The sequence below is a fragment of the Spirillospora sp. CA-142024 genome, assembly GCF_050942325.1.
In the GTDB taxonomy this organism is placed as follows: Bacteria; Actinomycetota; Actinomycetes; order Streptosporangiales; family Streptosporangiaceae; genus Spirillospora.
The window spans coordinates 5,107,032-5,221,124 of sequence record NZ_CP192077.1 but is presented as its reverse complement, the minus strand read 5'-3'; the positions used below and the strand labels follow the sequence as shown (position 1 = coordinate 5,221,124).

Genomic DNA, 114,093 nt, shown 5'->3' with positions numbered 1-114,093 from the left:
GAGCCCGAGGACGTCGCGGACGTCGTCGGGTTCCTGGCGGGCCCGCAGGGCCGCTGGGTGACCGGCCAGACCGTCGACGTCTCCGGCGGGACGTTCCTCGGCCCGATCGGCCCATGATCGCCGCCGGTGGATAATCACCGGTATGCGGTTCGGAATCCTCGGGGAGACCCGGGCCTGGCACGGCGACGGCGGCGAGGTCCCGCTGGGCGGCCCGGCCAGGCGGGCGCTGCTGGCCCTGCTGCTGGTGCGTCCCGGAGAGGTCGTCTCGGCGGACCGGCTGGCCGACGAGATCGACCCCGCCGGGGCGCTGTCGGCGCATTCGCTGCAGTCCCAGGTGTCCAGGCTCCGATCCGCACTGGGAGCCGGGGCCGCGATCGAGCGGGCCGGGGCGGGCTACCGGATCGTGGTCGAACCGGACGATGTGGATGCCTCCCGGTTCGAGCGGCTGGCCGGGGAGGGCCGTGCGGCGTTGGCCGACGGCGACGCCGCACGGGCGGTCGCCCTGCTGAACGAGGCCCTGAAGCTGTGGCGGGGACCCGCGCTGGCCGGCCTGCCCGAGAGCGACACGGCCCAAGGCGCCGCCGTACGGCTGGAAGAGCAGCGGCTCGGGGCGCTCGAAGACCGCATCGAGGCCGGGCTCCGGCTCGGCGAGCACAGAGCGGCCGTGCCGGAGCTGCGCGAGCTGGTCGGCCGCCATCCGCTCCGGGAACGGCCGGCGGGGCTGCTGATGCGGGCGCTGTTCGCCGAGGGCGGGCAGGCCGAGGCGCTGGTGGTGTTCGAGGAGACCCGCCGGCACCTGGCCGACGAGCTGGGCGCCGACCCCTCCGCCGAGCTGACCGCGCTGCACCGGGAGCTGCTGAGCGCCGACCCGGCGCCGTCGCCCGCCGCGCCGCCCGCCCAGCTGACGAGCTTCGTGGGCCGCGCCGACGAGGTGGCCGAGGTCGCCGAGGTGCTGCGGGTGGCCCGGCTGGTCACCCTGATCGGGCCCGGCGGCGTCGGCAAGACCCGGCTGTCGGTCGAGGTCGCGGGCGCCGGGGGCGCCGCGGACCAGGTGTGCTTCGTGGAGCTGGCCCCGCTGCGCGACGGCGCCGGGCTTCCGCAGGCGCTGCTGGGCGCGCTCGGCCTGCGCGAGAACGGGCTCCAGATGGACGGTGGCGCGAAGGCGCCGGTCGACCGGCTGATCGCGGCGCTGTCCGACCAGGTGCTGCTGCTCGTCCTGGACAACTGCGAGCACATCGTCGACGAGGTCGCCGAGCTGGCGGCGCGGCTGCTGGCGACCTGCCCGCGGTTGCGCGTGCTGGCCACGAGCCGGGAGCCGTTCGGCATCATCGGCGAGCACCTCTTCCAGGTGCGGCCGCTCGACGGCGACGCGGCCGTCCGGCTGTTCATCGAGCGGGCCGGCGCCGTGCGGCGCTTCTTCGCCGCCGACCCCGGGGTCGTGCGGCGGATCTGCGCGGCGCTCGACGACCTGCCGCTGGCCATCGAGCTCGCGGCTGCGCGGTCGCGCATCCTGGACATCGACGACCTCGCGGGACGGCTGGACGACCTGCTCGGTGTCGCCGCCCGCGGCAACCGTACGGCGGACAGGCGGCACCGCACGCTTCGCTCGGTGGTCGCGTGGAGCTGGGACCTGCTCTCCGAGCCCGAGGAACGGGCCGCGCGGCGGTTCACGATCTTCGCCGGCGGCGCGACGGCCGAGTCCGCGCTGCGGGTGTGCGGCACCGACGGCGGGACACTGGAGTCGCTCGCCGACAAGTCGCTGCTGGAGGTCTCGGGCGGCCGCTACCGGATGCTGGAGACGATCCGCGCGTACGGTGCCGAACGGCTCGACGCGGCGGGCGAGCGAGAATCCGTACGGCGCGCCCACGCCGAGCGCCTCCTGGAGCTGATGCGGGCGGCCGACCCGCATCTGCGGCGAGGCGAGCAGCTGGAGTGGCTGCCCGTCGTGGCCGCCGAGCACGGTGACCTCCTGGCGGCGCTGCGCTGGGCGGTCGAGGAGCCGGAGGTGGAGACGGCCTTCGAGCTGCTCGCCGCGGCGTTCAACTTCCTGTGGATCCGGGGCGCGTCCGCCTCGGTCGCGCCGCAGGCGATCACACTGCTCGCGGCGGTGGGCGGGGCGGTCCCCGACGAGCTCGGCGAGGAGTACGCGACGTGCGTGCTGCTCGCGGCGTCGGGCGCCGGGGGGCAGGTGTGGGAGCGGCACCGCGCGGCGGCCGGCGAGGCGCTGGCGGCCGCGTGGCCCGGCGACCGGCCGGGCCGCTACCCGGTCGTCCTGCTGCTGTGGATGATGCGGAACGCGGGCGGACCCGACCCGCAGGGCGCGTTCGCGCTCGTCTCGTCCCAGCGCGACTGCCCCGAGCCGTGGGCGCGGGCCGCCGCCCACTACGTGTCGGGATTCGGGCACCTCGGCGACGGGGACCCCGCGGCGGCCGAGGACTCCTTCGGCTCGGCCCTGGAGGGATTCCGTTCGCTCGGTGACCGCTGGGGCATGGCGCTGGCCCTGGACACGCTCGCCGGCGTGGCGGGCACGCGAGGCGACCGGGCGCGTGCGATCGCGCTGACCGACGAGGCCCTCCTGCTCACCGAATCGCTCGGTGCCCTGGAGGACGGCGCCGACCTGCTGGTCAACCGCGGCGATCACCTCGCCGGGGACGATCCGGCGGCGGCCCGTGCCGACTATGCGAAGGCCGCGGCGCTCGCCCGCCGCGCCGGCAGCTCCACCTACCTGGCGGCGGCCCTGCGCGGGCTCGGCGACATCGCCCTTGAGGAGGGCGACCTGGCCGAGGCGGAACGGCTGTACACCGAGGCGCTGGAGCGGATCGACCCGCACTGGATCAAGAGCCTGGGGCCCCGGGTCCGCGCGCTCACCGGCCTCGGGTGCGTCGCCGTGGCCCGGAGCCACCACGCCGAGGCGCGCGAGCACTACCGGCAGGCCGCTGAAGTCGTCGACACGATGGGGGCGCCCGCCCCGGAGGTGCTGCGCATTCTCGGCTTGTCCGAGAACGTCGTCGAGTCCGTCCTCAAGGCCGTGACCCCGGGCCGGTGAGCACGGTCATCCCACACCGCGGTCATCCCGCCACGGTGAGCGCACGGTGAGCCCGCGGTGAGCGCCCCCCTGGAAGCTCTGAGGCATGACGAACCTCAAGGTACTGATCTCCGGCGCTTCCGTCGCGGGCCCCGCGCTCGCCTACTGGCTCCACCGGCACGGCTTCGAGGCCACCATCGTGGAGCGCGCCCCCGCTCTCCGTGACGGCGGCTACGCCGTCGACTTCCGCGGCGAGGCCCACCTGACGGTCCTGCGCCGCATGGGCGTCCTGGACGACCTCGAACGCGCCCGGACCGGCATGGGCTCGATGTCGTACGTCAACAGCGCGGGCAAGCCGCAGGCCAAGCTGCCGGCGGACATGTTCGCCGGGGACATCGAGATCCTCCGGGGAGACCTGGCCCGGGTCCTGTACGACGCGACCAGGCAGCACACCGAGTACGTCTTCGGCGACTCCATCACCTCGCTCACCGAAGACGCCCACGGCGTGAACGTGACCTTCGAGCGCGGCGGGCCGCGCCGGTTCGACCTGGTGATCGGGGCGGACGGGCTGCACTCCAACACCCGCCGCCTGACGTTCGGGCCGGAGGAGCAGTTCGTGAAGCACCTGGGCGTGCACTGCGCGATCTTCACCACCGCCAACCGCCTCGGGCTCGACCACACCGGGCACGCCTACCGCACCGCGGGCAAGCTCGTCGCCATGTACAGCGCCCGCCACAACACCGAGGCCAGGGCCGTCTTCTACTTCGCCTCGCCGCAAGTGGACCTGGACCGCCGTGACGTTGCGCGGCAGCAGGCCGTCCTCGCCGAGACCTTCACCGGGAACGGCTGGGAGAGCGACCGGCTGCTGCACGACATGCGGTACGCGCCGGACTTCTACTTCGACTCGGTCGGCCAGGTCCGCATGGACACCTGGTCCCGCGGCCGGGTCGCCCTGGTCGGCGACGCCGCCTACTGCCCGTCCTCGCTGTCGGGCATGGGGTCGGGGCTCGCCCTGGTCGGCGCGTACGTCCTGGCGGGCGAGCTGGCCGCCGCCCACGGCGACCACCGCGTCGCGTTCAAGCGGTACGAGGAGGAGATGCGCGAGTACGCCCTGGGCTGCCAGAAGATGGGCGACGGAGTAGCCAAGCTCATGGTCCCCGGAAACCGTGCCCTGGCCACTTTCCTCAACCGCTACTACAAGGTCATGCCGTACCTGCCGGGCAAGAACATGGCCTCCAAGATCGCCCGCAAGACGGCGGAGAACATCACCCTCCGCGACTACCGCGAACTCGCCCGGTGGTAGGCGGGACGCCCCTCGGCTTCAGGTCAGGGGGCCTCGCCTGCCTGAACGCGGGTCCAGGCGTGGGTGAAGCGGTCGGGCAGCGGCCGCCAGATGAAGGGAGTGCCGGTGTCCTCGACGTCGGCCGCGGTATAGAGCTCGCTCTTCCACGCTTCCAGGGGGGTGCCGCCCTCGATCCATGCGCCGGGGAGGAAAGTCGTGCGTCCGGCGCGCGCTCGCTCGTCCTGGACCACCAGGTTCCGGGCCACCAGGGCGTCGGCGGCCTTGCGGCGGCGGGCCGGGGTCCAGCGATTCCACTTCCGCACGTTGCGGTCCGTCGGTTCGCGAAGGGTCAGCAGCTGGAGGTAGAGCACGGCGGCGTCGGGTGGGACGTCCAGATGCCGGCCCGCCTCCTGGACCAGGGACGGTGCCGACGCCGACGGATCGGCTTCGTAGGCCCCTTCCGGCAGTACGCGGGAACTGATGCGGCGGGCGAGGGCCTTGGCCGCGTCACTGTGCAGCATGCGTACGCGCTCGACGTTGTGCCTGCTGTAGGTCCTAGACGCGTCCACCGCCTCGGCCAGGCGCTGGGTTCGGTCGTCCGCGCCGTACAGGGCGGGGCGGAAGTACAGGCTTGCCAGCCCCCGGCCGGTGACCACCTCGGCGACGGTGAGGCCGTCGTCGACGTACTCGACGGTGAGTTCGGCCGGGCCGCGGTAGGGGACGGTTCCGAACCTGCGGGTGGTCGCGTCGGCTCCCTGCCGCCCGACGTCGAAGGAGCAGGCCGACAGCAACAGGCCGGGATGGGCCAGCCGCCGCAGCAGCAGCTCGTAGGCCGCGGGGGCGCCGTCACGCACCGGATCACCGGCGGGAAGCTCTTCGTAGGACCAGCGGAGCCCCATCGTGACCGCTTCGATGAGGTTCTCCATCGTCAGCATCTCGGTGAACGGGACGCACTTCTGGGTCTTGTACCTGACGCCGTCGGCGGATTCCAGCCAGGTGTCCAAGTCCTTTGTGAGCAGCGGGACCGCGTTGGGATCCGCCAGCCATGCGCACAGCTGGCCGCCGGTGACCTTTGGGGCCACGTGTTCAGCGGCCTGGACGGTGCCAAGGGGCACGGGCTTCTTCTCACCGAATCTCTTCTGCCACGCCTGCGACAAACGCAGAGCGACCTCGCTGAGCCCACCCGGCTCCCACAATCGCTCCGGATCCTTGGGGATTACCTCGGCGAGCAGTTCGAGCCGATCCTCGTCGGTGTGCCCGTCCATGTCCCGGAACCACGCGTCGCGGACGTCGCCGACCCGGACCTTGAGGGTCTTGCGGGCCTCGGCGGTCAGTTTGTCCGCACGGGCGTTGGGGTGCCCGAGGAACCCGCACAGCGCCAGCGCGGCGGTGGCGCGTGACGTCCCGATCCCTTCGGCCAGGACGTCCACGGCCTTGCGGTCCCAGGGCACCGGGCCGTTGGCGCGGACCAACGCGACCAGCCGCGTGAGCTGATCGGTGTCGCCCCACCTCAAGGGTGCCTCGGCGACCTCCACGACAGTGCCGAGGGCGGGCGGTTCGCCCTGCCCGAAGGCGCGATCGACGAAGACCATCTCCGGGTTCTTGCGCGCGATCCATTCCGCGTTGCCGCCTCCGACCGTCACGGCGACCCCGTGCTCGTCACGGGCGGCAGTGGCACTCGCGGCCACTCTTCCCTTGCGCAGCCTGGCGGCCGGATCGGCCATCGGTGAGCGTGACCAGACCTCCAGCAGTGCCAGCAGGGCTTCGCGACAGTGCTCGGGGGTGACCGGCGAAACGCTCCGCAAGGCCACGGCGCCGATCCGGCCGAGCAATGGTCCCCAGGGACAGATCTCGAACGTCTGCCTGGCCGCGGTCGTCGCCGGATCCTCCGCGCCGGCCAGGAAACGGCCCACCAGATCGATATGAGCGAGCGTGCTCATGGTCCGCGCGTCGAACCCGTGTTTCGTAGCGAGTTCGCTCAGCGCACCTTGAAGATTGCGTTCATGCTCGGGAAGCCACGCTCGACCATCCGCCTGTTCGGTCTCATCTGCCACTGCCGCAGCCTTTCACATCACTCCATGCCGCACGGCCTCACTTGCAATGGACTTTCGGCCCTGCCGCCAATCAGCGCCAGGTGGTGCGCTGGAAGCAGAGAGGAGGAGTGACCAATGCGAACAAGGAGAGGGGCTTTGGCATCCATCGACGACGTCGTCCGCGAGGCGGTCGAGGACGCGGTCTGGGCCCCGTCCGTGCACAACACACAGCCGTGGCGGTTCAGCGTCCGCGGGTCGCGGATCAGCCTGCGGGCGGACGCGGACCGGCGGCTGGACGTGGCCGACCCGGACGGCCGCGAAATGCTGATCGGTTGTGGCGCCGCGCTGCACAACCTGCGGCTCTCGCTGCGGGCGTGCGGATATGAACCGGTGGTGCGGCTGCTGCCCGATCCGGAGCGTCCACACCTGCTCGCCGACGTCTACGTCGACGTGGGCGCGGGCCCCGTGGACGACGAGGCCGTTCGGGATCACGCGCACATCAGACGGCGCCGCACCCACCGGGGCGGATTCCGCCCCGAGCCTGTGCCCGCGGGCGTCCAGACGGCTTTGCGGTACGCGGCGGAAAACGAGGGTGCCAGGCTTGTCCAGGCGGTCGACCCGCACGTCAAGGGTGCGCTGGCCGCCCTGACCGACGCGGCCGAGCACGTTCAGCGCCGCACCCCCGCCTACGCGTCCGAGATCGCCCGCTGGGCGCCGGCGCCCAAGACGGCCCGCAGGGACGGCGTCCAGCATGCCGCCTACCCCCAGCAGACGCCGCGCACCGAACCGGACTTCCCGCCCCGGGACTTCGCCCGCGGACAAGGGTGGGGCGTCGAGCCGGCTGCCGGCGAGGGCGCTGCGCTCGCCGGGATGGTCGCACTGCTCGTCACGCGGGAGGACTCTCCCGAGGCGTGGCTGCATGCGGGCGAGGCACTGCAGCGCCTCCTGCTGCTGGCCGACGAGCACGGCCTGTCGGCGGCTTTCCATACGCAGGCGCTTGAGGTTCCCGACTTGCGTGCTTTTATCCGCACGAACTTCTGCGGCGACGACCATCCGCAGATGCTGCTGCGCATCGGCGTCGCCGAGGGGGAGCGGCTGGCGACCGTGCGGCGCCCCGTCGAGGAGGTCCTGATCGAGGAGCCCTGACCTGCCGCGCCGGGCGTGGCGGTGGCCTTCCACGGTCACGGCGCGCTGGGCGCGGGTCGGTATCCGCCCGTCTTAGTCGCGCCTTTCCTTGGGGCGGGAAGAGGCGGCTTTGAGTTGGGCGGCGAGGGCGGCGGCTTGTGTGCGGCGGCTCATGCCGAGTTTGGCGAACATATTGGAGATGTAGTTCTTCACCGTCTTCTCGGCGAGGAAGAGCCGTTCGCCGATCTGCCGGTTGGTAAGGCCCTCGCCGATCAGTTCCAGTATGTGGCGTTCCTGGTCGGTGAGGGGCTTGAGGGGGTCCTTCTTCTCCTGGCGGGTGCGGAGCCGCTCCAGCATGCGGGCGGTGCTGCGCGGGTCGAGGAGGGACTGGCCGGTGGCGACGGTGCGGACGGCGCCGACCAGGTCCGAGCCGTGGATCTGTTTGAGGACGTAGCCTGCCGCCCCCGCCATCACCGCGTCGAAAAGGGCGTCCTCGTCGTCGAAGGAGGTGAGCATCAGGCAGGCCAGCTCGGGCATGTGGGAGCGGATCTCGCGGCAGACGGTGACGCCGTCGCCGTCGGGCAGGCGGACGTCCAGGACCGCCACGTCGGGCCGGACGGCCGGGATCCGCGCGATCGCCTCGGCCGCGGTGCCGGCCTCGCCGACGATCTCGATGCCGTCCTCGGCGGACAGCAGCGCCGCCACGCCACGCCGGACCACCTCATGATCGTCCAGGAGGAACACCCGGATCGTCCCGGCGCCCTGCCGGCCCTCGCTGGTCATCGCACCTGTTCCCTCGTTCGGTGGCGGTGTATCCGACGCTACCCCGCCGCCCGGGCTCAGGTGGAGCGCGCCGCGGGGAGCACGGCGATGCTTTCGAAGCCGGGCGTCCACCACATGGAGCGGCCGGCCGTCACGGCGAGGGCCTCGACACCGGGGTGGGTCTCCGTCCACGAGCGGGCGGCGTCCCCCATGACGAAGGCGGCGGTGGCGAGGGCGTCCACGTTGGTGAGGTGGCGTCCGGTCAGTGTGATCGAGGCGAGGGCGGTGGCTGGACGGCCGGTCCGTGGGTCCAGGATGTGCGGGCCGCGTTCGGCGGTGCCCGAGGTGGCGATGGCGAGATCGCGTCCGCGGACGACGGCGATCAGCCGGGCCCGGTCGTGCGGGTCGGCGAGCCCGATCTGCCACGGCTTTCCCGGCGAGGCCTCTCCGCGCAACTGGATGTCGCCGCCGCCGTTCACGCAGTGGTCGTGTGCGCCGGCCTCGTGGAGGATCGTGGACGCGCGCTCGATCGCCCATCCCTTGACCAGGCCGCTGGGGTCGAGGCGGCCGCCCGGTTCGCCGGTGAACGCGCCGCCGGTGATGTGTTCGAGGTCGGCGCAGCGTCTCAGGACGCCGGCGACTTCGGGGTCGCATTCACCGGCCCCGATCCGCCCTTCGGCGAGGCGGGTGATCTGGCTGTCGCGGCGGTAGGGGGAGAAGACGCGGTCGACGTGGTGCAGCCAGGCGACGGCCTGGGCGAGTGCCACGGTGATGGAGGGTGTCCGGGGCGTGCGTATGTCGAAGGAGAACACCGTCCCCATCACGTGCTCGACGTGGCGGATCGCGTCAGGCATGGGCCTTGTCCAGGGCGCTCTGCAGGGACGAGATGTAGCCCTCACTGGTGTACGTGGCGCCTGAGACGGCGTCGATGCGCGCGTTGCCCGCGGCGAGGGCCTCGCGGGTGAGGCGGGGCAGCGCGCGGGCGGCGATCTCGCGGTCGCGGCCGTTCTCCGACGGCGCGCGAAGGACGTGGACGCCGCTGATGCGGCCGCCCGACATCGTGATCTCGACTTGGACCGGGCCGTACCGGGTGTCGACGCTGCGTCCTCGGTAGGCTCCGTCCGCCGGACCGGCAGCCGTGCCGCTGCCGGTGACACCGCCCGTCCCGCCGCTCGGAGCTCCCCGCGGGGTCGCGGGGAGCGTCTGCTGGTGCGGCTTCAGCGACAGCAGCAGCACGACGCCGGCGACCGTCGCGCTGGTCGTGAACAAGGCTCGGCGCATGCGGGCGACTCCCTCAGAACTCGAACGATTCGGTGCGGATGTGGCGGCGCCGCACGCCGGCCTGCTTGAGGGCGCGCAGGGCGGCGGCCGTCATGCCGGGCGGTCCGCACAGGTAGACGTCCCGGTGCCGGATGTCGGGGATCAGGCCGCGCAGCGACCGCCCGTTCAGCGGCAGTGAGAAGCCGGACGGCTCGTCCACGAAGTAGTGCGCCCGGGCTCCCCGGACGGCGGCGATCGCGTCCAGTTCGCCGCGCAGGGCGAGATCCTCGGGGCGGCGGGCGAGATAGACGAGCGTCACGCCGCCGGGCAGGGTCTCGAACAGCGTCCGCAGCGGGGTGATCCCGACACCGCCGGCGAGCAGCAGGGCCCGGTCGTGACGAGGCCGCGCCCCGGTGAAGCCGCCGTAGGGGCCCTCCGCCCACACCCGGGTGCCGGGCCTCAGCCGGGCGAGGGCGCGGCTGTGGTCTCCGGCGTCCTTGACGGTGATCCGGAGCCGGTGTCCCCGGGGCGGCTCCGACAGCGAGTACGGGTTGGCCGTCCACCACAGACCGGGCGCGAGGAACCGCCAGCGGAAGAACTGGCCCGGTTCGGCGCGCAGCCCGTCCAGGTACCGCCCGGTCATGTAGACCGAGACGACCCCGGGAGCCTCGGCGTGGACGGCGGTGACCCGCAGCCCGTGCCGGATCCCGCGCACGGCCGGCATCAGGAAACGGAACCAGGCGAGGGTGACGGCGACGCCGGCGTACAGGATGTACCAGGCGGCCTTCGCCCAGGTCGTCCCGGCGAACTGGGCCCCGTTGGCGAGCTGGTGGGAGAAGGCGAGGAAGATCGCCAGGTAGGTGACGAAGTGCAGGTAGTGCCAGGTCTCGTACCGCAGCCGCCGCCGCGCCGCCCGGGCCGAGGTGATCCCGACGCCGAGGAGGAGCACGAACCCGGCCGTCCCTTTGAGCATCTCCGGGTAGTCGATGACGATCGTCGCCGTCTCCCGGACGACGCCGGTCCGGGCGGTCACCGCGTAGCCCCAGATGATCAGCAGGGCGTGCGCGGAGACGAGGCAGATCGTGTACCGGCCGCCCATCGCGTGCCAGCGCGCCAGCCGGTCGGTGCCCACGCCCCGTTCCAGCGCCGGGACGCGGGCCATGAGGGCCAGCAGGACGGCGCATCCATAGCCGGCGAGCAGCCCGGTGACGCGCCCCGCTTCGGTCAGCCAGCCGTCCAGGCCGGTGACCGATCGGGTGCTCCGCCACCACAGGGCCAGCACCAGCGCCGCGCCCGCGTAGATCAGCACCTGCGGCCACCAGTGCGGGACACGCCACGCCGCCCGCCGGACCCGCGGTGCCGGCCGCATGATGTCGTACCTGGTCGTCGCCATGGCGGCCACCCTGCCAACGCAGTTTCTGAGTTCCCTCTGACACCATGGGCGGAGGCGCCCCTCAGAGCCTTCTCAGAGAGAACCCAGAGGTTGGAGAGGGAAGCTGGCCGGACCATGACGAAGGACGATCCCGCGCGCCTGCGCCGAGCCGACGGAACGCCCGTCCGGGTCCTCGTCGTCGACGACGAGCCGGACCTGGCCGAGGTGCTGTCCAGGGTGCTGGCCTCGGAGGGCTGGGCGGTGCGGACGGCCGGCGACGGCGCGGGCGCGCTCGCCGTCGCGCGCGACTTCCGTCCGGACGCCGTCGTGCTGGACGTGATGCTCCCCGACATCGACGGCCTGCAGGTGCTGCGGCGGCTGCGCGCCGGAGCCCCGGACGTCTGCGTGCTGTTCCTGACCGCCCGGGACGCCGTGGAGGACCGCATCGCGGGCATCACCGCGGGCGGCGACGACTACGTGACCAAGCCGTTCAGCCTGGAGGAGGTCCTGGCGAGGCTGCGCGGGCTGCTGCGCCGGGCCGGCATGACCCGGCAGGCCGGCGCGGCCCGGCTGCTCACCGTCGGCGGGCTCGGCATGGACGAGGACGCCCGCGAGGTGACCCGCGACGGCCGGGTCGTCGAGCTGACCCCGACCGAGTTCGAGCTGCTGCGGTTCCTGATGCGCAACCCGCGCAGGGTCCTCAGCAAGGCGCAGATCCTCGACCGCGTCTGGGACTACGACTTCGGCGGGCAGGCCCATGTCGTCGAGCTGTACATCAGCTACCTGCGCAAGAAGATCGACGCGGGCCGCGCGCCGATGATCCACACGGTGCGCGGTGTCGGGTACGTGCTGAAGCCGGAGGCTCCGTGAGAGGCCCGCGCACGCTGCGGGCCCGGCTCACCGCCGGGCTGGTCGTGCTGCTGGCGCTGAGCTGCCTCGCCGTCGGGATCGCCACCGTGACCGCGCTCGACCGGTTCCTCGCCGGCCGGCTGGACGGGCAGCTGACCGCGTCGGGCGGGCGGTTCCCGGCCAGCCTGGAACACGAGGCGAGCCGTGACGCCGACAACCGTCCCGACACCCGCGGGCAGGCGCCGGGGACGTTCGGCGCGCGGCTGCTCCGCGGGACGGTGACGCAGGCCGCGGTCGTCCGCGACAGCTCCGACGACCCCGTGCCGCTCAGCCCCGCGGACCGGCGCGCCCTGGCCGCAGTCCCACCCGACGGCCGGGGGCGTTCGCTGTCCCTTTCGGCGCTGGAGGAGTACCGGGTGATGGCCGTCCGCGGGGACGACGGAGACGTACTGGTCACCGGGCTTCCGCTGCGGCCGGTCGAGGAGACGCTGCACCGCGTCGTCCTGGTCGAGCTGATCGTCTTCGCGGCGGTGCTCGCCGCCGCCGGGATCGCCGCGGCGGCCTGGGTCCGGCTCGCGCTGCGCCCGCTCCGGCGGGTCGCCGCGACCGCGACCCGGGTCACCGAGCTGCCCCTGGCCAGCGGCGAGGTGACGATGCCCGAGCGCGTGCCCGACACCGATCCCGGCACCGAGGTCGGCCGGGTCGGCGCCGCGCTCAACCGGATGCTCGGCCACGTCGAGAACGCGCTGGCCCGGCGGCACGCGAGCGAGGAACGGCTCCGCCGCTTCGCCGCCGACGCCAGCCACGAGCTGCGCACCCCGGTCGCCGCGATCCGCGGTCACGCCGAACTCGCCCTGCGCACGTCCGAGCCCGTACCGCCGGACGTGAAGCACGCGCTCGGACGCATCGAGGCCGAATCGGTGCGGATGTCCGAACTGGTCGACGACCTGCTGCTCCTCGCCCGTCTGGACGCCGGCCGCCCGCTGGACGAGCGCCCGGTGGACCTGACCCGGCTCGTCCTGGACGCCACCGCCGACGCCCGCGCCGCCGGCCCCGGGCACCGCTGGGAACTGGTGCTCCCCGAGGAACCGGTGACCATCACCGGAGACCCCCGCCGCGTGCACCAGCTGATCGCCAACCTGCTCGCCAACGCCCGCGCCCACACACCCCCCGGCACGCACGTCACCGTCCGGCTCGCCGCACGTGGAAGGGAGGTCGTCCTCGACGTGGAGGACGACGGCCCCGGCATCCCCGCCGAGCTCCGCGAAGAGATCTTCCAGCGATTCGTCCGCGCCGACCAGGGGCGTTCCCGCGTTTCGGGCAGCACGGGCCTGGGGCTGGCGATCGTCCAGGCGGTCGCCACCGCCCACGGCGGCGCCGCCGAACTCGTCGGCGGAGAGCGCACGGTCTTCCGCGTCACCCTCCCGGTATCGGACGCGGAGAACCGGTGACTGCGCCGGGGTTCAGCCGAGTGCCAGGATGCTCATGACCAGGCGGGCGGTTCTGCCGCCCTCCTGCTCCGCCATGTCGAGCGCCGTGCGCACGTCGAGGTCGTCGAGCAGCGCCCGCGTTACGGCCGCCTCGGCCGCGGAGGAGGAGTTGCTGCGGCCGGCGGCGAGGTGGAGCCGGTCCAGGTCGGCCGCGGCACGGTCGAGGACCTCGGCCGTGTAGTCCCACTCCTGCGTCCAGGGCTCGGTGATGAGCATGAACCGGACCGCCGGAGCCGGGTGATGCCGGATCAGGTCGGAGACCAGGACCAGGTTGCCGGTGGACTTGGCCATCTTGACGCCGTCCCGGCGGACCATGCCCACATGCAGCCAGGCCCGGGAGAACGGGCGGACACCGGTGAGCGCCTCGGCCATGGCCGCCTCGTAGGCGTGGTGCGGGAACCGCAGATCGGTGCCGCCGGCGTGCAGGTCGAGCGCGGGGCCGAAGGTCGTCATGGCCATCGCGGCGCATTCGGCGTGCCAGCCGGGCCGTCCCGCGCTCCACGGGCTGGGCCAGGCGGGCTCGCCCGATCGCGAGGGGCGCCAGACGGCGACGTCGAACGGATCCCCCTTCCCGGGATCGTCGGGCGCGTCACCGTACTCGGCCAGGAGATCGTGCGCCTGGCCGGCGCCGAGGCCCGCCCGCCGCGGGACGTCGGCTCCGCGGAAGTAGACGGCGCCGTCCCGGACGTAGGCGTGACCGGACGCGACGAGGCCCTGGGCGAGCGCGACGACCTCCCTGACGTGGTTGTGCGCGCGGGGCTGATGGTCGACGGCATGGACGCCGAGAGCGTCCAGATCGCCTTCGAAATAGAACTGCTGGACGGCGGCGAAGCTGTCGTAGGGGCTGCCGGCGCGGTGGGCGGCCTGGTTCAGCACGTCGTCGACGTCGGTGACGTTGCGGCACACGCGCACGTCGCCTCCCGCGTGGCGCAGGACGCGGGCGGCGACGTCGGCCCAGACGAACGTGCGGGCGTGGCCGAGGTGGGTCGCGTCGTACGGGGTGATCCCGCAGACGTACATCCGGGCCGGCCCGACGACCGGGAGCGGGTGACCGCCGATCTTGAGGGTGCGGTCGGGTGCGTTGAGATCCACGAGAGTGCCGATCCTCCGGGTGGTCGAGGAAGCCGGAGGCGGCCCATGGCGCGGGCCTTCCGGCCTCCTCTCCGGCTCATACCCGTCGTCCGCGATCAACCCGCATGCGATCGCCGCCTACCTGTGCGGGCCGGAGACGCCGATCACGAGCGTGCGCGCGTCAGGACGAGCAGGACGCCCGCTCCCGAGATCGCCATGCCGAGGATCACGCTCGCGGTGATGTCCTGGCCGAGGATCGGCACGGCCAGCACGGCGGTCACCGGCGGCACCAGGTAGAGCAGGCTGGTCGCCGCACCGCCCGTACCGCGCCGGAGCAGGACGAACAGCAGGATGAGCGCGCCGATCGAGTTGACGATCGCCAGCCACGCCAGTGAGCCGAGCGCCTGCGCGGTGAGCGGAATGTGCAGCCCGCCGTGCGCCATGGCCAGCGGGAACGTGGTGACGGTCGCGCCGAGGAGCTGGACGGTGGTCCCCGTCCGCAGATCGACCGAGCCGCCGAACCGCTTCTGGTAGAGGGTGCCGGCGGCGAGACCGGCCAGCGCCAGCCCCGTGTACGCGTACCCGGCGCCCGCGGCTCCGCCCGACAGGTTCTCGCTCAGGCAGACGACCACGCCGGCCAGTCCCAGGGCCAGCCCGGCCCACTGGCGTCCGGTGAGCCGCTCGGAGAACATCGGGACCGCGACGGCCGCGACGATCAGCGGGCAGGCGCTGAGGATCAGCGACGACAGTCCCGCCGGAACTCCGTGCCCCAGCCCGAAGAACACCCCGCCGAGCTGCACCGTCTGGAGCAGCACACCCGTCACGAGCAGGTGCGCGTACATGCGCCGGTCCTTGGGCCAGGGCGCGCGGGTGACGAGGGCGACCGTGCCCAGGACGGCGAACGCGGCGAGGAACCGCCAGGCGACCAGGGCGAGCGACGCTCCGCTGCGCGCCCCGATCGTCCCGGCGAGATACCCGCTGCTCCAGATCGGCACGAACACGACCGGCAGGGCGGCCGCCGCCGACCTTCTGATCGTCCAGGCTCGCGGCGCCGCCCGCGGTTCGCGGCATTCCTGCGCCGCGGTCACCGGGACTCGATGGCCTCGATGATCCGGGGACGCAGTTCCGCCGGGGGGATGACGGCGTCGACGGAGCCGACCTCGACCGCGCGCCGGATGTCGTGCACGCGGTCGAACTCGGCGGCGACCTCGCCGAGCTTCTCCGTGCGGACCGACGCGCGGAGCTCCTCGAGTTCCGCGATCAGCGCGGCCCGGTCGGGGCCGGGGACGGCCGCGACGCGGGCCTCCAGGTCCCGGACGCGGGGGTCGGCGGCCGTGCGGGCGTTGACGTCGCCGGCGAACACCGCCGCGGCGGCGGGGGCGCCGCCGAGCACCGAGGCGAACGAGCCCTCCAGCGCGAGCACGGTCATGTTCGGGTTCAGCGCCTTCGAGAACACCACGAACGCGCCGCCGTGGTACCGCGAGATCACGCAGAACACGATGGGGCCCCGGAAGTTGACGATGGCCCGGCCGATCTCGGCGCCGTACTCCAGCTGAAGCTTGCGCATCGACTCCGGCGATCCGTCGAAGCCCGACAGGTTCGCCAGCACCACCAGCGGCCGGTTGCCGCTGGCCGCGTTGATCGCCCGTGCCGCCTTCTTCGACGACTGCGGGAACAGCGTGCCCGCGGTGTAGGCGTCCGGGCCGTCGGTCGGCGGGAAACCGCGCCGCGGCACCGCGCGCGACTCGATGCCGAGCAGGCAGACCGGCATGCCGCCGAGATGGACGTCCTGCACCACCGCGGTCTCCGCGTCGGCCATGCCCGCCCAGCGCTCCAGCACCGGGTGGTCCTGGTCGGAGAGCGCCCGCATCACGGTCCGGATGTCGAACGGCTTCTTGCGGTCCGGGTTGGCCTCGGCGGAGAAGATCTCGCCGACGGTGGTGAAGTCGCTGCCCTCCACGGTGTGCGGGAAGTCGGAGACGTCCCGGTCGGCGGGGTCGGTGGTCTTCGCCCGTCGCGGCGCGTCCTCGCCCGGCGCGACGTACGTGTGGTCGTAGTACGACATGAGCACGTCCCGCGCGGCGACCAGGCTGGGCGCCCAGTACTGCGCCTGCCCGTTCGGGCCCATCACCCGGTCGTAGCCGCCGATGCCGAAGTTGTCCTCGGCCGACACGCCGCCGGAGAAGTCGAGCGCCTGCTTGCCGGTGAGCACCATCGCCGAGTCCGGCGTCATCACGAGGACGCCCCGGGTGTGCATGAGCATCGTCGCCTCGGCGTTCCAGTACGGCTGCGCGCCGACGTTGATGCCCGCGACCACGACGTTGATCTCGCCGCCGTCCTGCGTGAACTCGACGATCCGCTTGAGCGCCGCGGCCACCCAGTCCATGTTCTCGGTGCCCGACTCCATGGAGACCCGGGCGCCGGCCGACAGCGCGTACCACTCCAGCGGCACGCGCATCCGCTCGGCCAGCTCCAGCGCGGCGATCACGCGGCGGCACTCCGGCTCCGACAGCGCGCCGAGCGCCTTCGTCGGGTCGCCGAGCAGCACGACCCTGGTCACGCCCCGCGGGTGCCGCCGGGTCCGGGTGGTGACGACGCCCGCGACGATCGCCGCGGTGTTGCGTCCCTTCGGCCGGTCGACCGGGACCAGCGCGTGGCCGTCGTCGAGGTCGTGCTCCACGAAGTCGCCGAGCACCTCGGTCAGCTCGTACGGGTAGACGGTGTTGCGGCTGCTCGCGCGCAGCACCTTCTGCCGGTAGCCGTCGATCGGCTCGATCGGCTCGTCGGACGGCTCGCCGACGGTCAGCCTGGTGCCGCCGGTCGCGTCGAAGGTGATGCGGACGGACGTCTTGACCAGCTCCCCGGTCGTCCGGTCCCGCTGCCGCCCGATGAGCTCGATCTCCTCCAGCCCGGCGCCCGCCGTCGTCGGCAGCATGCGCTCGGCGAGCATCTCCAGCTCCGCGCGGGTGAGGTCGCTCGGCGGCCAGACGTAGATCACGATCCGGTTGGTGTTGAAGCGCTGCTTCGACGGCCGCAGCGCCTGCGCGCGGCGGATCGAGTCCAGGCAGGTGGCGATGGTGTACTCGGCCGTCGGGAGCGTGCGCAGCCTGCCGTCGTGGTCGCGCAGCTCGGTCAGGTCCCGCACCTGCGCGAAGGCGACGAGGCGGTCGTCGGACGGGTTGTCCCGCGCCACGCACTGGTAGAGGTAGACCTCCTCGTCGGAGGACGGCAGCCGGGTGAGGTCGAACCTGCTCAGCCGCTCCATCCGCATCCGCTGCGCGATGTAGGGGTGCAGGCCGCGGATCAGCCGCTCCTCGGCCATCCCGGCGGCGGACGGGCGGAACGTGAAGTGGTGGTGCATGACCGCGCCGCTGCTGCCCGCGACGGTGGCGGTGAGCCTGCGGACCTGCTCCGGCAGCGGGTGCGCGTTGACGGCCTCGTGCAGCGCGGCCGCCAGCGCGTCGAAGTCCTCCGGCTGGTTCTCCCAGGAGAGGTAGATGTCGGCGTCGACGGCGTCCTCGCCGCCCGCCAGGTCCGCGAGCCCGCGCAGCGCTCCGCCCAGTGCCTCGAAGCTCACCGCCGCGGAGACCAGGCACGAGCCGGCGCGCTCGGCGACGACGAACGTGGAGCCCGCGACCTCGGCGGTGCGGACGCCCGTCAGGCCCTTGTTGCCGTAGTACCGGCGGGTCAGCACCTCCAGCATGACCGCGTTGTCCCGGTCGCCGCGGAAGAGGCGCCGGCCGAGCAGCCGGACCAGCGGCTCGGTGCTGCGCACCATCTCGGCGATGCGCTCGTCGCGGTCCGGGGCGTCCGGGTGCGCGTCGAGGTGACGCAGGTTCGCGCGGACGCCGGCGTAGGCGCGGGCGCGGTTGCGGCGCAGCAGGGGCTGGGCGAACCAGGCGAACACCACGCCGCACGCCAGGTCGTAGACCACCGGGAAGCGGATCTGCGTCGCGGCGATGAGCCGCTCCAGCGCGAGCCCGGCGGGTTCGCGCAGCGCCTCGGCGGGCGGCGGCTCGCGCAGCCATGCGCGCAGCAGCGTCGCGACGGCGGTGGCGTCGGCGGACGCGCGCTGCTGCGCGAGGAAGATCCGGAACACCGCGGCCTCGAGCTCGGGGGAGCGGTCCAGTTCGGTGACGCCGTAGTGGCCGAGCGCCTTGCCGAGGCGGTCCTGGAACGCCGCGGGGAGCCCGGCCCGCTCGACGTCGAGGCTCTGCAGGTAGGTGTGGAAGTACTCGCGGGCGCTGTGGACGTGGCCGTCACCGGCGCCGTCCTCGCCCGCCGGGCGGTTGCGGCTCAGCTCGGCGAGGTCGGCGAACACGTCGATGAGGGCGAGTTCCCGGTCCAGCTGCCGATGGCCGTCCTCGGCGGCGGCCCGGCGCGCGGCGAGGTAGTCGTCGAGCACCCGGCGCTCGTCGTGGGGGTCGACGTCGAAGCCGAGCAGCAGGCTGCGCAGGTCCTCCTGGCCGCGGGCGGCGCGCGCCCGCGCCGGGATCGTCGCGGGGGCGGCGGGCAGGTCCAGTTCGACGGACGCGGTGGACGGGGCGTCCCCGGCCTCGTCGTCGTCGCCGGCGAGCGGCTCCAGCCGCAGCAGCGGCGCGCCGGCCTCCACCTGGCTGCCGACGGAGACGACGCATTCCTTCAGCCGCGCCTTGAACGGCGCCCGCAGCACCGTCTCCATCTTCATGGACTCCAGTACCAGCACGGGCGCGCCCGCCTCGACCTCGGCGCCGGCCTCCAGCGGTGTGGCGACGACCAGCGCGGGCGCGGGGGAGCGGACGACGCCGCCCTCGTCGCGGCTGACCCGGTGCGTCACGCCGTCCACCTCGACCAGGTGGACCGGCCCGTGCGTGCCCGTCAGGAGGCGGTACCGGGTGCCGTTGACGACGATCTGCGCGGTGTGCCGGTCGAAGCGGTCGAGTTCGACGTCGGCGGTGCGGACGCCGTCGCCCGCCTCGACGCCGACGCGGAACCGGTGCGCGCCGACCCGCGCGACGCGCACGCGGTAGCCGGCGCCGCGCAGCTTGAGGTCCAGCGGGCGGCCGCTCTCGTGCCGCACCTGCGGGCGTCCGCCGGACGCCGTCGACAGCAGCCGCTGCCGCTCGGCGCGCTCGCCCTCCTCGTACGCCTCGATGGCGGCCGCCGCAAGCGCGACGGCGGAGTGCCGGTGGGACACGAGTTCGCCCTCGGCGCGGACGCGGTCGATCCAGCCGGTGTCCGCACTGGCGCCGATGACCTCGGGCCGGTCGAGCAGGTCGAGCACGAAGCTCTTGTTCGTCGCGCCGCCCTCGATGATCACCGTGGTCTGCGCCATCGCCCGGCGCAGCCGGCCGAGCGCCTCGTCGCGGTCGCGGCCGTAGGCGATGATCTTCGCGATCATCGAGTCGAAGTCGGCGGGGATGGTGTCGCCCTCGCGGACGCCGGTGTCCACCCGGATGCCGGGCCCGGCGGGCAGCGCCAGCCGGGCGATGCGGCCCGGGGACGGCGCGAAGTCGCGGTCGGGGTCCTCGGCGTTCAGCCGGGCCTCGACGGCGTGCCCGCGCTCCACCGGCGGCGCGCCTTCGAGCCGCCCGCCGGACGCCACGTGCAGCTGCGCCCTGACCAGGTCGAACCCGGTGGTGGCCTCGGTGATCGGGTGCTCGACCTGCAGGCGGGTGTTGACCTCCAGGAAGGCGAACATCCGGTCGCCGGGGTGGTACAGGAACTCGACGGTGGCCGCGCCGCGGTAGCCGACCGCGACGGCCAGCCGCTCGGCGGACGCCTTGAGCTCGGCGGCCTGCGCGGGTTCGAGGACCGGCGACGCCGACTCCTCGATGACCTTCTGGTTGCGCCGCTGCACCGAGCAGTCGCGGACGCCGAGCGCCCACGCCGTCCCCTGGCCGTCGGCGATCACCTGGACCTCGACGTGCCGTGCGCCGGTGACCAGGCGTTCCAGGAACACGACGCCGCTGCCGAACGCCCGCGCGGCCTCCTGGCTGGTGCGCTCGTAGGCGTCGGCGAGCTCCGCCCCGTCCGTGATCACGCGGATGCCGCGCCCGCCGCCGCCCGCGGTCGCCTTCAGCATCAGCGGGTAGCCGATCTCGGCAGCCGCCGCCAGCGCGGCGTCCAGGGTCTCGACCGCGCCGCGGCTCCACGGCGCGACCGGCACGCCGACCTCCTCGGCGATCAGCTTCGCGCCGATCTTGTCGCCGAGCCTGCGCATCGCCTCCGCGCTCGGTCCGACGAAGGTGACGCCGATCTTCTCGCACAGCTCCGCGAACGCCGGGTCCTCCGCGACGAAGCCCCAGCCGACCCACGCCGCGTCCGCGCCGGACTCGACCAGCGCGCGCTCCAGCACCGCCAGGTCGAGGTACGGGCGCGCGGAGGCGGGACCGAGGTCGTAGGACAGGTCCGCCTCCCGGACGAAGGTGGCGGTGCGGTCGACGTCGGTGTGCAGGGCGACGGTCTCGATCCGTGTCCCGGTCTCCGCGGCGAGGTCCCGTACGGCGTGGATGAGGCGCATGGCCGCCTCACCCCGGTTGACGATGGCGACACGACTGAACACCCGACCGAGCCCTCCTGTAGACAGCGATGCGACTGCCGGGGCACGGCGGTCCCCGGCAGTGTTCACCCTTCCGTCTACGGGCCCGGAGCGCCATGTCGCTGACATCGCACGCTGAGCGGCTCCAGTTGTGGGAAACGTGCAAAGCCGCCGGGCCGGGTGGTGCCGCCGGGCTCAGTACTTGATCATGCCGCGGATGTTCTTGCCGTCCCGCATGTCCTGGTAGCCCTTGTTGACCTCGTCGAGGGTGTAGGTGGTGGTGACCAGCTCGTCCAGCTTGAGCTTGCCCTCGTCGTACAGCCGCAGGAGGCGCGGGACGTCGCGGCGCGGGTTGGCGTTGCCGAAGATGCAGCCGACCAGTTCCTTGCGCTGCATCGCCAGGTCGAACAGGTTGAGCTTGACGTCCTCCTGGACGATCGGCGCGACCGCGGTGACGACGCCGCGCCCGCCCTTGGTGACCATGCCCATCATCGGGCCGATGAGGTCGCCGGTCGCGACGCCGGTGGTGAGGATGACCTTGTCGGCGTTGGCGCCCCAGGTGAGCTCGCCGACCTGGGCGGTGGCCTCCTCGATGGACGCGGCGGTGTGGGTGGCGCCGAAGACGCCGGCCTTCTCCCGCTTCCAGTCGACCGGGTCGACGGCGACGACGTGCCGGGCGCCGGCCATGGCCGCGCCCTGCACCGCGTTCATGCCGATGCCGCCGATGCCGATCACCACGACGGTCTCGCCGGGCCGCACGTCGGCGGCGTTGACGGCCGAGCCCCATCCGGTGGTGACGCCGCAGCCGACCAGCGCGGCCTTGTCGAGCGGGATCCAGTCGTCGATCTTGATGGCGGTGGACTCGCTGACCACGGTGTTCGGGGAGAACGTCCCCGTGCAGCACATGATGCCGAGGTCCTTGCCGCTCTTGGAGTGGTGCCGGGCGGTCATGTCGCCGATCTGCCGTCCGGCCAGCAGGACCGCGCCCAGGTCGCAGAGGTGCTGGCGGCCGCGGGCGCACGAGGGGCAGCGGCCGCAGGCGGGGATGAACGACAGGACGACGTGGTCGCCCTCCTGCAGCGTGGTGACGCCGGGGCCCACCGCGACCACCTCGCCGGCGCCCTCGTGCCCGCCGATGACCGGGAACTGCTCCAGCTCCAGCAGCGCCGCGATCTCGGGATCGAGCACCATGTCGCCGGTGACCATGTGCTCGTCCGAGTGGCAGAGGCCGGACGCGGCGAGCTTGACCTTCACCTCGCCCGCCTTGGGTTCGTCGAGCTCGATGTCCTCGATGCTCCAGTCGGTGTGCGGTTCCCACAGGATCGCCGCTCGTGTCTGCACTGGTGCCTCCTGATGGACGTACTGGAGCCGGATTCGTGCTTCTTAGATACTAGAACTTGATTCGGGAATCCAGGGTTCACCGGAATCGGTCATGTGCGGGCGCCCGCCGTTCGCTCAGGAGCGCGCATCTGTCAGGGTGCCGCCAGGCGCCGGTGCCAGACCTCGTCCAGGGCGAGGCACAGGGCGCCGGTGAGGACGGTGTCCTCGGCGAGGCCGGAGAACTCCACCGCGGGCGGGCTGAGGGTGAGGTCGGCCAGGTGCCGGGTGACGGCCGTGAGCAGGACGGACCCGGCGCGGGCGACCCCGCCGCCGATCACGACGGCGTCCGGGGCGAGGACCAGCACGGCCGGGGCGATGGCCTGGGCGAAGGTCGCCGCGACCTCGTCCACGATCCGCTGCGCCGTGGCGTCGCCGGAGGCGGCTGCGGCGAAGACGGCGGCGGCGTCGGGCGCGCCGGCGTGCAGGGCGGATCCGGGGTGCCGGCGGGCGGCGCGGCGGGCCTGCTCGGCGATGGCCTCGGCGCCGATGGTGCGCTCCAGGGGGCCGCGGCCGTCGCCGGTGTCCGGGACGTGGCCGGGCGGGCGGATGAAGCCGATCTCACCGGCGGATCCGGTGCCCCGGTGAAGGCGTCCGTCGATCACGACGCCCGCGCCCAGGCGCTCGCCCCATTGGACGGCCAGCAACGTGCCGCGCTCTCCTGCGACGGCCAGGGCGGCGAGGTTGGCGTCGTTCTCCACCTGGACCGGGCACCGGAAGCGGCCGCGGAGATGGTCGGACAGGTTCACCGAGGTCCAGCCCGGCACGCTCGGCGCCAGCAGGATCCGGCCGGAGCCGGGGTCGACGATCCCGGGGGTCGCGATGACCACCCCCGCGACGTCGCCGGCGCCGAGGCCGGCCTCCCTGAGGGCGCGCTCGGTCACCTCGTCGACGACGCCGAGCAGGCGCCCGGCTTCGCCTTCTTCGACGGGCCGGCGCACGGCGGCCAGGCGGTGGCCGACGAGGTCGGAGATCCCCGCGCTGACCGTGTGCGGGCCGACGTCGAGCCCGAGCACGGGTGCGGCGCGGCCGCGGAGCGAGACCCGCACCGCCGGCCTGCCGCCCTGGCGGGAGGCGGCGGCCGGGTCGTGCTGCTGGAGCCAGCCGGCCTCGACCAGGTCGTCCACGGCCTGCCCCACGGTGGGGCGGGTGAGGCCGGTCAGCTCGACCAGCTCGGCCAGCCGCACCGGATCGGGTGCGCGCTCGCGCACCGCGCGCAGCACCGCCGCGGTGTTGAGGCGGCGCAGCACCGGCGTGCCGACCGCGCGCTCCTCTCCCATGCCCCCTCCGGAAGATCGCCGCCGCACCCTTGACCGAGGGGTGCGGCGCGTTCATTATGAGCTCGATCCTAGTTTAGTAAGGACCTTAATAAACCTGCGGTGGAGGTGTCCGCCATGGTGTCGGGCCGACTACGGGAAACAGGTGGCCGCTCTCGGCCGGTCATCGTCGCGATGGCCGCGTTGCTCGTCATGTCGCTGGCGGCGGCGGCGCCGACGGCGGCGGCCGAAGGACGGCGCGCGGCACAGGTGGCCGCGGCACGGGACGCCGGGCCCGCCGCCCGGGCGCTGGAGCGGATCCTCGGCAGGGACCGGGCCCGCCAGGTCACACTGCGGACGATCGGCAAGGGCGCCGGCGCCGACCGCTTCCAGATCTTCACGGAGAACGGGCGGCTGGTCATCGCGGGCACGTCCCCGTCCGTCCAGCTCACCGGGTTCGGCCGGTACCTGCGAGAGGTCGTGCACGCCGACGTCGCCATCGGCGGCACGCAGCTGGACCTTCCCGGACGGCTGCCGCTGCCGGCCGCGCCGATCGAGGCGGACGCCTCGGTCGCCCACCGGTTCGCGCTCAACGACACCAACGAGGGCTACGCGGGCGCGTACCTGAGCTGGCAGGAGTGGGAGCGCCGCATCGACGCGCTCGCCCTGCTCGGCATCAACGAGGTCCTGGTGTACGAGGGCCAGGACGCGGTCTACCAGCGCGCCTTCCAGCAGTTCGGCTACGGCGCCGCGGACATGCGCGCGTGGATCCCGCAGCCGGGCCACCAGGCATGGTGGCTGCTGCAGAACATGTGCTGCACGGACTCACCGATCTCCCAGCAGCTGATCGACCGGCGCGCGGCGCTCGCCCGCCGCATGGTCGACCGGCTGCGTGAGCTGGGCATGACGCCGGTACTCCCGGGCTACTACGGCACCGTCCCGACCGACTTCGAGACCCGCAACCCGGGGGCCAAGACCGTCCCGCAGGGCACCTGGAACGGCTTGGAGCGTCCGGACTGGCTCGATCCCACCGGGCCGGAGTTCGGCAGGGTCGCGGGCGCGTTCTACAAGGCGCAGACCGACCTGTACGGCGCGAGCACGATGTACAAGATGGACCTGCTGCACGAGGGCGGCCGGGCCGGGGACGTCCCGGTGCCCGAGGCGTCCAAGGCCGTGCAGGACGCGCTCGAAGCCGCCCACCCGGGCGCGACCTGGGTCATCCTCGGCTGGCAGAACAATCCCCGCAAGGAGACGCTGCAGGCGGTCGACCGTTCCCGGATGTTCATCGTGGACGGCATCACCGAGCAGCCGAACATCACCGATCGCGACAAGGACTTCCTCGGCACGCCGTACGCATTCGGCACGATCTGGAACTTCGGCGGCCACCAGAACTTCGGCGCCGGCCTCACCGTCTGGAACGAGAAGTTCCACGCCTGGCAGGCCAGGCCGGGCACCGCCATGAACGGCATCGCGCTGATGCCCGAGGCCATCGACAACAACCCGGCCGCGGTGGCGTTCTTCGCCGACATGCCGTGGCGGGACGGCCCGGTCGACATGAACGCCTGGTTCGACGCGTACGCCACCGCCCGGTACGGCGCCGCCGATCCGCATGCGCTCGCCGCCTGGCGGCTCATCGGCAGGACGGTCTACTCCTGGCCGGCGGGCAAGGACACCCGGCACGTGACCGGCCTGTTCGACGACCAGCCGAACCTCGCGAACACCGGCACGCCGTTGCAGTACGACCCCGGCGAGTTCGAGAAGGCCCTGCGCGAGCTGCTCCAGGTCGATCCGCGGCTGCGGCGCTCCGGCGCGTACCGCTACGACCTCGTCGACGTCGCCCGCCAAGTGCTGGCCAACCGCGGCAGGCTGCTCCTGCCGAAGATCCGCGACGCCTACCGGGACGGCGACCGCACGGCCTTCGCGACGCTCACCGGCCGCTGGTCGTCCGAGCTCCGCCTCCTGGACGAGGTCCTAGGCACCGATCCGAACTTCCTCCTCGGCACCTGGCAGCGCGAGGCGGCCCGGCAGGCGGCCGACCCGCGGGAGGCCGCGACGCTCGACTACAACCTGAAGTCGCTCGTCACGCTGTGGGAGAGCGACAGTCCCGGGCTCCAGGACTACGCGCGCCGCGAGTTCAACGGCCTGGTCGGCGGCTACTACGCCAAGCGCTGGAAGATGTTCTTCGACGAGCTGGACCGCGCGCTGAAGACGGGCTCCGAGCCGCGTCAGATCGACTGGCGCGCCGTCGCCGAGGGCTGGGCGCGCGCGGGCACCCGCTACGCCGCCGAGCCACGCGGCGACGCGTACCGGCTGGCCGGACGGGTGGCGGAGGAGCCGGCCGGCGCGCTGACCGTCGCGACCGACCGGAAGGGCGTCGGGCCGGGCGGCACCGTCCGCGTCACCGCGACCTTCACCAACGAGTCGACGCTGAGCGCGGCGCGCGGGGTGCGCTTCCGGCTGACGGCGCCCGCCGACTACAAGATCGTGACGGAGTCGGCCGGCTCGGGGGACGACGTCGATCCCGCGGGCACCGAAACGGCGACCTGGACGGTGACCGCACCGTCCGATGCCAAGCCCGGCACGCTGCCGAGCCTCGACGCCACGGTCTCGTGGCGTACCGCCAAGGGCGGTTCCGAGCAGGCGAGCGCGCACTCCCTCCTGATGATCGGCGGCCGCACGATCGAGGCGCCTTACAAGACGGCCGCGTCCACCGGAGCGGCGTTCGCGCAGACCGGCGACACGGTCGGTATCGCCGCCGGCGGCAAGGACATGTGGGGCGGCACCAACGAGTTCGCGACCGTCTACAAGGACGACGGGCTCACCTCGGGCCACGCGGTTTCCACGAAAGTGACCCGGCTGGACGGATCGTCCGACTGGACCCGCGCCGGTCTGGTCGCGAGCGACGACCTGGCCAAGACCGGGTCCGCCGGGTACGCCGACATCGCCGTCACACCGGCGCATGGGTGCGTCTTCTCCTACGACAGCGACGGTGACGGCGGCCTCGACCACTTCACTGAGGTCGGCGGTTTCACCGCAGGCGACGTCTACGTGCGGCTGCGCCGGGACGGCGACCGGATGACCGGCTCATGCAGCTCCGACAACAAGAACTGGGCCGTGGTCGGCTCGGGCACGGTCCCGGGCGGGGCGGGCGCGCGGGACGTCGGCATGTTCGCCAGCGCGGTCAACAGCCAGACCTCGACGGAGGCGATCGCCCTCTTCGGTGGCGGGATCGCCGCGTCGCCCGACACGTCCCGCGACGGGTCCGGCGACGAGCTGCAGAGCCTCCGCAAGCCGGTGACGGCGTTCTCGTCCGAGCCCGGGCGGCCTCCGGAGGCCGCCAACGACGGCAGCCGCGCCAACTCGCCCTACTGGGGCGGCCAGATGACCTACGGCGAGAACTGGTGGCAGGTCGATCTCGGTGCCGTCAACGAAGTGTCCCGCGTCAACGTCCGCAACTACGTCGACGGCACCCGCTACTACACCTACCGGCTGGAGGGCAGTCTCGACGGCGTCCACTGGTTCACCATCGGCGGACGCAACGGGCCCCGTCCCGCCGCCGACGCGGGCGACACCATGAACACCGAGGCGAGGGCCCGCTACGTGCGGGTGGTCGGTTTCGGGAACACCGCCAACCTCACCTTCCACCTGACGGAGGTGAGCGTCCACGGCACCCGTGCCGCCTAGATCACACCTGGGCAGGCGCGGGCTTGCGGCCGACGCCTCCGACGCTCCAGATCGGCCTGGACGCTTCTATCGCCTGATGGTCGGGACGCCATTGGGTCAGGTAGGCGACACCGGGCTCGACCAGGTCCCAGCCGGCGAAGAGCCGTTCGACCTCGGCTCTGGTTCGCACATTGGAGCGGGGCTCGCCGCGGATGACGTGAGTCTGCTGCTGGTAGAGGTGAGCGATCCGGGCGGTGACCTCGGGGCACAGGTCGCTGACCGGATGCGAGATCGCCATGTAGCTGCCCGGCGCCATCAGGTCGCCCAGCCGGGCGACGCTCAGCGCCACCTCGTCGTCCTCGGGAATGGTGTACAGCACGTGGAAGAACAGCAGCGCCGTCGGCTGGTCGAGGTCGATCAGCTTGCGGAGGTTCGGGTGGCCGGCTATCAGCTCGCTGTCCCGCATGTCGGCCTGGACGACCGTCGTGAGCGGGTCGTCGTTCAGTATCGCCTGCGCGTGGACGCCGACCACGGGGTCGTTGTCGACGTAGACGACGCGGCAGTCCGGTGCGACCGCCTGCGCGATCTGGTGCACGCTGCCCTGGGTCGGCAGGCCGGTTCCGATGTCCAGGAACTGGCGGACGCCCGCGCCGGCGAGGAACCGCACGACCCGGTGCAGGAACTTGCGGCCCTCGCGAGCCAGGACCGGCAGCTCCGGCGCAAGCTCGATCGCCTGCTGCGCGGCCTGGCGGTCCGCGGCGAAGTTGTCCTTGCCGCCGAGGAGGTAGTCGTGCATCCGGCTCTCGTTGGGGACCGTCGGGTCGAAGGCCGGCGGCTCGTGCCCGGCGGGGAAGGTCATGAGTCCTCCGTTCGCCTGACATCCGATCAGCGCATGCTGGGTCCTACGGTCGGCGGGTGCACGGTCACCAGGTGTGACCGCTCGAATTATGGCACGCTACTCGCCGGTATGTGGCTGGGTGCACGATTCACGTCATAGGTCGCGAGGGGTCATCGCCCGCGCCGCTCGCGCAGGGCCTCCAGGGCCCGCGCGATGGGCGGCTGCCGGTCGCTGCCCCGGCGGACGATCGCGATGATGCGCCGCGACGGCACCGCCTCGCCGCGCAGGGGCACGCGGACCACCTCGTCCTCGGGCGGCAGCGGGGCCAGCCGGGGCACCAGGCCGATGCCGAAACCTCGGGCCACGAGTGCTGAGACCGCGAACCACTCGTTGGCCTCGTGGGCGATGCGGGGCGTGTATCCGGCGGCGGCGCAGGCGGCGAGCATGACCTGGTGCTGGTCGGGACGGGCCGGCGAGCCGATCCAAAGTTCGGCCGCCGCGTCGGCGAGCCGGGCCGTCCGGCGCCCGGCGAGCCGGTGCCCGGCCGGGACGAGCAGGTCCTGCGGCTCATCGAGGACGGGCCACTGCGCGAACCGGGCGTCGTCCGGGGCGGGGGTCTGCCCGCTGGGGATGACGACGGCGATGTCGCAGTGCCGCGCGAGGAGCAGATGGGCGGCGTCCTCGCTCTCCCGCTCGCTCATGTGGACGACGAGGTCCGGATGATCCTCGCGAAGCCGCGCGGCTGCCGGGGCGACGGTCGCGCGCGTGGCCGAGGCCCTGCCGTCATCGGTCCTGGACGGTTCGCACGAGAAGGTCGATCATCCCCTCGGCGTCGGCCTGCCACTTCTCCGGCGACAGGTGCCCGCTCAGCTCCAGATCAACGATGCCGTGCGTCGCCGCCATCAGCAGGCCCGCCACCGGAGGCGCGTCCCGTTGCCCGACGATGCGACTGACGATGGACAGGAACCCGTCCTGCGCCTGGCCCGCCGCCTGGGTCACCGCGGTCGCGTCGCCCGTCAGAGGAGCGAACATGAGCCGGTACAGGTGGGGACGCGCCCGCGCGAGCTGCACCAGCGCCCTCAGCGCATCGCGCAGGGCCTCATCTGGGCTCTGCGTCGTGTCGGCCTCGACCCCCTCCAGGTGGGTGGCGACCGCACTCCACGCCGCCGCGGCCACCGCCATCAGCAGGTCCTGCTTGTCGGCGAAATGGCGGTAGGCCGCCGATCGCGACACCCCGGCGCCGCTCCCGACGTCACGAAGCGTCACCGCGTCCACTCCGCCGCGGTCGAGGAGCACTGACGCGGCGTCCAGGAGCGCCTGCCGTGTCGTCGCCGCCGTCTCCGCTCGCGAGGCCATCCCCCACCTTTCAGTTGACAACGTCCACTGAAAATCGCCACGATGTTGACAACGTCAACTGAAACTTCCGCACCGAGCACGGCGACGGGCACCGCGCGTGCCCTGTTCCCTTTCCGGGCGGCCGATGTGAGGGTACGGGACGAGACATGCACACGCTGATAATGACCGGGGCGACGCGCGGGATCGGCCGCGTCGCGGCCGCGAACGTCCTGCGCGATGATCCGGACACCCACCTGGTCCTGCTCGCACGCAAGGAGTCAGGCCAGGACACCCTGGAAGAGCTGCGGGCCATCAGCGGCAACGTCACGCTGGTGGACACGGACCTGGCGAGCATCGACGGCATCCGCTCGTCCGCCGAGGCCGTGGACCGGATGATCGAGGAGGGCGAACTTCCCGCCCTTCGCGCATTCGCCGGCAACGCCGGCGTCCAGTTCGTCGACGCCCTGCACACCACGCCGGACGGGTACGAGACGACCTTCGCCGTGAACGTGCTGGCCAACCATCTGCTGCTGCACGCCTTCGAGCACCGGTTCCGCGCCCCCGCGCGCATCCTGATCACCGTGAGCGACACGCATTTCGGCGACTTCAGGCACACCTTCGGGATCGTCCCGGCGCCGCGCTGGTCCGCCCCGCAGACCCTCGCGCGGCCGAGCGCCTTCCCCAGGCCGGCGACCGTCGCGGCCGGCCGCACCGCCTACTCGACCAGCAAACTCGCCGCGATCTACCTTGTGCACGAGTGGGCGAGGCGGCTGCCCGAGGGCGTCGACATCGTCTCCTACAACCCCGGCCTCGTGCCCGGCACCGGACTGGCCCGCGCCGCCGGCCCCGTCGATCGCTTCCTCAACCGGTGGGTCCTCCCGGGGCTCTCCGTCACGCCCATGGCCGAGTCGGCTTCCGCCGCCGGACGCAAGCTCGCCGATGCCGTGCTCGGCCGCACGACCGCACCCTCCGGCTCCTACATCGACCGCACGCGGGCAGTGCCCTCGTCCGACGAGTCCTACGACACCGCCCGCGAACGCGCCCTCTGGGACTTCGTCGAACAGGTCCGCAGCGGCGGCTGAGCATGGAGCAGGTCCCCGGGGTTGCCGGTCGTGGCGGGTGGCTGGACCATGGCGCACATGATCGTTGGCGCGGGGAGACGCGGCGGGATCGCGGTGGGGTGGGCGGCCGTGCTCGTCTGCCTGGTCATCGGGTCGGCGGCGGTGCAGATCGCGGGGCGCTCGGGTGCGGACGTCCGCCCGGTCCGTGCGCCGGTGGTGGTCATCGGCGTCGCCGGGCTGGCGTGGGGGGACATCCGCGCGGACCAGACCCCGCACCTGTGGCGGCTGCTCACCGGCGGCGCGGCGACCGGCGCGGCGACCGTGCGCACGACGGGTGGTTCGGCGTGCGCGTCCGACGGCTGGCTGTCGCTGTCGGCGGGGCAGGCCGGCGTGGGCCCGCGCACGGACGACGGCGAATGCGTCCCGCTCCCGGCGGTGCGGGACACCGGCGGCGGGGCGCGTGTGGGCCGGTGGGACCGGCTCGTCGACTCTCAGCGCCGGTCGGAGTTCTCACCGCGCCCCGGAGCGCTCGGCAGGGCGCTCTCGGAGCACGAGGGATGCGAGACCGCCATCGGCCCCGGTGCCGCGATCGCACTCGCACGTCCGGACGGAACCGTCGGACGCTACAGCGCCACCGTGGACGACTCCGCCCTCCGCTGCCCGGTCACGGTGATCGACGGCGGCCAGGTCGTGGAGTCGGGATCCGGGCGGCTGAACTCGCTGGCGAGGATCGACGCGTTCGCGGGCGGGGTGCTCCAACGTCTTGACGACGAGGCCACCGTGCTGGTGCAGGGCGTGACCGAGCCGCCGGGCGGGACGCCGCACCTCGCGGTGAGCATGGTCCGCGGCCCGGTGACCGCGTCCCGGCACGATCCGGCGCTGCTGACGGTCACCTCGACCCGCTGGGGCGGGGTCGTCCGGCTGCTGGACGTCCCCAGCACCCTCCTGGACGCGGTCGGCGCCCCCGAGCCGGCGGAGTTCAGCGGCGCCCCGATCTCCCTCGGGCGGGCACGTCCCACCGACGCGACGAGGACCGTCCACGAACTGGGGGCCGTGACCACGACCGACCAGGTGCTGCGGCGCTGGGCGGGACTGCTCCTCCTCACGGTGGCGGCGGCGCAGCTCGTGCTGTTCGCCGTGGCCGCGTTCGTGTGGCATCGCTCGTCCGGGAGATGGAGGCGGGGCTTCGCCGGTGCGACGCTCGCCTTCTCGGTGCTGCCGGTGTCGGTGTATCTGGTGTCGCTGACGCGGTGGTGGCACAGCCCGTTCCCGGACGTGTCCCTCTGGGGCGCCCTGGCCGTCACCGTCGCGGTGGCGGTCGTGCCGGTGGCGCTGCTGCCCGCGCGTCCGCTCTGGCAGGCGCCCCTGGCGGTCAGCCTGCTCACCTTCAGCGTGCTCGTCGTGGACGCGGCGACGGGCACTCTGCTGCACCGTGCCAGCCCGTTCGGTCCGTCCGCGCTGTACGGCGGCCGGTACTACGGATTCGGCAACTCCACCTTCGCCGTCTTCTCCGTGGCCGCCCTGGTGCTGGCCGGGGCCGCCGCGGCCGAACTGACCGCCCGCGGGCGGCGCCGGGCGGCGACCACGGCGGTCGCGGTCATCGGCGCCGTCGCCGTGGCCGTCGACACCTGGCCCGGCTGGGGCGCCGACGTGGGAGGCGGCCTGGCCCTGATCCCGGGGGTCGCGGTGCTGGCGCTCAGGATCGCCGGGGTGCGGCTGACACCGGTGCGGCTGGCGGCCGTCGGATCGGCGGCGGTCGCCGTGGTCGCGGCCGTGGGGGTGGCCGACTGGCTGCGGCCTCCGGCGTCGCGCACGCATGCCGGACGCTTCGTCCAGGAAGTGCTCGACGGCCAGGCATGGCAGCTCGTCGAACGCAAAGCCGGTTATGCGCTGGGCTCGTTGGCGGGCGGTCCGGTGGCCTGGGGGACCGCTCTCGTCCTCGCGCTCCTGGTGCTGACGCTCGCGTGGCCCGGACGGTTCTCACCGGCCTGGTTCGACGCCGCTCTGCGCGAGTGGCCGACGCTGCGTCCCACGCTCGTGGCGATCCTGACCACATGCGTGATCGGCGCCGTGGTCAACGACTACGGCATCCGGCTCGTCACCTTCGCCCTCATCACGCTGCTGCCAATCGTCGTCCTGTGCTGCGCTCGCGCGACCGGCGAGGCGTCGGCGGACACGGCCTCCCCGCGCTCTTCCCCGGTCGGGACACGCGGGACCGAATCGTGATCGAGAGTCCGTATGGAGCGGTCCGAAAGGGCGATCGCACGCCATAGGGTGGCATATGAAGATCGGCGTGGCGGCTGGTGAGGAGACACGGTGGCAGGCGATCGGCTTCGGCCCGGCGGATTCGACCCGAACGTGCCGAACATCGCTCGGATGTACGACTACTACCTCGGCGGCAAGGACCATTATGAGGCCGACCGTGCCCGCGCCGAGGAGGCGAAGGCGGCCGACCCCACTTTGATCACCCTGATCAGGGAGAACCGGGCCTTCATGGGCCGCGCCGCCCGGTACATGGCCGAGCAGGGCATCGACCAGTTCCTCGACATCGGCACGGGGCTGCCCACACAGCAGAACGTCCACCAGATCGCGCAGTCGGTGAACCCCGGCGCCCGCGTCGCCTACGTCGACTACGACGGCCAGGTCGTCGCGCACGGCCGCGCGATCCTCGCCGACTCGCCGGGCACGCGGATGGTCCAGGCCGACATCCGCCGCCCCCGCGAGATCCTTGAGCACCCGGAGATCACGGGGCTGCTGGACTTCGGCAAGCCGGTGGCGCTGCTGACGATCGCGACCCTGCACTTCATCCAGGACGAGGACGACCCGCCCGGCATCATGTCCGAGCTGCGCGACGCGCTCGCCCCGGGCAGCCACATGGCGATCACCCACGCCTCGGCCGACGGCGTCCCCGACATCGTCGCGAAGGTCGTCGAGGTCTACAGAAGGACGAACGCGCCCGGCACGCCCCGCACCCGGGAACAGGTGACGGGCCTGTTCGGCGACTTCGAACTGCTCGACCCCGGCGTGGTCTGGGCGCCGCTGTGGCGTCCCGAGCGTCCGGTCACGCTGGAAGAGGCCCTGCCCATCTGGTTCTACGCGGGCGTCGGCCGCAAGCTCTGAGGTGTGCGCACCCCGCTCCCATGACCAGCTACCGGGACGAAAGAGGGCGACATGCGGGCAGTGACGGTCGGAGCCGCGCTTGAGGACGCGGCGGCACGGAAAAAGGCGTTCCTGCACGACGGCGACGGCACCATCACGTTCGCCGAGTTCGACGAGCTGACCGACCGGGTCGCGGCCGGCCTTCTGGCCCGCGGGGTCTCCCGCGGCGACCGGATCGGCCTGCTCGGCCTCAACACCCCGCAATGGCTGGCGGCGTTCTTCGGCGCGGCGCGGATCGGCGCCGTCGTCGTCCCGCTCAACGTCCGCTACCGGGAGCGGGAGCTGTCCTACATGCTCGGCCAGAGCGGGGCGCGGATGGTCATCAGCCTCGACGCCGTTGCGGACTTCGACTTCGCCGCGTTCTACGAATCGTCACAGATCCCCGGCGTCTACTTCGGCGCGGGCTTCGACGAACTGACCGCGACGCCGTCCGACCCGGCGGCGCTGGCGGCGGCCCGCGGCGCGGTGGAGCCGTCCGACCCGCTGATGATCCTCTACACCTCCGGGACGACGGGCCGCCCCAAAGGCGCGGTCATCACCCACGGCAGCATCCTGGCCTCCGCGTCCGCGCAGGCGGACCACTTCGGGATGTCCGAGGACGACGTCCTCCTGGGCCATCTCCCGTTCAACCATGTCGGCGGCATCACCTGCACGATCATGTCCGCGCTGCTCAGCGGCGGCTCGGTCGCGCTGCTCCCCGCGTTCTCCCCGGACGCCGCCCTGCGCGCCGTCGAACGCCACCGTGTGACGTTCCTCGGCGCCGTCCCGACGATGTACGTGCTGATGCTCGGCCGCCCCGACTTCGCCGACCACGACGTCTCGTCCGTCCGCCTCTGCATGGCGGGCGGCTCCAACGTCGAACCGGCCCTCGCCGACGCGATCAGGCAGGGTTTCCCTGGCGTCCCGCTCTACGGCCTGTACGGACTCTCGGAATCCTCGGGCGCCTGCGTCCTGTCCCCGCTGGACGACGACCCCGAGACGGTCTCGCGCACCCTGGGCGCGATCATCGGCGACTTCGAGGCCCGGGTCGCCGGCCCCGACGGCGCCGCCCTGCCTTCGGGCGAGACCGGCGAGCTCCAGATCCGCGGCGCCTGCGTCACCGCCGGCTATTGGGACATGCCCTCCGAAACCGCTGAGGTCTTCCTCCCCGACGGCTGGCTGGCCACGGGCGACATGGTCGCCATGGAACCCGACGGCCACCTAGTCCTGCGTGGCCGCAAGAAGGAGATGTACATCCAGGGCGGCTTCAACGTCTACCCGGTCGAGATCGAGAACGTCCTGACCAGCCACCCCAAGGTCGCGATGGCCGCCGGTATCGGCATCCCGGACGAGATCCTCGGCGAGGTGGGCCGCTTCTACGTCGTCCCCCGCCCCGACGCTGAGCCACCCACGACCGAAGAACTGACCACCTATTGCAGGGACCGCCTGGCCGACTACAAGGTCCCGCGCCAGTTCGTCATCACCCCGGACGTCCCCTTGACCCCCGTAGGCAAGATCCACAAGGCCCTGCTGAAGGAACGCGACTCCTAAAGGCGGACCTGTCAGACCAGCGGGATGGCGGGGCGGACGAGGAGGTCGCGGGCCTCGTTGTCGGTCTGTTCGGAGTGGGCGTCGTCGCGGAAGGCCGTGGCGAGGGTGAGCCAGCCGCAGAAGAAGCCCGCACCGCCGCCGATCATGCCGCCGCCGTCACCGCCGCAGCAGACCGCCGGGTCGGCGGTGCGCTCGTAGCGATAGGGATCTTGGGCGATGTTCAAGCCGAACGCGTTCGGCTCCAGCTGCGGGCCGGTTGAAGGCACGACCTCCCCGTCCCGGCGCATGCGCGCGGTCGGGTAACGGTCCGTGGGGCAGTCGTCGCCCCAGCGGAACAGCGTGGTGGCGCCCCCGCCGCAGGCGTGTTCCCACTCGTCCGGGGTGAGCAGCCGCATGCCTTCATCGGCCATGCGCGCGATGTCGTCGGCGAGCGAGAACATGAGCCAGGCGTCGGTGACCGATCTGTCTGCGTTGAGCAGTATGCGCGCCTGGCGGGCCGGCCGGGCACCGGGCGGCCAGGTGAGCCGGAGCTCCCGGCGGTCACCCGCATGGGCGGCGACCTCGGCGATGAGGGGGTGGTCCGGGGCGACCCGGGTGAGCCCGGCGTCCCGCGCGTCCACCGCCACCAGCAGCGGCGGGATCTGCGCGGTGCGCGGCGGCGAGGTCACCATGTCGACGTACTCGCCGATCTCGGCGGGCAGCCCGTAGTCCTCGCCGGGCGCGCCGTACTCCTCGTACGACTCGGTGTACGAGGCGAGCTGCCCTGGAGAGGCCGCGAACCGGCCACCGTCATAGCCGACCTGGACGTCCCCGCCGGGCACCAGGCCGTACAGAGTGTCGGCGCGCCGGAACAATGCGGACCGCCCGCCTCCGCGCCCGCCGAGTTCCACCACCTCCGCGCCAGCCCGCTCAGCGATCCGGCCCGCGAGCCGCGCGGCGTCGCGGTCGCTCAGGTTTCGCCACTGTTCAAGATCGAGATCACCCAGGGCCATCGGAAAAGGCTAGTGGGGTCGGTCCGCAAGAATGATCCGAGCAAGGGCGTCCGGGTCGGGTGCGTTGACCAGCCTCCATCGCGTCCCGCCGGGGATGAGCGCCCACCACTCTTTGGTGTGGGTACCCCACCAGCAGATGACACCGAAGCGCGCGTGCAGTTCGGCGATCGTTCGCGCGCGGGACGGGTCTGAATCGGGCGGGGGAGTGGGGAGTGCGGTGGCGCTCGTCTCCCGCTGGTGCGTGCGGGCGGCAAGCGCGGCCGTCACGAAGGGGGTGAGGATTCGGGTGATCCGCTGCGCCGCGCGGATCGGCTTCGTGTGCGGGGCCAGGTCTTCGCCGGTGCTTGACCGGTACCACCAGATATTGGACGACGTTCCGGGGATGAGCGTGACGCTCTCCCCGAAGTCCGGCACGGCCGGATCGAAGACGCGAAGGAGCGGGTGCGGGCCCTCATAGCGTGGGACGGCCTTCCAGCCTTCCCGGATGACTTCTTGGGCAAGTCGGTCGAGATGGGCCGTAATCGGAGAAGTTGGGGCGCCCATTACCAGCGCACCCACTTGCTGGGTGCGGATATCCCTCGGGTGGACGCGCGATTGAGTTCGTTAGTGAGCGCCTTACGGAGTTCTTCTGAGGTGTTGCGTACAACGGTCGGATCTACACCGGCCTTTGGGTCGTGCAGAGTGGCGACCCAATCGCCGAGCTTTCCGTCGTAGCGTGTTGCACGCCAGATTCGGTGACCCTGGAAGTCCTCGCGGAGTCGGGCCAACGCCTGGTCAGCGGGGTTGACGGGCATGTCCATGATCAGTTCGAACTTTCGGTGTGATTTCTCTCCGTTACCGCCCCCAATCATGGTGTGATCGAGTTATCGTCTGGAAGAGCAAGAAGCCCACAGATGGAAATCCACCGGCGCTTTTAGAAAGTAGCCCCCCGCTTTCGAATCCTCGGAGGTTCCCGTGCCCCGTCGCCCTCGCGACCCAGGCGTCCCGTCCTCGCCGACCGAGTACTTCGGTGTGGAATTGCGCACTTATCGGGAAGTGTCCGGTTTGTCTCGGCCTCAACTTGCGGAGAGGCTCGGCTATACGCCTCAGTGGATCGGGCAGATCGAGTCAGGCAAGAGCGCCCCTTCCGAAGACTTCGCCCATGACTGCGACTCCTTCTTCGAGACGAACGGCGCGTTCCAGCGCATGTGGGCGTGGAATCAACAACTCGAACGCATCCAGGTCGTGCCTCCGGGGTTCCGCCCGTTCATCGAGGTTGAGCCGGACACGACGTACATGAGGCTCTTCGAGCCGTTGCTCATCCCGGGCCTGCTTCAGACAGAGGAATATGCCCGCAGGGTCCTTGTGGTCGGTCACCGGCAGGAGAAGGTCGAGGAACTGCTTGCGGTCAGGATGGCCCGGAAGGCTGTCCTTGAGAAGGAACACCCTCCGTGGCTCCTGGTCCTTCTCGGTGAAACCGCGGTGAGGAGTCGTGCGGCCGGTGCCGAGGTGATGCGGGGACAGCTTCAGTACCTGCTCGATCTGGCGGAACTGCAGCATGTCACACTGCAGATCTTTCCGGCTGATGCGCCAGTCTTCCAGGCCAGCGGCATCGTCCTCATGAGCTTGGAAGACCGTTCCGATGTTGGCTTCGTGGATGCAGCCGGAGGGCATGGCAGGCTGATCGAAGGAACCCATGATCTTGAGGAGCTTGTCGTACTCTTTGATCAAGTGAGAGCGACGGCGTACTCGGCAGAGGAATCCGTGCGCATCATCAGATCGGTGATGGAGGAGTTGTGATCATGTGGGATGCCAATGTCATCCGCTGGCGCAAGAGCAGTCACAGCGACTCTTCGGGAGGCGCCTGCGTTGAACTTGGTTCCTTCATGCTGACCGCGGCTGCGCAGTGGCAGAAGAGCAGCCGGAGCGATGACACCGGTGGGGCATGCGTCGAGGTGGCGGACTTGGCGGCGGCGGTGGCGGTGCGGGATTCCAAGGACCCGGACGGGCCGAAGCTCGTGTTCGGCCCGTCCGCCTGGCAGGCGTTCGCCGACCGGGTCAAGGGCGGAAGCCTCGACCTGACCTGAGCTGATCCCCGGCACGCGCTCGTCCGCGCCACCGTTGCCGTCGACCTGAGGCCATGGGGGCCGAGGAAACCCCGTCTAGGTCAGGTTTCCGAACGGAGTACTTGGATGACCGTGCCCGAAGAGCCGTCATATGTCCGTGGCGTATTGCGGGAAGCGTTGTCCACACTGGACATGATGCCGGGCTTCGGCGCCGAGCTCATTGACGAAGAGATCATCGTGTCACAGCCCCAGGACGGGCGGCACGAGACCATCGTTGTGGCCCTCGACGACTGGGTTCGAGAGGTCCATGGGCTACGGCTGCACCGGAACCTGACGCTGATCAGCCCGGAGGGAGAGTACGTCCCTGATGGGATCGCCGGCCCCCAAAGGCGCCCTCGCGGGAGGCGAGTGGCACAGCAAGCCCGACGGGGTGGCGATGGTCCTGGAGGTGACGTCCGGCCGTCCGCGTGACCGAAAAGGCGCCGAACGCGACCGCGGGCCCAAGCGCCGCGGCTACGCCGCCGCCGGCATCCCGCTTTACCTGCTGGTCGACCGGCTGGAGGGCAAGGCCACGATCTTCTCCGAGCCAAGAGGCGACGACTTCACTCACAGCGCCTCGGTCGCCCTGGGCGAAGATCTGGCCATCCCCGAACCGCTGGCGGGCGCCCTCCCCACCTGCGACTTCTGACGCTCCGCCCATCCTCGACCGGCGGCCGGACACGGCGCACGTCCCGGCGCCGGCCGGACAGGCCCGAGGAGCCACCTCTCATCCACGTCTGCCCATGTGAGGCGCTCTCCGGCCGCCGTTCACCGCATGTCCCGCTACCGTCTGCAGCCGACACCCGTGCAAGAGCAGGCGTTGCTGGAGCATTGCGGGCACGCCCGGTTCGTCTGGAATCTCGCGGTCGAGCAGCACGGTTGCTGGCGGCCGGGGCGCCGGTCTGCGCCGGGGTTCGCCGAGCAGTGCCGCCAGCTCACCCGGGCGCGGGCGGAGTTCGCTGGTTGCGGGCGGGTTCGGGCTCGTCCCCGACACCGCCAGATCGTTCCGTGTCGCCCGGGACCGGGCGGGGCGCTGGCATGTGGCGTTCGCCGCGATCCCCGACCCCATCCCCGCGCCCGGCACGGGTGAGCTGGTGGGGGTAGACCGAGGTGTGGCCGTCAGTGTCGCCTTGTCGACCGGCGACCTGCTCACTGCACCCGGCTTGCGAGAGACGGAGCGGGCTCGGCTGGCGCGGCTGCTGCGCAGACTCGCCCGCGCCCGGCGCGGGTCGAAGCGGCGCGCAAGGATCAAGGCCGCGATCGCCCGGCTGAAAGCCCGGGAGACCGACCGCCGCAACGACTGGATCGAGAAGACCTCCACCAGCCTGGCCCGCCGGTTCGATGTGATCGGTGTCGAGGATCTCAACATCGCGGGGATGACCCGGTCGGCGCGCGGCACGGTGGAGGCGCCGGGCCGCCGCGTGGCTCAGAAGGCCGGGTTGAACCGGGGCATCCTGGCCGCCGGGTGGGGCGGTCTGGTGCGGCGGCTGGAGGACAAGGCGCCCGGACGCGTCATCAAGATCGATCCGCGTAACACCTCGCGGACCAGTAGCACCTGCGGGCATGTCGCCGGGGAGAGCCGCAAGAGCCGAGCGGTCTTCTCGTGCGTCGCCTGCGGGTTCCGGGTCAACGCCGACGTGAACGCGGCAATGAACATACGCGATACGGCCGCAGGGCATGCGGTCGCTGCACGGAGAGGCTCGCCGTTGGGCGGGCCTGCGAACCGTGAACCTCAACACGACCTGCCCCTCACGGGGTAGTTGGTCGCTGTTGGAATCCCCCTCGTTCACGAGGGGGAGGATGTCAACTATGCCCGGACCGGTGGGCCGGTCAAGAACGAGCAAGCCTCCATGGATCGCTCACCGGTCGCCCAGATGGGCCCGATGATCGCCGCGATCGAGCACTTGGAAAGGCCGTGCTGGGCGCCGACTGGACCGAAGGGATCGTGCTGCCCTACGGCGCGTTCTACGGACGCGGTACCTCCATGGCGCCAGGCTCCGAGCAGTTGGAGATGATCCGCAAGCGCAAGTTCCCGGTCGTCGGCGACGGCGGCGGAGTGTGGTCGTTCGTCCACATCGCCGACGCCTCCGAGGCCACGGTCGCAACCGTGGAGAACGGCGGCCGCGGTGTCTGCAACATCGTCGGCGACGACCCCGCCCCGGTCGCCGAATGGCTGCCGGAACTGGCGGCGATGCTGGGCGCCAAGAAGCCGATGCGCGTACCGCGGTTCGTCGGACGGCTGGCCGCCGGACCGGCCGGCGTCGTGCTCATGACCGAACTGCGCGGCGCGTCCAACGCCAAAGCCACCGGAACCATCGGACGTCCTCTTGTGGAGGCCCTGCTCGCGGAGGGCGTCGAGGTCCGGGCCGTGTCCCGTGTCCTCGACGCCGTGCTCCGGGCCGGAGCGGAAGGCGTCGCGCCTGAGGCGATCCGCGCGGCACTGAAGGGTGTTCGCGGACTCTTCGTCCACCCTCGCGCCGCCAAGGACGGCCAGGGCCCGTTTGTGGGGTTCGCCGAAGCGATGATCCACGAGCGCGACGTCGCCGGGGTCATCGTCCGGGCGCTCATGGCGCGCTGCGAGCGCGAGACGCGGCGACCGCCCACGGTCACCCACGAGGTCGACAAGATTCTCGGCCGTCGCACCCGCACCTTCGCGACGTGGGTCGGCGACCACCGGGGAGCATGGTCATGACCAAGCACGCGCGCCTCACCGCCCTCCTGTTCACGGGCCTCTCGATGCGCCGACAATGGTCGGTATGGGCGCGATCCAGGAGCGGGAGAAGCTGAGGTCCGCTGTACTGACCGTGGAGCGGCACCTCGCCGAAGAAGGCTGGGGGAAGCTGCCGCGCCTGTTCGCCTTGGCGGATCGGGAGAGGCTGATCGCAGCGGAACCGCAACTGGCGGCGGAGGTCGAGGCCGCCCCGCCGGGCACGCTGGTGCCGGTGGCTCAGTCGTTGGACGATCTGGCCGAGCCGCCTGATGTGCTGGGCATCGACGAGGCTCTGGCCCGGATCAGGTGGCCCGGCGAGGTCGTGGGGTGCGTGCTGTCCAGGCGGATCCTCGTCCTGCCGAAGGCGGCCAGAGAAGGTGTGGAGCAGGACGTGACGGCCGCGGCCCGGCACCCGGAGGGCCGGATCGCGCGGTTGACCGTCGGAGTCCTGCGGGACGGCACCTACGCCTCGTGCCTGCGGCTGCGGGTGACGGACGAACTCCTAGAGGACACCGAAGCCGCCGACGGACTGGTGGCCGCGCTTCTCAGCACGTTCTGACGTCCACTCCCAGGGCGCTAGAAATCCAGATTCGGCCGATCCACCCGGACGTCGATTTCGTCGGTCCTCGTGTTGCCCTCACCGAGCGAGACCCCGGTTCCGCCGGTGACCTTCACGGACCGTCCCGGCATGGCGTCCAGATACCGCACCCCGCCGCCTCCGCCGCAGGCGTTGTGCAGACGGTCCTCGACAGAACGCCGGACGGCGTCGTTGTGCGGATGCCTGAAGAGAACGGCCACGTCGCGTGCGAGTCTCGGATCGTCGCGCAACCTGCCTTCGAGAGGGACGGCCGGGTGCTCGACGCGATAGCGGAACGTGTTGCGCTGGAAGCCGCTGTCACCGACGACCACGCCGGAGGACCCGTTCACATGGATGCCGCCCGCGCCGGTGCGCGCTGCCGAGACCCTGACGCTGCCAGGACCCGGACCGTCGAGATAGCGGATCGAGCCGGCCGACACCTGGTCTGCTCCCGACAGCAGGCGACGGAACCTGCGGTTCGCCTCGGCGTCATCGGGACGCTCACTGAGGACCGCGAGGGCCCGCAGCCGCCGTGGATCGGCGTTCAGGACGTCCTGGAGCGAGGCACGTGGAGGTCCGACGTCGTAGCGGTGGACGTTCACCTGCCGGTTGCGGTCCCCGATGATCACGCCGATGCCCTGGATGTCCACCCCCTCGACATCCTTGGTCAGCCGCACCCGCGTGACGCTCACCTCCGGGGCGAAGGAGGCACCGTCCGTTGCATCGGGCGTCCCCGCGCTCAGCTCTCCCGATTCTGTCTCAGATTCTGCGGAATCCTGCTCCCACTCGCGTTCCAGATCGCGTGCGCGCCTGTGCGCGGACGCCAACTCGTCACCGAGCCCGGTCGCCGTGTCGAGATGCTCGCGCAGTTCTTCGCGCAACCTCTCCAAGGCCGCGTCCGCATGGTGGGTTCGGTCTCGCCAACGGCCGCGGCCCCAGTCGGACCGCGCCGACTCCGAAGACCGACGGCGCGCGCGCATTGTGTTCTTGAGATCTCGTGAGGCCCGGTCAAGGCGTAGCTGGGCTTCTGTCACCGACCCGCCGAGCTTGTTGAGAACCTTGAGCCTGTCCTGCATTTCTTCGGCGTTGCGGGCGCTCTCCAGTTTTTCCACCGCGCGGTCGAACTGCTCGCGCAGGCCTTCCAGCTCCGCCGCCCACTCCGCGGTATCGATCTTGACCTGTGCTTTGAAATCTTCCAGCAGCCGAGCCTCGCGCGCGAAACCCTTCCCCGGCTCTTCGAGGCCTTCGTCCCAGGGGCTCTCCCTTTCCACGACCGCGACCGGGTCGGCCGCGGGACTCTGGTCATCGAGCCGGGGCCTCTCAGGCTCGGCCGCCTCCACCTCTTCCGGCGCTTTTGGTGTGTCCTCACTAAGCACGGTGACATCGGGCACTGCGGGAAAGGGAGGCGAATCGTCCGCCCTGAACGAGGCCCCGGCGACGTCGGTAGCGGTCACCTCATCAGACGGCACCACCGCCGGATCGGGGACGACATCTTCAAACGGCACGACCTCGAATTGGGACATCGCCGTACTTGTCGGGGGCGCGAAATCCTCCAGGTCGAGCAGGTCTGGCAGCCGTTGCTTCGGCGTCTCTTCCGGCTCTTGCCACTCCCAGAAGGACGTATCTGACATCGGCCTACTCCGGTGTGGGCGTCGCTTCGGGGGCCGACCGCACGCCGTGAGGGGGGTAGTTCACTTGGTACGTGTGGTCGCCGATATTGATGATTTTGGAGTCGGTGATGGTCACCGAGTACTTGGACGCACTTCCCGTTGTAGGTGACAAGGGTTGAGTAGGGCGTTCGACTGTGCGGAGTTCTTCGTCGCCGATGCCGTGCGGCCGGATGTGGTCCGCGGGTGCGTCCTCCGCCTCCGGAACAGGTGCGTCCAGGGCGGCTTGGGTCTGCTCGTCCGCGCCGAAGCGGCGCCGGAGGAGCCCGCGCAGCGTTGCGTAGGCGTCACGGGCCGCCGTGTTCATGACCTCGTTCATGCCCGCCGCGGCGCCGGCGACCACGGCCGCCGCGATGACGGTCACCGGATCCATGACCAACCCCCCCAAGATCGGAGGTAACAGGTATTTCAGGCTAAGACGCGGAGCGAAGGCCGTACGGTTCCGCCCTGAAATGTGTCCTATCGGTAAGCCCGAGGCGGGCCGTCCTCATCCGGTCGACCTTCACCGGCCGGGGCGACAGGCGGGCCGACGCCCGGACGGCGACCAGCCGTGCTCGCGCTCGCGAAACAGCGAAATGCTGGGTCCGGTGGACGGCGCGTTGGGGTCCTAGGGCCCTGGTCCGGGCGTTCTCGTCCGAAATAGCGTTCTCGGCATATCGACGAGCGGATTCGTTTGATGCGAATCCGGAAACGAGGTGCTGAATGAAAAAGCTGGCGATCCTTGCCGCAGCGGGAACGATGGGGGCGGTGGCGGCGGTCGGCGGTCTCTACGCCGTCGGCGGAAGCGATACCGGCACTATGCAGAAGGTTTCGGACGACAAGGGCCTCGTCCAGGTGCAAGGCGAGGGCGCGCCGGACGACCCGGCGGCTGGCTCGGCGGGTGCGGCACGTCCCCAGGCGCGCAACCAGACGGGCGCGACCGGGAGCCGCGGCGGTTCAACGGAGAAGCTCGCCGGAACGACGTACTTCGCCCATAGCAACGAACGCAACAAGGACAAGACGCTCACCCACCAGAGCGACGAGTTGTACGCGAGCTTCGAAGGGCAGGAGACCTGCCTCCCGGGCAAGGCGTGGTCGATGGTCGCGGTCTTTTACGTCGACAATGTGACCGCCACCAGCGCCCATGTCAGCAAGATCGAGGCGACGTACCGCGCCCCGATACCGACCAAGAAGGTCTACCTCGGCGGTGAGCAGTTCTACCAAGCCGACGGGAAGCAATTGCTGAGCGTGAATGTCGGCCACGAGGTGGTGATACCGGGGGGCGGCATGGTGAAGCAGACGCATGTCATCAACCAGAAGGTCGACTTCCGGAACGGTCCTGCCACCTTCCGCCGCAGGGCGACCGTCGGCCAGGCTCCGGGGGGCCATGAGGCGAGCTGGTGCGGAGGGATGCCCGCCCTGGAGATCAAGGTGCAGCCGATGTGACGTCCGCGGAATGATCGACGACGCCATCACCGCGAACCGGGAAAACACGGAGCCATGCGGAATTGCACGATACAGACCACAACCGGTCAGTTCCGCATGGCCGGGTGGCGCATTCCGGTCACTCCATCCCTATCGCGGAATCTGCGCGGCATCATTGGCGCCATGGCGGCCGAGCAGGAAACCGAAACTGCGGCGGAGTCGACACCGCAGGAACTCGAAGATGCGGCAGAGCTGGCTTCGCGTGTCGGCAACTGCCTAGAGGATCCGCGACTCGCCACCTACGTCAAACGCCATGTGGACTTCGAGGAAGCCCGCAACGAGGTCATGAGGCGTGGCGTGTTCGAGCCGGCCAGGCAGCTCGACAGCTACAACGAATACACTCGTTCCCTGAAGCAGGCCGTATCCCTCCGTCGGCGGATAGACGGGATCATGGAGCGGCGCGTCCTGAATGCGAAGACCGTGCTGCTCCTCACGGCCGCGGCCGTAGTGGTCATCTTGGTCCTCGGCGAGCTTCGAAAGCCGGACGACCAACGGATTACCTACCTGTCCATCGCGGTCTTCACCGCGCTCTTCGCCGTTTGCGGCGGGTGGACGCTTTGGGCCGCCGTCATCGGACAGGTCCCACGCAAACACATCGTCTCCGGCTCGCTGATCACCATCCTGACGGTGTTCCCCGTGGGCACGACTTATGAGCACGTCGACGGCCTGAGATTCCAGCCCGTGTTAAGTTTCTCCATCCTCCTGATCTCGTTCGTCGGCGGAGTCGGTATCGCCAAGCCTGAGACCAGGCAGGAGTTGATGGACATCAAACAGGTCCTTGGGCTGATCCAACTGGAGCGTGAGGAAAAGCGCAAACAGATACGACTCAGAAGAGATTGGCTGGACGACGCCTTCGAAACAGTGCTGATGCCGCTGAGCACCCAGGTGATCAATGATTTTCTGGGTGAGGATCAGGACAAGTTGCTAGTCGAGCAGAATTCCCAAGGTTTGAAAAGGCTTCATGACCTGCGGCTGGCAGTCGATACCCGCTCCCAAAGCAGAGTTTTCCAGACGCTCAACCGGATCGACGGCGGGAGCATCGCGATCGCCGGGCCGCGCGGTGCCGGCAAGACGACCTTGCTTCGGCTCATTCGCAAGAGCCGCCAGAACGGCTCGTCTCAGGAGCCCCTCGCCGTTGGGGTGGCCGCCCCGGCCGAGTACACGCCCCGTGACTTCCTGGTCGAACTGTTCCAGCGTCTGTGTGAAGCGTATATCACCGCTGAGGGCCACACCGTGGACCGGACCGCCGCACACCGCTTCATCCTGCGCAAGAGGACGATGAGAGTGATCCGCGATGGGCTCTGGACGCTGTTTCGCGCCGTGCTCGCCCTGGCCTTGGTCCTCTTCGTCGTCTGGACCGCCCGGGTCGGCTTGAAGGAGATGATCGACCCGCTTCAAGCAAAGATCGACGGCCGCCTGGATGAATGGCTGGAACAGTGGTTGGACTTCTGGAGGGATTACGGCTGGGCATGTCAGTTGGCGTTGCTGGTCGCCGCGGTCATCGTGTGGCCACGGCTCCGTATCTGGAGGCATCTGCGCTGGCACGCCGAGCCGCGCCTGGTCACCCGAGCGCGCGAACATCTGCTGCGCCTGCAGGTCGAGCGAACCACCACCTGGGGGCTCAACGCCGGCCTGCCCGGGATCCACGGCGCCACGATGGGGCTGTCCAAAGGCGACTCGCTCAAGTACCTTCCGTGGTCCTTCCCCGAACTCGTCCGAAATTTCCGGGACTTCGTGGAGGAGATCGCAAAGGAGGGCGATGCGGCGGGGCCGGTCATCATCACGATCGACGAGGTCGACCGCATGGGGTCGGTCGAGAAGGCCGAGCGTTTTATCAGCGAGATCAAAGCGGTATTCGGGATCAGGAACTGCTTCTACATCGTCTCGATCGCGGAAGAGGTCGGTTCCGTGTTCGCGCGCCGGGCGGTCGCCGGCCGTTCCATCTTTGAGAACGCGTTCGATGATGTCGTCGTCATCGAACCCCTCTACTTGGCCGAGTCCCGCCGGCTCCTGCTGCGGCGGGTTCCCGGATTCACGGACTCCTTCGCCTACCTCGCCCATTCTCTCTCCGGTGGCGTCCCCAGGGAACTGATTCGCGTGACACGCCGCCTCGTTGAAATCAACCTTGCGGAGAACAAGGCCGGACGAACCTTTCCCCGATTGGACGGCCTGGCCGCCGCCCTGGTCAAGGAGGAGATGACCGAGACGCTGGTCGGGATCCGTACCCAACTGTCCTCCCACAGTCCGGCCGCCGATCTCGGTGGCGTTTTCGACTTCATGCGAAGCGTGCTACGGGACATGCGCCTCACGGTGCCGTGCGATATGACCCTTATTCGGCCGCGACTGTACGAACTCACGCGCCTTGAGGTGAGCCCGCCTCCAGATGCCTCGGAGGCCGATCCTGTCGGGACCATCCTGATCCAGCTTTCCGGCATCGCGCTCTTCTGCCTGACGATCATCGAGGTCTTCGAGGACGGCGTCTTCGAGCTGAGGCGTGCCGAGAGCGTGAGTTCCAGAAGGTCCCCGGCCTCGTTCGAGGAACTGGCCGCCGCCCGCCGGGAACTGAGCGTGTCACCATCGAGCTGCCGCGCCGTTCTCACCCGGTTCCGCGAAGCATGGAACCTGCCGCTTGTCTGATCAGACCGGCGCCGCTGGACCATACGGCGCCACCGACCAGCCGGCGGCGCGGCCGTTCTGCCGTCCGGGCAGGAGGTCGAGCCGCAAGCCCCGGGGTGACCGCCCGGCGTCGGGTGCTTAGCAGCAGTCGCCGCCGTCGTCGGCGTGCAGCGGCCGCGGGGTCTCACCGCGGAGGATCGCGTTGATGAAGGGCGGAATGTGGAAGAACGGCGACTCTGGATCGACGAGCGGTCCCCAGATCGTCCCGACCCGGAGCACGACCGGCTGAACGCCGCTGCCCTGGAGGCTGTGCGTGGTGAGCGGCTGGACGCGCGGGCGGTGTCCAGCGCGTTGAGAAGGCCGGTCGTGTCCGTGCGGAAGTAGTGGACCGGGTCCTTGCCGGGGATGGATCCGGCGAGGTGGACGATGTCGCTGATGTCGTGGCGAGCGGCGAGGGCGAGGAAGGCGTCCCGGTCGGTGACGTCGAGGGGTTCGACGGTGACCCGGCCGGCGAGGAACGACGGGACCTCGGCCCGGCGGTGCGTGGTGACGACGACCTCCCGTCCGAGGTCGGCGAGCGCGCGGGCGGTGTGCGCGCCGATCATGCCCAGCCCTCCGGTGACGAGGATCATCGGACCACCTCGTAGCGGAGGTGGGTCACGCCGGGTGCCTGGACGGCCTCCAGCAGACGCAGGTCCACGTGCTCGGGGAGCTCCCGGAAGAAGCTGCGGCCGCCGCCCAGCAGGACGGGCACCTGGTGCAGGATGACCTCGTCCACGAGGCCCGCTTCCAGCGCGGAGGTCAGCACGCCGCCGCCCATGAGGGCGACGTCCTTGCTCCCGGCGGCCTCGCGGGCGGCCGCGATGGCGTCCTCGATGCCGGTGGTGACGAGCGTTTGCCTCTCGCTGATCTCGGGCGCGGGCCGGTGGCTGAGGACGAAGAGCCGCGCCGTCGGATGGGGGCCGCCGCCTCCCCAATGGCCGGAATGCTCATAGGTAGTGCGCCCGGACACCACCGCCCCCACCCGGGCCGCGGCGGCGTCGAACACCTGGGCGCTCTGCTCGCTCAGCTTGAATCCGTCGAACATCCGGCTCGGCGTGTCCCCGTCGAAGTACCAGTCGAAGAGCATGGGCGCGTCCCCGAGACCGCGTCCGAACTCCTTGTCGCCGTCGGGTGTTCGACCGCTGATGTAGCCGTCGACGGAGACGGCGTGGGCGGTGAAGACCTTGCTCATATCTCTCCTCCGATATTGATCAGATCGCTTGGGGGAAGTCGAAGAACCGGTGCGGGTCGTAGGCGTCCTTGACCGCTGCCAGCCGGGGGTGGTTGCCCGCGTGGTACGCCACGGCCCAGTCGTCGAGCGCGGGGTCGGGGAAGTTGGGGTACACCCGCCCGGACCCGTCGGTGTGGGCGGTCGCCCAGGAAGCGTCGACCCAGCGATCGGTCGGGGCTCCGATGTGTTCGAGCAGGAAGCGTTCGTTGCGGTGGGCGAACGCGGTGGTGTCCTCCGCGAGCCGGTTGTAGGCGCCACCCATCGCGATGAACGCGAGCTGCCGTCGGCCCGAGGTCCTCGGGGCGCCGAGCCGGGCCAAGAGCGACGCGAGGGTGCGGTCGGCCATTGCGTGGGAGAAGAACTCCGACCGGGTCCGCACCACGAGTTCGGGCTGGTCAGGCGGGTCGGCCAAGGCGAGCTTCAGGCGGTGGTACGGCAGGCCGGCGCGCAACTCGATCGTGGAGGCCATACCCGCCTGATCGGTGAACTCCCGCATCAGCTCCCGGGTCGGCTCCTCCGCGAGGGTCGAGGCGCCGGAGAGGGTTGCCTGGACGGGGCCGCCCGGGTCCGCCGCGAGGGTGAGGTTCACGGTGATGTCGTCGGGCGCCACCGGTGCCCGGTCCTGCCAGGCGGTGACCAGCCTCTCCACGGCGATGCCCGACCAGTGCGCCTCGATGCGGGTGGTCATCGGCTCCGGCACGGTGTCGAACCGCAGCGACGTGACCACACCGAACTGGCCGCCGCCCGCGCCGCGCAGAGCCCAGAACAGGTCCGGTTCGTGGTCGCGGTCGCAATCCACGACGCTCCGGTCGGGGAGCACGACCTGTGCACCGACGAGGCGATCGCAGGTCAGCCCGTGTTTGCGGCCGAGCAGACCGATCCCGCCGCCGAGCGTGAGCCCCGTGATGCCCACGGTGTCCCCGCACCCGGCCGGAATGGTCCGCCCGTACGCGTGCAGCGCGGCATACACCTGCCCTAGGCGGGCACCGGCGCCGATCGTCGCGATCCCGTCGCCGGACACGCTGATCCGGTCGAGGCCGGACATGTCGAGCACGATCCCGTCCGTCGACGATCGGCCCGCGAAGCAGTGCCCTCCGCCCCGAGGGACGATGCGGAGGCCGGTGGCCGCCGCGTACTGCATGGCGCCGACGACGTCCGAAACCGAGCGGCACAGGACCACGAGCCGGGGCCGCGCGTCACGGTAGGCGGCGTTGGCGGGACGGCGGACCGCCTCATAGCCCGATGAGTCAGGGCCGACCAACTCGCCGTCGAGCGAGTCGCGAAGCTGCGCTAAGTCGTACACGGATCGAGGCTATGGACGTTGCGGCGACCGTTCTTGAACGAATCGTGCAACCTCACGCAAGCAGCAACGGCGTTCTACGCCCCGCGAGGAAGGGCTTGTAGGAGGCGGAGTGCTCATGACCGCAGGCGCACCGGTCGAGGTCGCCGCCGAGGAGTTGCCGCGGGGTGAGGCCTGTCAGGCGGAGGCACTCCCGGCTGAGGTGCGCCTGGTCGGCGTACCCGACATCGACCGCCAGTCCCGCCGTGCCGTCCGCGCCACGCCGGCCCGTGGCGGCCGCCCCTGCCTGAGCCAGCGCGAGGAATCCCTGGAACCGCAACGTCCGCTGGAGGGCTTTCGGGCTCATCCCAACGGCATGCAGGCAGCGGCGGCGCAGCTGGCTCGTGGAGAGCGCCAGGTGGGTGGCCAGGCCGTCGATGTTGACCGGCTGCCAGGGCATCAGCGCCTTCACGGCTTCGCCCACCAGCGGATCCACGCGGACTACACGTCGATACTCCCGCAGGAGGTGGTCCTGCAAGAACATCAGCGCGCGCTCGGGGGTTCCGGCCCGGGCCATCGCCTCCACGAGGCGATCCACCGGACTTCCCCACAGGTCCGCCAGGCCCAGGCGCTGGTCCACCAGGTCGTCGAGCACCGTCGGGAGGGGCGGCGCGGTCCCTGGCTGGAACCGCACTCCCACGATCGTGGTGTGCGCCGGGATGACCTCGACCTCCGGACCGGTCAGCGGGCCCACCAGTTGTGGACGGCCACCGATCGGAAAGTGGATCTCGACCCCGCCCGTGGGCAGGTGGCGCTGCACATACGCCGCCTCACCGGCTCGCTGGATCCAGACCGTCCGCACCACACCCGCCAGTGCCGGCAAGGGCGGACGCTCGACGTAGGACTCCATTGCGGTCATCCTCGCACCGGCCGAGCGGGATCGACAGCTCCCGGCGCGTCCGGCCCTCGGCCTGGGTATGCCCGCCAGCTCGTGATCAGCGCCATGCACACTGCGGTGGCGCCGCCAAGTGTCATGACCGTTGGAAGGGACGTGGCGTCCAGGACGATGCCGCCGAGCAGGGCGCCGGTCGAGAGCGTCGCCTGGAAGGACGCCGTGAACAGCACCGAGGCCGCTTCCGGTGCGTGCGGGGCAGCCCTGGCGAACCAGGTCTGCGAACAGACCGGGACGGCGCCGTAGCCCGCACCCCAGACGATCAGCAGCGCGACGGCGCCCGGCTCCGATCGTCCGAGAAGGGGCAGCGCCAGTGTCGCGACGGCGATCAGGCTCCCGGCGGCGGCGAAGGCGGCGTGCGGATGGCGTGCGACGGCCGTGCCCGCGAGGAAGTTGCCGGCGACGCCCGCGACGCCGTACGCAAGCAAGAACATCGTGATCGACCCGGACGACACGTGCGTGACCCGCTCCAGGAACGGTGCGACATACGTGTACGTGGCGAAATGTGCGAGCACCACGAGGACCGTCGCCGCCAGCGCGAGTTGTGTGCCGCGGGCGCGGACCATGCCGCCCAGGACGTCGAGCCGGGTGACGTGTCCTGCGGGCAGCGGCGGAACCAGCACGGCGAGCGCGATGAGCACCGCCACCGAAAGCAAACCCAGGATCATGAAGCTGACCCGCCACCCGCCCAGGTTGCCGATCAGCGTCCCCATGGGCACGCCGAGAACCGACCCCAGCGGAACGGCCGAGAAGATCACCGCTGTCGCCCGCCGCACGGACCGCGCCGGCACCAGGCGGCCCGCCAGCCCCGCCCCGATCGACCAGAAACCGCCGATGACGACCCCGACGAGAACGCGCGAGACGAGCAGCGCCCAGTACGCCGGCGCGGCGGCGGCGATGAAGTTCGCCGCCGCGAGCAGGAACATGAGGGCGCACAGCATCGCCCGCCGGTCGATCCTCGCCGTCACGACGGTGACCGTGGGCGCCGAGACCGCCGCCAGATACCCGGGCATGGTCATCATCAGCCCGGCCGTCCCGTCCGAGACGGTGAAGCCGGCCCCGATGGACGTCAGCAGCCCGATCGGCAGGATCTCGGTCGTGACGATCGCGAAGATCCCCGTCGTCACCGACAGCACGGCCGGCCATCCGGCCCGTGCCGATCGCGCGGTCGTGTCAGGGGCGCTGGACGAAGTGGTGAGCATCGATTCCCGTCCTGAGTTGGGTGGTCATGCCTGCGCATTCCACCCAACAGGCGCCGCCGCCCTACCCCTGGCGGATTCCCGACCTCACCGTGCCCCCGGGACCACGACGTCGTTTTCCCGCCATCCGGCTCCTAGCGCGGGGGAGACCACGCATCGGCAGGGGCGGTCCCTCGTCAGGGGAGCTCCGTCCAGCCCCGCACCATCGCCAGCAGGTCCTCCTCGGGCACTGAGGCGCGCCTGACATCGCCCAGCCACAGCATGTCGCCGGGAGTTCCGCGCTCGGGCGGCGTCAGCCATGCCGCGAGCAGCCGCCTACGCCCGGCGACCCGGACGCCGCAGCGCTCCACACCCGACCAAAGGATCACCGCGCGGCGCCCTGGCAGCCGCACACCGTCCGCAGTGAGCTCGGCCGGCCGGCCGTTCCGCCAGCCCACCGCCAGGAGTACGCCGGCTACCACGACCACCGGCAGGCCCACGGCAAGAAGGGCCCAGGTGAGCAGTCCAACGAAACCGCCATGGGCGTTGCGGATCGCCAGGCCGCCCGGCAGGACCGCAGCAAGGAGCGCGAAAACGACGAACGCGACGATCGCCCGAGTCACCGGCCACCCGAACGCGCCGGCATGCCCGAGGCGCACAGAATTGGCACCAGGCTCTTCGCGCTGATCCATCGACGTCCCCTCATCCAGACCGGCAGCCGATCTTAACGATGCCGAGCGCCGGCGGCGCGGCGAAATGGTGCGGGGCTCTGACCGAACCGGCCTCAGTCGTCCTCTCGGCGGTCGGGGGCCCAGAGGCGGTCGGCGTCGCCGGCTTCGAGGCGGCCTCGGTAGACGTCGATCTTGTGGTCGATGAGCTTGAGGTTGTCCTGGATCTCGGCGAGCCTGGCGGTCACGTCGGCGCGGTGGGCCTCCAGGAGCGCGAGCCGTTCCTGCTCGTTCCCGCGTCCGGCGGAGACGAGCTCGGCGTAGCGCCGGATGGTCCTGATGGGCATGCCGGTGGCCCGCAGCCTTGTGCAGATCTTGATCCAGTCGAGGTCGAGCCGGTGGTAGCGCCGCCGGCCTGTGGCCGTGCGGTCGACGGGGGCGACGACCAGTCCGGCGCGCTCGTAGTAGCGCAGGGTGTGCACGCTGACGCCGGTGCGCCGGGCGGCCTCGGCGATGGTCACGCCCGCGTCCGTCATCGGCTGCCTGTTGACTTCGAGCACGCTCTAAATTCTAGCGTCCGTGTCATGAGTGACTCGACGCTCCCCACCACGGCCGGCGCGCTGGGCCGGCGCCGCCGGCTCCTGGTGCTCGCCATCTGCTGCGCCAGCGCGTTCGTCGTGGTCATGGACATCTCCATCGTCAACGTCGCGCTGCCCGCGATCCGCGGCGACCTGCGCACGTCGGTGTCCGGCCTGCAGTGGACGGTCGACGCGTACACCCTGGTGCTGGCCGGTTTCCTCGTCCTGGCCGGATCCACCGCCGACCGGGTCGGACGACGGCGCGTGTTCCTGGTCGGGCTCGCCGCCTTCGGGATCGGCTCGCTGCTGTGCGGCCTGGCGCCGGGCATCGGATGGCTGATCGCGGCGCGGGCGCTGCAGGCCGCCGGCGGGACGATGCTGAACCCGGTGGCGATGGCGATCGCCGCCGACACGTTCCCCGAAGCGGGGGAGCGGGCCAGGGCCATCGGCGTGTTCGGCTCGGTGACCGGCCTGTCACTGGCGCTCGGGCCGATCCTCGGCGGCGCCCTCGTCGACGACCTCGGCTGGCGCTCCATCTTCTGGATCAACATGCCGGTCGTGGCCGCAGCCATCGTCTGCACCGCGCTGTTCGTACCGGAGTCCCGCGCCGCCCGGCCGCGCCGGTTCGACCCGGTGGGGCAGACCCTGGTGGTCCTGCTGCTGGCCGGCGTCGTCTACGCGATCATCGAGTCGCGCGATTCCGGCTGGACCTCTCCGGTCATTCTCGGTCTGCTGGCCGTCGCCGTGCTCAGCGCCGCGGGCCTCCTCGCCTACGAACCGCGCCGCGCCGACCCGCTGCTGGAACCGCGTCTGTTCCGCAGCGTGCCGTTCGGTTCGGCGATCGTGATGGCGCTGCTGGCCCTGTGCGGGTTCGGCGCCTTCCTGTTCGTGACCACGCAGTACCTGCAGGACGTGCGCGGCATGTCCGCCTTCACTGCCGGGCTGTGCCTGCTCCCGGTCGGGGCCCTGGTCGTGGTGCTGTCCCCGTTCACCGGACGGATGGTCGGCACGCGAGGGCCCCGGCCCCCGCTGGTGATCGCCGGGGCGGCCCTGGCGCTGGGCGGCGGCGCGTCACTCTGGCTCGGCCCGGACACCCCGCTCCCCGCCGTCCTGGCGATCTACCTGCTGTTCGGCGTCTTCCTCGGCACCGTCAACCCGCCGATCACCAACACGGCCGTGTCGGGAATGCCTCGCTCGATGGCCGGGGCCGCGTCCTCGCTGGCGTCCGCCGGACGCCAGACCGGCACCACCTTGGGCGTCGCCATCTCCGGCACGATCGTCGGCTCGTCCCTGTCCCAGGGCGGGACGGCCTTCACCGATGCGGAACACGGTGTGTGGTGGCTGGTGCTCGGCCTTGGCATCGGCGTCCTGCTCCTGGGGCTCCTCAGCACCGGCCGCTGGGCCCTGAGCACCGCCGACCGGGCGGCGTCCCTGTTCGAGGACGTGGACAGCGGCTCCAGGACGCCCGCAAGGCGGGTTGTCAGGCGCGGGGCGCGTACATGATGGTCAGGACGCCGAGGACGCAGATGGCGGCGCCGGTGACGTCCCAGCGGTCGGGACGGAAGCCGTCCATGACCATGGCCCAGGCGAGGGAGCCGGCGACGAAGACGCCGCCGTAGGCGGCCAGGACGCGTCCGAAATGAGCGTCGGGCTGGAAGGTGGCGACGAAGCCGTAGAGGCCGAGCGCCACGAGGCCCGCGCCGACCCACCAGAACCCCCGGTGTTCGCGGACGCCCTGCCAGACCATCCAGGCGCCGCCGATCTCGGCGAGCGCGGCGAGCACGAACAGGGCCAGGGACCGGACGACCGTCATACGCGGAACCGTACCGACCCGGTCAGGGCCGGTCCCGCGCGGTGCCCGGGCCCGCGAGTTCGGCGAACGGCAGGGGGCATCGCGGTTCCGCGGCGCAGGTCATGAGGTCGTCGCAGCCGGCGTCGACGGCGTCGTGCAGGGCGGCGCGGACGACCTGCAGGTCGGCGATGCGGTGTTCCACCTCCTGCAGTTTCGCCCGGGCCCGGTCGGCCAGGCCCGCGTCGGAGCGGCGGGCGATGCCCAGCAGGCCGGCCACCTCGTCCAGGGTGAAGCCGAGCCGCTGCGCGGCCTTGATCACCCGCAGCACCGCGACGGTCTCGGCCGGGTAGAGGCGGTGACCGCCCAGGGACCGCGCCGGCTGGTCCAGCAGCCCGCGCCGCTCGTAGTAGCGCAGGGTCTGCGGGTTGACCCCGGCGGCCGCGGCGACCTGGCTGGAGCGCAGCCCCTCGTAACGGCCGCTCATGGCGTCCAGCCCTTGGCCACGACGCCAGCGGGCGCACCGCGCTCCGCGAGGGACTGCAGCCCGTCGAGGGTGGGCCCGGCGTCCGGCGGAGCGGTCACCTCCACCACGAGACCGGCCTCGGCCCGGGCGAAGGCGAACCGCAGAAACGCACAGCACCGCTGCTCGGCGGCGAGCAACTCCCGGATCGCCGTCTCCCGTCCGGCGTCGGCGTCGAAGGTCAGCGTCAGCCGCAGCGGCTCGCGGTCCAGCCCGACGAGGCAGGCGGCGAACAGAGCCTCGAACTCGCCCAGCCGGCTCACCAGGCCGTCCGGCGGCAGCGTGCACATGATCGGAACCTCTTGATCGCCCATCCGCGCTCCTCGTCACGGCCGCACCCGGCGGCGGCCACACACCGACGGTAAGCCCGTACTCGGGTACCGGGTGCAACCGGGCGGGGCACATGGCGGTGGTCACATTCGCCGAGAAGGCTTTGCATGTTCATGCAGTAGCGTGCATACTTCTACTCATGTCGAAAGTGCTGACCTCCCTGCCCGTCGGTGAACGCATCGGGATCGCCTTCTCCGGTGGACTCGACACTTCGGTGGCGGTCGCCTGGATGCGCGACAAGGGCGCGATCCCGTGCGCCTACACCGCCGACATCGGGCAGTACGACGAGCCCGACATCGCCTCGGTGCCCGGCCGCGCCACGAAGTACGGGGCCGAGGTCGCGCGCCTGGTCGACTGCAGGGCCGCGCTCGTCGAGGAGGGGCTCGCGGCGCTGGCGTGCGGAGCGTTCCACATCCGGTCCGGTGGCCGCAGCTACTTCAACACCACCCCGCTCGGCCGGGCGGTCACCGGCACCCTGCTGGTCCGCGCGATGCTGGAGGACGACGTCCAGATCTGGGGCGACGGCTCCACCTTCAAGGGCAACGACATCGAGCGGTTCTACCGCTACGGCCTGCTGGCCAACCCGTCCCTCCTGGTCTACAAGCCCTGGCTGGACGCCGACTTCGTCACCGAGCTCGGCGGCCGCACGGAGATGTCGGAGTGGCTGCTCGCCCACGGCCTGCCCTACCGGGACAGCGTTGAGAAGGCGTACTCCACCGACGCGAACATCTGGGGCGCGACCCACGAGGCCAAGGCCCTGGAGCACCTCGACGCCGGCGTCGAGCTCGTCGAGCCGATCATGGGCGTGCGGTTCTGGGACCCCGCCGTCGAGATCACCGCCGAGGACGTCACGATCGGCTTCGAGCAGGGCCGCCCGGTGACGATCAACGGCAAGGAGTTCGGGACCGCCGTCGACCTGGTGCTGGAGGCCAACGCCATCGGCGGCCGGCACGGCATGGGCATGTCCGACCAGATCGAGAACCGCGTCATCGAGGCCAAGAGCCGCGGCATCTACGAGGCGCCCGGCATGGCGCTCCTGCACGCGGCCTACGAGCGGCTCGTCAACGCGATCCACAACGAGGACACCCTCGCCACCTACCACGCCGAGGGACGGCGGCTCGGCCGCCTGATGTACGAGGGCCGCTGGCTCGACCCGCAGGCCCTGATGCTGCGCGAGTCCCTTCAGCGCTGGGTCGGGACGGCCGTCACCGGCGAGGTGCGGCTGCGGCTGCGGCGCGGCGAGGACTACTCCATCCTCGACACGTCCGGGCCGGCGTTCAGCTACCACCCGGACAAGCTGTCCATGGAACGTACCGAGGACTCCGCCTTCGGCCCCGTCGACCGCATCGGCCAGCTGACCATGCGCAACCTCGACATCGCCGACTCCCGCGCCAAGCTGGAGCAGTACGCGGGGCTCGGCATGGTCGGCAGCTCGCACCCGGCCCTGATCGGTGCCGCCCAGGCCGCCTCCACCGGTCTCATCGGCGCGATGTCCGAGGGCGGCGCCCAGGCGATCGCCTCCCGCGGCAAGGACTCCCGCGACGCCGAGGTCCTCGACCGCGCCGCGATGGAGTTCGGCACCGACTGACCGCTGCGGACGTACGGTCCACCCGGTTCAGTGGTGGGCCAGGGCGGTCCAGCTCTCGTCCCAGAGGCAGTCGCGGCGGCGGTCGCAGCGGCGGCGGACGAGGAGGTAGACCGACAGGAGCGGCAGGCCCACGACCGTGAGCGCCATGGCCGCGGCGACGGACGTGGTCGCGAGGGTGTCGGTGCGGGTCTGCGGTCGCCGGACGGGGTTGCCCGCGGCGTCCACCCATATCTCGTGTCCCATGCCGGGCCGGACGGACTTGTCCGCCGGGACGACGGTGGTCCGCGGTCGGCCGTCGAGGGACGTCCAGACCAGCTCGGCGTAGGTGTGGTGCAGGCCGGCGCCGCCCTGCGAGTCGATGCGGGTGATCTGCGCGGTGATCCGGTGGACGTACCGGTGCTCGGCCTTGACGCCGCTGTAGTAGGCGTCGGCGCCCATGATCGCCGAGCTGGGCGGGGCGAGCACCGTGAACAGGGCCGCGGCACCGACGCCGACGGCCCACTGGCGGCGGTCGACGGTGCGTCTCAGATCGTTGCGGTCGAAGCCGAACCGGCGGCGGACGCGTCCTAGCCTTCTCATTGCCTCCTCCTTGTCCTGACAGTAATCGCTCATGAAAGTGGTCAGGCACCCGCCAGGGACGAAAGGCCCTTCTGGTGTGCGCCGCGGGCGCGCAGACTGGCAGGAGGAGGGCAGGCACATGGAGGGCGTAGAGAGGAACCAAGAAGGGCACGTCCTGTTCGGTTACGACGGGACGGCGCACAACGACGCGGCGTTGCGCTGGGCGGTCGAGGAGGCGCGGCTGCGCGGGGTGGAGCTGGTGATGTGCCACTGCTGGCACTGGCCCTACCCGGAAGAGCATGAGGACCGGCGGTGCGAAACGATCATGAGGCGCCGGGGGGAGAACCTCCTCGAGCGGGGCACGCGGCGGGCGCGTGAACTGGGCGCGCCCGGGACGGTCCGCAGGCTGCTGGCGAGGGGGCCGGTGCCCGAGGCCCTGCACCGCGCGTCCGGCAGGGCGGAAGTGATCGTGGTCGGGGCGCGCGAGCGGCTGGACGAAGGGTCGACGGCGCTGGAGCTGTCCGCGCGTGCGCACCGGCCGGTGGTCGTCGTCCGGGAGGGGACGGGCCCGCGCCGTGTCGTGGCCGGGGCCGACGGGTCGGCGTGGTGCGACGCGGCGCTGGGATTCGCCGCGAGCGAGGCGGCCCTGCGCGAGTGGGACCTGCACGTCGTCTACGGGGCCTGGGAGCCCGCCGCGGTCGCCGATCACGAGCTGGCCCTGTTCAACGACCGGGAGCTGCTGGAGAAGACGCGCACCGCCGAACTGGAGGAGGCCGTCGGGCCGTGGCGGGAGCGGTACCCGAAGGTCGAGATCCGGGTCTCGCTGACGCTGGAGCGTCCCCACGAGGCACTGTGCAACGCGGCGGACGACGCCGGCCTCCTGGTGCTGGGCGACCGGGGCGCCGGCACCGGACCGCTCGGCTCGACCAGCTCGGAGATGCTCCGGGGCGCCCGCCGCACCGTCGCGATCGTCCCAGCCCGCCCCGCCTGAGGGCGTCAGGGGTCGGCGACCAGGGCCTCCGTCGCGTGCAGGGCGGGGTCCGCGGGCAGGTCGGGGTCGAGGATCAGCTGGAGCATGAGGCCGTCCAGCATCGCGGTGAAGAGCATGGCGGTGCCCTCGCGGCGCTCGGCCGGCCAGTGCGGGCACAGCTGCTCCAGCCGGGCGGCGATCCGGCCCCGGACGGCCCGCGACCAGTCTCGCCGCTCGGCCCCCATCCGCGGGTCGCGCAGCGCCCTGACCAGCAGTTCCGCGGCGAGTCTGAGGTTGCGCTCACCAGCGATCATGCCCGGCACCAGGTCGCGGAGCGTGCGCAGCGCGGCAGGCGTGTCGGGCGCGGCGACCAGCGCGTCCACCACAGGGTCGATGATCGTTTCGCTGGCGCGCTGCGCGACGGCGACGTGCAGCCCGGGCAGCCCGTTGAAGTAATGGTGGAGCAGGCCCGGCCGGATGCGGGCGCGGTCCGCCACCGCCCGGGCGGTGATCGCGGGCCAGCCGCCCTCGGCGAGCAGATCGAGACCGATCCGGACGAGCTGGTCGCGGCGCGCCCGCCCGCGAGGAGTCGACGCGCGATTGTCCTCGTGGGTCATGCCGTTCAAGCTATCCCAACGCTTGCACCCTGCAAAGATCATGATCGCCGGAGCCCGCGCGCCGTCGCCGGGCGGGCCCCGGCGGATCAGGACGCCCGATCGCGCTCGGCGGCGAGCTGGAGGGCCACGTCGATGATCATGTCCTCCTGGCCGCCCACGTAGCCGGCCTCCCCGACCTTCTGCAGGATCTCGTGCGCCGGGACGCCGTACCGCTCGGCGGCCCGCTCGGCGTGCAGCAGGAAGCTGGAGTACACGCCCGCGTACCCCTGCGTGATCGCGCCGCGGTCGGCGAACGGCAGCCGGTGCAGGAACGGCTTCACCACGTCGTCGGCCGCCGCCAGCGCACCCTGCACGTCCACGCCGGTCGGGACGCCGAGCCGCTCGAACGTCGCGACCAGCACCTCGGTGGGGGAGTTGCCCGCCCCCGCCCCGAGCGCGCACAGCGCACCGTCGATCTGCCGGGCGCCGTTCTGCTGCGCCAGGACGGAGTTCGCGACGCCCAGCGACAGGTTCTGGTGGCCGTGGAAGCCGACCTGCGCCTCGTGCCCGATCTCCTTCACCAGCGCGCTGATCCGCTCCTGCGCCTCGCCGAGGACGAGCGCGCCCGCGGAGTCGACGACGTAGACGCACTGCGCGCCGCCGTCCACCATGATCCGCGCCTGGCGCGCCAGCTCCTCCGGGCCGACCCGGTGCGACAGCATGAGGAACCCGACGGTCTCCATGCCGAGCTCGCGGGCGGCGGCGAAGTGCTGCAGCGACACGTCCGCCTCGGTGCAGTGCGTCGCGACCCGCGCGACGGACGCGCCCGCGTCGTGCGCCATCCTCAGGTCGTGCACGGTGCCGAGGCCCGGCAGCAGCAGCACGGCGATCTTGGCCTGGCTCGCCTCGTCCACGGCGGCGGCGACGAGCTTGACGTCGTCCTCCAGCGAGAAGCCGTAGTTGAAGGACGAGCCGCCGAGGCCGTCGCCGTGGGTGACCTCGATGACCTCCACCCCGGCGGAGTCGAGGGCGTGCACGACGCCGCGGACCTGATCCTCGGTGAAGCGGTGCGCCATCGCGTGACTGCCGTCCCGCAGCGTCGAGTCGGTGATCCTGATCTTGTCGATGACGTCGCTCATGAGGTCGCCTTCCTGAGCGCGAGCTGCTCGCCGACCCGGGCGGCCGCCGCGGTCATGATGTCGAGGTTGCCGGCCCAGGGGGGCAGGTGGTCGCCGTTGCCGCGGACCTCCAGGAACACCGCGACGCGGGCCATCCCGTTCCAGATGTCGCGGGGTTCGTCGAACTGCGGCTCGACCCGCAGCGTGTAGCCCGGGACGTAGGCGGCGACCTCCCCGACCATCTTCTCGATCGACTCGGCGACCGCCCGGGTGTCGGCGTCCGACGGGATCGCGCAGAACACCGTGTCCCGCATGATCATCGGCGGGTCGACCGGGTTCAGGATGATGATCGCCTTGCCCCGTCCGGCGCCGCCGACCTGCTCGATGGCGCGGGCCGTGGTCTCGGTGAACTCGTCGATGTTGGCGCGGGTCCCCGGCCCCGCCGACCGGGACGCGATGGACGCGACGATCTCCGCGTACGGCACCGGGACCACCGACGACACGGCGTGCACGATCGGGATCGTGGCCTGCCCGCCGCACGTGATCATGTTGAGGTTCGGGGCGTCCGACAGCGAGTCCAGGTTCACCGGGGGGCACACCAGCGGGCCCGTGGCGGCGGGCGTCAGGTCGATCGCCGTGATCCCCGCCTCCTCGTAGCGGGGGGCGTTCGCCAGGTGCGCCTTCGCCGACGTCGCCTCGAACACGATGTCCGGCAGGGCCGGCTGCTTCAGCAGCCAGTCCACGCCCTCCGCCGACGCCGGGACGCCCATCTTGCGGGCGCGCTCCAGGCCGTCGGACTCGGGGACCACCCCCACCATCGAGTGGACGTCGATCAGCTCGCTGCGCGTCAGCTTGACCAGCAGGTCGGTGCCGATGTTGCCCGGCCCGACGATCGCAGCGGTCAGCTTGCGCTCTGTTGCCTGCGGGGGGACGACCCCCCGCGCCCCCCGGTTCGCTTCGCTCATGTCAGCTCCTCCTTCCCAAAACGTGCGGTAACCGACCCGATTCCGGCGAACGTCGCCGTCAGCGTCTCCCCGGGTGCGACCGGGACCGCCGCGGTGATCGAGCCGGGCAGCACCACGTGCCCCGCCTCCAGGCCCACGCCGCGCTCACCGAGCACGTTGGCCAGCCAGACCAGCGCGTTGATCGGCGAGCCGAGGACCGCGCCGCCCGCGCCGGTGTCGATCAGGTCGCCGTCGCGCCGCAGCAGGCAGCCCATCAGCGACAGGTCCTGGTCGTCCAGCCGGACCGGACGCGTGCCGAGCACGACCCCGCCGCTGGACGCGTTGTCCGCGATCGTGTCCGGCAGAGTGATCTTCCAGTCCGCGATGCGGGAGTCGATGACCTCCAGCGCCGGCAGCACGTACTCGACGGCCGCGACGGCGTCCGCCGCGGTCGCGCCCGGCCCGGACAGCGGGCGGCCCAGCACGAACGCGATCTCCGGCTCGATCCGCGGCTGCAGGAACCGGCCGGTGTCGATCGGGCCGCTCTCCGGCAGGAACATCGTGTCCAGCAGGACGCCGAAGTCGGGCTGGTCCACGCCCATCTGCCGCTGCATCGCGGCCGAGGTCAGCCCGACCTTGTGGCCCTTGATCCGCGCGCCCGCGGCCGTCCACGCCTCGACCTGGGCGAGCTGGACCGCGTAGGCGTCGGCCACCGACATGTCCGGATGGTCCTTCGTCAGCGGCGAGATGGGAGTGCCGGTGGCGTACGCGTCGAGCAGCGCCGCCGCGGCCTTCTCCACGGAACCCGGGTCCATGAGCGTCCTTTCGTTCGTACGGGCAGGCCGAGCCTCTCCCGCCCGGACCACCGCGGGCAACGCGTCCGTCCCGCGTGGTGGGACACTTGTTCTCATGGCGCCGCCCGTGCCGTCCGAGGACGGCTTCCTGCGCCGCGCCGTCGCGGTGCTGAGCGCCTTCCGCGCCGACGACGACGCCCTCGGCGCCGCCGAGCTCGGCCGGCGCAGCGGCCTGCCGAAGTCGACCGCGCACCGGATCGCCCTCGACCTCGTCGAGGCGGGGCTGCTGGAGCGGCAGGGCCCGCGGGTGCGGCTCGGGCTGAAGCTGTTCGAGATCGGGCAGCGGGTGCCGCGCCAGCGGGTGCTGCGGGACGCCGCCGTCCCGTACATGTCGGACCTGCGGGAGGCGACCCGGCAGACCGTCCATCTCGCGGTGCTGGAGGGCGGCGAGGTCGTCTACGTGGAGATCCTCGGCTCGTCCGGCGGGCCGCGGCTGCCGTCGCAGGTCGGCGGCCGGCTGCCCGCCCACGTGACCGGGGTGGGGAAGGCGATCCTGGCGTTCTCCCCGCCGGACGTGGTGACGGCCGTGCTGGAGTCCGCGCTGGTCAAGACCAGCGAGCGCAGCGTCACCGCGCCGGGCCTGCTCGCCAGGGAGCTGGAGCGGATCCACCGCGAGGGCGTCGCCTACGACCGGGAGGAGTCGGGCGCCGGGATCGTGTGCGCGGCGAGCCCCGTCCTCGGCCCGGACGGTCTGGCCCTCGGCGCCCTGTCGGTGTCGGGCTGGTCGAACAAGATGCGGCTCGCCGCCGTCGCGCCGGCCGTCCACACGGCGGCGCTCACGCTGTCGCGCACCCTGGGCGGTTAGCGGTCCGGCAGGTGGCGGGCCAGGAGCTGCGCGAGGTGCTCGCCGTCGCGCTGCGCCAGCTCGTTCAGCTGCGTGCGGCAGCTGAACCCGTCGGCGAGGACGACATCGCCCTTCCCCGCGTCCCGGACGGCGGGGAGCAACTGCTGCTCGGCGACCGCGACCGACACGTCGTGGTGGCCCTTCTCGACGCCGAAGTTCCCGGCGAGCCCGCAGCAGCCGCCGAGCCTGCCGACGTCCGCGCCCGCCTTCCTGAGCAGGGCGGCGTCCTTCGTCCAGCCCATGACGGCGTGGTGATGGCAGTGCGGCTGCGCGATCCCGGTGACACCGGACAGGTCGGGGGGCGTCCAGTCCTCGGTCTCGGCGAGCAGCTCGGCGAGGGTGCGGGTCGCCGCGGCCACCTCGCGCGCCGCCGCCGCGTCCACCCCGCTCAGCAGCTCCTCGGCGTCGGACCGCAGCACGCCCGTGCAGGACGGCTCCATGCCGACGACCTTCGCACCGCGCCGGACGAACGGCAGCAGCGCCCGGACGGTCCGCCGGGCCTGCGCGCGCGCCCGGTCCAGCTGCCCCGTCGAGATCCACGTGATCCCGCAGCAGACCGGGCGCTCGGTCACCGCCACGCGGTAGCCGGCGTGCTCCAGCACCTTCACCGTCGCCCGGCCGACAATGGGGGAGAACGCGTCGGTGAAGCTGTCCACGAACAGGACGACCTCGCCGTTGCGGCCCTCCGGGCTGCGATGGGACGCGAACCAGCGCCGGAACGTCACGGGCGCGAACGCGGGTAGCGTGCGCCGCCGGTCGATGCCCGCACCCCACGCGACCAGCGGTTTCAGGGCGCGTGACCGCATCACGGCGTTCATCACCCTGATCGTCGCGGGCGACTTGGCGGCGAGCCGCGTCCAGCGCGGAAGCCACCCGAGCGCGTAGTGGGCGCGCGGCCGGAACCTCCTGCGGTACCGCTGGTGCAGCGCCTCCGCCTTGTAGGACGCCATGTCGATCCCGGTCGGGCAGTCGGAGGCGCAGCCCTTGCACGACAGGCACAGGTCGAGCACGTCGTGCACGGCTTCGGACTTCCAGCCGTCCGGGCCGAGCTTGCCGCTGACGACCTCCTGCAGGACCCGGGCGCGCCCGCGCGTGGAGTCCTTTTCCTCGCGGGTGGCGAGGTAGGAGGGGCACATCACGCCGCCCGCCGCGGTGTTGTCGGCGCGGCACTTGCCCACGCCCGTGCACCGGTGCACGGCCCGGGAGAGATCGCCGCGGTCGTCCCGGTAGGCGAGGCCGAGACCCCGGTTCAGCGGGATCGTCTGCACGGCGCGGAGATCGGCGTCCACCGCCGCCGGGCGGACGACGATGCCCGGATTCAGCAGATCGTCCGGGTCGAAGGCGTCCTTGACAGCCGAGCACAGCGCCAGCGCCTCGGCGGAGTACATGTGCGGCAGCAGCTCGCTGCGCGCCCGCCCGTCGCCGTGCTCGCCGGACATCGTGCCGCCGTGCGACGCCGCGAGCGCGGCCGCGTCGTTCAGGAAGTCCCGGAAGATCCGCGTTCCGTCCGCCCGACCGAACGGGAAGTCGATCCGCACGTGGATGCAGCCGTCGCCGAAATGCCCGTACGGCACGCCGAAGAGCTCGTACCGGCCCAGCAGCGCCTCGAACTCCCGCAGGTAGGCGCCGAGCCGCTCCGGCGGGACGGCCGCGTCCTCCCATCCGGCGTGCGCCTGCTCGCCCTCGGGCGTGCGCGCGACGAGCCCCGAGCCGTCCTCGCGGATCCGCCAGAGCGCGTCGGCCAGCGCCATGTCCTCCACCAGCATCGAGTCGGCGCAGCCCGACTCGCCGACGACCTTGCGCGCGGTCGCCCGCAGCGCCCCGAGCTCGGGCCCGGCGAGCTCGACCAGCATCCACCCGGACCCCGCCGGCAGCGGGGGCACGGCGTCGGCGCCCCGGCGCTCCCGCACGACGTTCGCGATCCGCGCGTCCAGCCCCTCGCAGGCGACAGGCCCGTGCGGCAGGATCGCCGGGACGGCGTCGGCGGCCTCGGCCATCGACCCGTACCCGAGCACCACGAGCAGCCTGCACGCGGGCTCCCGCACCATGCGGATCCGTGCCGCCAGTGTCAGCGCGAGCGTCCCCTCGCTGCCCACCAGCGCCCGCGCGACGTCGAAGCCCTTCTCCGGCAGCAGATGCTCCAGCGAGTAGCCGGACACCTGCCGCCCGAACCGCCCGAACTCGGTCCGGACGAGCGCGAGGTTCTCGCCCACCAGCCCGCGAAGCCGGTCGAGGAGCCCGCTCTCCGCGACGTCCCCGGGCACGTCCCCGAGCCGCAGCCGCTCGCCGGAGCCCGTCACCACGTCGAGCCCGAGCACGTTGTCGCTGGTCCGCCCGTACCCGAGCGCCCGCGACCCGCACGCGTTGTTGCCGATCATCCCGCCCAGCGTGGCCCGCGTCCGGGTGGACGGATCGGGCCCGAACCGCAGCCCGTGACCGGCCGCCACCTGGTGCAGCCGCGCCTGCACGATCCCCGGTTCGACCAGCGCCGTCCCCGCCTCCGGGTCGATCTCCAGCACCCGGTTCAGATGCCGGCTGACGTCCACGACGACCCCGGGCCCGACCGCGTTGCCCGCGATGGACGTCCCGCCGCCGCGCATCGTGAGCGGCACCCCGGCCTCCCGGCACACCCCGAGCACGGCCGGCAGCTCGCCCGCCTCCCGCGGCGTCACCACGACCCGCGGCGGGACCCGGTACAGCGAGGCGTCCGACGAGTACATCGACCGCGCGAGCGCGGAGTCGTCCACCCCGCTCACCCCGGCCGCACGCAGCGCCGCCACCAGCTCGTGATGATCGCTCAAGCCCCGCCTCCGTCTCCACGATGGGACGGTTCCAACGGTAGGTCATGGCGGTCGCGGGGACGCGGCCAGGCGCGCCCGTACCCTCTCCGCCTGCGGGGCGCCCAGCTGCTCGAAGATGCCGAGCGCCTGCCCCCACAGCCGCCGCGCGGCGGCGCCGTCGCCGGCGTCGTTCCTGATCTTGCCGAGGTTCAGCAGCGCGAAGCCCTCGCCGAGGCGGTTGCCGATCGCGCGGGCGGCGCTCAGGGCCCGCCGCGAGTGGTCCTCGGCCTCCTCCAGGCGGCCGAGGTCGCGGTAGGCCTGGCCGAGCATCCACAGCGTCCGGCTCACCCCCCAGTGGTCGTCGACCTGCTCGAACAGCGCCAGGGCGCGCCGGGAGTGCTCGATGCCCTCGGCGGGGCGGCGGACCTTCCCGCAGATCTCCCCGAGCTGGTAGCGGACCCACGCCTCGCCCCACCGGTCGCCCAGGGCACGGAAGATCTTCTCCGCGCGTTCGCAGTCGTCCGTCGCCTCGCCGAACCGGCGGAGATCGGCGAGCGCCACGCTGCGCAGGGTGCGGGCCGACGCCTCGATCCACGGTTCGCCGATCTCCCGGCCGATCGCGACGGCCGCAGCGAACCGCTCGAACGCCTCGTCGAAGCGCTGCACGTCCCGGTAGGCGTTGGCGATGCTCGTCAGCAGATGCGCTTCGCCGTACCTGTCGCCGCTCTCGCGGACGGCGTCGAGGCCGATGTCGTGCGTGACGATCCAGTCCGTCCACCGGGTGCGCAGGCTGAAGTAGCTCCAGAGCGTGAACGGGAGTTTCCACGCGACGTCGTGCAGGCCGGCCTCGGCGGCGTGCCGCGTCGCCGCGACCAGGTTGAGCCGCTCCTCATCGCACCATGTCAGCGCGGCGCCGGCGGAGGTCAGGGCGGCGGGCCGGCATTCCGGCCGCGGCAGGTCCAGCGGAACGCGCCGGCGGCCTGGCATCAGGACCCGGTCGGCGGCATCGGCCATGTGCAGGTACCAGTCGAGGACCCGCCGGACGGCCGCGTCCCGTTCCGGTTCCGGCTCGTCGGCGCCGGCGCGGTCCCGGGCGTAGACGCGGAGCAGGTCGTGCATCCGGTAGCGCCCGCACGTCGTCTCCTGCAGCAGATGCACATCGGTAAGCGCTTCCAGTTGCCGCCGCGCCCGCTGCGCATCCTGAGCGGTGAGGACGGCCGCCGCGTCCAGGCTGATGTCGGGGCCCGGGTGCAGGCCCAGAAGGCGGAACGTGCGGGCCGTGTCCGGCGGCAGCGCCCGGTACGACCACTGGAACGCCGCGCGCACCGCCACGGTCTCGTCGTCGGCCGCCGCGAGCAGATCCAGCCGGCGGCGCTCGTCCTGGAGCTCCTGGGTCAGCTCGGCCAGCCTGAGGTGCGGGCGGACCGCGGTGCGTTCCGCGGCCAGCCGCAGCGCCAGCGGCAGGTTCGCGCAGAGCCGCGTCAGCTCCACCGCCGCCTCGGGTTCGGCGTCGACCCTCGCCGCCCCCATCACCTCGCGTAACAGCGCAAGCGACTCCGCCTGTGACAGGAGGTCGACGCGGATCCGGTGCGCGCCCGTGCGGACGACGAGGCCGGACATGCTGCCGCGGCTGGTCACGATCGTCATGCAGCCGCCCGTGCCGGGCAGGAGCGACCTGACCTGCGCCGACGAGGCCGCGTTGTCCAGCACGATCAGCATGCGCCGCCGATCGAGCTGGGACCGGTACATCGCGGCCCGCTCCTCCAGCGTCGAGGGGATCGCCGCGGGCGGGACATGGAGGGCGCGCAGGAACACGTCGAGCACCTCGTCGGGCCTCGCGGGCGGGCCCGCCCGGCTGAAACCCCGCAGGTCCACGAACAGCGTCCCGTCCGGGAAGCGTTCGCGCACGCGGTGCGCCCAGTGCACGGCGAGGGTCGTCTTGCCCACCCCGGCCATGCCCGACATCGACGCGAGGACCACGGTGCCCGGGCGCGTGCCGATCTCCAGCAGGCCGGCGAGCCGTCCGAGCTCGTCCGTCCGGCCGCTGAACCCGGACACGTCGGGCGGCAGCTGCTGTGGCGCGGGCCAGGCCGGTCGTCCGCCCTGCGCGGCCCGCGCCGGGGCGGGAAGGTCCAGCGACGGGTCGCCGGCGAGCACCGCCGCCTCCAGCCGCCGCAGCCGGGGGCCGGGTTCGATGCCCAGTTCGCCCGTGAGCACGCGCCGGGTGTCGCGGTAGACCTGCAATGCCTCGGCCTGCCGGCCGGAGCGGTACAGGGCGAGCATCAGCTGCTCCCGGAACCGCTCCCGGAGCGGATGCTCGGCGGCCAGGGTGCGCAGCTCGGGCACCAGTTCGCCGTGCCGGCCCAGGTCCAGGCCGGCGGAGACCCGGTCCTCGATGGCCGCCAGGCGCAGTTCGTCCAGGCGCACGGCCTCGTCGCGCAGCGGCGGCGACTCGTCGAGTCCCGCGTAGGCGTCCCCGCGCCAGAGCGCGAGCGCCTCGCTCAGCGCGGCGTGCGCGGCGGCCGGGTCCGCGCACTCACCGGCCGCACGCCCTTGGGCGACCAGGCCCGTGAAGCGCTGCGCGTCGAGCTCCCCGGGTTCCACGGTGAGCGCGTAGCCGGGCGAGATCCTGGCGATCCGCTCCGGGCTCTCCAGCGTCCGGCGCAGCGTGTGCACGTACATGCGCAGGTTCGCCGACGCCGACCGGGGCGGCCGCTCGCCCCACAGGGCGTCGGCGAGCAGATCGTCGGAGACCGGCGTATTGGCGTGGCGGAGCAGGACCGCCAGCACAAGGCGCAATTTGAACGACGTCAGTTCGAAGGCCCGCTCGCCTTCGGTGACCGAGAGTGGTCCTAATATTCCGAACCGCATAGAGATGCCCCCGTCCCCGTACCGGGGACCTTAACACGCGGCACGCTTTGGAGATCGGTGTTTCACGCCGATCTGCAAATGATCAAGAAGGCCCTGTGGCCGCCCTCTCGTGCTGATCTGCGGCGCATATATACGGCGGATATACGGCGCGTGTACACGGCATTCTTAGCGTGCGGCGCGTACTCACTTCCCGAGGAGAATAGGGGATCTCATGCGGAACAGGTTCGCACGCACGACGGCCCGCGCCGCCGTCCTCGGCGCGTCCGCCGCGCTCGTCGCGGCGGCGGCGCCCGCCGCCTTCGCGCAGGATGCCGCGCCGGCCGCGCACAACCGCGTCTGCGTGCTGAAGGCGGGCGGCGGAGCCGACTGCGGCAGCGCCGCCCAGCGCGTCGCCGCCGGCCCGTGGGCGATCAAGGTGCACCAGCACCCGAACTACGAAGGTGAGGCATTCACCTTTTACCTTCCGGCCGGAGTGAGCCAGTGCTCGGGGCCATTCGAGAACGAATACCCGGTCAACATCGTGCACGGTGACTTCTGGGACAACCGGATCAGCTCCGTGCAGAGCAACGACGCCACCAACTGCAACATCAAGCTCTACGACGGGCACAACCTCACGGCGAACACCCGGGGCAGCACGGGCTTCGCCGACCACTGCAGGCAGCTCAGCCAGCCGTCCACGTGCGTTTACTACACCGACCCCAAGAACAAGGCGTTCGACAACGTCACGAGCTCCCTCATCATCTCCTGACCCCACGAATCGGCCGCCCGCCCCCCGGCTCCCGGAGGGCGGGCGACCTTTGCGCTGCGGCCCCCGGGACGTTCGCCGGGACCAAGGTTCCTATTCATCGCGGGTGCCCGGAACCAGGGTGGGAACCGGCGGGAAACCGATCATGGTTACCCCGCGGAGGCCGGGGAAGGCCCAACGGAACCGGGCTGAGGGAATGGGTGGGTCAGGTGACTGAGGCCCGTCAGGAGACGGGTTCCGGGCCTGCCGGGCCGGGACCGGCCGCCCGGAGCGGGCGCCCCGCGGTCATGCTGGCGGTGGCCACGGCCAGGGTTCGCGGTGAACTTCTGGGCGTGGGCGCTGCTGAGCCCGCTGGGCCCCGGCTGGGCGTCACGTGGCAGATGTCGGCGCTGTTCGCGGTGGGGTTCGGTGGCTATGTGGCGTTCTCGGTGTACCTGCCCACCTATCTGAAGACGGAGTACGGGCTGTCGCAGTCGGACGCGGCGAACCGGACGGCGGGGTTCGTGCTGCTCGCAGTGGTGATGCGCCCGATGGGCGGCTGGCTGTCGGACCGGATCCCCGCCGGCTGGATCGAGGCGGCGCAGCGCTCCCCGATCCACGCGCTGATCAACACCTACAGGGTGGCGCTGCCGCTGCACCCGGAGTACCGGACGATGCCGATGGTCTGGTACATCCCGCCGCTGTCCCCGGTGGCGGACGTCGTCCGCGACACCGGGCACGACGCCGAGAACGCCGGGAACCTGTTCGCCGCGATCGAGACGCTGCGCATCCTCGCCGAGCTGTTCACCGCAGGAGACACCGCCCCGGTGGACGCCGTCCTGCGGCGGCTGGCTGCGATGGGCTCCTACATGCGCGACATCAATCTCGGCCGCGAGCCCGACGAGTCCATCCCGCAAGGCGTCGGGATGTCGGCCGAGGCGATGTACGACATGTACCGGCTGCTCGCCCTCGCCAAGTACGACGAGCGGTACGTGATCCCGGCCGCGCACGCCGAGCAGGGCCACGGCCTGGAAGAGCTCGCGACCGACTGCGCGCTGAACTACGAGGGCGGGCCCGGCATGGGCGGCGCCGGCCTCGGCGGCTCGGGCCCGTTCGAGGAGGCGTCCGGCGGCGCCAACCCGATCGACCGTCTCACCGTGGTTCCGGTCGATCTTCTACCTCCAGCCCGACCCGGACCTGATGACCGGCGTGCCGATCCTGTTCCGGCTCCACGCCGTCAGCGCGATGGCGCTGCTCTGCATCTGGCCGTTCACCCGGCTCGTGCACATGCTCACCGCGCCGGTCGGCTACCGGGGTGGTGCCGGACGCCGCCGGGACGGGCGGTAGCGTCCGGGACAACGACCCCGATCACCGCCCGGTACGTCCCTCGGAGGCCCCTCGTGCTCGCCGTCACCACCGCCGACGTGCGGATCTTCCTGCATCTGCTCGCCGCGACGATCTGGGTCGGCGGGCAGATCACGCTCGGCGCGCTGGTGCCCGCGCTGCGCGGCTACGAGGGCGTCGCCAAGGCCGCGGCGCGCAGGTTCAGCGCGATCGCCTGGCCCGCGTTCGCCGTCCTCGTCCTCACCGGCGTCTGGAACATCACCGCGGGCGATCTCGGCGATGAGGCGAAGCGGACCCTGGAGGTGAAGCTGGCGTTCGTGCTGCTGTCGGGGGTCGCCGCGTTCCTGCACGCCCGTGCGGGCTCCAAGGCCGGCCTGGCGGTCTGGGGCGCCCTCGGAGCGCTCGGCGCCCTCCTCGCCCTGTTCCTCGGCGTCCAGCTCGGCTGATCGCCGGAGCCGTCCCGCACCGCCGGAACGCGAGCCGGGACGTCCGGCCCCCCTTTATTTGATGACGCGGTCACGCGCACGCTGGAACCATGGGGCCTCGCCTGGTGCGAGGGACGGGCGAGACCCGCCCGGACCTCCCTCGCAGCTGCCCATCGGGGGGCACCATGAGGCAGATCATGATCGTGGCGGCGGCCGCGCTGGCGGCGGCGGTCGTGGCGTGCGCCGGCGCCATCGCGTTCATCAAGCTGAACCCGGAGGATTCGCAGGACGCCGGCAGAGTCGCGCAGAGCCGCTCTTCCGCGCCGCCCCAGAGCCACTCGTCCGCGCCGCCCCAGAGCCACTCGTCCGCGCCGCCGCAGAGCCACTCGTCCGCGCCGCCCCGGAGTGGGACGCCCGGGCACAGGGAGGCGCCGCGGTCGACCGTCACCGTCACCGAACCGAGGACCGAGCAGGCGCCGGCGCCGGCGCCGGCGCCGCAGGCACCCGACCAGAGCGACGCGGACGCCGACTTCCTGGCCCTGATCGCCGCGGAGGGGATCAAGGCCCCGGACGACTGGGCGATCAAGGCCGGCCGCGCGACCTGCGGCGAGGACTACGACACCGCCTACAGCTATCTGACGGACGGCGGTCTCTACGGCTACCACGTCCAGACCTTCCTGGACGACTGGACGATCACGCACGGCGGCTGCTGATCCCGGCCGTGCAGCGTCCGGCGAGGGTGTTCAGGGCGTCCAGGAGTTCGGGTGGTCCGTCCACCTCGAAATCGGCTTCGAGCATGAGGATGTTCAGCGCGAGACGGTAGGGGGTGTCGCCGCTCGCCAGGACCACGCAGCTCTCGTCGCCCAGCGGCTCGACGAGGACGGACGCGGGCACCCGGCCCGTGATCTCCTCGGCCGGGGCGTGCACGGTGACACGGGCCCGGTGGTGCGCCAGCGCCGCGTCCACACCGCGCGGCACCAGGTCGGCGGGCGGAGTCTCGCGCGGTGTGAAGCGCGGGCCCTCCGGAGTGCGGAGCTCGACACGATCCACCCGGAACGTGCGCCAGTCGCCGCGGGAGACGTCCCACCCGATCAGGTACCAGCGGCGCCCGGTGTGGACGAGGCGGTACGGCTCCACGTCGCGGGCGCTCTCGCCGCCGTCGTGCCGCCGGTAGCCGAACCGGAGCCGGCGATGGTCCCGGCAGGCGGCGGCGATCGTGGCGAGGGTCTCGGCCGCGACCGCGGGCCCGCCCGGACCGAGCCGGGTCGTGTACCCGTGCAGCGCGGCGACACGGCGCCGGAGCCTGGACGGGAGGACCTGCTCCAGCTTGGCCAGCGCCCGCACGCTGGTCTCCTCGATCCCGGCGACGGTGCCGCCGGCGGCGGTGCGCAGGCTGACCGCGACCGCCACGGCCTCCTCGTCGTCCAGCAGCAGCGGCGGCAGCGCGGCGCCCGCGCCGAGCCGGTAGCCGCCGGCCGCCCCCGGGGCCGCGTGCACCGGATAGCCGAGGTCGCGGAGCTTGCCGATGTCGTAGCGGACGGTCCGGACGCTGACCCGCAGGCGTTCGGCGAGTTCGGGGCCCGTCCAGTCCGCGCGGCTCTGCAGCAGCGACAGCAGGCGGAGCAGGCGGGCGGATGCTTCGAGCATGCCGCCATTCTCTCCGCGATCGCGGCAGGAATCTTGCCGCATTGGGCGAAAGGCTCGGGTCATGAGCGAAGACATCCGCCCTTTCCGCATCGAGATTCCGCAGGCCGACCTCGACGACCTCCGTGACCGGCTCGCCCGGACCCGGCTCCCCGGCCAGGTCCCCGGCACCGGCGCCGAGCGCGGCGTCCCCGAGGACCGGCTGCGCGAGCTGATCGAGTACTGGGCCGGCGGCTACGACTGGCGCGTCCACGAGGCCCGGCTGAACGAGCACCCGCAGTTCGTCACCGAGATCGACGGCCAGCGGATCCACTTCCTGCACGTCCGCTCGCCCGAGCCGGACGCGACGCCGCTGATCCTCACGCACGGCTGGCCGGGCTCGATCGTCGAGTTCCTGGACGTCATCGGCCCGCTGACCGACCCGCGTGCGCACGGCGGCGATCCCGCCGACGCCTTCCACCTCGTGATCCCGTCCATTCCCGGCTTCGGGTTCTCCTCGCCGCTCGCCGGCACCGGCTGGGACCTGGGCCGCGTCGCCGAGGCGTGGGCGGTGCTGATGGAACGCCTCGGTTACGACCGCTACGGCGCCCAGGGCGGCGACTACGGGTCGGGGATCTCCCGCGAGCTGGGCCACGTCGCACCCGACCACGTGATCGGCGTGCACATCAACTTCCTGCTCACGTTCGGGTCCCCGGAGGGACTCTCCGAGCCGGACCGCGAGCGCCTGGCCGGGCTGGAACGCTTCACCTCCGACATGGGCGGCTACATGGCCATCCAGTCGACCCGCCCGCAGACCCTCGCCTACGGCCTCGCCGACTCCCCGGCGGGGCAGCTCGCGTGGATCGCCGAGAAGTTCACCGAGTGGAGCGAGCACGGTGTCGACCGCGACGTGCTCCTGACCGACGTCACCCTCTACTGGCTGACGAACACGGCGGGTTCATCGGCGCAGCTGTACTACGAGGCGTCGAGGACATGGGGCGGCAAGGGGCCCTCGCCCGTCCCGACCGCCGTGGCCGTGTTCCCGTTCGAGGCCGCGCTGCCGGTCCGGGCGCTGGGGGAGCGGACCGACACGATCGTCCGCTGGACGGAGTTCGAGCGCGGCGGCCACTTCGCCGCGCTGGAGCAGCCCGAGCTCCTCGTGTCCGATATCCGGGCGTTCTTCCGGGACCTGACTCGGAGGCGGATCGTCTAGGTTTGCCCCATGAGCGATTCTGTGGCGGTGGGGCTGGTCGGGGCGGGTCCCTGGGCCGGGATGGTGCACGCGCCCGCGCTGGCGGCGGGGCCGGCCACGCGGCTCGCGGGCGTCTGGGCGCGGCGGCCGGAGGCGTCCGCGGAGCTGGCGGGCAAGCACGGCGCGCCCGCGTTCGAGCGGATCGAGGAGCTGTTCGACGCCTGCGAGGCCGTCGCGTTCTCCGTCCCGCCGGACGTCCAGGCCGACCTCGCCGAGCGGGCCGCCCGCGCGGGCAAGGCCGTCCTGCTGGAGAAGCCCCTCGCCATGGACCTGGACGGCGCCCGCCGGCTGGCGGATGCCATCGCCGAGGCGGGTGTCGTCTCGCAGATGGTCTTCACCCTGCGCTACTCGCGGGCGGCCCGCGCCTTCCTCGACCGGGCCGGAGGCCTGGAGCCGTTCGGCGGCTACGGCTCGTTCGTCTCGTCGGTGCTGAGCGGCGGGCCCTTCGCCACCCCGTGGCGGCTGGAGAAGGGCGCGCTGCTCGACCTCGGCCCGCACATCGTCGACCTGCTGGACGCCTCGCTCGGCCGCGTCGCCGGGGTCCGCGCGCACGGCGACCCGCTGGGCTGGCTCGGCCTGACGCTGGAGCACGAGAGCGGCGCGGTCAGCCAGGCGTCGGTCTCGATGGCCGGGATGGGCGAGCTGCCACCCGCCCGTGTCGAGGTGTACGGGCGGAAGGGGCACGCGCTGCTCGACTGGTCGCAACTGGGCGACGACGCGTTCGCCACGATGGTGGCGGAGTTCGGCTCGGCCGTCCGGGGCGGGCCGGCTCCCCTGCTGGACGCCGCGCACGGCCTGCGCATCCAGAAGATCCTCGCCTCGGCCGAGGCGCAGCTGGCGGCGGAGTAATCCCAGATTCCCGATTGGCTCAATAGGAAATCTGCTGTCATCCTGGATGCCATGGCTCGCACTATCGATGAGATCCTCGCCGCCGCACGCGGCCGGCTGGAACGCGTCCACCCTGATCAGGCCCAAGCCGAGACCCGGGACGGCGCGGTCCTGGTCGACATCCGCCCGGCCGCCCAGCGGGCGGACGAGGGCGAGGTGCCCGGCGCGCTGATCGTGGAGCGCAACGTCCTGGAATGGCGCTTCGATCCGTCCTCCGCCGCCCGCCTGCCCGAGGCCACCGGCCACGACCTGCGCGTCATCGTGCTCTGCTCGGAGGGCTACACCTCCAGCCTCGCCGCCGCGGCGCTGCACGACCTCGGGCTGACCCGCGCGACCGACGTCGTGGGCGGGTTCCAGGCGTGGCGCGCGGCCGGCCTGCCGACGACCGGGGGAGCGGGCGGGTGAGCCTCGTGGCGCTGGTGGGCAATCCCCGGCCGCGGTCGCGCACGCTCGGGGTGGCGCTCACGGCCGCCCGGGCGATCGGCGAGCGGGTCGGGGAGGCGGGCGAGACCGAGACGGTCGACCTGTCCGCCCTGGCGCCCGACCTGCTGAGCGCCACCCCGCCGCCCGCGGTGCGGCACGCGCTGGACGTGGTCGGCGGCGCGGACGTCCTGGTCGTCGCGAGCCCGACCTACAAGGCCACCTACACCGGCCTGCTGAAGGTGTTCCTCGACCGCTTCGGGGCGGGCTCGCTCGCGTCCGCGGCCGCCCTGCCGCTGCTGGTCATGGGCGACCCGAAGCATTCGCTGGCCGTGGAGACGCATCTGCGGCCGCTGCTCGTCGAGCTGGGCGCGAGCGTCCCGACCCCGGGCCTCGCCCTGCTCGAATCGCAGCTCCCGGACGCCGAGGAGATCGTCGGCGCGTGGGCCGGCCGGGTGGCGCCGCAGGTGAGCGGCTTCCTCGCGGGCCGGACCGCCCCCGGCTGAGCGGCCGGCTCCGGCGGCCGGTGTGACTCCCGGAGTTGAGCTCTTAACATTCGTGGTGTTAACTTTTGCCCTGTCATCGCACGGCAGGCGCGTGATCGGGGCCGTTCCGCCGGCCCGCCGCCCGCCGTGAGGCGAGAATCGACGCCATGGGGCGAGGGTGCACGGCGGTGGCACCTCCGGCGTCCGGACGGAGGAGCGGCATGAGCGACCGGCAGCGGCGGGGGCCCGCACAACGGCAGGACGCGATCGCCGAGGCGGTGCTGGCCGAGGGATCGGGCTCGGCCGCGGAGTTCGCCGAGCGGTTCGGCGTCAGCCTCATGACGATCCACCGCGACCTGGACGAGCTGGAGCGGCAGGGCATCGTCCGCAAGTACCGCGGCGGGGTCACCGCGCAGCGCTCCGGGGTGTTCGAGAGCAGCGTCGCGTACCGGAACAAGACGATGCGCGAGGAGAAGGAGGCCATCGCCGCGCGGGCGGCGGAGCTGGTCGAGCCCGGCATGGCGATCATGCTGGACGACTCGACGACGGCCCTCGCGCTCGCCCGGCGGCTCACCGGCCTCGGCCCGCTGACGATCGTCACCAACTTCCTGGACGGCCTGAACCTGCTGGCCCCGGTGCAGGGCATCCGGCTGATCGCGCTCGGCGGCGACTACGACCCGCTGCACAACTCGTTCATGGGCGTCTCGTGCGTCGAGATGATCGAGTCGCTGCAGGTCGATCTGTGCTTCGTGTCGACCTCGGCGGTGTCGGGCGGCAACGCCGGGCACCAGGAGCAGCGCGTCGTCGTGGTCAAGCGGGCCATGCTGCGCAGCGCCGTCCGGAACGTCCTGCTGGTGGACCACACGAAGCTGGGCCGCACCGCGCTGCACCGGGTCGCGCCGCTGAGCGACTTCGAACGGGTGATCGTGGACGACGGGGCGTCCCCCGACGCGCTGGGCGACCTCGCCAAGCACAAGGTCGACTACGACGTCGCGGCCCGTCCGCTCGGCTGACCTCTCTGTGAAAGTCGAACGTTACAAGTAACGCCATCCGACCCGTGCGTGCCTAGAGGCCGTGCGGGATCGATGCTGAGCTGTGACCTGCGCTTTCGGCATGATCGGTGCCGGGCTTCACGATCTTCGATGTTAGTTAACGTTCGAGTATTGACACTTCTAACGTTCCTGGTGTTACGTTCTCAGCGCGGTGCTCGCCGACCCCCGGTCGCGCGGCCGCCGCATCGGCTCCATCGCCCTTCTTCACGGGCGTACCACCGAGGAGAACTCAGTGAAGAAGCTTTCCTTCAGGACGGCCGCCGCGGCAGCCGCGGCCCTGGCCGTGCTCGCCCCCGCCGCGGCGTGCTCGTCCAAGAGCTCGGGATCATCCGGCGGCGGCGACGCGAAGAACGCCAAGATCGCGTTCCTCATGCCCGACATCGCCTCGACCCGCTACGAGCTCTACGACGCTCCGCTGTTCAAGGCCAAGATGAAGCAGTTGTGCGGCGGCTGCTCGGTGCTCTACCAGAACGCCGGCGCCGACGCCTCCAAGCAGCAGCAGCAGGCCAGCTCGGTGCTCGCCCAGGGCGTCAAGGTGATCGTCATCGACCCGGTCGACTCGGCCGCGGCGGCGTCGATCGTCCGGATGGCGCAGTCCCGGGACGTGAAGGTGATCGCCTACGACCGTCCCATCCCGCAGGCCAAGGCCGACTACTACGTCTCGTTCGACAACGAGAAGATCGGCGCGATGATCGGGCAGTCGCTCGTCGACCACCTGAAGAAGGAGAAGGCCAAGGGCGGGATCCTGGAGGTCAACGGCTCGCCGACGGACGCCGCCGCGAACCTGATCAAGAAGGGCATCCACAGCTCCGTCGACCCGAGCGGGTTCAAGCTGCTCGCCGAGTACGACACCCTGGGCTGGGAGCCCGCGAAGGCGCAGGAGTGGGTCAGCGGCCAGATCAGCAAGTTCCGCGGGCAGATCGCGGGCGTCGTCGCCGCGAACGACGGCACCGGCGGCGCCGCCATCGCCGCGTTCAAGGCCGCCGGCCAGGACGTTCCGCCGGTGACCGGCAACGACGCCGAACTCGCCGCCGCGCAGCGGATCGTCGCCGGCGACCAGTACAACACGATCTCCAAGCCGATCAAGATCGTCGCGGAGGCCGCCGCGAACGCCGCCTACAAGCTGGCCCAGGGCGAGACGCCGAAGGGGAACACGACGCTGTTCAACACCCCGTCGGAGCTGTTCACCCCGACCGTCGTCACCCAGGACAACATCGGCAAGGTCCTGCTCGGCCCGGACGGCGCCCTCAAGGCCGACAAGGTCTGCACCGCCGAGTACGCGGCGGCCTGCACGAAGCTCGGCGTCAAGTAGCGATCTCCCGAAGGTTCGTCATGTCACCATCGTCCTCTCCACCCGCCGGCGCGACGGGCTCGCTGCTGTCGCTGCGCGGCGTCAGCAAGGCGTTCGGCGCCGTCGCCGCCCTCACCGACGTGTCGCTGGACGTCGCCGCCGGCGAGGTCGTCGCCCTCGTCGGCGACAACGGCGCCGGCAAGTCCACCCTGGTGAAGGTCCTGTCCGGCGTGCACGCGCCGGACGCGGGGACCATCACCTTCGAGTCGCGGGAGGTGAGCATCCCCACCCCAGCCGCCGCGCAGAACCTCGGCATCGCGACCGTCTTCCAGGACCTCGCGCTCTGCGAGAACCTCAACGTGATCGAGAACCTGTTCCTCGGCCGCGAGATGAAGGCGCTGCGCCTGGACGACGTCGCCATGGAGGTCCGCTCCCGGGAGCTGCTCACCCAGCTCTCGGCGAAGATCCCCTCGGTGGGGGTGCCGGTCGCGGCGCTGTCCGGCGGCCAGCGGCAGACGGTGGCGATCGCCCGGTCGCTGCTCGGCGACCCGAAGATCATCATCTTGGACGAGCCGACCGCCGCGCTCGGCGTCGCGCAGACCGCCGAGGTGCTCAACCTGATCGAGCGGCTCCGGGAGCGCGGCCACGGAGTCATCATGATCAGCCACAACATGGCCGACGTGAAGGCCGTCGCCGACACCGTCGCGGTGCTCCGGCTCGGCCGCAACAACGGCGTGTTCGACGCGCGGAAGACGTCCGCCGAGGAACTGGTGGCGGCCATCACCGGCGCCACCGACAACGTGGTGAGCCGCCGCGCGGCCAACGGACGTCCCGAGGCCGGAACCGACCCGGCTCAGGACGACCCGGCCGAGAGCGAGGCGGCCGAGGCCGCCCAGGACGGGGCGGATCAGGACGGGGCGGATCAGGACGGGGCCCGCGAGGGCAAGGAGTCCGTGGACGACGACACCGGCGAGCCGGGCGGCGAGCGCGCCGCGCGGGTCGCGCCGGGCGGCTTGAGGAAGGGAGCCGGCGATGAGTGACCTCATGGCGCCGCCGGAGGTGAAGACCGGCCTGCCGGGACCGTCCGGGGACCGCGGCCCGCGCGCCGCGCTGGCGGCGATGGCCGACCGGGTCCGCGGCGGCGATCTCGGCGTCGCGCCGGTGGTCGGCGGGCTGGTCGTGATCTGGACCGTGATGCAGATCCTCAACCCGGTCTTCCTGTCCAGCGCCAACCTCGTGAACCTCGCGCTGGAGTGCGTGCCGGTCGGCGTGATCGCGCTCGGCGTGGTGTTCATGCTGCTGGTCGGGCAGATCGACCTGTCGGTGGGGTCGATCAGCGGGCTCAGCGCCGCGGTGGTCGCGGTGCTGTTCGTCGACCACGGCTGGCCGTCCTGGCTGGCGATCCTGGCGGCGGTGGTGCTGGCCGTCGCGCTCGGCTGGTTCTACGCGCAGATCTTCAACCGGCTCGGCGTGCCCAGCTTCGTGATCACGCTGGCCGGGCTGCTCGGCTGGCTCGGCCTGCAGCTGTGGATCCTCGGGCCCAAGGGGTCGATCAACCTGCCGTTCGACTCCCGGCTGGTGACGTTCGCGCAGCTCGACTTCGTCCCGCCGTGGCTGGCGTACACGCTGGTCGTCGCCGGCGCCGCCGCCCTGTACCTGACCGGCCACAACCGGGCGGTGCAGCGCCGCAGGGCGGGCCTGCCCGCGACGTCCGAGCGCACGCTGATCCTCCGCAGCGCCGCGCTGCTGGCCGGCCTCGGCGTCGCGGTGTGGTACCTGAACAGGGACCGCGGGGTCGGCTGGATGTTCGTCCTGTTCCTGGGCCTGGTGCTGGTGACGCACTACGCGCTGTCCCGGACGAAGTACGGCAAGTCCGTGTACGCGATCGGCGGGAACGTCGAGGCGGCCCGGCGCGCCGGCATCAACGTCAAGACCATCTACACCACGGCGTTCGTCATGTGCACCACGCTCGCCGCGATCGGCGGGATCCTCGCGGCGGCCCGGCTGGCGGCGGCCAACCAGAGCAGCGGCGGCGGCGACGTCAACCTGAACGCGATCGCGGCGGCGGTCATCGGCGGGACGAGCCTGTTCGGCGGGCGCGGCAACGCGTTCGCCGCGCTGCTCGGCATCCTCGTGATCCAGTCGATCTCCAGCGGGCTGACGCTGCTGAACCTCGACTCGTCCTACCGCTTCATGGTCACCGGCGCCGTGCTGCTGCTGGCCGTGGCGCTGGACTCGGTCGCCCGCCGGTCGCGGGCCTCGCACGGCCGGGCCTGACCGCACGATGGGATCACCGAACGACGGACGGGGGAGCCGATGACGGTCGTCTGCGTCGACGCCGGCACCACGATGATCAAGGCGGTGGGATACGCCGGGGACGGCACCGAGCTGGTCGTCGTCCGGCGGCCCACCGAGGTGACGCGGCCCGCGCCGGGCCACGCCGAGCAGGACATGGCGTCGGTCTGGCGGGCCGTCGCGGACGGTGTCCGCGAGGTGCTCGCCCGGACCGGCACCGGCGTCGACTTCCTGGCGCTCACCGCGCAGGGCGACGGAAGCTGGCTGGTGGACGGCGACGGCGCCCCCACCGGCCCCGCCATCCTGTGGAATGACGGCCGCGCCGCCTCCACCATCGAGCGCTGGGCGGCGTCCGGCGTGCTGGAGGAGGCGTTCCGCGCCAACGGGTCGCTGCACTTCGCGGGCCTGCCCAACGCGATCCTGACCTGGCTGCGCGACCACGACCCGGACCGGCTCGCCCGCTCGGCGGCGTCCCTGACCTGCGGCGGCTGGATCTTCTCCCGCCTCACCGGGGAGATCGCCGTGGACGGCTCGGACGCGTCCGCCCCGTTCATGGACATCGCCGGCCTCCGCTACTCCGATGATCTGCTCCGCCTCTACGACATGGAGTGGGCCCGGCGGCTGCTGCCCGACCTGCGCGGCGACGACCGGCGGGTCGCCCCGCTGGCCGCGGACGCCGCCGGCGAGCTCGGCCTCCCGGCCGGACTGCCGGTCGTCCTCGCCCCGTACGACATCGCGTCCACCGCGATCGGCGTGGGGGCGGTGGACACCGGCCAGGCGTGCACGATCCTCGGCACGACGCTGTGCACGGAGATGGTCGTGGACGGCCCGCGCCTCGCCGGCGAGCCGTCCGGCCTCACGGTCGCGATGGGCCTGCCGGGCCGCTACCTGCGGGCGTTCCCGACGCTCGCCGGCGGCCAGGTCGTCGACTGGGCGTGCCGCCTCCTCGGCCTCACCGACCCCGCCGACCTCGCCGCCCTCGCGGCGCGCGTCCCGCCGGGCGCCGACGGGCTCATCTTCCTGCCCTACCTGTCGCCCGCCGGCGAGCGCGCGCCGTTCCTCGACCCGCAGGCGCGCGGCGCGTTCCACGGCCTGACCGTCGACCACGAGCGCGAGCACATCGCCCGGGCCGTCCTCGAAGGGCTGAGCCTGGTCGTCCGCGACTGCCTGACCGCGGCCGAGACCCGTCCCACCGAACTGCGGGTGAGCGGCGGCGGCTCGGCGAGCCCCATCTGGCTGGGCATGCTCGCCGATGTCACCGGCGTCCCCGTCGTCCGGTCGGCCGACACCGAGGCCGGCGCTCGCGGCGCGTTCATCGTGGGTCTCCTCGCCACCGGCCGCGCCGCCGACGCGCGCGAGGCCGCCGACGCCCACGTCCGCCCCGGCGACACCTACACCCCCGACCCGGCCCGGGCCGCCCACTACGCCCGGACCTACGAGGACTTCCTGGCGATCCGCACCGCGACGGCCCCCGCCTGGCCCACCCTCGCCGAACTCCGCGCCCGCACGGCGGGCGATCGGCCGCGGAACGAGGGAACGGGCCTGTGAGCGCCGTGCCCGATGTGGAGGCCGTCTGGGTCGGGGTCGACCTGGGGACGCAGGGCGTGCGGGCGGTGGCCGTCACCGCCTCGGGCGAAGTGGTCGGAAGCGGCGGCCATCCGCTGACCGGCCTCCGGGACGGGCCCCGGCACGAGCAGGACCCGGAGGACTGGTGGACGGCGGTGGGCGCCGCCTGCCGGCAGGCCCTGCGGGACGTCCCCGCCCAGGCGGTCCAGGCCGTGGCCGTCGACGGGACGTCCGGGACCGTCCTGCTCACCGACGACGCCGGACGGCCGCTGACCCCGGCGCTCATGTACGACGACACCCGGGCGGCGGAGCACGTCCAGCGGGTGAACGACGCCGGCGGCGAGGTGTGGCGCAAGCTCGGATATCAGCGCATGCAGCCCGCCTGGGCGCTGCCGAAGCTGCTGTGGCTCCTGGAGCACCACGCGCGCGACGGGGCCCGGCTCGCCCACCAGGCCGACTTCGTCAGCCGGAGGCTGACCGGTCATCCGGTCGCAGCCGACCTCAGCAACGCGCTGAAGACCGGGGCCGACCTCATCGCCGAAGCATGGCCGGAGGACGTGCTCGACGCGCTGGGCGTTCCGGACGATCTGCTGCCGCCGCTGGAACGGTCCGGCGCGCCCCTGGGAACGGTCTGCGCGCGCGCCGCCGAAGCCACCGGCATCCCGGAAGGGACCCCGGTCATCGCGGGCGCCACCGACGGGTGCGCCGCCCAGCTCGGCACCGGACGGCTGACCGTCGGCTCCTGGAACTCCGTGCTCGGCACGACGCTCGTCCTCAAAGGCGTCACCGACGACCTCGTCCAGGACCCGTTCGGCGTCGTCTACTCCCACAAGGCGCCGGACGGCAGGTGGCTGCCCGGCGGCGCGTCCAGCACCGGCGCCGGCGCCATCGCACGCGACTTCCCCGGCCGCGACCTGGCCGACCTGGACCGGCGCGCCGCGGGCCACGAACCGGCGGCGGCGCTCGCCTACCCGCTCGTCCCGGCGGGGGAGCGGTTCCCGTTCCTCGCACCCGACGCCCGCGGGTTCCGGCTGGACGGGACGGGCGACGAGGCAGACGACTTCGCCGCCGTCCTGCAGGGCGTCGGCTACCTGGAGCGGCTCTGCTTCGACCACCTCGACCTCCTCGGCGCGCCGACCGGCGGCGACCTGACGCTGACGGGCGGGGCCGCGCGGAGCGAGTACTGGTGCCGGCTGCGCGCCGACATCCTCGGCCGCCCGGTCGTCCTGCCCCGGCACGCGGGCTCCGCGCTCGGCGCCGCCGTCCTCGCCGCCTCGCCCGGCAGGGACGTCGCCGAGGTCGCCGGGCGGATGGTCGACGTCCGGACCGTCATCGACCCGCGCCCGGACAGGGCCGGCGTCTTCGACGCCCCCTACCTGCGCCTGGTCGGTGAGCTGGAGAGCCGCGGCTGGCTGCCCGCCGAGACCGCCGCGCACGCACGCGAGAGGACATCCCGATGACGCGCCTCATCCTCGTCCGGCACGGGGAGACCGAATGGCACGCCGAGAACCGGTACGCCGGGGTCAGCGACGTCGCGCTGACCCCGCGCGGACTGGAGCAGGCCCGGCTCCTCGCCGCATGGGCGAGGACGGCCCGCCCCGACGCGGTGTGGTGCTCGGACCTGTCGCGCGCCCGGATCACCGCGGCGCCGTCCGCCGAGGCGATCGGCGCGCGGCTGCACGTCGACGAACGCCTCCGCGAGCTGGACTTCGGCCACGGCGAGGGCCTCACCCGCGCGGAGATGGAGCGGAAGTTCCCCGACGAGCTGCGCGCGTTCCTGGCCGACCCCGTCGCCGGACATCTGCCCGGCGGCGAGGACCCCGTCGCCGCCGCGCGCCGCTACACCGGCTGCCTGGACGACATCGCCCGGCGCAACCCCGGCGGCCGCGTCCTCGTCGTCGCGCACTCCACGGCGATCCGGCTCGCCCTGTGCCGGCTGCTGGGGGTGCCGCTCAAGGACTACCGGCGGCGGTTCCCGTCGCTGGGCAACTGCGCCCTGACCGAGATACGGCTCCGGGACGGCGACGCCGCCCTCCTGGAGTTCAACACCCCACTGGAGCGATGAATGAGTACCCGCGTGCTCGCGGCCGGTGACCTTTTCGTCCGCAACGAGTTGTTCGTCGACGCCCTGCGCGCCGAGGCGCCCGGCGACCTGGAGTTCTCCGAGGTCACGCTGCCGTGGCCGGTGGAGCCGTTCGGGCGCGTCGCCGAGGTGGACGAGGCGTCCGGGACCGAGGAGCAGCTCATCGAGGCGCTGCGCGGCGCCGAGGTCTGCGTCACCCAGATGGCGCCGCTGACCCGGCGGATCCTGGAGGCGTCGCCGGACCTGCGGCTCTTCGGCATCAGCCGCGGCGGGCCCGTCAACGCCAACCTGGAGGCGGCGACCGAGCACGGCGTGGCCGTCTGCTTCGCCCCCGGACGCAACGCCGACGCGACCGCCGAGCACACCCTCGGGCTGATCCTCGCGGCGGTGCGGCGCATTCCCCAGACGCACGTCGACCTGATGGCGGGGCAGTGGCGCGGCGACTACTACCGGTACGACGACGTCGGCATCGAGATCCTCGGCAGCACCGCCGGGCTCGTCGGCTGCGGCGCGGTCGGCCGCCGCGTCGCCCGGATGCTCGCCGCGCTCGGTGTGCACGTCCTCGTCCACGACCCCTACCTGGACGACCTCGGCGACCTGGCCGACATCGCCGAACTGGTGACGCTCGACGAGCTGCTGGCGCGCGCGCAGATCGTCACCCTGCACGCCCGCGCGACACCGCAGACCACCGGCATGATCGGCGCCGAGCAGATCGCCGCGATGGCGCCCGGCTCGATCATCGTCAACTGCGCCCGCGGGTCGTTGCTGGACTACGAGGCGGTCTGCGACGCCACCGAGTCCGGGCACCTGTTCGGCGCCGCGTTCGACGTGTTCCCCGAGGAGCCCATCCCGGCCGGGTCGCGGCTGCTGACCACCCCGAACATCATCGTGACGCCGCACCTGGCCGGCGCCAGCAAGCAGACCGCCGCCAACGCCGCCCGGATCATCGCCCGCGACGTCGGCCGCCACCTGCGCGGCGAACCGCTCGTCCACTGCGCCAACCCCGAGGTGCTGGAGACCGCCCGGCTGACGCACCCCTGAGCCCTCCCCTCGAAACCCCCACCACGAGGAGGCACGAATGCAGAAACCCGGACTCGGCGAGGTCGCTCTCACCCGCCGCGGAGTCCTCGGCCACGCGGGCGCCGCCACGCTCGCCGGAGCCGCCGTCCTGGCCGGGGCCCGGCCCGCCGCGGCCGACGGACCCTCCTACACCTTCGACCTGGTCTTCAACGTCCCCCACACCGACAACATGCAGGGCCTCGCCTACGCGCGCGGACGGTTCTACGTCGGCTTCGACGTGGGCGGCGGCAACGGCGTCATCCGCGAGTACGACCGCGACGGCACCACGCTCAAGGAGAGCGCGCCGCTCGCCGTCGGGCACGCCGCCGAGATCAGCGTCCGCGACCGGGACGGCCGCCTCTACGTCGCCACCGGCGGCGGGACGAACCCGACCAAGGTCAACGTCGTCGACTGGCGCGGCGAACCGGAGATCGTCCGCACCATCGACTTCGGCTCCCTCGGCAACTCGGGCCTGGTCGCCGTCGACAACCGGCGCGACGGCCTGCTCGTCCACGCGGGACCGGGCGACCTGGGCCCGTTCGTGTTCGCGTTCACCGACCTCAAGGGCAACGTCCGCTCGACCTTCGACCTCGGCTACCAGGGCGTCCCGCAGGGCCTGGAGATGGCCGGCGACAAGGTCCTCTACTACACGAACAACACCATCACCGTGCTGGACCGGGCCGGGACGATCCTGGACGCGATCACGATCCCGCTGACCGGGGAGAGCGAGGGCCTCGCCGTCGCACCCGCGGGCCGCGGCACCCGCGTCTTCTTCGGTTACAACAAGCCCAACCGCGTGTACGCGATGAAGCCCGTGTTCCGCTGACCGGCCAGGCGCGCGGCCGGGTTCCGTCCGTACCTCCCGTCCCGGCCGCGCGCCATCCCCGGACTTCCATAAGTTTTATGCTTGTTCTCTCCCGGCGATATCGCGTTCGACTTAGCAGTCGAACCTCGCAGTTTAGCGGAATCCGATAAAATGTGAGCCTTTTTCTGATCGGGCCTTGATTTCCCCGGCCACTCGGGTAGAAAAAATCAAATCCCTCTCCCCGAGGAGGAAACCCCCGTGAAGGCTCCCCTCAGGCTGGCCGCGCCGCTCGCGGCCGCCTCCGCCACGCTGGCCCTGACGGCGACCGGCGCGTCCGCCGCCACCACCACGATCCACGAGGAGACCGCCGCCGGAGCGCCCTACTCCGGCAACTGGCAGGTCTCCACCGTCGGGACGATCGACTTCTCCGTGAACTTCCTGGGCTCGAAGGTGACCGGCTCGTGCGACGGCGCGAAACTGCAGGGAACCGTGGTGCCGACCGGTGCAGGCGAACTGACCGCCGCGTCGATCGGCGCGTGCCGGACGTCCAACGGCCTCAGTTCCCCGGCGACCGATCTCGACCTCGGCGATGTGGCCGACAAGAGCGGCCAGGTCGCCTACGCCCCCGTCGAAGGCGGACGCGACGGCGTCCTTTCCATCAACGGCGACCTGCGATTCAAGATGGAGGGAAAGGTCCTCGGCATCACCATCACCTGCTATTACGGATTCCGGACGGGTAACACCGACGGGCTCGTCATCGACGTCTACAACCGCGACAACCCGAACCGCCCGCTGCCCGGCCAGGACGACGCGCAGGGCCGTTCTGACAACATCACGCTCGTGCGGGAATCGGGAAGCAGCGGGCTTTGCCCGTCGAACGGCACCGGCACCGGCGCCGGAATCGCACGCGGCGAGAGCACACCGGGATCAGGGGTCTTCGACCGCAAGCTCTACCTGACCGCATAGCCCCGGGCAGAGCGCGCGGAGAGGCGGCCGGCCCCCGAGGCCGGTGCAAGGGAGTGGTCGTCCTCCCCGGGGCCCGGCCGCCCTCACTGTGCCCTCGCGGTGCTGGGTCGCCGTGTCGGAACGACCGGGGGCGTACGGCCGGAATCCTCCTGGACGAACGCGAGGAATTCGAGCCTAACTCCGCAGGTCAGCACTGTGTAATGACAGCGTGCTTACAGTTGTTTCCCACTCGTGTCCAGTTTGCGTCGTGGCAAAATCACCCGGTTGGAAACGGCTTGTGGCCTGAATCACATCCCGGAACGTCACGCCGCGGGAACCTGGCCCGTCCTGTTGCCGAAGCATCGTTTCCCGGCGGCGGCGCCGGGACGGACCAGGGAGTCGTCATGCGTGTTCTCGTCGCGGGGTCGACCGGCGTCATCGGAAGCAGGCTCGTCCCGCTGCTGGACGCCGTCGGCCACGAGGTGGTCGGCCTCGCCCGCTCGGCGGACAGGGCCACCGGCAGTATCGTCACCGCCGACGCCCTCGACCGGGACGGCCTCGCCCGCGCGGTGGCCGAGGCCGCACCGGACGCCGTCGTCAACCTGCTCACCGCCATCCCGGCGGCGCTCGACCCCCGGCATCTGGCACGTGACTTCGCCGTCACCAACCGCCTCCGCACCGAAGGCACCCGCAACCTCTACGAAGCGGCGGAGAGGGCGGGCGCGACCCGCGTCCTCGCGCAGGGCCTCGCCTACGCCTACCAGCCGGCCGACGGCCTCGCCGACGAGGACGCGCCGCTGTGGACCGACCACACGCCCAAGCAGTTCGCGCCCGTCCTGCGGGCCCTCATGGAACTGGAACGGCTGACCGCCGGGGCCGGGGGCCTCGTCCTGCGGTTCGGCCACCTCTACGGGCCCGGCTCCGCCTACGCACCGGACGGATCGTTCACCGCCCAGGTCCGGGCCGGAAAGGTCCCCGTCGTCGGCGGCGGCCACGCCACCCTCTCCTTCACCCACGCCGACGACGCCGCCACCGCCCTCGTCGCCGCCCTCGACAAGGAAGCGACCGGCGCCCTGAACGTCGTCGACGACACCCCCGTCACCATGGGCGAGTTCCTTCCCGAGTACGCGGGGATGCTCGGCGCGCCGGCGCCCAAGCGCGCCCCGGCCGCCCTCGCCCGCCTCGCCGTCGGCTCCTGGGGCGTGGCGTTCATGAACGGGCTGCGCGGCGCCGGCAACACCCGCGCCCGCCTCCGGCTCGACTGGCGCCCCCGGTACGCGTCCTGGCGGGACGGGATCGGCGCCCCGGGCGACACCGCCCGGGCGGCATGATCGTCCCATGGACGCGACCGGCATGAACGCGACCGCCTTCGCGGAGCACCGCCCGCTCCTGCTCGGGCTCGCCTACCGGCTGCTCGGCAGCATGTGGGACGCCGAGGACGTGGTGCAGGAGGCCTTCCTGCGCTGGACCCGGACCGACGCCGCCGAAGTCCGGGACCGGCGCGCCTACCTCGTCACCATCGTGTCGCGGCTCGCGCTCGACCAGCTCCGCTCCGCGCGCGTCACCCGCGAGGCGTACGTAGGGCCGTGGCTGCCGGAACCCGTCCCCTCCACGGCGTTCGGGCCGCTGGAGACCGCCGAGATGACCGACACCCTCTCCTACGCGACCCTGCACCTGATGGAGCGGCTGTCACCGCCGGAACGCGCCGTGTTCGTCCTGCGGGAGGCGTTCGAACTGCCCTACGACCAGATCGCCGGCATTCTGGACGTCCCCGCAGCGACGTGCCGCCAGCACCACCGCCGCGCCGCCGCGCGCCTCGCCGAGGGCCGCGAACGCTTCCACCCGGCGCCCGCCGACCACAACGAACTGCTCGGCCGCTTCCTGGCCGCGGCGCGCGGCGGTGACCTCGCCACTCTGACCAACCTGCTCGCCGAGGACGTCGTCACCTGGAACGACGGCGGCGGCCGCACCCGCGCCGCGCTCCAGCCGGTCGAGGGCCGCGACCACGTGGCCGCCTTCATCGCCGGCCTCTCGTCCCGCTACGGCATCGGCGCCACCGAGATCGTCGAGGCCAACGGCGCCCCCGCCGTATGGACCCACGTGGACGGCCAGGAGCAACTGGCCCTCTTCGACATCCGCAACGGCCGGATCCACGCGATCTACGCCGTCCTGAACCCGGACAAACTCGGGTTCGTCCGCCCATCAGCGTGACCATCCCGGGTTCGCCGCCTGTGCCGATCCGCCTCCGGCCCGTTCCGCTCCGTGCGGGACAATGGGACGCGTGAGAGCGGTGGCCATCTCCGACACCCACGCGCCGCGCCGCTGGAAGGCGTGCCCGCCGCGAGTGGCCGAGCACCTGCGGGACGCGGACGTGATCCTTCACGCCGGCGATGTGTGCACCGCGTCCGTCCTCGACGAACTGGCCGAGTACGCGCCCGTCCACGCCGTCCTCGGCAACAACGACGGGCCGGACGTCGCCGCGTGGGGCGCCCCCGAACGCCTCGAACTCGACCTGGACGGCCTCGCCGTCGCGATGGTCCACGACAGCGGGCAGGCCCGCGGCCGGACCGCCCGGATGCGGCGCTGGTTCCCCGGCGCGGACCTCGTCGTCTTCGGGCACTCCCACATCCCGCTGGACGAGACGGGCGACGGCATCCGCATCTTCAACCCCGGGTCGCCGACCGACCGGCGCCGCCAGCCGCACGGCACCCTCGGCCTGCTCGACGTCCACGACGGCCGGCTCACCGGCGCGCGGATCGTCCCCGTGACCTGACCGCGCCCTCGACGGGCGCGACACCGCATGGAATCGTCCCCGCAGAGACGAACGCGAAGAGGAGGGGCATCGGCATGACCGACCGCGTCACGGTGAACGTCCACGAGGGAGTCGCCGACGTGCGGCTCAACCGTCCCGACAAGCTGAACGCCCTCGACATGGCCACGTTCGACGCGCTGGCCGAGACGGGGGACGCGCTCGCCGCCGACCCGTCCGTCCGGGCCGTGGTCCTGTCGGGGGAGGGCCGCGCCTTCTGCGCCGGCCTGGACTTCGCCAACTTCGCCGCCATGGCCGGCGACGGCGCCCCCGACGGCGGATCCGCCCGGTTCAAGCGGCTGGCCGACGACATCACGGCGCGCGAGCCCGGCCGCATCACCAATCTCGGCCAGCAGGCCGTGCACGTCTGGCGGGAACTGCCGCAGCCGGTCATCGCCGCCGTCCACGGCCACGCCCTCGGCGGCGGCCTGCAGATCGCGCTCGGCGCCGACATCCGGATCGTCGCACCGGACGCGAAGCTGTCGGTCCTGGAGATCCGCTGGGGCCTCGTGCCGGACATGACGGGCACCGCCGCGCTGATCCGCCTCGTCGGCGAGGACGTCGCGAAAGAGCTCACCTTCACCGGCCGCATGATCTCCGGGGAGGACGCCGTCCGCATCGGCCTGGCCACCCGCGTCTCCGGCGATCCGCACGCCGCCGCCACCGAACTCGCCCGCGAGATCGCCGGCAACAGCCCCGAGGCCGTGCGCGGCGCCAAGCGCCTGCTCAACCGGGCGGCGGACGCCGACCTGGCCGGCCAGTTCCTCGAAGAGTCCCGGACGCTCGGCGCGCTGCGCGGCGGCCCGAACCAGGTCGAGGCCGTCCACGCCTACTTCGAGAAGCGCCCGCCGAAGTTCACCGACCCGGCCTGAGGGACCGCCGGCCCGCGCCGGTCCGGCCGCGCGCGGGCCGCCTCTAGCCCCAGAAGGCGCCGATCCGCTCTGCCGCCGCCCGGCCCTGCGCGAGCCCGGCGTTGGCGGACGGGGTCCGGGTGGACGGCGACAGGGGGTCGGTACCGGCCGCGGTTTGCGAGGCATCGTCCGGCCGGACGACCTCGACGCGCCCGCCCTTGCCCTCGACGACGGCGATGTCCGCCGCCAGGCCAGGGTCGTCCATCGGGGAGATCACCAGCACGCGCTCGTGACCGGCGGCGAGGTCGAGGTTGTTCATCGACCGTATCCCGCCGTCCACATACCGGACGCCGTCGATCGTCGTCGGCGGCCAGATCATCGGCAGCGCGCAGCTTGCCGCTATGGCGTCAACCAGTGGGACGCCCGAGTCACGGTCGAACACGCGCAGGTCCCCGGTCAGCGCGTTCACCGCCGTCACCAGCAGCTTCCCGGACGGCCACTCGTGCTCGGGCAGACGCCCCTCGATCACCGTCCGCCGCTCCGGCTCGCTCAGGGTGTCGGCGGCCATTGCCCGGCCTCCGAGGCCGCGGCGGATCGCCGCCGGGTCGTCGTCGGCTTCCGCGAGCCGCTGCCAGACTTCCATGAACTCGGCGATGGTCATGCCCCCGGACGGGACGAGCTCGCGGTTCTGGAGGGCCGGGTCGGCCTGGCGCTCGAACAGGTCCCCGATCGGCAGGCCGCTGCCGATCTGCGCGGCCACCACGGAGCCCGCCGAGGTGCCCACCATCAGGTCGGCTCCGGTGACGTCCGTGCCTTCGGCGGCGAGCCCGGCGATGAAGCCCGTCAGCCAGGCGATGCCCGCGACGCCCCCGCCGCCGAGTACGAGGGCGCGTCCGTTGTCGCTCATGAACAGTCCTTCCGGTCGTGATCGTCAGAGCGCAGGGCCATAGTGGTGCATTCCCGGGACCGGATCACAGACCGGTCAAGCGGCGAGAAAGGATCCGAACGGCAGGTTCCGGACCACCCAGAAGGCGACGATCGTCCCGAAGAGGAGCCAGATCAGGGCCGGATGGGCCACCTTGGTGCGGACCGGACGATCCAGGGCGCAGGCCCTCGCCCACCTGAGCCAGAAGAACGCCAGGAGCGGAAGCATCGCCATGGTAAGCACGTTCAGGCCGAACGCCTCCTGGACGTGACCATGGGCCAGGGCGTGAATCGTGCGCATCGATCCGCAACCGGGGCACTGGAACCCGGTCAACGCGAGGAACGGGCACGTCGGATAGTGGCCCGCCTCGTTCGGATCGACCGCGGCGACGTAGGAGACGGCCGAGGCGGTCAGGAGGAGCACGGCTCCGGGACGGAGCAAACGCGACGCCGTCGCGCCCGCGCCACTACCTGAGCGGTCCGCTCGTCCGGGAACCGGCCCGCCCGGCGAAGGCAGGGCGGGCCGCCGCTCGTCCGTCATCGGTCAGGAGCCGCCGTTGGCCATGGCCGCGAAGAAGTAGATGACACCGACGATCACACCGAGGACCGCGGACACGATCGCCCAGGTCTTCGCGTTGTTGGACGCGTTGATCGAGCCGGCGTGGTCTCCGGCCATCCACTTCGAATTCACTTGGGAGGCATAGACGATGGACACGATCCCGGCCGGCAGGCAGCAGAGGATGGTCGTCGCGATCGCCCACGGAAGATGGTTCGGCGGCGGCGAGCTCGGGCTGGGTCCGGGGGTCGGCGGTGGGGGCGGTGGGTAGGCCATGTTCGTGCCTCCGTTGCATGGACTGGGTGATTCACGTAGATAGATGGTGACAGGGCTAGGCCGGTTCCGCCGATCAGCGAGAACCTGCGGTGAACCGTTCGCCGGAGCGTCGATTTGACGTGGGGGCGGCGAGCGCGTAAGTTAACCCCTCGTCCCCACACGGATGCAGGACGCCCGCATGGCGGCCGACCGACGACGGGGAAACCACTGACGAATCAGCCGACACGGCTTTGCCGTGCCTGCCGTGCGGTCGTGGGTCGGAAAGGGCCGATTTTGACAATCGGCCCGGATCTGATGAAATAGCTCCACCGCCCGGAAGGTGCCGCTCAAACGGCATTGGAAAGGCGTATCGGAGAAGCCCGGAAATTGACAGCCGGGACGGATCCGATAAAGTAAGACGAGTCGCCCCGGAGCGGGAAACGCGAAAGCGGATCCAGCGCGGTGGGTGTCCGTTTCTTGAGAACTCAACAGCGTGTTAAAAGCCAGTGCCTTTATCGGCCCGGTCTGTTTTTGTTGGCCGGGTCGCCCCGTGGCTGTTCCTTTTGGGATGGTCGGGGATTTCTTTGAGGCAATGCGGTCCTCTTCGTGTGAGGGGGATCGTGGTGCTGGGATTGTTTCCTGAGGTTTGGCCGGCTGGGGTTCGCCCCCTGGTTGGGTCGTTCGAACCTTGATGGAGAGTTTGATCCTGGCTCAGGACGAACGCTGGCGGCGTGCTTAACACATGCAAGTCGAGCGGAAAGGCCCCTTCGGGGGTACTCGAGCGGCGAACGGGTGAGTAACACGTGAGCAACCTGCCCCTGACTTTGGGATAAGCCTGGGAAACCGGGTCTAATACCGGATATGACCTCCGATCGCATGGTCGGTGGTGGAAAGTTTTTCGGTCAGGGTTGGGCTCGCGGCCTATCAGCTTGTTGGTGGGGTGATGGCCTACCAAGGCGACGACGGGTAACCGGCCTGAGAGGGCGACCGGTCACACTGGGACTGAGACACGGCCCAGACTCCTACGGGAGGCAGCAGTGGGGAATATTGCGCAATGGGCGGAAGCCTGACGCAGCGACGCCGCGTGAGGGATGACGGCCTTCGGGTTGTAAACCTCTTTCAGCAGGGACGAAGCTAACGTGACGGTACCTGCAGAAGAAGCGCCGGCTAACTACGTGCCAGCAGCCGCGGTAATACGTAGGGCGCAAGCGTTGTCCGGAATTATTGGGCGTAAAGAGCTCGTAGGCGGTTTGTCGCGTCTGTCGTGAAAGCCCACGGCTTAACCGTGGGTCTGCGGTGGATACGGGCAGACTAGAGGCAGGTAGGGGAGAATGGAATTCCCGGTGTAGCGGTGAAATGCGCAGATATCGGGAGGAACACCGGTGGCGAAGGCGGTTCTCTGGGCCTGTACTGACGCTGAGGAGCGAAAGCGTGGGGAGCGAACAGGATTAGATACCCTGGTAGTCCACGCCGTAAACGTTGGGCGCTAGGTGTGGGGTTCTTCCACGGATTCCGCGCCGTAGCTAACGCATTAAGCGCCCCGCCTGGGGAGTACGGCCGCAAGGCTAAAACTCAAAGGAATTGACGGGGGCCCGCACAAGCGGCGGAGCATGTTGCTTAATTCGACGCAACGCGAAGAACCTTACCAAGGCTTGACATCGCCGGAAAACCATCAGAGATGGTGGGTCCTTTTTGGGCCGGTGACAGGTGGTGCATGGCTGTCGTCAGCTCGTGTCGTGAGATGTTGGGTTAAGTCCCGCAACGAGCGCAACCCTCGTTCCATGTTGCCAGCACGTTATGGTGGGGACTCATGGGAGACCGCCGGGGTCAACTCGGAGGAAGGTGGGGATGACGTCAAGTCATCATGCCCCTTATGTCTTGGGCTGCAAACATGCTACAATGGCCGGTACAGAGGGCTGCGATACCGTGAGGTGGAGCGAATCCCTTAAAGCCGGTCTCAGTTCGGATCGAAGTCTGCAACTCGACTTCGTGAAGTCGGAGTCGCTAGTAATCGCAGATCAGCAACGCTGCGGTGAATACGTTCCCGGGCCTTGTACACACCGCCCGTCACGTCACGAAAGTCGGCAACACCCGAAGCCCGTGGCCCAACCACCTTGTGTGGGGGGAGCGGTCGAAGGTGGGGCCGGCGATTGGGACGAAGTCGTAACAAGGTAGCCGTACCGGAAGGTGCGGCTGGATCACCTCCTTTCTAAGGAGCACACAACTGGCCCGGGCTGCTTCCCCTTTCTGGGAAGGCTCAGGTCGGTGGCCACCGGTGACGGCGCATGTTCGTCAGGTGGCTGCTCATAGATGTGGAGCACTGGCTATTCATCAGGTCGCTTACGCGGCCCGGCAAGTACCGCCCTGAAGCTTCGGCTTCAAGGGAGTGGGAACGGCGGGTTCGGGTGGGGGGTCTGGTGGGCACGCTGTTGGGTCCTGAGGGAACGGGCTTCGCCTGGGTGCCTCTGGATCGCGGGACCAAGACCGCATCACCGAACTGGTGGTGTGGTTTTGGTGGGCCCGGTTGTTTTTTGAGAACTGCACAGTGGACGCGAGCATCTCTGGTGGGATGATGTGGCTCTTTTTTGGGTCATGGATTCTCATCTGCGATTTGTTTTGATCGTTTTGTGTGTTCAAGTTTTTTAGGGCATACGGTGGATGCCTTGGCATCAGGAGCCGATGAAGGACGTGGGAGCCTGCGATATGCCTCGGGGAGTCGGCAACCAGACTTTGATCCGGGGATTTCCGAATGGGGAAACCTGGCACTCGTCATGGGGTGTCGCCGCCTGCTGAATGTATAGGCAGGTTGGTGGGAACGCGGGGAAGTGAAACATCTCAGTACCCGCAGGAAGAGAAAACAATTGTGATTCCGTGAGTAGTGGTGAGCGAAAGCGGAGGAGCCTAAACCGTGCGCGTGTGATAGCCGGCAGGCGTTGCGTGTGCGGGGTTGTGGGACCATCCGGGTCCAGCTGCCGCTGGATCAAGGAGTTATAAACTGCTCGGATAGTTGAACGGCTTGGGATGGCCGACCGTAGACGGTGAGAGTCCGGTAGACGAAATCTGGGTGGCTTCTGGGTGTGTTCCCGAGTAGCACGGGGCCCGTGAAATCCCGTGTGAATCTGCCACGACCACGTGGTAAGGCTGAATACTTCCTGGTGACCGATAGCGGACTAGTACCGTGAGGGAAAGGTGAAAAGTGCCCCGGTGAGGGGTCGTGAAATAGTACCTGAAACCGTGTGCCTACAAGCCGTCAGAGCGTCCTCACTGCCTTCGGGTGGTGTTCGTGATGGCGTGCCTTTTGAAGAATGAGCCTGCGAGTTATGGTGTGTGGCGAGGTTAACCGGTGGCGGGTAGCCGTAGCGAAAGCGAGTCTGAATAGGGCGTTTTTAGTCGCATGCTGTAGACCCGAAGCGGGGTGATCTAGCCATGGGCAGGGTGAAGCGCCGGTAAGACGGTGTGGAGGCCCGAACCCACCAGGGTTGAAAACCTGGGGGATGACCTGTGGTTAGGGGTGAAAGGCCAATCAAACTCCGTGATAGCTGGTTCTCCCCGAAATGCATTTAGGTGCAGCGTTGCGTGTTTCTTGCCGGAGGTAGAGCTACTGGATGGCTGATGGGCCCTACAAGGTTACTGACGTCAGCCAAACTCCGAATGCCGGTAAGTGAGAGCGTGGCAGTGAGACTGCGGGGGATAAGCTTCGTAGTCGAGAGGGAAACAGCCCAGATCATCGGTTAAGGCCCCTAAGCGTGTGCTAAGTGGGAAAGGATGTGGAGTTGCCGTGACAACCAGGAGGTTGGCTTAGAAGCAGCCATCCTTGAAAGAGTGCGTAATAGCTCACTGGTCAAGTGATTCCGCGCCGACAATGTAGCGGGGCTCAAGCACACCGCCGAAACCGTGGCATTGCATCCCTTCGGGGGTGTGATGGGTAGGGGAGCGTCCTGTAGCCGGTGAAGCCGCCGAGTGATCGAGTGGTGGAGGCTGCGGGAGTGAGAATGCAGGCATGAGTAGCGAATCACACGTGAGAAACGTGTGCGCCGGATGACCAAGGGTTCCTGGGGCAGGCTAATCCGCCCAGGGTAAGTCGGGACCTAAGGCGAGGCCGACAGGCGTAGTCGATGGACAACGGGTTGATATTCCCGTACCCGCTGGTATGCGCCAACGCTGAACCCTCTGATGCTAAGACCCCGAATCCTGGGTTGAGCCTTCGGGCTTGTCCTGGGCCTAGCGGTCGGCCCGAGGGGGTAGTAGGTGAGTGATGGGGTGACGCAGGAGGGTAGCTCAGCCCAGGCGATGGTTGTCCTGGGGTAAGCATGTAGCCCGCGCTGCAGGTAAATCCGTGGCGCGTTAAGGGTGAGATGTGATGCCGAGCCGTTTTAGGTGAAGTGAGTGATCCCATGCTGTCGAGAAAAGCCTCTAGCGAGTGTATCGGCGGCCCGTACCCTAAACCGACTCAGGTGGTCAGGTAGAGAATACCAAGGCGATCGGGTGAACTGTGGTTAAGGAACTCGGCAAATTGCCCCCGTAACTTTGGGAGAAGGGGGACCACGCCTGGTGAACGCCCTTGCGGCGGGAGCTGGGTGGGGTCGCAGAGGCCAGGGGGAAGCGACTGTTTACTAAAAACACAGGTCCGTGCGAAGTCGTAAGACGCTGTATACGGACTGACGCCTGCCCGGTGCCGGAACGTTAAGAGGACCGGTTAGACCGTGAGGTCGAGGCTGAGAATCTAAGCGCCGGTAAACGGCGGTGGTAACTATAACCATCCTAAGGTAGCGAAATTCCTTGTCGGGTAAGTTCCGACCTGCACGAATGGCGTAACGACTTCCCCGCTGTCTCAACCACAGGCCCGGCGAAATTGCAGTACGAGTAAAGATGCTCGTTTCGCGCAGCAGGACGGAAAGACCCCGGGACCTTCACTACAGCTTGGCATTGGCGCCTGAAGCGTCTTGTGTAGGATAGGTGGGAGACTGTGAAGCCCAGACGCCAGTTTGGGTGGAGTCGTTGGTGAAATACCACTCTGGTCGTTTTGAGCGTCTAACCCGCACCCGTGTATCCGGGTGGGGGACAGTGCCTGGTGGGTAGTTTAACTGGGGCGGTTGCCTCCTAAAGTGTAACGGAGGCGCCCAAAGGTTCCCTCAGCCTGGTTGGCAATCAGGTGGCGAGTGCAAGGGCACAAGGGAGCTTGACTGTGAGACGGACGTGTCGAGCAGGTGCGAAAGCAGGGCCTAGTGATCCGGCACCTACGTGTGGAAGTGGTGTCGCTCAACGGCTAAAAGGTACCCCGGGGATAACAGGCTGATCTTCCCCAAGAGTCCATATCGACGGGATGGTTTGGCACCTCGATGTCGGCTCGTCGCATCCTGGGGCTGGAGTAGGTCCCAAGGGTTGGGCTGTTCGCCCATTAAAGCGGCACGCGAGCTGGGTTTAGAACGTCGCGAGACAGTTCGGTCCCTATCCGCTGTGCGCGTAGGAGAATTGAGAGGGTCTGTCCCTAGTACGAGAGGACCGGGACGGACGAACCTCTGGTGTGCCAGTTGTCCCGCCAGGGGCACGGCTGGTTGGCTACGTTCGGTCGGGATAACCGCTGAAAGCATCTAAGCGGGAAGCCTTCCTCGAGATGAGTTCTCCCACCCTGTTAAAGGGGTGTAAGGCCCCCGGTAGACGACCGGGTTGATAGGCTGGAGATGGAAGCACGGTGACGTGTGGAGTCGACCGGTACTAATAGGCCGAGTGGCTTGAACACACTGAACGTTCAAAGCATCTCGCTGCGTAGAAGTGTTCGCGTCCCTGTGTGGTTCCCAGGAAACAACCGGGAACCCGCGTAATAATAGAATGATCGAGCCTTGGTTGCTCGGACGGATTCTTCCCGCATCCGGTGACGGGTGTTGGGGGTTGGTCGTTCGGTGGTTTTGGCGAGGGGGAAACACCCGGTCCCATCCCGAACCCGGAAGTTAAGCCCTTCAGCGCCGATGGTACTGCATGGGAGACTGTGTGGGAGAGTAGGACACCGCCGGACTTGAATTGGTCGAGGGTCGCCCCGATTTCCGGGGCGGCCCTCGACGCATGTCGTGGTCCAGTCAAAGTAGGCTGAAGAGACCACCGAACCACCATCAAGAACAGTGACGGACGTGATGAGCGCGGAAGAGGACGGCCGGGGCGACGAGAGCCGCGAGCGGCGGGGCGACAAGGGGCGGCGGGGTACGCCGGCCCGCCGCGGAGGCACGGCCGGAGGCGGCCAGGGAGGGCCTGGCGCCCGCAAGGGCGGCGGCCCTCGTGGTGGCGCTCCTCGTGCCGGTGGCCCGCAGGGCGGGCGCGGTCGTCCTGGGGGCTCCAAAGAGCGGGACGGTCGCGGTAAGCGCGACGACCGCAAGCCCGGCGGTCCGTTCAAGCGCTCCGACGATCGACGCGGCGAATCCCGTGAGGGACGTCCTGGAGACCGTCGTGAGGGTCGCCCTAGCGGCCCGCGCGCGGGCCAGGGCAAGCCGGGAGAGCGGCGCTTCGGTGGCCAGGGTGGTGAGCGCCGTGAAGGGCGCTTCGCCGGTCCGAAGGGACCACGTGCGGGTCAGGGCGGCGGTGGGCCGCGCCGCGAAGGGCGTCCAGGCGGCCCCCAGGCCCGTGGCGGTCAGGGCGAGCGGCGCTTCGAGGGACGACCGCAGGACCGTCCGTTCAAGGGCCGGCGTGACGAGCGCGACGAACGCCGTCCAGGCGGGCGGCCGTTCGAAGGTAACCGTGAGGGCCGTCCAGGTGGGCGGCGGTTCGAGGGCAACCGGGAAGACCGTGCGGGCGGGCGGCGGTTCGAAGGTAACCGTGAGGGCCGTCCAGGTGGGCGGCGGTTCGAGGGCAACCGGGGAGAGCGTCCAGGTGGGCGGCGGTTCGAAGGGAAGCGCGAAGAGCGTCCGGGCGGCCGGCGGTTCGAGGGCAATCGTGAGGGCCGTCCAGGTGGGCGGCGGTTCGAAGGTAACCGCGAAGAGCGTCCGGGCGGGCGGCGGTTCGAAGGGAAGCGCGAAGGGCGCCCGGGTGACCGTGACAGGTTCAAGGGCCGTGGCGGGCCGAAGCGTCCCCACGACGGCGGCGGGCGATCCTACGGGCCGCCGCGCGACCGCGAGGACAGGCGCGGACGCTATGAGGAGCGTGAGCGTCCCGCGCCGAAGCACGACGACCCGCTGCTGCCGGACGACGTCACCGGCGAGGAACTGGACGCGGACGCACGGGTGGAACTCCGCACGCTGCCGAAGGAGCTGGCCGCGAAGGTCGCCCGTCACCTGGTGATGGCGGGACGGCTCGCCGAGGAGGAGCCGGAGCAGTCCTACCGGCACGCGAAGGCCGCGCGGAGGCTCGCGTCCCGCGTCGGGATCGTCCGGGAGGCCGCGGGGATCGCGGCGTACCACGCGGGCGAGTGGGCGGAGGCCCTCGCCGAGCTGCGGGCCGCACGTCGGCTCGGCGCCGGCGACGACTCCTATCTGCCGGTGATGGCCGACTGCGAGCGTGGCCTCGGCCGTCCCGAGCGCGCCCTCGACCTGGTCAAATCGCCCGAGGCGGCGAAGCTCGACCCGATGGGACGCGTCGAGCTCCGCATCGTGGAGTCGGGCGTGCGCCGCGACCTGGGGCAGATCGACGCGGCCGTGGTCACGCTTCAGATCCCCGAACTCCGGGACCGGCGGCTCCGGCCGTGGTCGGTGCGGCTGTTCTACGCCTACGCGGACGCGCTGGCCGAGGCGGGACGCGAAGCGGAGGCGTCCGACTGGTTCGCGCGCGCCGCCGCGGCCGACCGCGACGGCGACACCGACGCCGCCGAACGGTACGCCGAACTTGAGGGCCTCCACATCCTCGACACCGAAGAGGACGAGACCGAAGAGGACGACACCGAGAACGACGCCCTCCCAGAAGACGAACCGGCGGACGAGCCTCAGGTGGCGCCTCCGGCTGAAGCCGAGCCCGTGGCGGCCACCGTGCCTGAGGTCGATGCGACGGCGGAATCTGGGGCCGCGGCGACGGATATCGAGTTCAAGCCTGCCGAGCCCGAGGTCCTGGACACGCCCGAAGACGACGCTCCAAAGGCGCCGGTGGTGTTCCTGGAGCCGAAGCCGACGGACGAGGAGCAGCCCCCGCCAGGGGAATGACACCCGGTACTTGACTGGCGAGTAGGTTTCCCGGATATTCGCGGGACCGTGCCGTTCGGGGGCCGCCGGATCGGTCCGGCGGTGATCGCCTCTGGGAGTGTCATGGCCCCGAACCGACGTATGTTCCTGCGCGCCACGGCTCTGGCCGGCGCAACGACCGCCTTCTCGGGCACGCTGTGGCAGCGGGCGTTCGCGGCGGGCCCCGCGCAGCCCGGGCCGGGTCCGTACGGTCCGTTACAGGCCGCCGACGGCAACGGGCTGCAGCTCCCCGAGGGGTTCAGCAGCCGGGTGGTGGCGCGTTCACTTCAGCGCGTCGGAGGGACGCGGCACTCCTGGCATCCGGCCCCCGACGGCGGTGCGTGCTTCCGCGACGGGGACGGCTGGATCTATGTCAGCAATTCGGAGGTCCCCGTCATCGGCGGCGTGTCGGCGGTCCGGTTCGACCCGTCCGGGAAAGTCACCTCCGCCTACCGGATCCTTAACGGCACCACCCTGAACTGCTCCGGCGGGGCGACGCCGTGGGACACGTGGTTGTCCTGCGAAGAACACGACTACGGCCTCGTCTACGAAACCGATCCGCGCGGGCAGAAGGCGGCCGTGGCCCGCCCGGCACTGGGCCGGTTCAAGCACGAAGCGGCCGCCTCCGACCCTGAACGGAGAGTCGTCTATCTCACGGAGGATCAACCGGACGGCTGCTTCTACCGTTTCCGCCCGGACGCCTGGGGCGATCTGTCGTCCGGAACGCTCGAAGTCCTGGTCGGCTCTGGGACAGGCCCCGTCCAATGGGAGAAGGTGCCGAATCCCCAGTTCTGGCTTACACCGACCCGTGAGCAGGTATCGAGCGCCATGCATTTCAACGGCGGCGAAGGCTGCTACTACACGCGCGGCATCTGCTACTTCACCACGAAGGGCGACAACAGGGTGTGGGCGTATGACGCGGCCGGTGAGCGCCTGGACATCGCCTATGACGACGACCTCGTCACCAGCGGCGAAGCACCGCTGCGCGGCGTCGACAACCTGACCGCCACGTCGTCCGGTGACCTCTACGTGGCCGAGGACGGCGACAATATGGAGATCAACCTCATCACGACGGACGGGGTGGTGACGCCGTTCTTGCGTGTCGTCGGCCACGACGAGTCGGAGATGACCGGACCCGCGTTCAGCCCGGACGGGTCGCGCCTGTACTTCTCGTCCCAGCGCGGCAAGAGCGGATTCATCGGTGGCACGGACGGCTACACGTTCGAGGTCACCGGCCCCTTCCGCCGTTGACCGAAATCAGGCGTGCCTGTCGAGGGCGTGCATGATGCCCGCCACGTTGCTTTCGGCGCTGTTCAGCAGTTCGTACTTGGCGGCGAGCTCGGGGTCGATGTCGTCGCCGGTGATGGCGTAGCGGTCCTTGGTGCGGTCGGCGACCATCGCGACGGCGTGGTCGAGGTCGAGGCCCTGGTCCCTGGCGTCCCGGACCGCGTCCACCCAGATCCGCAGTTCCTCGGCGGAGCGTTCCAGCGTGTCGTCCACCTCGGTCACGGGACCGTAGTGCGCGAACAGGAGCCGCTGCGGGCCCAGTGACCGGAACCTGCCGAGCGACTCCAGCGCCGTGTCGAGGTCGAAGTCCGGAGGCGGTGTCGCGGGCTTCACGTCCGCCGTCTCGGGGATGTAGATGCCGGCGGCGTCGCCCACGTACAGGTCGCCGGTGTGCGAGTCCATCAGCCCGACATGGTGCTTGGCGTGGCCGGGGGAGTAGTGCGACTCCAGCCGCCGCCCGCCGCCGAGGTCGACGACGCCGGTGTCCTCGACGGCCCGGATACGGGCGGCGTCCGTCGGCTTCAGCTCGCCGAACAGCGTGTCGAGGGCGTCCCCGTAGACCATGCGGGCGCTGCGCATGAGCCGTGACGGGTCCGCCAGGTGCCGCGCGCCCTTCTCGTGGACGACGATCTCCGCCCGCGGGTGCGCCTTCGCGATGTCGCCGACGCCGCCCGCGTGGTCGAGGTGGATGTGCGTGACGACCACGCTCGCCAGGTCGTCCGGCCCGACGCCCATCTCCCGCAGCGCCGCCTGCACCACGGGCGCCGAACCCGAGGTGCCCGGCTCCACCAGGCATGGCCGGTCGGAGAGGATCAGGTATCCGGCGGTGATGCCGGTGTAGCCCGCCATCCGCGTGTCGATCTCGTAGACGTCCCCGCCGAGCGGCGTGATCGTGGTCGTGGTGTCCATCACCCGATCATCCTGCCCGGCGGCCCGCCCGGACCGCCAGGTCCCTCAGCCGAGGCGGCCGTCCGCGCGCAGGTCGTCGAAGATCAGCTTGTCGACGGGCGACACCCGGTACCGGTCGGCGTGCGTGAGCCAGGCCAGCTCCTCGATCTCGCTGCTGGGCTCCAGGACGCCGGTGTAGTCGGAGGTGTAGCAGGTCATCCGGACGGTGACGCCGGCGGCGTGGCCGTCCGCCTGGGCCTCCCAGGTGCCGAGATGGAAGACCGTGTGCGGCACGACGTCGACGGCGAGCTCCTCCCGGATCTCGCGCGAGAGGGTCTGCATGTCCGACTCGCCGGGCTCGCGCTTGCCGCCGGGCAGGTAGTAGACGTCCTTGCCGCGGGACCGGGTGCTGAGGACGCGGCCGTCCTCCAGCCGGATCCACGCCACTTTGTCGATCATCGGTTCCCTTCGGGGTCGAGGAGGCGCAGGACGAGGCCGGTGCGGGGCTTGGGGCCGAACGAGGTGGACTTGCGCGGGACGCGCTCGCCCTGCCCCGCGATCGCCAGTACGTCCGCCACCTTGAGCGGGTTCAGGATCACGGCCGTGCCCCCGGTGCGCCGTGCGCGGGCGACGGCGGCGGACGCGTCGTCGTGCACCACCTCGATGGCGTTCTCGTTCTCCGGGACGTTCCACACGCCGCCGATGAGGAGGTGGTCGAGAACGGCCGTGTCGAGCGCGCACCACCGTGCGGAGTGCCCGGACGGCATTGATCGGCTCAGCGCCGCCGGGTCGGGCTCCGTGAGCAGATGCAGACCGTCGCCACCGCCGAGGAGGAACGCGGGCCCGTCCGCGGCGGCGAGCGCCTCGACCGCGGCGTCCTCGGCCGGGAAGCCGGTCACGCGGAAGACCCTGCGCGCTCTGTCGAGTGCGTCGTCCGGGCGGAGGCCCGGCAGGACGCGGTGGATGGCGCCGAGATGCGGCGGATACCGGGTGGAGTCGACCAGCAGCGCCAGGCCGGCGTCCCACGGGCCGGGGCCGTCGCCCGCGGCGCGGTGGCGTGCCTGAAGGGCGCGGTAGGTGGCGTAGCGGTGGTGGCCGTCCGCGATGAGGGCCTGCTTGCCGCGGAGGTCGGCCGCCACCCGTGCGTGCGAAGCGGGGTCGGTGACGCGCCACAGCCGGTGCGTCAGCCCGTCGTCCGCGTCGAACTCCATCAGCGGGGCCCCGGCGGCGGTGTCGTCGACGATCCGGGCCGCGTCCCCGTCGCCCTCGTACACCAGGAAGATCGGCTCCAGGTTGGCGTTCGCCGCCGTCATCAGCGCGAGCCGGTCGCGGACCGGGCCGGGGAAGACGTTCTCGTGCGGCAGCACGACGCCCTCGGCCTCCGCGCGCAGCCCCAGCCCGCCGATCAGGCCGCGCTGCAGCACGGTCCCGGCACGGGCCGCCTCGTAGACGTACAGGGCCGGGTCGGGGTCGATGGCGAGCGCGCCCTCGTCCAGCCAGCGGCGCAGCCGCCGGCCCGCCGCGTCGTAGCCCTCACCGGACGCGCGCGGCAGGTTGAGCCGGACGATGTTGTGGCCGCCGCCCGCCAGCAGCCGCATCGCCGCCGCCTCGTCGATCAGGTCGTACGGCGGCATGGTCACCGCGGCCAGGTCGCCCGCGACCTCGGGGACGAAGCGGACGCCGCGGAACGGGGCCAGTTCCAGGCCGCCGCCGGTCCGCGGCCCGTCCGCGCCGAAGATCCGGGCGCTGAACTCCTCAGGCCCGAGCCCGGAGGGGAGGTCGTCGTCCACGGTGGGCATGGTATTCACCGGAGGGCGCCCGGCGTCCTGCCGGGTACGGTCATGGTGATCGATGTCCGAGGGGAGGTCCACATGAGCCATCAAGGGCCTGGACGGCCGGAGGATTCCCCAGGAGACGACCCCGGCGAGCATGCGGCCTCGCCGGGAGGCGGGGTCTACGAGTGGTACACGCGGGGCCTGGAACTGCTGCGGTCGGGCAGTGCGGCGGCGGCGCTGCAGCTGCTGACCAGGGCGGCCGAGGCGGAGCCGCAGTCGCACAGCATCCGGGAGGCGCTCGCCCGCGCGCAGTTCGGGGCGCGGCGGTTCGGCGCGGCGGCCGCGAGTTTCCGCCGGATCGTGGAGGCGGAGCCCGCCGAGGACTACGCGCGGTTCGGGCTCGGGCTCTCCCTCAGCCGCATGGGGGACTTCGAGGGCGCCGTCGAGCACCTGGCGCTCGCCGCCGCCATGCGTCCCGAGAACCAGGACTACGCGAAGGCGCTGCGGCACGCGAGGGCCACCCTCGCGGCCCGGCGCTGAGCCGTCCCCTACCAGTGAGTGACGACCCCCTGTGATCGCAGGCGTGAGGAGCGCGATGAAAGGCAGCGACCGTCCCCTGAGCGAGGCGTACGACGTCGCCCTGCTCGACCTCGACGGGGTGGTCTACATCGGCCGCAGGCCCGTCCCGGCGGCGGCGGAGTCGCTCGCCAAGGCCCGCGCGGCGGGGCAGCGGCTCGCGTTCGTGACCAACAACGCGTCCCGGACCCCGTCGGCGGTCGCGGCGCTGCTCACCGACGTCGGCGTCCCGGCCGGGGCCGAGGACGTCGTGACATCGGCGCAGGCGGCCGCGCGGCTGCTCGCCGAACGACTGCCCGCCGGGTCGGAGGTGCTCGTGGTGGGCGGCATGGGGCTGCGCCACGCGCTGTACCAGCAGGGCCTGCGTCCGGTGTCGACCGCGGCCGGGCGCCCCGCCGCCGTAGTGCAGGGCTACCATCCGGAACTCGGTTACGGGCTGATCTCCGAGGGTGCGCAGGCGGTCAGCATGGGCGCGCTGTTCGTCGGCTCCAACGGCGACCTCACCATCCCGGGCGGCGACGGCCCTCCGCACCCCGGAAACGGGTCGCTCCTCCGCGTGATCAGCTCCGCCACCGGTGTCGAGCCGATCGTCACCGGCAAGCCCGAAAGGCCGCTGCACCAGGAGTCGATCCTGCGCACCGGCGCCAAGCGCCCGCTCGTGGTCGGCGACCGCCTCGACACCGACATCGAGGGCGCGCACAACGGGGGTGCCGACAGCCTGCTCGTCTTCACCGGCGTCACCGGCCACCTGGAGGCCCTCACCGCCCCGCCGGGACGGCGTCCGACCTACCTGGCCCCCGACCTGACCGGGCTGCTCGTCCCGCACCCGGAGATCGTCCGGGTGGACGGCGGGCACCGGTGCGGCGGCTGGACGGCGCTCCGCGACGGCGGCGTGTTCGCGGTCAGCGGATCCGGCGACCCCTACGACGGGCTCCGCGCCCTCGCGTCCGCCGCCTGGGAGACCGAGACGCCGCCGCCCCGGGAGGCTCTCGCGGAGGCCCTGGAAACGATCGGCCTTTAGAGGAGTTTGCGCAGCCGGAGGAGGTCGAAGATGCTCGCCTCGATCTTGAGCCGGCCCGCGGCCCACGCTTTGGCCGGGTTCAGCTCGTCGTAGGCCATCGCGACGAGGTCGTCGCTGTCCATCGTAAGGCGCACCTGCGCGGCCCTGGGGTCGTCGTCGAGCTCGAACGGGTCGAGGCCGCCCTGGTGGAGGCGGGTCCGGTAGGCCACCCCGAGGTCGGCGACGCGACAGCTGATCGTCCGCTCGACGACGTGCTCGGCGAGCCGGTCGGCGTCCACCTCCGCCAGGCGCGCCGCGACACGCTCCAGCGCCGCACGGCAGTCCTCCTCGTTCGCCATGGTCAGGCCGTTCCCCGTTCGTCCGGCAACGATGTCGTTCAGGGACGGTAGCGTTCAGGATGAGCCGGAAGCGACTCGTCGCGGGCGCTCCGGGAGCACTGGGAGGTAAACGTGATGTCCGACGAGGCCGTGGAGAGGGCGCCGGAGGAGCCGGAGTTCCCGGCCGTGCCGCCGCCCGACCCCACCGGCGACCCGCGCGTGGACGCCGTCGTCGCCCGCCTCGGCGAGCTCGGCGGGCGGCCCGTCCCCGAGCATGTGGAGATCTTCGAGGACGTCCACCAGCGGCTCCAGGAGCTCCTCGCCTCCGCGGGCCAGGAGGAGCGGCCCGAGCCGCCCCGTCCCGCGTTCCCCGACGCGCTCCGCCCCCGCCCGTGACCAGGCGGAGGCTCGACGCGGAACTGGTCCGGCGCGGGCTGGCGCGGTCGCGGGAGCAGGCCGGGCAGCTGATCGGCGACGGCCGTGTCCGGGTCGGCGGGCAGACCGCGGCGAAGGCGGCCACCCAGGTCGAGGCCGGCGCGGCGATCGTCGTGGCCGACGCCGGCGACGGCCCCGAGTACGTGTCGCGCGGCGGGCACAAGCTCGCCGGCGCGCTGGAGGCGTTCCACGGCCTGGACGTGAAGGGCCGCGTCTGCCTGGACGCCGGCGCCTCGACCGGCGGGTTCACGGATGTCCTGCTGCGTGCGGACGCGGCGCACGTGTACGCGGTCGACGTCGGCTACGGGCAGCTCGCCTGGCCGCTGCGGACCGACGACCGGGTCACCGTCCTGGAGCGGGTCAACATCCGCGACCTGGAGCCCGGCATGCTCGGCGACGCGCGGCCGGACCTGGTCGTCGGCGACCTGTCGTTCATCTCGCTGAAGCTCGTTCTCGCCCCGATCCGCAAGTGCGCGGCGCCGGACGCCGACTACGCGCTCATGGTCAAGCCGCAGTTCGAGGTCGGCAAGGACCGGGTCGGCGCGGGCGGCGTGGTCCGCGACCCGGAGCTGCGCGCCGACGCGGTGCGCGGCGTGGCCGGGCACGCGCAGACTCTCGGCCTCGGCGTCCTCGGGGTCGCGGCGAGCCCGCTGCCGGGTCCGTCCGGCAACGTGGAGTACTTCCTGTGGCTGCGGGCCGGGGCCCCGCCCCTGGACGAGGCCGGTTTGGCGAAGGCGATCGCGGAGGGCCCGCAGTGAGCGGCACCGGGCCTCAACGCGTACAGAAGGCGTCCGAACAGGGAACGTCCACGCGAGGGACGTTCGTCCAGACGTCTGTACGCCGGAGCGCGTCGGGGAGTGGGGCGAGAGCATGAGCAAAAGGTCGGTGCTGGTGGTGGCGCACACCGGGCGGCCCGAGGCGGTCCGCAGCGCGCAGCTGGTCATCGAGCGGCTCAGCGAGGCCGGGATCTGCGTGCGGGTCCTGGACGAGGAGGCCGAGCAGATCGGCTGCACGGGCGTGGAGGTCATGCCCAGCAGCGCGGCGGCGGCCGACGACGCCGAGGTCGTGATGGTCCTCGGCGGGGACGGGACGCTGCTGCGCGCCGCCGACCTGACCCGCACGTCCGGCACCCCGCTGCTCGGCGTCAACCTTGGGCACGTCGGGTTCCTCGCCGAGGCCGAGCGGGAGGACCTCGCCGCCACCGTCGACCGGGTGTGCACGCGCCGCTACGAGGTCGAGGAGCGGATGACCATCGACGTCACCGCCCGCCGCAACGGCACGGTGATGGGCACCACATGGGCGCTGAACGAGGCCAGCATCGAGAAGTCCGAGCGGGAGCGGATGCTGGAGGTCGTCGCCGAGATCGACGGGCGCCCGCTGTCGAACTGGGGCTGCGACGGGGTGGTGTGCGCCACCCCGACCGGATCCACCGCGTACGCGTTCTCCGCCGGCGGGCCGGTCGTGTGGCCGGAGGTGGAGGCGATGCTGGTGGTGCCGATCAGCGCGCACTCGCTGTTCGCCCGGCCGCTGGTGGTGTCGCCGCGCTCGTCGGTGGCGGTGGAGGTGCTGCCGGACACGCCCCGCGCCGTGCTCTGGTGCGACGGGCGCCGCACGCTCGACCTGCCGCCGGGCGCGCGGGTGGAGGTCCGCCGCGGCGCCGAGCCGGTGCGGCTCGCGCGGCTGCACCTCACCCCGTTCACCGACCGGCTGGTCACCAAGTTCGGGCTGCCCGTGACGGGCTGGCGCGGGCGGGTCCGCCAGCCCTCCCGCCCGTCCCCGCCGCTCGGGGACTCGCAGGTCGGGGACGCTCCGGCGGCCGGCGGCGTCGCCGGCTACCCCGGTCCGGGCTTCGCCCCGGAGGGGGTGCCCCCCGAGACGGACGGGGAGGCGTCCGGCGGGCAGAGGGGATAATCTCCACAGGCGCTGACCGGGGATCTGTTTGCGGAGGGTTGTGACGCTGGTGCGTCCGATGGTCGATGAGGTGCGGATCCAGGGCCTCGGGGTGATCGACGAGGCCGTGCTCGATCTGTCGCCGGGTTTCAACGTGGTGACCGGTGAGACCGGGGCCGGCAAGACCATGGTGGTCACCAGCCTCGGCCTGCTGTTCGGCGGCCGCGCCGACCCGCAGCGGGTCAGGCCGGGCGCGGACCGCGCCACGGTCGAGGGCCGGATCGTCGTCGATCCGGGCGGGCGCGTGGTGGAGCGCGTCGACGAGGCCGGCGGCGAGCTGGACGACGGCGCGCTGATCGTCACCCGCTCGGTGTCGGCGGAGGGCCGGTCCCGCGCGTTCCTCGGCGGCCGGTCCGTCCCGGTGAGCATGCTGATCAACCTGGCGGACGACCTGGTCGCCGTGCACGGCCAGTCCGACCAGCAGCGGCTGCTGCAGTCGTCCCGGCAGCGCGGGGCGCTCGACCGGTACGCGGGAGGCGCGCTGACCAAGCCGATGCGCGCCTACACCAAGGCGTACCAGAGGCACCGCCAGGTCTCCGCGCTTCTGGAGGAGCTGACCACGCGCGCCCGCGAGCGGGCCCAGGAGGCCGACCTGCTCCGCTTCGGCCTGGAGGAGATCGAGAAGGTCGACCCCAAGGACGGCGAGGACACCGACCTCGCCGCCGAGGAGGAGCGGCTCGGGCACGCCGACGCGCTGCGCGGCGCGGCCGACACCGCGCACGAGGCGCTGCTCGGCGACCCGGCGGCCGCGTTCGAGGCCGCGAACGTGACGAGCCTGCTCGGCCAGGCCCGCAACGCGCTGGAGGCCGTCCGCGACCACGACCCGGAGCTGGCGGCCCTCGCCGACCGGCTCACCGAGGCTGGCTACCTGGTCTCCGACGTCGGCACCGACCTCGCGTCCTACGCCGAGTCGGTGGACGCCGACCCGGCGCGGCTCGCCGTCGTCCAGGAACGGCGCGCCGAGCTGACCGCGCTGACCCGCAAGTACGGCGGGGCGGAGGGGACGGTCACGGCGGTCCTGGAGTGGGCCCGGGCGTCGGCGTCGCGGCTCGCGGAGCTGGAGGGAGACGACGACCGCATCGAGGGGCTGCGCGCCGAGCACGCCGAGCTGACCGAGCGGCTCACCGCCGAGGCGGCGGAGCTGACCGCGGTCCGCACCCGCGCCGCCGAGCGGTTCTCCGATGCCGTCACCGAGGAGCTGACGGCCCTCGCGATGCCCCACGCCCGCGTCGTCGTCACCGTCACCCCGACCGGGGACTACGGTCCGCAAGGGGTCGACGAGGTGGAGGTGCGGCTCGCGCCGCACCCGGGGTCGCCGCCGCTGCCGCTGCACAAGGGCGCCTCGGGCGGTGAGCTGTCCCGGGTGATGCTGGCGATCGAGGTCGTGTTCGCGGGCGCCGACCCCGTCCCGACGTTCGTGTTCGACGAGGTGGACGCCGGCGTCGGCGGCAAGGCGGCGGTGGAGATCGGGCGGCGGCTGGCGCGGCTGGCCCGCAACGCCCAGGTGATCGTCGTCACGCACCTGCCGCAGGTCGCCGCGTTCGCCGACCAGCACCTGCTCGTGGAGAAGTCCGACGACGGCACCGTGACCAGCAGCGGCGTCACCGCCCTGGACCAGGAGGGACGCGTCCGGGAGCTGTCCCGGATGCTCGCCGGCCTGGAGGATTCCGAGCTCGGCCGGGCCCACGCCGAGGAGCTGCTGGCCATGGCCGCCGAGGAACGCTGAGCCCCCCGACCCCGGGAAAGATCGCGAATCAGTGCCGGGGCCGCCCCCGCGCCCCCGGCAAAGACTACAGAGGGTGAGCGAACGGACACGCCTGGACAGTCGGCCTTTCCGACGTACGCTCCCGTGCTCTGGCAGGATGGCAAGCGATGAACGACTCGTCACCCACCGCAGAGCGGCGCGTCCGGCTGACCCAGAAACTGCCGAGGCGCGTGCTCACGCTGGGCCGCGGCCGCGACGGGCGGCCCGGGGTCAGCGCCACGGTCCGGCTCGACCGCCGCACCAAGGACCTGACCAAGCGGCTGCAGCCCGGCGAGGTCGCGGTGATCGACCATGTCGACCTCGACCGGGTCAGCGCGGAGGCGCTGGTGTCGCGGGAGGTCGGCGCCGTGGTGAACGTCGCGCCCAGCATCTCCGGCCGGTACCCGAACCTCGGCCCGCAGATCCTGATCGAGGCCGGCATCCCGCTGGTGGACGACGTCGGCCCGGAGATCTTCACCAAGCTGCGCGAGGGCGACCAGGTCCGCGTCGAGGGGACCACCGTGTTCCGCGGCGAGGACGTCGTCGTCAAGGGCACCGAGCAGACGGCCGAGACCATCGCCGAGGCGCTGACCGAGGCCAAGGCCGGGCTCGCCTCCCAGCTGGAGGCGTTCGTCGCCAACACGATGGAGTACGTCAAGCGCGAGCGCGACCTGCTCATCGACGGCGTCGGCGTCCCCGACGTGGCCACGAAGATCGCCGGGCGGCACGCGCTGATCGTCGTGCGCGGCTACCACTACCGCGAGGACATCGCGACCCTGCGGCCCTACATCCGCGAGTACCGTCCCGTCCTCATCGGGGTGGACGGCGGCGCCGACGCGCTGCTGGAGGCCGGCTACCGCCCCGACATGATCGTCGGGGACATGGACTCGGTCTCCGACGACGCGCTCACCTGCGGCGCCGAACTCGTCGTGCACGCCTACCGGGACGGCCGGGCGCCGGGGCTGAAGCGCGTGCACGAGCTCGGCCAGGAGGCCGTGGTGTTCCCCGCCGCGGCCACCAGCGAGGACATCGCGATGCTGCTCGCCGACGACAAGAGCGCGACCCTCATCGTCGCGGTCGGCACGCACGCCAACATGGAGGAGTTCTTCGACAAGGGGCGCGCCGGCATGGCCAGCACGTTCCTCACCCGCCTCCGCGTCGGCAGCAAGCTGGTGGACGCCAAGGGCGTCAGCCGGCTCTACCGCAGCCGGATCTCCACCTGGTCGCTGCTGTTCCTCGTCCTCGGCGCGTTCATCGCCATCGTCACCGCCGTCGCCATGTCCCCGGCGGGGGACGTCATCAGTCCCCTGCTCGCCGACCGCTGGCACGCCTTCCTCTTCTGGCTGACCGGACTCTTCACGTGATCGATTTCCGATACCACCTCGTCTCCATCGTCGCGATCTTCCTCGCGCTGGCGCTCGGCATCGTGCTGGGCTCCACCACCCTGTCGAACTCGGTGAGCGACACGCTGCGCCAGCAGGCCAACTCGGCGGCCAAGACCGCCCAGCAGGCCCGGCTCGCGCAGCGCGACCGGCAGCGCCAGGTGGACGGTGACGAGCAGTTCACCAAGGTGCTCTCGCCGCAGCTCGTCGCGAACCGGCTGAAGGGCCAGTCCGTGGTGCTGATCGAGACGCCGGGCGCCGGCAACGACAGCATCGAGCAGATCAGCGAACTGGCCAAGAACGCCGGCGCCGCCGTCACCGGCCGCGTCACGATCCAGAAGAAGCTCCTGGACGACGACCAGCAGGCCACCGTCGACGAGCTCGCCACGCAGCTGAAGGCCGACGACGTCAAGTTCCCGTCGGACGCGAACGCCTACGACAAGGCGGGCGCGGTCCTCGCCAACGCGCTCGTCACCAAGGACCCCGCCAAGTCCGGCCGCGAGGACGCCGCCGGAGGCGCCGTCCTCAACGGCTTCAAACAGGCCGGATACGTCACCACCAGCGGCAAGCCCGGCCAGCACGCGACGGTCGCCGTCATGGTCGCCCCCGCCGCCGCCTACGCCTACGGCGGAGGCGGCGACGACAACAAGGCGCTGATCTCGCTGGCCTCCGCACTCGACGGCGCCGGGCGCGGTACCGTCGTCGGTGGCCCGTCGACCTCCGCGCAGGAGGGCGGGCTGATCGCGGCGCTGCGCGACTCCGACGCCGCCGACTCGGTCTCCACCGTCGACGTGGTGGACACCGCGTCCGGTCAGGTCGTGACGATCCTGGCGCTGCAGAACGAGATCGGCGGCAAGTCCGGGCAGTACGGCACGGGCGCCGGCGCGAGCGGCTACCTGCCCTCGCCCGCGCCCACGGCGGGGAAGAACGGGTGACCTGATGAAACGAGGCATCGGCAGGGGGACGCGGCTCGTGGCCGGGCTGGGCCTGGGCGCGGTGGCCGCGCGTGCCGCCTACGCCGCGCTGACGCGGCGTCCGCCCGGCCTGAACGGCCTGCCCGGCGAGGAGGTCTGGGGCCGCACCAACCACCGCGACGAGCCGGTGACGCTGCTGGAGGGGCCCGCGTTCGTCGCGGGCGCCGCCGCGGCCGGGCTGCTCACCCCCGGCGTCGCCTGCCGGCTGCGGGCGGCGGCGCTGCTCGCGGGCGCGGGGTCCGGTGTGCTCGGCGGCTACGACGACCTCGCGGGCTCCGGCGCGTCCCGCGGGTTCAAGGGCCACCTGTCCGCCCTCGCGCGCGGCGAGGTCACCAGCGGCGCGGTGAAGATCCTCGGCATCGGGGCGACCGGGCTGGCCGCCGCGGCCGTCGCCGGGTCGCCCGCCCCGTCCCGGACGGGCCGCGCGTTCGACACCCTCGTCAACGGCGCGATCATCGCCGGGTCCGCGAACCTGATGAACCTGTTCGACCTGCGGCCCGGCCGGGCCGTCAAGGTCGGCCTCATCGCCGGCACGCCGCTGGCGCTGACCCGGTCCGGGTCCGCGGTGGTCGCCGCGCCGCTCGGCGCCGCCGCCGCGCTCCTTCCCGAGGACCTCGGCGAACGCGCGATGCTCGGCGACACCGGCGCCAACGCGCTCGGCGCGCTGCTCGGCCTCGCCGCGACCCGGCTCGGCCGCGGCCCGCGGCTCGCCGTCCTCACCGGTCTCGCCGGGCTGAACGCGGCAAGCGAGTTCGTCAGCTTCACCAAGGTCATCGCGGGCAACCCGGTCCTGAACCGCATCGACATGCTGGGCCGCCGCCCGGCCGCCGCATCCGTCCCCGCGCCGGCGGAAGCGGAAGCCGAAGCGGACAAGCCGGTGACGGAGGACGCGTTCCGCGCGTCCGTCCCGCCGCAGGCCGGCCCGGCGGGCGACGGTGTCGCCGCCGACCCCGCCTAGCCGCGCGCCGGACGCCCCCCGCAGACCCATACAAGCGTGCCTTCATCGACCGTGCCCCCATCCGAAGCGTCTCCGCCGACCCGGCGGCCGTCGGCCGTGCGCCGGCTGACCGGCGGGCTCGCCGGCGCCGCCGTCGTCATCGCCGTCATCACCGTGCTGTCGCGGCTGGCCGGGTTCGGGCGCACCTA

At 71.5% G+C, this 114,093-nt stretch carries 96 protein-coding genes, 3 rRNA genes and 5 pseudogenes (2 of these 104 running past the window's edge); 61 read left to right on the top strand and 43 right to left on the bottom strand.

Going from position 1 to position 114,093, the window contains the following annotated elements; genetic code table 11:
* The 3 genes from ACQPZP_RS25130 to ACQPZP_RS25120 form a co-directional block, all read left to right on the top strand.
* Window positions 1–117 carry the final stretch of an SDR family NAD(P)-dependent oxidoreductase gene (locus tag ACQPZP_RS25130; RefSeq protein ID WP_433472168.1) on the top strand. It extends 651 nt beyond the left edge of the window, so 117 of the gene's 768 nt are visible here — the last part of the coding sequence; its start codon lies off the left edge, out of view; the stop codon is at window positions 115–117.
* A gap of 25 nt (window positions 118–142) precedes the next feature.
* Complete coding sequence (locus ACQPZP_RS25125) at window positions 143–3,046, top strand: BTAD domain-containing putative transcriptional regulator (RefSeq protein ID WP_433472167.1); 2,904 nt, start codon at window positions 143–145, stop codon at window positions 3,044–3,046.
* A gap of 85 nt (window positions 3,047–3,131) precedes the next feature.
* Entirely contained in the window at window positions 3,132–4,328 is a 1,197-nt protein-coding gene (locus ACQPZP_RS25120) for an FAD-dependent monooxygenase (RefSeq protein ID WP_433472166.1), read from the top strand.
* A 23-nt stretch (window positions 4,329–4,351) separates the two neighbouring features.
* Here the strand turns inward: ACQPZP_RS25120 and ACQPZP_RS25115 are convergent, their stop codons facing one another.
* Window positions 4,352–6,247: a hypothetical protein gene (locus ACQPZP_RS25115; protein ID WP_433472165.1), complete on the bottom strand. Its 1,896-nt coding sequence runs from the start codon at window positions 6,245–6,247 to the stop codon at window positions 4,352–4,354.
* 249 nt (window positions 6,248–6,496) lie between these two features.
* Between ACQPZP_RS25115 and ACQPZP_RS25110 the strand changes: the two genes are divergently transcribed.
* The gene (locus ACQPZP_RS25110) at window positions 6,497–7,486 is read left to right on the top strand and encodes an Acg family FMN-binding oxidoreductase (RefSeq protein WP_433472164.1); all 990 of its coding nucleotides are present in this window, start codon (window positions 6,497–6,499) and stop codon (window positions 7,484–7,486) included.
* A 72-nt stretch (window positions 7,487–7,558) separates the two neighbouring features.
* On the opposite strand, the gene ACQPZP_RS25105 is transcribed toward ACQPZP_RS25110, so the two are convergent.
* The 4 genes from ACQPZP_RS25105 to ACQPZP_RS25090 are packed head-to-tail and all read right to left on the bottom strand — an operon-like array spanning window position 7,559 to window position 10,880.
* A complete protein-coding gene (locus ACQPZP_RS25105) occupies window positions 7,559–8,248 on the bottom strand; it encodes a response regulator transcription factor (RefSeq protein ID WP_433472163.1) in 690 nt (229 codons plus the stop codon).
* Between the two features lie 56 nt (window positions 8,249–8,304).
* Window positions 8,305–9,081 (bottom strand): FAD:protein FMN transferase, encoded by a 777-nt coding sequence (locus ACQPZP_RS25100; protein ID WP_433472162.1) that lies wholly within the window; start codon window positions 9,079–9,081, stop codon window positions 8,305–8,307.
* Complete coding sequence (locus ACQPZP_RS25095) at window positions 9,074–9,508, bottom strand: FMN-binding protein (RefSeq protein ID WP_433472161.1); 435 nt, start codon at window positions 9,506–9,508, stop codon at window positions 9,074–9,076. The genes ACQPZP_RS25100 and ACQPZP_RS25095 overlap by 8 nt, the downstream gene beginning before the upstream one ends.
* A gap of 13 nt (window positions 9,509–9,521) precedes the next feature.
* Window positions 9,522–10,880: a ferredoxin reductase family protein gene (locus tag ACQPZP_RS25090; RefSeq protein WP_433472160.1), complete on the bottom strand. Its 1,359-nt coding sequence runs from the start codon at window positions 10,878–10,880 to the stop codon at window positions 9,522–9,524.
* Window positions 10,881–10,994: 114 nt separating this feature from the next.
* Between ACQPZP_RS25090 and ACQPZP_RS25085 the strand changes: the two genes are divergently transcribed.
* Entirely contained in the window at window positions 10,995–11,729 is a 735-nt protein-coding gene (locus ACQPZP_RS25085; RefSeq protein WP_433472159.1) for a response regulator transcription factor, read from the top strand.
* Window positions 11,726–13,159 (top strand): sensor histidine kinase, encoded by a 1,434-nt coding sequence (locus ACQPZP_RS25080; protein ID WP_433472158.1) that lies wholly within the window; start codon window positions 11,726–11,728, stop codon window positions 13,157–13,159. The genes ACQPZP_RS25085 and ACQPZP_RS25080 overlap by 4 nt, the downstream gene beginning before the upstream one ends.
* A 12-nt stretch (window positions 13,160–13,171) precedes the next feature.
* On the opposite strand, the gene ACQPZP_RS25075 is transcribed toward ACQPZP_RS25080, so the two are convergent.
* The 5 genes from ACQPZP_RS25075 to ACQPZP_RS25055 form a co-directional block, all read right to left on the bottom strand.
* Window positions 13,172–14,290 (bottom strand): class I tRNA ligase family protein, encoded by a 1,119-nt coding sequence (locus ACQPZP_RS25075; protein ID WP_433472157.1) that lies wholly within the window; start codon window positions 14,288–14,290, stop codon window positions 13,172–13,174.
* A 143-nt stretch (window positions 14,291–14,433) separates the two neighbouring features.
* Complete coding sequence (locus tag ACQPZP_RS25070) at window positions 14,434–15,357, bottom strand: DMT family transporter (RefSeq protein WP_433472156.1); 924 nt, start codon at window positions 15,355–15,357, stop codon at window positions 14,434–14,436.
* On the bottom strand, window positions 15,354–20,813 hold the full coding sequence (locus tag ACQPZP_RS25065) for a carboxyl transferase domain-containing protein (protein ID WP_433472155.1): 5,460 nt from the start codon (window positions 20,811–20,813) through the stop codon (window positions 15,354–15,356). Before ACQPZP_RS25065 ends, ACQPZP_RS25070 begins: the two co-directional genes overlap by 4 nt.
* 171 nt (window positions 20,814–20,984) lie before the next feature.
* Window positions 20,985–22,130, bottom strand: a complete 1,146-nt coding sequence (locus tag ACQPZP_RS25060; protein ID WP_433472154.1) for an NDMA-dependent alcohol dehydrogenase — start codon at window positions 22,128–22,130, stop codon at window positions 20,985–20,987.
* Window positions 22,131–22,261: 131 nt separating this feature from the next.
* Window positions 22,262–23,446 carry an ROK family transcriptional regulator gene (locus ACQPZP_RS25055; RefSeq protein ID WP_433472153.1) on the bottom strand — a complete coding sequence of 395 codons (1,185 nt, stop codon included), beginning with the start codon at window positions 23,444–23,446 and terminating at the stop codon, window positions 22,262–22,264.
* A 171-nt stretch (window positions 23,447–23,617) separates the two neighbouring features.
* Here ACQPZP_RS25055 and ACQPZP_RS25050 point away from each other — a divergent pair, with 171 nt between their 5' ends.
* Window positions 23,618–27,106 carry an alpha-N-acetylglucosaminidase TIM-barrel domain-containing protein gene (locus ACQPZP_RS25050; RefSeq protein WP_433472152.1) on the top strand — a complete coding sequence of 1,163 codons (3,489 nt, stop codon included), beginning with the start codon at window positions 23,618–23,620 and terminating at the stop codon, window positions 27,104–27,106.
* Between the two features lies 1 nt (window position 27,107).
* On the opposite strand, the gene ACQPZP_RS25045 is transcribed toward ACQPZP_RS25050, so the two are convergent.
* From ACQPZP_RS25045 to ACQPZP_RS25035, 3 genes and pseudogenes are all read right to left on the bottom strand, one after another.
* Window positions 27,108–27,944, bottom strand: coding sequence for an SAM-dependent methyltransferase (locus ACQPZP_RS25045; protein ID WP_433472151.1), 837 nt, complete (start codon window positions 27,942–27,944; stop codon window positions 27,108–27,110).
* Window positions 27,945–28,093: 149 nt separating this feature from the next.
* A pseudogene (locus tag ACQPZP_RS25040) lies at window positions 28,094–28,681 on the bottom strand (LysR substrate-binding domain-containing protein); the annotation flags it as partial.
* A 25-nt stretch (window positions 28,682–28,706) separates the two neighbouring features.
* Window positions 28,707–29,279, bottom strand: coding sequence for a TetR/AcrR family transcriptional regulator (locus ACQPZP_RS25035; RefSeq protein WP_433472150.1), 573 nt, complete (start codon window positions 29,277–29,279; stop codon window positions 28,707–28,709).
* A gap of 146 nt (window positions 29,280–29,425) precedes the next feature.
* Between ACQPZP_RS25035 and ACQPZP_RS25030 the strand changes: the two genes are divergently transcribed.
* The 4 genes from ACQPZP_RS25030 to ACQPZP_RS25015 all read left to right on the top strand — a co-directional run bounded on the left by ACQPZP_RS25030 (window position 29,426) and on the right by ACQPZP_RS25015 (window position 35,008).
* A complete protein-coding gene (locus ACQPZP_RS25030; RefSeq protein WP_433472149.1) occupies window positions 29,426–30,340 on the top strand; it encodes an SDR family NAD(P)-dependent oxidoreductase in 915 nt (304 codons plus the stop codon).
* A gap of 57 nt (window positions 30,341–30,397) precedes the next feature.
* Window positions 30,398–32,545 carry a hypothetical protein gene (locus ACQPZP_RS25025; protein WP_433472148.1) on the top strand — a complete coding sequence of 716 codons (2,148 nt, stop codon included), beginning with the start codon at window positions 30,398–30,400 and terminating at the stop codon, window positions 32,543–32,545.
* A 90-nt stretch (window positions 32,546–32,635) separates the two neighbouring features.
* Window positions 32,636–33,439, top strand: coding sequence for an SAM-dependent methyltransferase (locus ACQPZP_RS25020; RefSeq protein WP_433472147.1), 804 nt, complete (start codon window positions 32,636–32,638; stop codon window positions 33,437–33,439).
* A gap of 51 nt (window positions 33,440–33,490) precedes the next feature.
* On the top strand, window positions 33,491–35,008 hold the full coding sequence (locus ACQPZP_RS25015; protein WP_433472146.1) for a class I adenylate-forming enzyme family protein: 1,518 nt from the start codon (window positions 33,491–33,493) through the stop codon (window positions 35,006–35,008).
* A gap of 11 nt (window positions 35,009–35,019) precedes the next feature.
* Here ACQPZP_RS25015 and ACQPZP_RS25010 read toward each other — a convergent pair whose 3' ends face one another.
* Both ACQPZP_RS25010 and ACQPZP_RS25005 read right to left on the bottom strand, forming a co-directional pair.
* Window positions 35,020–36,000 (bottom strand): hypothetical protein, encoded by a 981-nt coding sequence (locus tag ACQPZP_RS25010; RefSeq protein WP_433472145.1) that lies wholly within the window; start codon window positions 35,998–36,000, stop codon window positions 35,020–35,022.
* Between the two features lie 9 nt (window positions 36,001–36,009).
* A complete protein-coding gene (locus ACQPZP_RS25005; RefSeq protein WP_433472144.1) occupies window positions 36,010–36,414 on the bottom strand; it encodes a hypothetical protein in 405 nt (134 codons plus the stop codon).
* A 540-nt stretch (window positions 36,415–36,954) separates the two neighbouring features.
* On the opposite strand from ACQPZP_RS25005, the gene ACQPZP_RS25000 reads away from it, so the two are divergent.
* The 7 genes from ACQPZP_RS25000 to ACQPZP_RS24970 all read left to right on the top strand — a co-directional run bounded on the left by ACQPZP_RS25000 (window position 36,955) and on the right by ACQPZP_RS24970 (window position 41,353).
* The gene (locus tag ACQPZP_RS25000) at window positions 36,955–37,779 is read left to right on the top strand and encodes a helix-turn-helix domain-containing protein (protein ID WP_433472143.1); all 825 of its coding nucleotides are present in this window, start codon (window positions 36,955–36,957) and stop codon (window positions 37,777–37,779) included.
* 2 nt (window positions 37,780–37,781) lie between these two features.
* Window positions 37,782–38,066: a DUF397 domain-containing protein gene (locus tag ACQPZP_RS24995; RefSeq protein WP_433479674.1), complete on the top strand. Its 285-nt coding sequence runs from the start codon at window positions 37,782–37,784 to the stop codon at window positions 38,064–38,066.
* Window positions 38,067–38,412: 346 nt separating this feature from the next.
* Window positions 38,413–38,733, top strand: coding sequence for a Uma2 family endonuclease (locus tag ACQPZP_RS24990; RefSeq protein ID WP_433472142.1), 321 nt, complete (start codon window positions 38,413–38,415; stop codon window positions 38,731–38,733).
* A 126-nt stretch (window positions 38,734–38,859) separates the two neighbouring features.
* A complete protein-coding gene (locus ACQPZP_RS24985) occupies window positions 38,860–39,174 on the top strand; it encodes a helix-turn-helix domain-containing protein (protein ID WP_433472141.1) in 315 nt (104 codons plus the stop codon).
* Window positions 39,125–39,844: an RNA-guided endonuclease InsQ/TnpB family protein gene (locus tag ACQPZP_RS24980; protein WP_433472140.1), complete on the top strand. Its 720-nt coding sequence runs from the start codon at window positions 39,125–39,127 to the stop codon at window positions 39,842–39,844. The genes ACQPZP_RS24985 and ACQPZP_RS24980 overlap by 50 nt, the downstream gene beginning before the upstream one ends.
* Window positions 39,845–39,999: 155 nt before the next feature.
* Window positions 40,000–40,776 (top strand): hypothetical protein, encoded by a 777-nt coding sequence (locus ACQPZP_RS24975; protein WP_433472139.1) that lies wholly within the window; start codon window positions 40,000–40,002, stop codon window positions 40,774–40,776.
* Between the two features lie 64 nt (window positions 40,777–40,840).
* Window positions 40,841–41,353 (top strand): PPA1309 family protein, encoded by a 513-nt coding sequence (locus ACQPZP_RS24970; protein WP_433472138.1) that lies wholly within the window; start codon window positions 40,841–40,843, stop codon window positions 41,351–41,353.
* Between the two features lie 17 nt (window positions 41,354–41,370).
* On the opposite strand, the gene ACQPZP_RS24965 is transcribed toward ACQPZP_RS24970, so the two are convergent.
* Both ACQPZP_RS24965 and ACQPZP_RS24960 read right to left on the bottom strand, forming a co-directional pair.
* The gene (locus ACQPZP_RS24965) at window positions 41,371–43,002 is read right to left on the bottom strand and encodes a hypothetical protein (RefSeq protein ID WP_433472137.1); all 1,632 of its coding nucleotides are present in this window, start codon (window positions 43,000–43,002) and stop codon (window positions 41,371–41,373) included.
* Window positions 43,003–43,006: 4 nt separating this feature from the next.
* On the bottom strand, window positions 43,007–43,411 hold the full coding sequence (locus tag ACQPZP_RS24960) for a hypothetical protein (protein WP_433472136.1): 405 nt from the start codon (window positions 43,409–43,411) through the stop codon (window positions 43,007–43,009).
* Between the two features lie 329 nt (window positions 43,412–43,740).
* Here ACQPZP_RS24960 and ACQPZP_RS24955 point away from each other — a divergent pair, with 329 nt between their 5' ends.
* From ACQPZP_RS24955 to ACQPZP_RS24945, 3 genes are all read left to right on the top strand, one after another.
* Window positions 43,741–44,463 carry a hypothetical protein gene (locus ACQPZP_RS24955; protein WP_433472135.1) on the top strand — a complete coding sequence of 241 codons (723 nt, stop codon included), beginning with the start codon at window positions 43,741–43,743 and terminating at the stop codon, window positions 44,461–44,463.
* Window positions 44,464–44,625: 162 nt separating this feature from the next.
* A complete protein-coding gene (locus ACQPZP_RS24950; RefSeq protein WP_433472134.1) occupies window positions 44,626–47,139 on the top strand; it encodes a hypothetical protein in 2,514 nt (837 codons plus the stop codon).
* Between the two features lie 198 nt (window positions 47,140–47,337).
* Complete coding sequence (locus tag ACQPZP_RS24945) at window positions 47,338–47,502, top strand: hypothetical protein (protein ID WP_433472133.1); 165 nt, start codon at window positions 47,338–47,340, stop codon at window positions 47,500–47,502.
* Here ACQPZP_RS24945 and ACQPZP_RS24940 read toward each other — a convergent pair.
* The 7 genes and pseudogenes from ACQPZP_RS24940 to ACQPZP_RS24910 all read right to left on the bottom strand — a co-directional run.
* Window positions 47,496–47,723: pseudogene (locus tag ACQPZP_RS24940) on the bottom strand (NAD-dependent epimerase/dehydratase family protein); the annotation flags it as partial. The gene ACQPZP_RS24945 and the pseudogene ACQPZP_RS24940 sit on opposite strands and share 7 nt — an antisense overlap.
* Before the next feature lie 23 nt (window positions 47,724–47,746).
* A complete protein-coding gene (locus ACQPZP_RS24935; protein ID WP_433472132.1) occupies window positions 47,747–48,352 on the bottom strand; it encodes a dihydrofolate reductase family protein in 606 nt (201 codons plus the stop codon).
* Window positions 48,353–48,371: 19 nt separating this feature from the next.
* Complete coding sequence (locus ACQPZP_RS24930) at window positions 48,372–49,694, bottom strand: FAD-binding oxidoreductase (RefSeq protein WP_433472131.1); 1,323 nt, start codon at window positions 49,692–49,694, stop codon at window positions 48,372–48,374.
* Between the two features lie 52 nt (window positions 49,695–49,746).
* Window positions 49,747–50,580, bottom strand: coding sequence for a DUF6597 domain-containing transcriptional factor (locus tag ACQPZP_RS24925; protein WP_433472130.1), 834 nt, complete (start codon window positions 50,578–50,580; stop codon window positions 49,747–49,749).
* A gap of 5 nt (window positions 50,581–50,585) precedes the next feature.
* Window positions 50,586–51,824 (bottom strand): MFS transporter, encoded by a 1,239-nt coding sequence (locus tag ACQPZP_RS24920; protein ID WP_433472129.1) that lies wholly within the window; start codon window positions 51,822–51,824, stop codon window positions 50,586–50,588.
* A 173-nt stretch (window positions 51,825–51,997) separates the two neighbouring features.
* Window positions 51,998–52,423 (bottom strand): hypothetical protein, encoded by a 426-nt coding sequence (locus ACQPZP_RS24915; protein ID WP_433472128.1) that lies wholly within the window; start codon window positions 52,421–52,423, stop codon window positions 51,998–52,000.
* Between the two features lie 161 nt (window positions 52,424–52,584).
* Entirely contained in the window at window positions 52,585–53,028 is a 444-nt protein-coding gene (locus ACQPZP_RS24910) for a MerR family transcriptional regulator (protein WP_433472127.1), read from the bottom strand.
* Window positions 53,029–53,052: 24 nt separating this feature from the next.
* Here ACQPZP_RS24910 and ACQPZP_RS24905 point away from each other — a divergent pair, with 24 nt between their 5' ends.
* Window positions 53,053–54,549, top strand: coding sequence for an MFS transporter (locus tag ACQPZP_RS24905; protein ID WP_433472126.1), 1,497 nt, complete (start codon window positions 53,053–53,055; stop codon window positions 54,547–54,549).
* On the opposite strand, the gene ACQPZP_RS24900 is transcribed toward ACQPZP_RS24905, so the two are convergent.
* The 3 genes from ACQPZP_RS24900 to ACQPZP_RS24890 are packed head-to-tail and all read right to left on the bottom strand — an operon-like array spanning window position 54,527 to window position 55,672.
* Complete coding sequence (locus tag ACQPZP_RS24900) at window positions 54,527–54,859, bottom strand: YnfA family protein (RefSeq protein WP_433472125.1); 333 nt, start codon at window positions 54,857–54,859, stop codon at window positions 54,527–54,529. The genes ACQPZP_RS24905 and ACQPZP_RS24900 overlap by 23 nt on opposite strands.
* Before the next feature lie 22 nt (window positions 54,860–54,881).
* Window positions 54,882–55,322, bottom strand: a complete 441-nt coding sequence (locus ACQPZP_RS24895; protein WP_433472124.1) for a MerR family transcriptional regulator — start codon at window positions 55,320–55,322, stop codon at window positions 54,882–54,884.
* Window positions 55,319–55,672 carry a hypothetical protein gene (locus tag ACQPZP_RS24890; protein ID WP_433472123.1) on the bottom strand — a complete coding sequence of 118 codons (354 nt, stop codon included), beginning with the start codon at window positions 55,670–55,672 and terminating at the stop codon, window positions 55,319–55,321. Before ACQPZP_RS24890 ends, ACQPZP_RS24895 begins: the two co-directional genes overlap by 4 nt.
* A 155-nt stretch (window positions 55,673–55,827) precedes the next feature.
* On the opposite strand from ACQPZP_RS24890, the gene argG reads away from it, so the two are divergent.
* Window positions 55,828–57,276 (top strand): argininosuccinate synthase, encoded by a 1,449-nt coding sequence (argG, locus tag ACQPZP_RS24885; RefSeq protein WP_433472122.1) that lies wholly within the window; start codon window positions 55,828–55,830, stop codon window positions 57,274–57,276.
* 27 nt (window positions 57,277–57,303) lie between these two features.
* On the opposite strand, the gene ACQPZP_RS24880 is transcribed toward argG, so the two are convergent.
* On the bottom strand, window positions 57,304–57,855 hold the full coding sequence (locus ACQPZP_RS24880) for an Rv1733c family protein (protein WP_433472121.1): 552 nt from the start codon (window positions 57,853–57,855) through the stop codon (window positions 57,304–57,306).
* Window positions 57,856–57,973: 118 nt separating this feature from the next.
* On the opposite strand from ACQPZP_RS24880, the gene ACQPZP_RS24875 reads away from it, so the two are divergent.
* The gene (locus tag ACQPZP_RS24875; RefSeq protein ID WP_433472120.1) at window positions 57,974–58,825 is read left to right on the top strand and encodes a universal stress protein; all 852 of its coding nucleotides are present in this window, start codon (window positions 57,974–57,976) and stop codon (window positions 58,823–58,825) included.
* 5 nt (window positions 58,826–58,830) lie between these two features.
* Here the strand turns inward: ACQPZP_RS24875 and ACQPZP_RS24870 are convergent, their stop codons facing one another.
* From ACQPZP_RS24870 to ACQPZP_RS24855, 4 genes are all read right to left on the bottom strand, one after another.
* Window positions 58,831–59,421, bottom strand: coding sequence for a TetR/AcrR family transcriptional regulator (locus ACQPZP_RS24870; protein WP_433461679.1), 591 nt, complete (start codon window positions 59,419–59,421; stop codon window positions 58,831–58,833).
* Between the two features lie 86 nt (window positions 59,422–59,507).
* Window positions 59,508–60,539 carry a 4-hydroxy-2-oxovalerate aldolase gene (gene dmpG, locus ACQPZP_RS24865; RefSeq protein ID WP_433472119.1) on the bottom strand — a complete coding sequence of 344 codons (1,032 nt, stop codon included), beginning with the start codon at window positions 60,537–60,539 and terminating at the stop codon, window positions 59,508–59,510.
* Entirely contained in the window at window positions 60,536–61,483 is a 948-nt protein-coding gene (locus ACQPZP_RS24860) for an acetaldehyde dehydrogenase (acetylating) (RefSeq protein ID WP_433472118.1), read from the bottom strand. Before ACQPZP_RS24860 ends, dmpG begins: the two co-directional genes overlap by 4 nt.
* Window positions 61,480–62,277 (bottom strand): 2-keto-4-pentenoate hydratase, encoded by a 798-nt coding sequence (locus ACQPZP_RS24855; RefSeq protein WP_433472117.1) that lies wholly within the window; start codon window positions 62,275–62,277, stop codon window positions 61,480–61,482. Before ACQPZP_RS24855 ends, ACQPZP_RS24860 begins: the two co-directional genes overlap by 4 nt.
* A gap of 94 nt (window positions 62,278–62,371) precedes the next feature.
* On the opposite strand from ACQPZP_RS24855, the gene ACQPZP_RS24850 reads away from it, so the two are divergent.
* Window positions 62,372–63,121, top strand: coding sequence for an IclR family transcriptional regulator (locus ACQPZP_RS24850; RefSeq protein WP_433472116.1), 750 nt, complete (start codon window positions 62,372–62,374; stop codon window positions 63,119–63,121).
* Here the strand turns inward: ACQPZP_RS24850 and ACQPZP_RS24845 are convergent.
* The gene (locus tag ACQPZP_RS24845) at window positions 63,118–65,880 is read right to left on the bottom strand and encodes an FAD-binding and (Fe-S)-binding domain-containing protein (protein ID WP_433479673.1); all 2,763 of its coding nucleotides are present in this window, start codon (window positions 65,878–65,880) and stop codon (window positions 63,118–63,120) included. The genes ACQPZP_RS24850 and ACQPZP_RS24845 overlap by 4 nt on opposite strands.
* A 123-nt stretch (window positions 65,881–66,003) precedes the next feature.
* Window positions 66,004–68,730, bottom strand: coding sequence for a BTAD domain-containing putative transcriptional regulator (locus ACQPZP_RS24840; RefSeq protein ID WP_433472115.1), 2,727 nt, complete (start codon window positions 68,728–68,730; stop codon window positions 66,004–66,006).
* Window positions 68,731–69,022: 292 nt separating this feature from the next.
* On the opposite strand from ACQPZP_RS24840, the gene ACQPZP_RS24835 reads away from it, so the two are divergent.
* The 3 genes and pseudogenes from ACQPZP_RS24835 (at window position 69,023) to ACQPZP_RS24825 (ending at window position 72,017) form a co-directional block, all read left to right on the top strand.
* Window positions 69,023–69,559: a hypothetical protein gene (locus ACQPZP_RS24835; protein WP_433472114.1), complete on the top strand. Its 537-nt coding sequence runs from the start codon at window positions 69,023–69,025 to the stop codon at window positions 69,557–69,559.
* A gap of 551 nt (window positions 69,560–70,110) precedes the next feature.
* Window positions 70,111–70,638, top strand: a pseudogene (gene narY, locus ACQPZP_RS24830) (nitrate reductase subunit beta); the annotation flags it as partial.
* Between the two features lie 851 nt (window positions 70,639–71,489).
* Entirely contained in the window at window positions 71,490–72,017 is a 528-nt protein-coding gene (locus tag ACQPZP_RS24825) for a hypothetical protein (protein ID WP_433472113.1), read from the top strand.
* Here the strand turns inward: ACQPZP_RS24825 and ACQPZP_RS24820 are convergent.
* Window positions 71,998–72,951, bottom strand: coding sequence for a helix-turn-helix transcriptional regulator (locus ACQPZP_RS24820; protein WP_433472112.1), 954 nt, complete (start codon window positions 72,949–72,951; stop codon window positions 71,998–72,000). The genes ACQPZP_RS24825 and ACQPZP_RS24820 overlap by 20 nt on opposite strands.
* A 61-nt stretch (window positions 72,952–73,012) precedes the next feature.
* Here ACQPZP_RS24820 and ACQPZP_RS24815 point away from each other — a divergent pair, with 61 nt between their 5' ends.
* From ACQPZP_RS24815 to ACQPZP_RS24730, 18 genes and pseudogenes are all read left to right on the top strand, one after another.
* On the top strand, window positions 73,013–74,140 hold the full coding sequence (locus ACQPZP_RS24815) for an epoxide hydrolase family protein (RefSeq protein ID WP_433472111.1): 1,128 nt from the start codon (window positions 73,013–73,015) through the stop codon (window positions 74,138–74,140).
* A 9-nt stretch (window positions 74,141–74,149) separates the two neighbouring features.
* Entirely contained in the window at window positions 74,150–75,028 is an 879-nt protein-coding gene (locus ACQPZP_RS24810) for a Gfo/Idh/MocA family protein (protein WP_433472110.1), read from the top strand.
* 51 nt (window positions 75,029–75,079) lie between these two features.
* Window positions 75,080–75,472, top strand: a complete 393-nt coding sequence (locus ACQPZP_RS24805) for a rhodanese-like domain-containing protein (RefSeq protein ID WP_433472109.1) — start codon at window positions 75,080–75,082, stop codon at window positions 75,470–75,472.
* Window positions 75,469–75,993 carry an NADPH-dependent FMN reductase gene (locus tag ACQPZP_RS24800; RefSeq protein ID WP_433472108.1) on the top strand — a complete coding sequence of 175 codons (525 nt, stop codon included), beginning with the start codon at window positions 75,469–75,471 and terminating at the stop codon, window positions 75,991–75,993. The genes ACQPZP_RS24805 and ACQPZP_RS24800 overlap by 4 nt, the downstream gene beginning before the upstream one ends.
* Before the next feature lie 200 nt (window positions 75,994–76,193).
* On the top strand, window positions 76,194–76,985 hold the full coding sequence (locus ACQPZP_RS24795) for a DeoR/GlpR family DNA-binding transcription regulator (protein WP_433472107.1): 792 nt from the start codon (window positions 76,194–76,196) through the stop codon (window positions 76,983–76,985).
* 271 nt (window positions 76,986–77,256) lie between these two features.
* Entirely contained in the window at window positions 77,257–78,336 is a 1,080-nt protein-coding gene (locus ACQPZP_RS24790; protein WP_433472106.1) for a substrate-binding domain-containing protein, read from the top strand.
* A 20-nt stretch (window positions 78,337–78,356) separates the two neighbouring features.
* Window positions 78,357–79,133 (top strand): annotated as a pseudogene (locus ACQPZP_RS24785) (ATP-binding cassette domain-containing protein); the annotation flags it as partial.
* A 214-nt stretch (window positions 79,134–79,347) separates the two neighbouring features.
* Window positions 79,348–80,592, top strand: a complete 1,245-nt coding sequence (locus ACQPZP_RS24780) for a sugar ABC transporter permease (RefSeq protein ID WP_433472105.1) — start codon at window positions 79,348–79,350, stop codon at window positions 80,590–80,592.
* A 39-nt stretch (window positions 80,593–80,631) separates the two neighbouring features.
* Window positions 80,632–82,158, top strand: coding sequence for an FGGY family carbohydrate kinase (locus tag ACQPZP_RS24775; protein ID WP_433472104.1), 1,527 nt, complete (start codon window positions 80,632–80,634; stop codon window positions 82,156–82,158).
* Window positions 82,155–83,636, top strand: coding sequence for an FGGY-family carbohydrate kinase (locus ACQPZP_RS24770; RefSeq protein ID WP_433472103.1), 1,482 nt, complete (start codon window positions 82,155–82,157; stop codon window positions 83,634–83,636). Before ACQPZP_RS24775 ends, ACQPZP_RS24770 begins: the two co-directional genes overlap by 4 nt.
* On the top strand, window positions 83,633–84,241 hold the full coding sequence (locus ACQPZP_RS24765) for a histidine phosphatase family protein (RefSeq protein WP_433472102.1): 609 nt from the start codon (window positions 83,633–83,635) through the stop codon (window positions 84,239–84,241). Before ACQPZP_RS24770 ends, ACQPZP_RS24765 begins: the two co-directional genes overlap by 4 nt.
* A complete protein-coding gene (locus ACQPZP_RS24760) occupies window positions 84,242–85,300 on the top strand; it encodes a 2-hydroxyacid dehydrogenase (RefSeq protein WP_433472101.1) in 1,059 nt (352 codons plus the stop codon).
* A gap of 37 nt (window positions 85,301–85,337) precedes the next feature.
* Window positions 85,338–86,144, top strand: coding sequence for a hypothetical protein (locus tag ACQPZP_RS24755; RefSeq protein WP_433472100.1), 807 nt, complete (start codon window positions 85,338–85,340; stop codon window positions 86,142–86,144).
* A 237-nt stretch (window positions 86,145–86,381) separates the two neighbouring features.
* A complete protein-coding gene (locus ACQPZP_RS24750; protein WP_433472099.1) occupies window positions 86,382–87,089 on the top strand; it encodes a hypothetical protein in 708 nt (235 codons plus the stop codon).
* Window positions 87,090–87,472: 383 nt separating this feature from the next.
* Entirely contained in the window at window positions 87,473–88,399 is a 927-nt protein-coding gene (locus ACQPZP_RS24745) for an NAD-dependent epimerase/dehydratase family protein (RefSeq protein WP_433472098.1), read from the top strand.
* Window positions 88,400–88,406: 7 nt separating this feature from the next.
* Window positions 88,407–89,279: an RNA polymerase sigma-70 factor gene (locus ACQPZP_RS24740; RefSeq protein WP_433472097.1), complete on the top strand. Its 873-nt coding sequence runs from the start codon at window positions 88,407–88,409 to the stop codon at window positions 89,277–89,279.
* A gap of 61 nt (window positions 89,280–89,340) precedes the next feature.
* Window positions 89,341–89,841 (top strand): metallophosphoesterase family protein, encoded by a 501-nt coding sequence (locus ACQPZP_RS24735; protein ID WP_433472096.1) that lies wholly within the window; start codon window positions 89,341–89,343, stop codon window positions 89,839–89,841.
* Window positions 89,842–89,915: 74 nt separating this feature from the next.
* Window positions 89,916–90,749, top strand: a complete 834-nt coding sequence (locus tag ACQPZP_RS24730) for a crotonase/enoyl-CoA hydratase family protein (RefSeq protein WP_433472095.1) — start codon at window positions 89,916–89,918, stop codon at window positions 90,747–90,749.
* 43 nt (window positions 90,750–90,792) lie between these two features.
* Here the strand turns inward: ACQPZP_RS24730 and ACQPZP_RS24725 are convergent, their stop codons facing one another.
* From ACQPZP_RS24725 to ACQPZP_RS24715, 3 genes are all read right to left on the bottom strand, one after another.
* Window positions 90,793–91,635, bottom strand: a complete 843-nt coding sequence (locus ACQPZP_RS24725) for a patatin-like phospholipase family protein (RefSeq protein WP_433472094.1) — start codon at window positions 91,633–91,635, stop codon at window positions 90,793–90,795.
* A 75-nt stretch (window positions 91,636–91,710) separates the two neighbouring features.
* On the bottom strand, window positions 91,711–92,076 hold the full coding sequence (locus tag ACQPZP_RS24720; RefSeq protein WP_433472093.1) for a DUF2752 domain-containing protein: 366 nt from the start codon (window positions 92,074–92,076) through the stop codon (window positions 91,711–91,713).
* 120 nt (window positions 92,077–92,196) lie between these two features.
* Window positions 92,197–92,484, bottom strand: a complete 288-nt coding sequence (locus tag ACQPZP_RS24715) for a CD225/dispanin family protein (RefSeq protein ID WP_433472092.1) — start codon at window positions 92,482–92,484, stop codon at window positions 92,197–92,199.
* Window positions 92,485–93,151: 667 nt separating this feature from the next.
* Between ACQPZP_RS24715 and ACQPZP_RS24710 the strand changes: the two genes are divergently transcribed.
* From ACQPZP_RS24710 to rrf, 3 genes are all read left to right on the top strand, one after another.
* A 16S ribosomal RNA gene (locus ACQPZP_RS24710) occupies window positions 93,152–94,672 on the top strand.
* A 422-nt stretch (window positions 94,673–95,094) separates the two neighbouring features.
* Window positions 95,095–98,203 (top strand): 23S ribosomal RNA (locus ACQPZP_RS24705).
* Window positions 98,204–98,359: 156 nt separating this feature from the next.
* A 5S ribosomal RNA gene (rrf, locus tag ACQPZP_RS24700) occupies window positions 98,360–98,476 on the top strand.
* Together the 16S, 23S and 5S rRNA genes form the textbook arrangement of a ribosomal RNA operon.
* 94 nt (window positions 98,477–98,570) lie before the next feature.
* Here rrf and ACQPZP_RS24695 read toward each other — a convergent pair.
* Entirely contained in the window at window positions 98,571–99,722 is a 1,152-nt protein-coding gene (locus tag ACQPZP_RS24695; protein WP_433472091.1) for a hypothetical protein, read from the bottom strand.
* Between ACQPZP_RS24695 and ACQPZP_RS24690 the strand changes: the two genes are divergently transcribed.
* A complete protein-coding gene (locus tag ACQPZP_RS24690; RefSeq protein ID WP_433472090.1) occupies window positions 99,672–100,580 on the top strand; it encodes a hypothetical protein in 909 nt (302 codons plus the stop codon). The two genes, ACQPZP_RS24695 and ACQPZP_RS24690, sit on opposite strands and share 51 nt — an antisense overlap.
* Before the next feature lie 102 nt (window positions 100,581–100,682).
* On the top strand, window positions 100,683–101,849 hold the full coding sequence (locus tag ACQPZP_RS24685) for an alkaline phosphatase PhoX (RefSeq protein WP_433472089.1): 1,167 nt from the start codon (window positions 100,683–100,685) through the stop codon (window positions 101,847–101,849).
* A 6-nt stretch (window positions 101,850–101,855) separates the two neighbouring features.
* Here the strand turns inward: ACQPZP_RS24685 and ACQPZP_RS24680 are convergent, their stop codons facing one another.
* From ACQPZP_RS24680 to ACQPZP_RS24670, 3 genes are read right to left on the bottom strand one after another with little or no spacing between them, the layout of a single operon-like run.
* On the bottom strand, window positions 101,856–102,794 hold the full coding sequence (locus ACQPZP_RS24680) for an MBL fold metallo-hydrolase (protein WP_433472088.1): 939 nt from the start codon (window positions 102,792–102,794) through the stop codon (window positions 101,856–101,858).
* A gap of 45 nt (window positions 102,795–102,839) precedes the next feature.
* The gene (locus ACQPZP_RS24675) at window positions 102,840–103,232 is read right to left on the bottom strand and encodes an NUDIX hydrolase (RefSeq protein WP_433461644.1); all 393 of its coding nucleotides are present in this window, start codon (window positions 103,230–103,232) and stop codon (window positions 102,840–102,842) included.
* Window positions 103,229–104,572: a DUF1015 family protein gene (locus ACQPZP_RS24670; RefSeq protein ID WP_433472087.1), complete on the bottom strand. Its 1,344-nt coding sequence runs from the start codon at window positions 104,570–104,572 to the stop codon at window positions 103,229–103,231. The genes ACQPZP_RS24675 and ACQPZP_RS24670 overlap by 4 nt, the downstream gene beginning before the upstream one ends.
* 72 nt (window positions 104,573–104,644) lie before the next feature.
* Here ACQPZP_RS24670 and ACQPZP_RS24665 point away from each other — a divergent pair, with 72 nt between their 5' ends.
* Both ACQPZP_RS24665 and ACQPZP_RS24660 read left to right on the top strand, forming a co-directional pair.
* Window positions 104,645–105,088, top strand: coding sequence for a tetratricopeptide repeat protein (locus tag ACQPZP_RS24665; protein WP_433472086.1), 444 nt, complete (start codon window positions 104,645–104,647; stop codon window positions 105,086–105,088).
* A gap of 55 nt (window positions 105,089–105,143) precedes the next feature.
* Entirely contained in the window at window positions 105,144–106,145 is a 1,002-nt protein-coding gene (locus ACQPZP_RS24660) for an HAD-IIA family hydrolase (protein ID WP_433472085.1), read from the top strand.
* Here the strand turns inward: ACQPZP_RS24660 and ACQPZP_RS24655 are convergent.
* Window positions 106,142–106,483: an SCP2 sterol-binding domain-containing protein gene (locus tag ACQPZP_RS24655; protein ID WP_433472084.1), complete on the bottom strand. Its 342-nt coding sequence runs from the start codon at window positions 106,481–106,483 to the stop codon at window positions 106,142–106,144. The two genes, ACQPZP_RS24660 and ACQPZP_RS24655, sit on opposite strands and share 4 nt — an antisense overlap.
* 114 nt (window positions 106,484–106,597) lie before the next feature.
* Between ACQPZP_RS24655 and ACQPZP_RS24650 the strand changes: the two genes are divergently transcribed.
* The 8 genes and pseudogenes from ACQPZP_RS24650 to murJ all read left to right on the top strand — a co-directional run.
* Complete coding sequence (locus ACQPZP_RS24650; RefSeq protein ID WP_433472083.1) at window positions 106,598–106,858, top strand: hypothetical protein; 261 nt, start codon at window positions 106,598–106,600, stop codon at window positions 106,856–106,858.
* The gene (locus tag ACQPZP_RS24645) at window positions 106,855–107,655 is read left to right on the top strand and encodes a TlyA family RNA methyltransferase (protein ID WP_433472082.1); all 801 of its coding nucleotides are present in this window, start codon (window positions 106,855–106,857) and stop codon (window positions 107,653–107,655) included. Before ACQPZP_RS24650 ends, ACQPZP_RS24645 begins: the two co-directional genes overlap by 4 nt.
* A 112-nt stretch (window positions 107,656–107,767) precedes the next feature.
* A pseudogene (locus ACQPZP_RS24640) lies at window positions 107,768–108,655 on the top strand (NAD kinase); the annotation flags it as partial.
* 211 nt (window positions 108,656–108,866) lie between these two features.
* Entirely contained in the window at window positions 108,867–110,573 is a 1,707-nt protein-coding gene (gene recN, locus ACQPZP_RS24635; protein WP_433461637.1) for a DNA repair protein RecN, read from the top strand.
* 146 nt (window positions 110,574–110,719) lie between these two features.
* On the top strand, window positions 110,720–111,955 hold the full coding sequence (gene steA / locus ACQPZP_RS24630) for a putative cytokinetic ring protein SteA (RefSeq protein WP_433472081.1): 1,236 nt from the start codon (window positions 110,720–110,722) through the stop codon (window positions 111,953–111,955).
* Window positions 111,952–112,908, top strand: coding sequence for a copper transporter (locus ACQPZP_RS24625; RefSeq protein WP_433472080.1), 957 nt, complete (start codon window positions 111,952–111,954; stop codon window positions 112,906–112,908). The genes steA and ACQPZP_RS24625 overlap by 4 nt, the downstream gene beginning before the upstream one ends.
* A gap of 4 nt (window positions 112,909–112,912) precedes the next feature.
* Entirely contained in the window at window positions 112,913–113,905 is a 993-nt protein-coding gene (locus tag ACQPZP_RS24620) for a hypothetical protein (RefSeq protein ID WP_433472079.1), read from the top strand.
* Between the two features lie 51 nt (window positions 113,906–113,956).
* Window positions 113,957–114,093 carry the beginning of a murein biosynthesis integral membrane protein MurJ gene (gene murJ, locus ACQPZP_RS24615; protein WP_433472078.1) on the top strand. It continues 1,525 nt past the right edge of the window, so the window shows 137 of its 1,662 coding nt (coding positions 1–137); the start codon lies at window positions 113,957–113,959; its stop codon lies off the right edge, out of view.

Bases quoted from the DNA above. Each gene is read 5' to 3' on its own strand.
- ACQPZP_RS24825 (WP_433472113.1), top strand. From the start codon at position 71,490: ATGAGGCAGATCATGATCGTGGCGGCGGCCGCGCTGGCGGCGGCGGTC.
- ACQPZP_RS25055 (WP_433472153.1), bottom strand. From the start codon at position 23,446: ATGGGAGAGGAGCGCGCGGTCGGCACGCCGGTGCTGCGCCGCCTCAAC.
- ACQPZP_RS24675 (WP_433461644.1), bottom strand. From the start codon at position 103,232: ATGATCGACAAAGTGGCGTGGATCCGGCTGGAGGACGGCCGCGTCCTC.
- ACQPZP_RS25095 (WP_433472161.1), bottom strand. From the start codon at position 9,508: ATGCGCCGAGCCTTGTTCACGACCAGCGCGACGGTCGCCGGCGTCGTG.
- ACQPZP_RS24650 (WP_433472083.1), top strand. From the start codon at position 106,598: ATGTCCGACGAGGCCGTGGAGAGGGCGCCGGAGGAGCCGGAGTTCCCG.
- ACQPZP_RS24685 (WP_433472089.1), top strand. From the start codon at position 100,683: ATGGCCCCGAACCGACGTATGTTCCTGCGCGCCACGGCTCTGGCCGGC.
- ACQPZP_RS25030 (WP_433472149.1), top strand. From the start codon at position 29,426: ATGCACACGCTGATAATGACCGGGGCGACGCGCGGGATCGGCCGCGTC.
- recN (WP_433461637.1), top strand. From the start codon at position 108,867: ATGGTCGATGAGGTGCGGATCCAGGGCCTCGGGGTGATCGACGAGGCC.
- ACQPZP_RS25015 (WP_433472146.1), top strand. From the start codon at position 33,491: ATGCGGGCAGTGACGGTCGGAGCCGCGCTTGAGGACGCGGCGGCACGG.
- ACQPZP_RS24795 (WP_433472107.1), top strand. From the start codon at position 76,194: ATGAGCGACCGGCAGCGGCGGGGGCCCGCACAACGGCAGGACGCGATC.
- ACQPZP_RS24965 (WP_433472137.1), bottom strand. From the start codon at position 43,002: ATGTCAGATACGTCCTTCTGGGAGTGGCAAGAGCCGGAAGAGACGCCG.
- ACQPZP_RS24805 (WP_433472109.1), top strand. From the start codon at position 75,080: ATGGCTCGCACTATCGATGAGATCCTCGCCGCCGCACGCGGCCGGCTG.
- ACQPZP_RS24665 (WP_433472086.1), top strand. From the start codon at position 104,645: ATGAGCCATCAAGGGCCTGGACGGCCGGAGGATTCCCCAGGAGACGAC.
- ACQPZP_RS25085 (WP_433472159.1), top strand. From the start codon at position 10,995: ATGACGAAGGACGATCCCGCGCGCCTGCGCCGAGCCGACGGAACGCCC.
- ACQPZP_RS24655 (WP_433472084.1), bottom strand. From the start codon at position 106,483: ATGGCGAACGAGGAGGACTGCCGTGCGGCGCTGGAGCGTGTCGCGGCG.
- argG (WP_433472122.1), top strand. From the start codon at position 55,828: ATGTCGAAAGTGCTGACCTCCCTGCCCGTCGGTGAACGCATCGGGATC.
- ACQPZP_RS24715 (WP_433472092.1), bottom strand. From the start codon at position 92,484: ATGGCCTACCCACCGCCCCCACCGCCGACCCCCGGACCCAGCCCGAGC.
- ACQPZP_RS24745 (WP_433472098.1), top strand. From the start codon at position 87,473: ATGCGTGTTCTCGTCGCGGGGTCGACCGGCGTCATCGGAAGCAGGCTC.
- ACQPZP_RS24820 (WP_433472112.1), bottom strand. From the start codon at position 72,951: ATGCTCGAAGCATCCGCCCGCCTGCTCCGCCTGCTGTCGCTGCTGCAG.
- ACQPZP_RS24670 (WP_433472087.1), bottom strand. From the start codon at position 104,572: ATGCCCACCGTGGACGACGACCTCCCCTCCGGGCTCGGGCCTGAGGAG.
- ACQPZP_RS24680 (WP_433472088.1), bottom strand. From the start codon at position 102,794: ATGGACACCACGACCACGATCACGCCGCTCGGCGGGGACGTCTACGAG.
- ACQPZP_RS25025 (WP_433472148.1), top strand. From the start codon at position 30,398: ATGATCGTTGGCGCGGGGAGACGCGGCGGGATCGCGGTGGGGTGGGCG.
- ACQPZP_RS25050 (WP_433472152.1), top strand. From the start codon at position 23,618: ATGGCCGCGTTGCTCGTCATGTCGCTGGCGGCGGCGGCGCCGACGGCG.
- ACQPZP_RS24775 (WP_433472104.1), top strand. From the start codon at position 80,632: ATGACGGTCGTCTGCGTCGACGCCGGCACCACGATGATCAAGGCGGTG.
- ACQPZP_RS24860 (WP_433472118.1), bottom strand. From the start codon at position 61,483: ATGAGCGAAGCGAACCGGGGGGCGCGGGGGGTCGTCCCCCCGCAGGCA.
- ACQPZP_RS25105 (WP_433472163.1), bottom strand. From the start codon at position 8,248: ATGACCAGCGAGGGCCGGCAGGGCGCCGGGACGATCCGGGTGTTCCTC.
- ACQPZP_RS24880 (WP_433472121.1), bottom strand. From the start codon at position 57,855: ATGAGAAGGCTAGGACGCGTCCGCCGCCGGTTCGGCTTCGACCGCAAC.
- ACQPZP_RS24905 (WP_433472126.1), top strand. From the start codon at position 53,053: ATGAGTGACTCGACGCTCCCCACCACGGCCGGCGCGCTGGGCCGGCGC.
- ACQPZP_RS24760 (WP_433472101.1), top strand. From the start codon at position 84,242: ATGAGTACCCGCGTGCTCGCGGCCGGTGACCTTTTCGTCCGCAACGAG.
- ACQPZP_RS24875 (WP_433472120.1), top strand. From the start codon at position 57,974: ATGGAGGGCGTAGAGAGGAACCAAGAAGGGCACGTCCTGTTCGGTTAC.
- ACQPZP_RS25010 (WP_433472145.1), bottom strand. From the start codon at position 36,000: ATGGCCCTGGGTGATCTCGATCTTGAACAGTGGCGAAACCTGAGCGAC.
- ACQPZP_RS24740 (WP_433472097.1), top strand. From the start codon at position 88,407: ATGGACGCGACCGGCATGAACGCGACCGCCTTCGCGGAGCACCGCCCG.
- ACQPZP_RS24660 (WP_433472085.1), top strand. From the start codon at position 105,144: ATGAAAGGCAGCGACCGTCCCCTGAGCGAGGCGTACGACGTCGCCCTG.
- ACQPZP_RS24900 (WP_433472125.1), bottom strand. From the start codon at position 54,859: ATGACGGTCGTCCGGTCCCTGGCCCTGTTCGTGCTCGCCGCGCTCGCC.
- ACQPZP_RS25090 (WP_433472160.1), bottom strand. From the start codon at position 10,880: ATGGCGACGACCAGGTACGACATCATGCGGCCGGCACCGCGGGTCCGG.
- ACQPZP_RS24845 (WP_433479673.1), bottom strand. From the start codon at position 65,880: ATGTACTCGTCGGACGCCTCGCTGTACCGGGTCCCGCCGCGGGTCGTG.
- ACQPZP_RS24960 (WP_433472136.1), bottom strand. From the start codon at position 43,411: ATGGATCCGGTGACCGTCATCGCGGCGGCCGTGGTCGCCGGCGCCGCG.
- ACQPZP_RS25120 (WP_433472166.1), top strand. From the start codon at position 3,132: ATGACGAACCTCAAGGTACTGATCTCCGGCGCTTCCGTCGCGGGCCCC.
- ACQPZP_RS24735 (WP_433472096.1), top strand. From the start codon at position 89,341: ATGGGACGCGTGAGAGCGGTGGCCATCTCCGACACCCACGCGCCGCGC.
- ACQPZP_RS25115 (WP_433472165.1), bottom strand. From the start codon at position 6,247: ATGAGCACGCTCGCTCATATCGATCTGGTGGGCCGTTTCCTGGCCGGC.
- ACQPZP_RS24870 (WP_433461679.1), bottom strand. From the start codon at position 59,421: ATGACCCACGAGGACAATCGCGCGTCGACTCCTCGCGGGCGGGCGCGC.
- ACQPZP_RS25125 (WP_433472167.1), top strand. From the start codon at position 143: ATGCGGTTCGGAATCCTCGGGGAGACCCGGGCCTGGCACGGCGACGGC.
- ACQPZP_RS24935 (WP_433472132.1), bottom strand. From the start codon at position 48,352: ATGAGCAAGGTCTTCACCGCCCACGCCGTCTCCGTCGACGGCTACATC.
- ACQPZP_RS24895 (WP_433472124.1), bottom strand. From the start codon at position 55,322: ATGAGCGGCCGTTACGAGGGGCTGCGCTCCAGCCAGGTCGCCGCGGCC.
- ACQPZP_RS24780 (WP_433472105.1), top strand. From the start codon at position 79,348: ATGAGTGACCTCATGGCGCCGCCGGAGGTGAAGACCGGCCTGCCGGGA.
- ACQPZP_RS24985 (WP_433472141.1), top strand. From the start codon at position 38,860: ATGTCCCGCTACCGTCTGCAGCCGACACCCGTGCAAGAGCAGGCGTTG.
- ACQPZP_RS25035 (WP_433472150.1), bottom strand. From the start codon at position 29,279: ATGGCCTCGCGAGCGGAGACGGCGGCGACGACACGGCAGGCGCTCCTG.
- ACQPZP_RS24850 (WP_433472116.1), top strand. From the start codon at position 62,372: ATGGCGCCGCCCGTGCCGTCCGAGGACGGCTTCCTGCGCCGCGCCGTC.
- ACQPZP_RS24890 (WP_433472123.1), bottom strand. From the start codon at position 55,672: ATGGGCGATCAAGAGGTTCCGATCATGTGCACGCTGCCGCCGGACGGC.
- ACQPZP_RS24835 (WP_433472114.1), top strand. From the start codon at position 69,023: ATGCGGAACAGGTTCGCACGCACGACGGCCCGCGCCGCCGTCCTCGGC.
- ACQPZP_RS24950 (WP_433472134.1), top strand. From the start codon at position 44,626: ATGGCGGCCGAGCAGGAAACCGAAACTGCGGCGGAGTCGACACCGCAG.
- ACQPZP_RS24810 (WP_433472110.1), top strand. From the start codon at position 74,150: ATGAGCGATTCTGTGGCGGTGGGGCTGGTCGGGGCGGGTCCCTGGGCC.
- ACQPZP_RS24995 (WP_433479674.1), top strand. From the start codon at position 37,782: ATGTGGGATGCCAATGTCATCCGCTGGCGCAAGAGCAGTCACAGCGAC.
- ACQPZP_RS25100 (WP_433472162.1), bottom strand. From the start codon at position 9,081: ATGCCTGACGCGATCCGCCACGTCGAGCACGTGATGGGGACGGTGTTC.
- ACQPZP_RS24620 (WP_433472079.1), top strand. From the start codon at position 112,913: ATGAAACGAGGCATCGGCAGGGGGACGCGGCTCGTGGCCGGGCTGGGC.
- ACQPZP_RS24925 (WP_433472130.1), bottom strand. From the start codon at position 50,580: ATGGAGTCCTACGTCGAGCGTCCGCCCTTGCCGGCACTGGCGGGTGTG.
- ACQPZP_RS24970 (WP_433472138.1), top strand. From the start codon at position 40,841: ATGGGCGCGATCCAGGAGCGGGAGAAGCTGAGGTCCGCTGTACTGACC.
- ACQPZP_RS24855 (WP_433472117.1), bottom strand. From the start codon at position 62,277: ATGGACCCGGGTTCCGTGGAGAAGGCCGCGGCGGCGCTGCTCGACGCG.
- ACQPZP_RS24955 (WP_433472135.1), top strand. From the start codon at position 43,741: ATGAAAAAGCTGGCGATCCTTGCCGCAGCGGGAACGATGGGGGCGGTG.
- steA (WP_433472081.1), top strand. From the start codon at position 110,720: ATGAACGACTCGTCACCCACCGCAGAGCGGCGCGTCCGGCTGACCCAG.
- ACQPZP_RS24920 (WP_433472129.1), bottom strand. From the start codon at position 51,824: ATGCTCACCACTTCGTCCAGCGCCCCTGACACGACCGCGCGATCGGCA.
- ACQPZP_RS24730 (WP_433472095.1), top strand. From the start codon at position 89,916: ATGACCGACCGCGTCACGGTGAACGTCCACGAGGGAGTCGCCGACGTG.
- ACQPZP_RS24725 (WP_433472094.1), bottom strand. From the start codon at position 91,635: ATGAGCGACAACGGACGCGCCCTCGTACTCGGCGGCGGGGGCGTCGCG.
- ACQPZP_RS25045 (WP_433472151.1), bottom strand. From the start codon at position 27,944: ATGACCTTCCCCGCCGGGCACGAGCCGCCGGCCTTCGACCCGACGGTC.
- dmpG (WP_433472119.1), bottom strand. From the start codon at position 60,539: ATGAGCGACGTCATCGACAAGATCAGGATCACCGACTCGACGCTGCGG.
- ACQPZP_RS24765 (WP_433472102.1), top strand. From the start codon at position 83,633: ATGACGCGCCTCATCCTCGTCCGGCACGGGGAGACCGAATGGCACGCC.
- ACQPZP_RS24755 (WP_433472100.1), top strand. From the start codon at position 85,338: ATGCAGAAACCCGGACTCGGCGAGGTCGCTCTCACCCGCCGCGGAGTC.
- ACQPZP_RS24990 (WP_433472142.1), top strand. From the start codon at position 38,413: ATGGGATCGCCGGCCCCCAAAGGCGCCCTCGCGGGAGGCGAGTGGCAC.
- ACQPZP_RS24815 (WP_433472111.1), top strand. From the start codon at position 73,013: ATGAGCGAAGACATCCGCCCTTTCCGCATCGAGATTCCGCAGGCCGAC.